The following is a 115,343-nucleotide window of genomic DNA, read 5'->3' on the forward strand; positions in this document are numbered from 1 at the left end:
GATCCTTCGGAACCAGGCTATCGAGCGTCACCATCTCGAGCGCAGTCTGTTCGGCAGCGGGTTTCTTCAACATAACCCAGTGAATCAAAAACCCCCGGCAAACGCCAGGGGTTTGTCAGCAGTCTGAACGGGCCCTCGCGGGCCCTTATTCTTTTTGGCGAATTCTCGTATCAGACGACGACAGTCAGCGGCGGTATCCGCTTGTCTGCCGGGTTAGCCTGCTCGGAGGCCTCCAGCAGATTGAGCTCCCGCCGCTCCTTCTCCGACACGATCGCAAGGTCGAGGACCTTCTGCAGATTTGCGGCGTGGCGGAAGGTCGGGTCGTCCTGCTTTCCGGTTCTGACGGCTTCTGCAAAGCGCTGATAGTTGGTCAGCACGGCCGGGACCTCGATGTCGCGCCAGGTGGCGGTCTCGATGTCTTCGCCGAAGCAGCCGCGCAGTTCGGAACCATCCGGGCGATGGACGACCTCGAGGCTGCCCTTTTCGCCATATATGCGAAGCTTCAGTTCATTGAGGTGGCCGGTTGCCCAACGGGTCGCATGGATCACGCCAAGCGCACCGTTGGTGAAATCGACCGACATCGTGAAGCTGTCGTTGGCGTCCAGCAGATATTCGCCGATCTGGCCGCCGGGAGCCTTGTTGAAGGTCTTCAGGCGGGCAAAGACGTGGTCGATATCGGTCGCCGCGCCATAAGCGGCGAAGTCGAGGATGTGGATGCCGACGTCGCCGAGCACGCCGTTCGAGCCGTGCCCGGTCGACAGACGCCACAGCCAGCGCGATTCCGTGCGCCAGTCGCCCCAGGCGCGCGAGACCAGCCAGCTTTGCAGGTAGGAGGCTTCGACGTGCCTGATGGTGCCGAGCTCACCGGCCAATACCATCTCGCGGGCGCGCTGCAGCGGCGCGACGTTGCGATAGGTGAGGTTGACCATGTTGATGACGCCGGCAGCCTCTGCGGCTTCCGTCATCTCCAGTGCGTGGTCGTAATGCTCCGCCAGCGGCTTTTCGCAGAAGACGTGCTTGCCGGCAGCGATCAGCGCCAGGCTGGTCGCGTGGTGGATGCGATCGGGCGTGACGTTGGTGGCCGCGTCGAATTCACCCCATGCGATCGCTTCCTCGAGTGTCTGGAAACGCTTCTCGATGTGGAAGTGATCGGCAAATTCGGCAAGGCGCGCCGGGTCGGTATCGACGGCGCCGACAACTTCCACGCCGTCGATGGCGAGGAAGTTGGCAACCTGGTTTCTGGCCATCGAGCCGGTGCCAAGAACGAGTAGTCGCATATGTGTGCTCCTCAGCGGTAACCGGCTTCGCCGGCCTGATGCAGTCGCGGGCCGCGTTCGACGATCGGCTCGAGAGCCTTTTCGACCGGGACATTCGGGGCATCGGTGATGCTCTTCAGATCGCCCTGCGGGTTATAGGCCCATTTCACGCCGTTGATGAGTACCTTCTGGACGTTGGCATCATGATAGGTCGGGTAGGTTTCGTGGCCAGGGCGGAAGTAGAAAATGTTACCGGCACCACGGCGCCAGGTGAGGCCCGAACGGAAGACTTCGCCGCCCTGGAACCAGGAGATGAAGACGGTTTCCAGCGGCTCCGGCACGGAGAATTGCTCGCCGTACATTTCCTCGTTTTCGAGAACAAAGTTTTCGTCGAGGCCGGCGGCGATGGGGTGGCGAGGGTTGATCGTCCACAGACGCTCGCGCTCACCGGCCTCGCGCCACTTCAGCGCGCAGGGCGTGCCCATCAGGCGCTTGAAGATCTTCGAGAAGTGGCCGGAGTGCAGGACCAGTAGGCCCATGCCTTCCCAGACGCGCTTGGCGACGCGCTCGACAACGACGTCGGAGACCGCACCGTGATCCTTGTGGCCCCACCAGGTGAGGACATCGGTTTCGGCAAGGCGGGCTTCCGTCAGGCCGTGCTCGGGCTCCTGCAGCGTAGCCGTCGTCGCCTGGATCGCCAGATCGGTGTTCAGCGCGTTGGCGATGGTGGTGTGCATGCCTTCGGGGTAGATACCCCGAACGATGGCATTGGTGGTTTCGTGGATGTTTTCACCCCAGACAATGGTGCGAATAGCCAAGTGATTGCTCCTTCATGCGAATGGTGGACCGGAACCGATGGGAAGCGGCCAGATCCTGTGGTTTTGGGTGGTGTCAGGCCGCGCCCTTGAGGGGAACCCTTTCGAGCGCGCGTCCGGATTGGTCGAAACGGTGGACTGAGCCCTGAACCGGGGCGACGCCCAGTTTCTGGCCGGGTTGATGGCTCGATACGCCGGTCTCGCGAACGACGAGCGGTTCCGAGGTGCCGATGTCGAGGTAGACGAAGCTGTCCGAGCCGAGGATTTCGGAATGAATGACGGTGCCCGCCCAGGCGGGCGCCTGCTGGACGATCTCGATGTGTTCGGCGCGGACGCCGATGGTGTGCGCATTGTAGGGCGCCGAGAACTCACCGGTCAGGAAGTTCATTTTCGGCGAACCGATGAAGCCGGCGACGAACACGGAATTCGGTGTCTCGTAAAGTTCGAGCGGGGTGCCGACCTGCTCGACGACGCCATCCCGCAGAACGCAGATGCGGTCGGCGAGCGTCATCGCCTCGACCTGGTCGTGGGTGACGTAGATCATCGTCGTGCCGTGCATGCTGCGGTGAAGCTTGGCGATCTCCAGTCGCGTTGCAACGCGTAGCGCCGCATCGAGGTTCGACAGCGGCTCGTCGAACAGGAACACCTTGGGATCGCGGACGATGGCGCGACCGATCGCGACACGCTGGCGCTGCCCGCCCGACAGTTGGCGGGGCAGGCGTTCGAGATAGGGCGACAGCTGCAGCATGCCGGCGGCCTGCTCGACGCGGGCCTTGCACTCTTCCTTTGTGCGTCCCGAGAGTTTCATCCCGAAGGCCATGTTCTCGAACACGGTCATATGCGGATAGAGTGCATAGGATTGGAAGACCATGGCGATGCCGCGCTTCGACGGCGCGTAGCGGTTGACCGCCTCGCCATCGAAAGAAAGTGTGCCCGAGGTGATGTCCTCCAGCCCGGAAATCAGCCGCAGCAGCGTGGACTTGCCGCAGCCGGACGGGCCGACGAAGACCATGAACTCGCCTTTGCGGATATCGAGCGAGACGCCCTTGATGACTTCAAGCGCACCGAAGCTCTTGCGGATATTGTCGAGTCGAATCTGTGCCATATCGTGCTTTCTTCAACCTTTGACGCCGCCGGCGGTCAGGCCGGAAATGATGCGCCGCTGGAATATCAGGACCAGGACAACGACAGGGACCGTAACGATGACGGATGCTGCCATGATGTTGCCCCACGGGATTTCGAACTGGCTGCCGCCCGAAAGCAGGGCGATGGCAACCGGCACCGTTCGCTGAGCGTCCGATGAGGTGAATGTTAGGGCGAAGAGGAATTCGTTCCAGGCCGTAATGAAGGCAAGCAGGCCTGTCGTGACCAGAGCCGGCCACATCAGCGGCATGAAAACCTGGGTGATGATGACCCACGGCGAGGCGCCATCGACGATCGCCGCTTCCTCGATTTCAATGGGCAGATCGCGCATGAAGGTGGTCAGAACCCAGACCGTAAAGGGCAGGGTAAAGATCATGTAGGAGAAGATCAGCGCGAACGGCGTGTTGAAGATGCCGATCCAGCGGATCAGCTCGAACAGGCCGGCGAGCACGGCGATCTGCGGGAACATCGAGACCGACAGGATCGTCAGCATCAGTAGCGCGCGGCCGCGGAAATTGACGCGGGCAAGCGCGTAGGATGCCGTGACGGCCAGTAGCAGCGAGGCTGCGACCACGAGGATGGCGACGAGCAGGGAGTTGCCGAGGCTGCGGATGAAGCTGCCCGTGGTCAGGACCGTCGTGTAGTTGGTGAGCGAGATCGAGGTCGGCCAGTAATTGACCTCGAAGAGGGCGGTACCGGCTTTGAAACTCGTCAGGATCGCATAGTAGAACGGAAAGACGGCGATGATGACGATGACGGTGACGAGCAGATAGAAGAGCGTGTTCTTTGTCAGGGTCAGCAGCATCAGCGTTCGCTCCCACCGAGTTTGACGCGACCGAGCCACATGTAGAGCACGGTGATCGTCGCGATGATCAGGAAGAGCACCGTCGAGGCTGTCGCCCCGTAGGCGAACTTGTCGAAGTCGAAGAGGTTCTCGCGTGCCATGACCGACATGGTTTTGGTCTGCGCGTTGTTCGGTGTCAGCACGTAAATCAGGTCGAAGATGCGCAGGGCGTCGAGCATGCGGAAAATCACGGCGACCATGATGGCCGGGCGGACCAGCGGCAGCGTCAGCCGCCAGAACACCTTGATCGGGTTGATGCCGTCGATTTTGGCCGCCTCGTAGATATCGGCAGGCACCATCTGCAGCCCGGCGAGGATCAGAAGCGCCATGAAAGGCGTGGTCTTCCAGATGTCGACGATCAGCACCGCGACCATTGCCGTCTCGGGATTTGCGGTCCAGGCGATTTTCTGGCTGATCAGGCCCATACCGAGCAGGATGTCGTTCAGGATGCCGAACTGGTCGTTGAGCATCCAGGCCCACATCTTGGCGGACACGATGGTCGGGATCGCCCAGGGAATGAGGATGGCGGCGCGAACGATGCCACGGCCGGGGAAATTGGCGTTCAACACCAGGGCGACGATGAGGCCGAGAATGGTTTCGATGGTCACGGACAGGAACGCGAACTTCATCGTGTTCCAGACGGCGCGCCACCAGTTCGGGTCCGCAAGCAGGCCGCTATAGACGGTGCGCCCGCTCTTAAGCGTGATCCATGAGAGATAATTCTTGAAGCCGACGAACTGGGCGTCGCCGAGGCCCGTGAGGGATGCGTTCGTGAAGCTGAAATAGATCGTTCTGAAAAGAGGCCATCCAGCAACGACGGCCAGAATGAACAGGGTGGGGGCCAGGAATACCCAGGCCGAACGGATGCGCTCGGAGCGCAGGTCCGACGAGGTCTTGACGGCGCGCGCTCGCGATCCGACGCTTGAGGAAACTGCGGCTTCAGTCATGAGGTACCCGCTTCTTGAGGCGATTGACGGTGGCGTCTTCAGAAAAAAGGCAGCGGCGGAACGTCCGCCGCTGCCGATGCTGTCGATCACCAGTTATCGCCCTTCAGCGATGTCAGGTCGGCTTCGAGAAGCTCGAGGTTTTCCGCAGACGTGCCGTTGCCTGAAAGCGAGTTGTGAACGGCGGTCCAGAACTTCGAGGAGACCTCGTTGTACTTGACCTTGGCGGATGCCGACGGACGCGGAACGGCGTTCTGGAAGATCGGCTTCCAGTTCGGCATGAACGGCTGTGCGGCGGCGATGTCCTTGTCATCGTAGAGCGCCACAAGCGTCGGCAGGTTGGAGAGCTCAATGGCGCGCTGCTTCTGGCTTTCCTTGGACGTCAGGAACTTGACGAGGGCAATCGCGGCGTCCTGGTTCTGCGAGTACTTGGAGACCGCAAGGTTCCAGCCGCCGAGCGTCGAGGATGGCGAGTCGCCCTCCTTGGCAACCGGAAGCGTCGTTACGTCGAACTTGCCCTTGACGGCACTGTCCGCGCCATTGCCGAGGGAGTAGGCATAGGGCCAGTTGCGCATGAAGACGGCATTGCCGGTCTGCCAGACGCCGCGGGACTCTTCTTCCTGGTAGGCGAGGACGCCGGAGGGCGAGATCGTTCCGATCCATCCCTTGGCGCGGTCAAGTGCTGCCGCGGCATTCTCGTTGTTGACCGAGATCGTGCCGTCCGGCTCGATGATCTGGCCACCACCCGACGACTTCACCCATTCGAGCGCGTTGCAGGTCAGGCCCTCATAGGCGTTGCCCTGGAAGACATAGCCCCAGAGATCCTTCTGGCCGACGGCGCGTTCCTTTTCCTGGATCTCCTTGGCGGTCGCGGCCATCTCGTCCCAGGTCTTCGGCGGTTGCTTGCCGTACTTGTCGAGCAGGTCTTTGCGATAGAAGAGCGCCGGCGCATCCGTGTAGAGCGGCATGGCGACGAGGCGACCATTCACGGTCTGTGAGGCGATGATCGACGGGAAGAAATCGCCGACGACATCCTTCGCGGCATCCTTCAGGTCAACGAACTGGTCGGCGAGCTGCGGAGCCCAGATAACGTCGGTCTGATAGACGTCGACGTCCTTGTTGCCGGCGGCGAGCCACAGGCGATACTGCGAGAACTGCTCCGTCGAAGAGGACGGCATGGTCACGATGCTGACCTTATTGCCGGTTGCCTTCTCGAACGCATCGAGCTGCTTGCGGAACAGGTCGAGGTTCTTGCCGGTCGAGCTTGCGGAAATGCTGATATTTGCAGCGAACGAGGGCTGTGCGACACCAATCAGCGCGGCCGCGACGGCGACCGCTGTGAAACGAAACTTCATATCTTCCTCCCAAAAGAACCAAACATTGGAAAAATTGAAAACGGTTTGGCTGGAAAAAACTGTCAGAAGGTCGATATTGAGTCAAGCGGGCACTCGTGTCAAAGTCGTGCAACCGCGATCACATATTGATAACAAAGCAAAATCATAGGGATGCTCCTCGGTTCGGTTGTGGGGAAAAGGTCAAAAATCCCCTCGGGGAATATCTAAAATTGAAAACGGTTTGGCTATTTGTAAGCTGCTATGCTTAGGTCATAAGAAAGATCAGCACCTGGCGGCGATCAGCCAGATAGACGAGCACGAAAGACGCATTGTTGAATGAAGCTTAAAGAGTTCGCGAAACAGGTCGGCTTGTCTCCAACGACAGTCAGTCGTGCGCTGAGTGGCTATCCCGAGGTGAGCGAGACCACGCGTGCCCGCGTCGCGGAAGCCGCCGTCAGGCTGGGCTACAGCCCGAACGTCAACGCCGTGCGGCTGAAGACGGGCAGGGCCGGCGCGATCGGCGTGGTGATGGGGCGTGCCGGCGAATTCCATTTTGCTGAATTCATGGCCGGCATGGCGGAGCGGCTAGTGGCGGAGGAGACGGACATTCTCGTCATCCCGATGGCGGATCCGAACCAGGAAGACGAGATGCAGCTTTACCGCCGACTTGTGGAAAGCCGGCGCGTCGATGCGATCATCGTCCACTCGCCCAAACCCAATGATGAGCGCATTGCGCTGCTCCACGAACTCGGCATGCCGTTTCTTGTCCATGGCCGGTCGGCCATCGATGTTCCGCACGCCTGGCTTGATATCGACAACGAAACCGCGATCAAGCGCGCGACGTCACATCTGATCGATCTCGGTCATCGGCGAATTGCCATGATCAACGGCCGGCCGGGCGCGACCTATGCGCTTCATCGCGATAGCGGCTTTCGCAAGGCTCTTCAAAGCCACGGCATTGAGCCTGATCCGCAGATGATGGCGAGCGGCAACTTCACCGACGAGCTTGGCTTCCGCTTCGCGCGATCATTCCTCGAGCAGCCCAACCCGCCGACGGCCTTTGTTGCCGGTTCGATGATGACGGCACTCGGCGTTTACCGCGCGGCCCGGTCGCTGGGGCTTCAAATTGGCCGGGACGTCTCTGTTATCGCCCATGACGACGTCTTTCCGTATCTGACGGCAGACAACATGGTGCCGTCGCTTTCGGCAACGCGGTCATCCATGCGCGCGGCTGGAACGCGATGTGCCGATCTTGTGCTGCAACTGCTGTCGGGACGGTCGCCATTGGAGATCCACGAATTGTGGCCCGTCGAACTGATTTTGCGCGAATCGACGGGCCCGGCCAGGCAGTCCACGTCCTGATGTCATCGATGCGGATGCTGCTTTCCTGGCGTGGCTGTGGGTCAAATATCGCGCGTTTTTCCGAAACGATGGAAAGATGATTTCCGCGTCTGTGGAATTTCGGTGCCTGGTTGATTGAGCGGGCGGCGGCAAAATCGCATATTGACGACAGTTGCTCACGCATGTCGACCATCCTCCCGGTCGATGGGCAACTGTTCCCTCTGGAGGTTATGACCTTCAAACTCCCAGCCACCGTGAGTAGCGGTGGCTTTTTTTTGCCTATCGCGTCGTCGACATGCCTCGGAACATTCGGTTGCGGCCACTCGTTTCCTCGGGAAGAAGAGCTGAAGGAGAGCGTCATGCAGGTCGTCGGCACGCAGGTCATTCCCGAAAAGGGTGGCAAACTCGGTTTCACAATTGAATTCGTGGGCGATGGAGGGGAGATCGTTTCCGTCCAGTTGCGCAATGACGAGAAGCAATCCCTCAACTCAAGAAACGCGATCGAGCGAGCCCAGGCTGTCATGGCGGAGATGGCGACAGCCGATACGGATGGGGCGAGCGCCGACCGATTGAAAGCGCGGCCAAGCGCTCGTGCTGCCGGCGATCAGACCGCAATGGACGAACAGCTGGACGAAGGACTGGAAGGAACATTTCCAGCGAGCGATCCAGTTTCGGTCACTGGTTCCAGTATCCCGACCGGATCCGTAAAACACTAAGGGCAGCGCCGAAAGGGTGTCGGCGGTTCCTGTTTGGCCCCATCGGGCCGCAGGCAAGGAAAAAATCTGGCGCCCGCAGCCGAGCGCCGGAACTTTTTCGCCTCAAATCCATTGAATCCCTTCGTTGTCGACGCAGGCGGGTGATCAGGTGCCTCAGATCCGGAAAATTGATCGCAAGAGCAAGCAGATGGATGCCCGGGACAGGCTGATCATTGCGCTCTATGCTCAGCTTAAGGCCGAGCGTCAGACTCGCGAGACGCTGGAATGGGTCATTCGCAATGGGGGACTGTCGAAGGAAGTCCTCGGGGCGATCGCTGCCGACCCGGTGCCAGTCGTCACGGGTGACGACATCGCATCCGTCGAGAAGATCATAGCCATTGATGAGCGGCGGAAGCGCAAATTGCAAAACAACAACTGAGGGGAATGTCATGGCAGCGCGGGCAAGCTGGAAAGGCCATCTCAAGGTTGGGGACCTTGTCTGCAGCGTGGGACTATACACGGCGGTTTCGACCTCGGAGCGCATCTCATTCAACATCATCAATCGGAAGACCGGCCATCGGGTCGAGCGGCAGTTCGTCGATAGCGAGACCGGCAAGGCCGTTGAGCGTGATGACCAGGTGAAGGGATATCAGCTGGACAACGGCGAATACATCGTCATCGAGGGTGATGAGATCGCCGGCGTCATGCCGGAGAGCGACAAGGTTCTGAACGTCCAGAATTTCGTGCCCTACAGCGAAATCAACAAGCTCTATTTCGACAAGCCTTACTACTTGGCGCCCGTCAGCGAGGATGACGAAGATGCACTCGGGCTGATCGCCCGTGCGATGCGCGATCAGAAGGTTGCCGCGATCGCGGAAGCGGTGCTCTTCCGCCGCAATCGTACGGTTCTGATCCGGCCGCAGGACGACTATATCATCGCGACGACCCTGAGCTTCGACTACGAGGTCCGCAAGCCGGACACGGTCTTCAAGGACATTCCTGAGATGAAGTTCGACAAGGAAATGCTCGAACTGGCCGGCCACATCATTGGCACGAAGAAGGGGACCTTCAATCCGCAGGAATACGAGGATCGATACGAGACGGCGCTCTCGGAGCTGGTGAAGGCGAAGATCGAGGGCAGGGAGCTGCCGAAGGCGAAGCCAAAGCCGCAGGGCAAGGTCATCGATCTCATGGATGCCCTGCGCCAGAGCGCCAAACTGAGCGCTAAGCCGCGAGCCGGAAAGGCAGCGCGGGCCGATAGCGGGCAGACGAAGGCGAGCTGACGATGGCTCTGGAGGCCTATCAAGCCAAACGCAATTTTAAGGGAACGCCGGAGCCGCGGGGGAGCCGGCGTGGCGGCAAGCCTCCAGCACAAGCCGCGCTTAGCTTCGTCATTCAAAAGCACGACGCGACAAGGCTCCACTATGACTTCCGGCTCGAGCTCGACGGGGTGCTGAAGAGCTGGGCCGTCACGCGTGGCCCGAGCCTCAATCCCGATGAGAAGCGGCTTGCCATCCATGTCGAGGACCATCCGCTGGACTATGGCGACTTCGAAGGCATCATCCCGAAGGGCCAGTATGGCGGCGGCACGGTGCTGGTCTGGGATCGTGGCACATGGACGCCGAATGGCGATCCCCACAAGGGCTACAAGAAGGGCCATCTCGAATTCGACCTCGACGGCGAGAAACTGAGCGGCCGCTGGCATCTGGTTCGCATGCATGGCAAGCTGGGCGAGCGCCAGGAAAACTGGTTGCTCATCAAGGCAGAGGATGCGGAGGCTACCCACAAGGGCGACATTCTCAAGCAGCGACCCGAATCGGTGAAAACCGGCCGCAAGATCGAGGAAGTGGCGAAGCACCCTGACGCCACCTGGAACTCTCGTCACAAGGGAGCGCCAAAGTCCGTCTCTTCTAAGTCTGCAGGAAGCCCAGCGAAGCCAAAACGTTACGAGTGGCCGAAGGGGGCCGAGAAGGCGGCGATGCCTGTTTTCATCGAGCCTGAGCTTGCCAAGCTCAAGGCCAAGCCTCCGTCAGGAGAAGGGTGGATTCACGAGATCAAGTTCGACGGATATCGGCTGCAGGTTCGGCTTGAGAAGGGCAGGGCAACCCTGCTGACCCGCAGCGGGCTCGACTGGACCGGCAAGTTTGGCCCGGAAATCGTCGAGGCGTTTGCCGCACTGCCGGCAAAGTTGGCGATCCTCGACGGCGAAATCGTCGTCGAGCGCGAAACCGGCGCTTCGGACTTTTCGGCCTTGCAGAACGACCTCAGCACAGCCCGTCACGATCGCTTCGTGTTCTATGCCTTCGATCTGCTCTATCTCGATGGATACGACCTGCAGCAGGTGTCGCTGACCAGCCGCAAGGCCTTGCTCGCGGATCTGCTTGCCGATGTCGACGCGAGACTTCGCTACAGCGAGCATTTTACCGAGAAGGGTGCCGTTGTGCTGGATCATGCCCGCCAGCTCGGGCTCGAGGGGATTATTTCAAAACTGGCTGACAGCGAGTACGTGTCGGGGCGTACCGGCGACTGGGTCAAATCGAAATGCCTGCAGAGGCAGGAACTGGTGATCGGCGGCTATGTGCCTTCGACCGCGATGAATAATGCGATCGGCTCGCTGGCGATGGGCGTTTACCGCAATGGCAAGCTGGAGCATGTTGGCCGGGTCGGAACGGGATTCAGCGTCAATGTCGCGCATGAGCTCTATGAGATACTGTCGGCGATGGAGCAGACGGAGAGTTCGTTTGACGATGAGCTTACCGCAGAGGAGCGTCGAGGGCTTGTCTACGTCAAACCAAAGCTCGTTGCCGAGGTTGAGTTTCAGGCATGGTCGGCGGACAACAATTTGCGGCATGCCGCGTTTCGCGGGCTGAGAGAAGACAAGGCGCCAGAGGACGTGATGCCCGAAGCAACAACGACGACTGCTCAGGAACTGCCTCAATCCAGCGTCGCGCTCACCCATCCCGATCGCATCTACTGGCCGGAGGAGGGGGTCACCAAACAGGGCCTGGCCAGCTACTATGCCCGAGTATGGCGCTTCGTCGAACCCTATGTGACCAAGCGGCCGTTAGCGCTGTTGCGGTGTCCCGACGGCATCGCCGGACAGCGGTTTTTTCAAAAGCACGCCTGGAAGGGCATGAACTCGCATATCGAGCAGATCACCGATCCGAAGGACAGGGGTGGCGAGAAGTTGCTGCGCATCACCGACTTCGACGGGATGGTGGCCCTCGTCCAATCGGCCGTGCTGGAGATCCATCCCTGGGGTGCGACGACAGCGAGCTGGGAGCGGCCCGACATGATCACGATGGACCTTGACCCGGCCGAAGACGTTAGCTGGGCCGAGGTGATTGCCGCGGCCTACGAACTGAAGGAGCGTCTGGAAGCTGCGGGCCTCGCGGCCTTTGTCAAAACCTCCGGCGGCAAGGGGCTGCATGTCGTGACGCCGCTGAAACCGAAGGCCGGCTGGGCGCCGGTCAAGGCCTTCGCCAAGGCTCTGGCCGATGGCATGTCCAAGGATCATCCGGACAAATATCTCGCGACCGCCACGAAGGCGAAGCGGAACGGCAAGATCTTCATCGACTATCTGCGCAACGGCCGCGGCAACACGGCAGTCGCCGCCTATTCGACGCGTGCACGCCCGGGGGCAGCTGTTTCGATGCCGCTTGAGTGGAACGAACTGACCGAGGAAATCGGTGCCGCCTATTTCACTGTCGACAACGCTCCGGCTCGCCTCGATGCCTTGCGCAGCGATCCGTGGGCGGATTTCTTCGCCGCCGCCGTTCCCCTTGAGAAGCGAAAGTAGCGGAAGCGGCTGCGGTCTCTCAATGAGATTTCGGTCGTCCCGTTTCCTTGGCGAGGCTCTTCTTCAGGGCATCCATGATGTTGACGACATTGCCCGTCGGTTTGGATGCCGGCCGCTTGGATGAAGGCGGTGCGGCTTTAACAAGGCTCTTCTGCTTCGCACGGATCATGGCTCTCAGGCGCTTCTGGATCGGATCCTGCACCATGGCGGGCTGCCAATCCTCCGTCCGATCCTTGACGAGCTTTTTCATCAGGGAGAGCACGGTGTCATCCACCTTGCTGGGGCTGTCTAGGGTTGCGGCCGGCGGGCGAACTTCGTCGCCGAAATGAAGCGTCCAGAGAATGATGCCCTTGCCCTGCGGTTCCAAGAGCACCGCGCGCTCACGCCGATAGAGAACAAGCCGCGCGATGCCGACGACATCGTTCGCCTTCATGGATTCACGGATCACGCAGAAGGCTTCCGTGCCGACCTTGTCCTCCGGCGTCAGAAAATGTGGTTTGTCGTACCAGATCCAGTCGATCGAGCCGCGCGGCACGAAGGTATCGATGTCGATCGTCTTCGTGCTTTCCAGGCCGACTTCATCGAGTTCCTTGTCTTCGAGAATGACATAGTCGTCTTCGCCGCGCGGATAACCTCGGGCTTGATCCTTGTCGGCGATCGGCTTGTGGGTGACGCTGTCGACGTAGCGGCTTTCGACGCGGTTCTTTGTCTTTCGGTTCAGGACGTGAAATCGGAGCTGATTGCTATCAGTCGTCGCCGGTGTCAGCGACACCGCGGCGGTGACGAGTGACAGCTTGAGATAGCCCTTCCAATAGGTCTGACGTGCCATTTGCGCCCTGGCGCTCTGGCGCCATCTCCCTTGGCCGCTTTTGCGGTAATTCCCCATAACGGCGCGAGCAACAGTTTGGTTCCATGGCAAGCGTCGCAAAACGTGCAAATACCGAGGGATAGCGCTCTCAGCGCAGATTAAGACGCTTGAGCCAGCGCAGCACGGCAATTTCATCCTGATCCATCCAGCGCAGCAATCTGGCACTTCGGCTCGGCCGGGCACTCGCGAGCTTGGCAAGTTTGCCGGTCTCGAAGCTTTCGAATACCTTTGGATGGATGTAGGACGAGCGGCACACCGCGCGGCTGTTGACCAACCGGGCGGCAACTACATCGACGACGATGTTAATCTGCCGAGTGCGTCCTCGTTGGCTTTCATGTGGTTCGACCGTAGCAAGGGCGGTCGCGGCCATCTGGGTTGCGCCCCAGGTGCGGAATTGGCGGGAACTGAAGTCGGCTCCGGATGCTTGTCTTATGTAGCTGTTGACATCCTGTGACTGGATGGGGTGGCAGATCCCATCGTCATCGATGTACTGGAAAAGTTGCTGGCCGGGTAGTTCCTGCAGCATGCGCACGGCACGGGTGATGCGCCTGTCGCTGTGGCTCAGGCGCCATTCCTTCCCTGATTTGCCCTTGAAGCGGAAGTGAATGCTCGAGCCCGATATTTTCACATGCTTGTTGCGCAGTGTCGTCAGGCCAAAGGACGCATTCTCCGCAGCGTAGCTCGCATTGCCGACGCGGATGTAAAGGTTATCGAGCAGCCAAACGATCGTTGCGAGTGCCTTATCGATGTTGGGTGTCCGTCGCCGGAGGTCGGAGTCTACCTTCCTGCGGATCGCGGGCAGCGCCGATCCGAAATCGGCGAGCCGTTCGAACTTGCTTCTTTCTCTCTCCGCGGTCCATTCGGAATGGTAGCGATATTGCTTGCGGCCTCGCGCGTCGCGGCCCGTCGCCTGAAGGTGCGAATTCGCGTCGGCGGAGATGAGAACCTCCGTGTAGGCGGGTGGAATTGCGAGCGCTGAGATACGCTCGAGTTCCGCCCGGTCGCTGATGCGCGTGCCTTCGGCGTCGTAATAGACAAACCCGTTCTTTACGGCCCGCCTTGTTATGCCAGTCTCCAGGTTCGCGATGAAGACCAGCCCGCCGGCAACCGGCAGTTCGCCCGGCGCAGCCGCCGGTTTTTCGTCAAGTTGCTGTTTATAGGTCGCTCTCTGGTCCACAGTGAGCGGGAAACGCCGTTCCCGTCGGTAGGTTCCGATTTAAGCGATGGTAACCTTTTGGCGGCTCCACCGACGGCTGCCAGAAAGCAGGCCGAGCCTGTTATTCGATAACCACTTGAACGTAGGTAGCGCCGCTCTTTGCATAATAGAGTGATCCGCAGCGGTAGTAATACCCCCCGTGGTAAGCTCCATAAACGCAGCCAGCTGGAAGGGTGCTGACATAGACATTTGTCCTCCGTACAACGCGGCGTGTCGTTCGACGGGCGGCGCCAGCATAGGAGAGCGGCGTCAGGGGGCGTCCAATTTCGGCCTCGGCGGGGGTCGACGCCCTGACGGTCAAGGTGGTCAGGTCGCTTCCCTCCATGTTGACGTCAAGGGAGGTAAACGCAACTACGAGCGCAAAGGCGAAAATCCGTACGACAGTTTTCATTGTGCGTCTCCCATCGGCTCTGTTGGCGCTGGTAGTTCATCGATCTGACCGAGTTCACTGAGGTCAACCTTCTTGGCGTCTCCGGGAATTTTGATCGCGAAGTTTGCCAGCTTCGCATCTTCGCCAGTGCGGAAGTTTCGGACCTCAAGCATGTATTGTGGTGCCTGCACCACATGTTTGCTGGTCACGATGTAGCGTATCGGTATTGGCTTCGAACCGGCCTCGATCCAGATCTGCCAATCGACGTCGTTCTTGCGGAAGGTCAGATATTCGCATTCCACACCGTCGACGACGGCGCTTGAGATATGCTTGGCTTCCGTAACTCCGTCCATCAGCGCATCGAAGCTGTTCGAAAGCAGGAGATCGGAGCCGGGGATTTCCGCGCCGGCGTTTTGTAGTCGATCAAAAAGCTCATCTAGGGTCCCTTTGGCATCGATCTGGGCGTACGCGTCGAGATTCCTGCCATGTACCGTCAGTTTCGTCCCGTCGAAGCCCACATCCAGGTCGGCAAAGCCGCCGATCCGCGTTAGCCGGATCTTGTCTGGTCGGCTGACGGTGGCGGTGCCGGAGCTGACGAATTGTAGCTTTTCAAAGACTGGCGTCACCGCCTCCACCGACGAGACATAGTGGAAGGAGAAGGTCTTCTGCGCCGCCAGATAGTCCGACATCGCCTTCAGGAGTTCTTTCGAATCGTCCGCCCATGCGCAGGTTGGGGAGCTCAATCCGGCGGTGATCGCGTACGCGGCAAGGAGTGCTGAATGGGGCCGGCATTGTGAATTTCGACATGTCACGCCCTCTTTTTTTAACAATGGTAGATTGGGTGCGCCGTGAATACAGCGTAGCTTGAGGTTGCCGGCGGCATTGCCATCGTCAGAAAGCCGTAGACAAAGCTACTCCTTTGGAAGGCCTGCTTGCTGGGACGCGGAAAACGAACGGCTCAGCCCCGCGATCCGATTCTGGACAGGGGTGCGGCTACTGTACGTTTCTTTTTCTGGCGGCCGAAATGTAACTGCAAGTTCATCTTTTGTCACACATTTCGGTCCGTATCGCCAACTATTTATCGCCTGCGCTACTATTGCCTTTCGCGGAAATGCGGAAATATTGTCTGATACTACACTTTGCCCCGGCATATGGAGTGGTGGGATGCGCCAGGGGCACGCATGAAATCCGAAGCTCGTGCATGCATCGGGGCAGAAAAATGCGCGATAGTTCGTATCGAGGGCTGCATCTTATCGGTATTTTGACTGTGGTCGCCGCTTTATCGGCGTGCGACAGCGGCAGCAATGCGTATGTGCCGCCGCCGCCACCAAAGGTAAATGTGGCGCAACCGCTACGGCAGCCGGTGGTTGAATATTTTGAGCTGACGGGCAATACTGACGCGATCAACGCTGTCGACATCGAAGCCCGCGTGCAGGGCTTTCTGGAATCAATAGACTACAAGGACGGTACGCCGATGAAGAAGGGCGACCGGCTCTTCAGCATCCAGCGGGACACCTATAAGGCACAGGTCGACCAGGCGCAGGCGCAACTGGCCTCGCAGCAGGCGTCGCAAGTCGGGGCGAAGCAGGAATACGACCGGCAGCTTAATCTCATGAAGCAGGAAGTGACGACGCAGACGGCCGTCGACAGCGCCAAGGCGACGCTTGACGAAGCAAACGCCGCCATTTTGAACGCGCAGGCAAGCCTCGATCTCGCAAACATCAACCTCGGATATACCGAGGTGGTGGCGCCCTTCGACGGCACGGTGACCGACCACCTCGTTGATGTCGGAGCCTTGGTCGGCGTGTCCGGCCCGACAAAGCTTGCCACGATCGTTCAGACCGACCCACTCTATGTCTATTTCAACGTCAGTGAAGCGCAGGTGCTGATGATCAAGCAGAGCCTCGCAAAGGCAGGGCGTAAGCTGACTCAGGCTGACCTCCCGAGCATACCGGTGGAAATCGGGCTCGGCGATGAGGAGGGGTATCCGCACAAGGGTCACCTCGACTACGTGGCGCCGCAGATCGATGCTTCGACGGGCACGCTTTCGGTTCGGGGTATTATCGACAACAAGGACCACGCGCTCCTGCCGGGCCTTTTCGTCCGCGTTCGTGTTCCGGTTGCCCACAAGGACGAGGCGCTTCTCGTCCGCGATGATGCGATTGGCACCAACCAACAGGGCAGCTATGTGCTGGTGCTCGGGAAGGACGACGTGATTGAACAGAAGCTCGTCAAGATAGGCCAGCGCAATGGCTCGATGCGGGTCATCGAGTCGGGTCTCGACGCAGGGGATTGGGTCGTCATGGCCGGGATCCAACGGGCCGTGCCCGATATGAAGGTTACGCCTGAGAAAGGCACGATAGACGCCGCCTCTGCAACAGGGGATCCGAGCGGATCGAAAGTCCCATGAACCGAGACCCGGCCCGATACAGGAGGCGAAGCAGATGATCTCGCGCTTCTTCATCGAGCGGCCGGTGCTCTCCAATGTTCTTGCCCTGGTCATCGTCCTGATTGGCGCGGTGGCGCTGTTTCAATTGCCTGTCGCTCAATATCCCAATGTGGTTCCGCCCACCGTACAGGTGACGACGCGCTATCCGGGCGCGAGCGCCAAGACCCTCGTCGATACCGTTGCCTTGCCGATAGAACTGCAGGTCAACGGCGTCGAAAACATGCTCTACATGCAGTCGACCAGCGCCAGCGACGGCACATATTCGCTGACCGTCACCTTTGCCATCGGGACGGACCCCGACCAGGCGCAGGTCCTTGTCCAGAACCGCGTTGCGATAGCGATGCCATCGCTGCCGCAGGCAGTGCAGGTGCAGGGCGTGACGACACAGAAGAAGTCAACATCTATCCTCGGTTTCGTCAGCCTGACTTCGCCGGATAGCCGTTACGACAGCCTGTTCCTGTCGAACTATGCCGTCATCAACCTGCAGAACGAACTCGCACGGCTTCCCGGCGTCGGCAATGTTAGCGTCTTCGGCGCCGGCCAGTATGCCATGCGGATCTGGATGGACCCGGATCTCCTGCAAGCCCGGGGGCTGACGCCGCAGGACATCATCAATACGGTGCAGCAACAGAGCCAGGAGGTCACCGCAGGGCAGGTAGGATTGCCGCCGGTGCCAAGCGGGCAGGACTTCCAGTACACGCTCAACGTCAGCGGCCGGCTGAACGACGCCCCTGACTTCGAAGACATCATCGTCAAGGTCGATTCCACAGGTGGCGGCAGGATCACGCGTGTCCGCGACATCGGTCGTGTCGAGCTCGGGGCGCAGACCTATAGCCAGTCCTTCCTGCAGAACCGGCGACCGGCGACCGGTGTCGGCATTTTCCAGTTGCCGGAGGCGAATGCCATCGCGGTGGCCGAAACCGTCAGGGCAAAGATGGCGGAGCTTTCGAAGAGCTTTCCGCCTGGCCTCGAATACAGCATGCCGTTTGATACGACGAAATTCGTCAAGGCGTCGATCCGCGAAGTCTACGTGACGCTGATCGAGGCCGGCGTTCTGGTCCTGATCGTGATCCTGCTCTTCCTGCAGAATTGGCGGGCCATGCTCGTGCCGGCGACAACCGTTCCGGTGACGATTATCGGGGCATTTGCTGCGATGGCGGCCCTCGGTTTCACCGTCAATCTGTCGACGCTGTTTGCGATCGTGCTTGCGATCGGCATCGTCGTTGATGACGCGATCGTCATCGTCGAGGGGGTTGCGCGTCACGTTGAGGAGGGGATGCCCGGCAGACAGGCGGCAGAGAAGGCGATGGACGAGCTCCTCGGCCCCGTCATCGGTATTACGCTGGTTCTCATGGCCGTCTTCATTCCGGCCGCCTTCCTGCCGGGCTTGACAGGACAGCTCTACCGGCAATTTGCGCTTGTCATCGCCGCGACTGCGCTGATCAGCGCGATCAACGCCATCACGCTGAAGCCGACGCAATGTGCTCTTTGGCTGCGACCGCCCGTGCCGCCGGAAAAGCGCAACTTCTTCTATCGCGGCTTCAACCGAGTCTATGATGCGGCCGAGAACGGCTACTCCAGGCTCGTTGGCGGCCTCGTGCGTAACAGCGTGGTCGCAGTGCTTGTTGGCTTGGCGCTGATCGGCGTCGCCTTTTGGGGGCTGACCCGGCTTCCGACGGCCTTCCTCCCGATCGAGGATCAAGGCTACGTGCTGATCAGTGCGCAGTTGCCTGATGGTGCGTCCAAGGAGCGTACCGATGCCGTGATGCAGCAAGTCAGCGCGATCGCGGAGCAGACGCCGGGCGTCGACCAGGTTCTGACGATCAGCGGCATTTCGGTCCTCGACAACAGCGCAAGCCTGCCGAATGCCGGTGTCGCCTATGTCATTCTCAAGGACTGGGACGTGCGCGGAAAGGAAAAAGGCCAGGACCTGCTGTCGATATACAAGCATTTGAACGGTGCTCTGGAAAGTGTCATGCAGGCCAATACTCTGGTCGTGGTCCCACCGGCGATCCAGGGTATCGGCAATGCCAGCGGCTTTACCATGCAGGTGCTGCTCAAGGACGGCAGCTTCGATTTCTCGCTGTTACAGACGCTGGCCGATACGATCGTCGAGCACGGAAATTCGCAATCCTCGCTTCAGCGGCTGCAGACGTCGTTCCGCGCGGACGCTCCGCAGCTTGAGGTGTCGGTCGACCGCATCAAGGCCGAAACGCTCGGCGTCACGGTTGGGCAGGTGTTCTCGGCTCTCTCAGGTTATGTCGGTTCGAGTTATGTCACCCAGTTCAATAAGTTCGGCCGGACCTTCCAGGTCTATGTGCAAGCGACTCCGGATTTTCGCGTGCGGCCGGATGATATCCGTAATCTAAAGGTCAAGGCTGGCGATGGCAGCATGGTCCCGCTTGGTACGGTGATTGACGTTAAAAGCTCGCCAGGTCCGTCGCTGATCAGCCTCTACAATCTCTATCCAACCGCCACGATCGTCGGCGGCCCCGCCACCGGCTTCAGCTCGGGGCAGGCGCTTGATGTCATGGAGCAGATCGCCGATCAGACACTGCCGCCCGGCGCCGGCTTCGAGTGGACAGCGCTGTCCTATCAGGAAAGGGCGGTCGGTGGGCAGATCTACTACGTCTTTGGTCTTGCCATTCTTCTGGTCTATTTCGTTTTGGCCGGACAGTACGAAAGCTGGATATTGCCGTTCGCCGTTATTCTCGCCGTTCCCCTTGCTCTGCTCGGGACGGTCGGCGCACTGACGGCGCTCGGGGTCGCAAACAATCTCTACACGCAGATCGGTCTCATTCTGCTCATCGCGCTTTCCTCCAAGAACGCCATCCTGATCGTTGAATATGCACGCGAAAAACGCATGCAGGGCATGGAGATTGCAACTGCCGCCGTGCTTGCGGCGCGACTGCGTTTCCGCCCGATCCTGATGACCTCGTTCGCCTTCATCCTCGGCGTGTTGCCGTTGGTGCTGGCGACGGGGGCTGGCGCCAACGCCCGCCGATCGATCGGTATTTCCGTCTTCAGCGGCATGATCGCATCGACGTGCCTGGCGGTTTTGCTGGTGCCGTCCTTCTACGTGATCCTGCAGCATTTCGAGGAATATCGGAAGCGCCGTGCGCTGCCGATTCCGGGCGCGCAGACGTCAAGCGATGCGGCGACAGACCGCTGAACGGAAATGATACCGCATTGAGAATTGCTATCCTCGGCTCGGGAAGCGCACAGGCGCGTCGCGCTTGATCGCCCCCCGTGGATAAAGCAAGGAAGCGCCCTCGGAAGGAGAGGGTTAGGAGCAGCCTCACGATGCCGACATGGTCGACACTGTGATTTCCGCAGGAGAGGAACTATGGAGAATTTCTCGTCATCACTGGAAATCGCATCCCTGAAACATGGCATGTGGAAAATGAGACTTGGCTTGTCCGTGATCGGCGTCGTCGCCTTGTTCGCGAGCGCCTTGGCACAACAGCCGACCGACGCGCAGCGCAACGCAATAAAATCCGCTTGCCGTACCGATTTCATATCCGATTGCTCCGGTGTCACGCCGGGTGGCAAGGAGGCGCTTGCCTGCCTGCAGCAGCATGAAGCGTCGCTGTCGTCGGGATGCAAGCAGGCAATCAGCGCGCTCGGCGGAAGCGGCAGCGCCGCCGCTCCGAAATCGTCTTCAGGGGCGTCGAACGCGCCAGCAACGCCGGATGCTGGCACACCTAAAGCTGCCGCGCCCGCAGCAACGGCCGCACCGCAGCTTTCGCCGCGGGAGGAGATGGTCATTGCTCGCGAGGCCTGCGGGCCGGACTTCCGATCCTACTGCCGCGCCGTTCCGCTTGGGGGCGGACGCGGCATCGCCTGCCTTAGAGAGAATATGGCGCGGTTGTCCCCGGCCTGCCAAAAGGTCCTAGCTCACGGATTGTGATTTTCTTTTGCTTTCATGGTCTTCGGTACGCTGGGTGATTGGGTGCCGGGACGTATCGGTCTCGATTCGCAAAATGGTTGTGAACTCGTCAGACCTTGGTCCAACTACACAATCTCTCCGCATGCGCTAACTGCACCTTGTCCTTCTGCCCCGAAGGATGAGGGAGGCTTTGGGATGTCGCGGACAAACCCTCCTGCAGCCTCCCTCCTCACGGTCAGACCTTGGTCCAACTTTTCAAGCGCGCACCCTCTGCCTAAGTTGGCCTTGTCCTTCCGCCAAAAAAAGGACACGCAGGGGCACCTTTCGGGGTCCTCTGAGAGGGCTCGAGAGGATCACCAACGGGTAGGCTGACCTCTCGGCTCTCCCCGTCCATGGCCGCACCCGACGCAGCGACCAGGGCGTCATTGCATTCTCGGCTTCCTTGATAAGCGGCATGGGTCAGGTCCAGCCGTGAGGTTCCATAAACGCCTTACGCCTCAAACTTCGTGTTTTCAGTGCTTTATACGCCTGAATGGCTGGAAGCGTGAGGGGTCGGTGGGTCGTTCCGTTCAGGGCGAAAGATAGTGGAGCGACTTTGTGTCGTGCAAAGACGCGGCCTCTAGGATCTGGACTCCGCTTATCTCGGCCGGGCTTGGCATCGGCTTTGTCCCGGAATGCACGGCAGATCTTCCGAACCGCGCCTTCGAGCTGAAGGCGGTGCGGGGGATCGACTTTCGGATCGGGCTCGGGGTTGTCTGGAATAGGGAGGACCCGACTCCCTCGCCCGACGACATCGTCGATATCGCACGATCGCTGGTGCGACCGGGAAAGTGACTGGGGGAAAGGGCGGTCGTTGATGGGCTTCGGCTTGCCTATCGCACCGGACCGTCAGTCCTCAGTAGCCCCAACAAGATGAACGTCTCGGCAGAAGAGAAATATTACTAAGGCAAGTCGATCCTGTCGCGATCGGTCGACCAGCTCCCAGAGCGAGTGAGGCGATCATAGGCGCCATCCGCCTGCTGGTCTGCGTCTCCCGTCAATCGACCTTGACAACCGGGTCCACGGCGAGACGTTATTGGGCTCGCAACGTCGTAGAAAAACGAGGATGGGATGAAGTTTAACAGACCGTCAGTCGCAGGCGTGGTTGGTGTGGCAATGTGGGGGGGTGGCGTGAGCCTTGCGGCATTGTCTGCGCTCGCACAGGAAGTCGAGCCGCCCGCTCCATGGGTCAAGCTTACCGGTTCGCATGCTGGAGCGGTCGGAACATGCTCTGCCGTTGATGCGACCGACAATGAGGCTTGTTACATGGTGCGTTGCGACGCCAAGAGCGGTCTCGTTTTCGAGATTGGCGATGCCACGGTTGGCGACATGGGCCTGCGATCGGCGCGCTTCGAGATTGGCAGGTACAAAGAGACAATCCGCCTCGACGGGAACAGTCCCGATCGGCGAACGACTGTTCTCTCAAAGCATCCGAAGTTGCTTGCCGCCCTCACATCTGGCGCTGATTTCGCGACCATGTACGCCGTCGAGGCCGATGTGAAATATAGCACCGGCTTTGAACTCACGGGGGCGCGAGACCAGGTATCTCGTCTGGCAAAGGGCTGCCCAACCAAGCCGTGACGACGGGTGACGGTCCTGACCGACCATGACGCCCGATTACCCAAAGCTGCCGATCGACCGAACCGAGGCACAGACAACACGCTTTAAAGGAAAGCCGCATTGAACATGCGGTCGCTTCCGATGATCTATCATTGCTGCGACCGGCTGTTCTCGCTGACCGTGACGTCAATCTGCTCTTCGCCGGCGTCTGCCTCAACGTGTCCTCCGGGTTGGCTAGCGCCGGACAGGGAATAGCTTCCGCCGCCAGTGATCTCGGCGGCGCCAACGGCAATTACGCGGTGGCGCCGGCAGCACTTGCCGGCTACCAGACCTACAACGCGCTAACCGGCGTCAATACCGACGCCCTGAAAAACATGCGGGGCCTCGCCGACTGGGCCGGTCTTCAGAAGTCGGGCCTCGGTTCCGTTTCGCTGACGGTCGGCTACAACGCCTCGCGATCCGCTTGGGACGGCGATGTCGAATACTGCACCTTCGCGTTGAGGATCGGCCAGCTGAATAGTGCCTCCGTGGGCCGCCAGCATGGAGCGGACGATATCGAGGCCGATGCCAGTACCACCTTGCTCACGGCGAGTGGAGAAAAACGGCGTAAAGATAAGATCCCGGTTCCCGATTGGAATACCTACGCCATTGTCCTTAACTGTAATCGTGACTGCTTGATAACAAGGCTGGACATCAGTTGTTCGCTTCGATGATTGTAGCAAGCTTGAAGCCGATCCCATGAACCGTCGCGATGATGCCGTGGCAGCCAACTGCTGCAAACTTGGCGCGGATATTGCGAACGTGACTGTCGATCGTACGATCGGCGACATAGGCGACCGGCCTCTGTCACCTGACCTCCAACGTATTTGCGACTTGGTCATGAACTTCGCTTTGGCAGCTCTGTTGTGATGCGGGTCGCGGCCATATCTTTACCGGTGCAATCACTCGAAGGCTGTGAACAAGGGTTTCTCGTGTGATATCGGGATCGTCCATCAACTGAATGGCCGCACCCGACAGAATTATTGCCCTTTTCCTTGCATCAGCAGCGGAAAGAGGCCCGAGATTCACGCGGATCAGCGATTTTCCGAATTTTGATTCGACGCTAGCGGGAATTCTTTGCTGGAACGTGAATCCGTTTTCGCGTTTCCATAAATACATCTCAAGCCTCTCGTTCTGGCTCGCATGTGTACAAAGCAGTGTATTTCGCCATGTACGACGAAATTTTCTTCTAAAAATTTCCGTTTAAAATCATAGACTTATGGTCTATGGTGGGCCCGGAGGGACTCGAACCCCCAACCAAGCGGTTATGAGCCGCCGGCTCTAACCATTGAGCTACAGGCCCTGCAGCGGTTTGGCTGCCGTGTCCGGCGCAATGGTTCCCCGGAACGGGTTCCGCTCTAACGCAATTCTCCAGCGCTCACAAGGGACTGCCGCAATAGCTTCACAATCAATCGGCAAGACGACACTTAAGACTTCACAATCAGGGAGTGAAACATCGTGCTGCCGAACACCAGAACAATCGTCTTCAGCCTTCTGCTCGGTTTTCCGACTGCCGCTGCTATGGCGCTGCCGGCGCTGGCCGCCGATTCGCAGCCGCGTGAGGCTGTGATTTCCGTCAGCGGCGAAGGGCAGGCGAGTGTCGCGCCCGACATGGCGGTGCTCAACCTTTCCGTCGTGAAGCAGGCAACGACCGCGCGCGAGGCGCTCGATGAAAATAACAAGGCAATGAGCGATGTCCTTGCTGCGCTGAAAAAGGCAGGCATCGCGGAGCGGGATCTGCAGACCTCAGGTTTTGCGGTGCAGCCGCAATTTAACTACCCGCAGTCCAACGATGGCCAGCCTAAGCCGCCGGAATTGATCGCTTACCAGGTCAGCAATTCGCTGAGCGTGCGCGTCCGCGACTTGTCCAGGCTCGGCGCCATCCTCGACGAAGCTGTCACGCTCGGCGTCAACCAGGGTGGAGACATTCAGTTCACGAATGACAAGCCGGAGAAGGTGATGGAAGAGGCGCGAAAGAAAGCCGTCGCCAACGCCATCGAGAGGGCAAGGACTCTGGCCGGGGCTGCCGATGTCAAACTCGGGCGCGTGATCGAGATCAGCGAGACGTCGCCGCGTGCGCAGCCGGTACCGGTCTTACGGGCTGCCATGATGAAGGAGGCGGCAGACTCAGCCGTGCCGGTTCAGGGCGGTGAAACCAGCTACAATGTTACGGTCAACGTGACATTTTCGATCGCTCAGTGATCGTCAACGGGTTTGATCCGTGACCAATGGCCATTGATATTCGCTGCAATATCAATGGCCTGTTTGTTTTTGTCGAACGCCGGGGAACCTTCGGGCAATAAAAGGCTTTATCACGCATATATTACACTATAACATCGATCGTGTTTTCGGCCCGCAGGGAACCCTGAGTTCTGTTTCCCACGTCGCTGCCGGCCGAAGAGGAGGAATGGCACTAGCCCTAAAGAGGAGACAGACATGACGAATGCCTTGCCGCCGCTTCACAATGGACACGCCCCGTTCACCCTTCAGGAACTCTTCCGAGAAGCCCTCTATGCCTTTGAAGAGTGGGATACGGAACTCACAGAACCGATCGTCACCTTCGAAGGACGCGTTGTACCCATCAGTCAGGTCTTCGAAGCGATGCGTCTATGCGACGATATCGTTCCGATGAACATCGTCGGAGCCGTGACCGAACGGCTTACCAAACCCTGGGAAGGCGAAGGACCGCTCGACCAGATGAGTTTCTCGACTGCCGCCCGTGTCATGGGCGTCCTCGTGCGCAAGCGCCTGCTTGCAAATGGCACGGCTGATATTGTCGCCGTTGCAGAACAGACAGCCGAGCGTCGCTCCGGCAATTGACTTCCTGGATTGCGGTCCTATGGCCGCAATCCCGCTCCCAGGTGAAAATTTGCTATAGTTCGAAGGCTTCCTTGAGGCCGACGCTCTTGTGTTCGCGCAGGTCGAGATCGGCCTCGATGTGGGCAATGTGGTGCAGCATCAGCCTGCACGCCTCGTCAAGATCGTTACGCTCGATTGCGGCGACGATGTCGCCATGCTCGGAATGACCGCAACTCGATATGGTCGATTGGCCGTAAAGAGCAATCACCAGCGACGAGCGGGCAACCAGTTCATCCATGAAGCGCTGCATGATGGCGTTTCCGGATATGCCGGCAAGCGTCAGGTGAAAGTCGCCTGATGCCTTGATCTCGGCGCGCCGCGCCGTCTGGCCGCGCTCGCCCATCAACCGGCCTTCTTCGAGCAGCAATTGCTTCAGGTGCTGGATCTGCGAAGGCGTAATCTTGGCTGCCGCCTCGCGCAAGATTCCGGGCTCGACGAGACGGCGCGCGGCAAAGATCTGGCGCGCTTCCTCGGGCGAGGGGTAGGCGACGAACGCGCCGCGATTCTTTTCGACGCTGACCAGCCCCTCGTAGGAGAGAGCCTGCAAGGCGGCGCGAGCGAGCGTACGGCTGACATTGAACAGATTGCCGACATCGCTCTCCGATAATTTCGTTCCCGGCGAAAGGCGCCGCTCCACGATCGCGTCGCGGATCGCGTCGCGGATCTGTTGTGCGCCTGTCTCGGCTGAATCCTCTGCGATTTGCAGGGCCGTTGCGGTGGATTTCATGAACTCGGATACCTTTTGACCGGGAAATGATATCTGCGTTTCGCGCAAAAGTTAAACGGAATTTGTGCGCAAAGTTTCGGCTAAATTGTATACGATATTCTGCACGAATTGCAGACGATAGCCTATTTTGTGTGCATATTCGTATGTCGCCTGATTTTTCATATCTGGCGCAATCTTGGCGGCAAGCCTTTGATTTGGCGCCGCTTGATGCGCGGCAATAGAAACTGGCATGGCAGATGCATTGTCTTTCTCAAACAGAGGAAGACCAATGTCTAAAGCCGCAGAGATCGATATCGTATCCGTTTCGAAGATGTATGGCGCCACCACGGCGGTCCACGCCATCAGCCTGAAGATACCGGCCGGTTCCTACTGCTGCTTTCTCGGGCCTTCCGGCTGCGGCAAGACGTCGACGCTGCGCATGATTGCCGGGCACGAGAGCATTTCCTCAGGTGACATCCGGCTCGGCAACACTGTTGTCACCGACTTTCCGCCGGCCAGGCGCGGCACGGCGATGATGTTCCAGTCCTACGCGCTGTTTCCGCATCTTGACCTCGTCGACAATGTCGCCTTCAGCCTGAAGATGAAGGGTGTCGAGAAGGAAGAGCGTCGCGCCAAGGCGTTGGAGATGCTGAAGCTGATGCAGATGGACGCCTATGCGACGCGGCGACCGGCGCAGCTTTCCGGCGGCCAGCAGCAGCGCGTGGCGCTGGCGCGCGCGCTGATCACCGATCCTGAAGCGCTGCTGCTCGACGAGCCGTTGTCGGCGCTTGATCCCTTCCTGAAGATACGCATGCGTGCTGAGCTCAAGAAGCTGCAAAAGACGCTCGGCATTACTTTCGTCCACGTCACGCACAGCCAGGAAGAGGCGATGGCGCTCGCCGATATCATCGTCATCATGAACGACGGCAAGATCGAGCAGGCAGCGACGCCGCGCAAGGTGTTCGAGGAACCTGCTACAGCGTTCGTCGCCCGCTTCATGGGTGATCATAACGTCCTGTCCGGTCGCGTTGTTTCCTCGGAAGACGGCGTCACCACGCTCGAGGTGCCGGAGGGGCAGACCTTCTCGGTGCGGGGTAACACCAAGATGGCCGGCGAAGCTGTCGACATCGGCGTTCGCACCGACCGGGTCCGGCTCGATGCGGCAAGCGATAAGACGCTCGGTTTCAACGGCGTCGTCTCCAACATCGAATATCGCGGCGCCTCGGTGAAGATCACCGTGGCCGGCGCGGGCAGTGACGACTTCACGGTCATCGCGAGTGACGGCGACTACTTCGCCAAACCCGTATCGGTCGGCGATGCGGTGTCTCTGAGTTGGGCTCTGGAGGACGCGGTCCTCCTTGGCCATGCATGAACCTCACCAGCAAAAAGAAGGGGAACTGACATGACAACTGAAAAGAAGACGACCAAGACGGCAGCGGGGATCTCTCGCCGCAGCCTGCTCAAGACCGGGGCTGCTGCCCTCGGTGCGGCCGCCGGCTCCGGCCTGATCACCGGCTTCCCGACCATCTGGGCGCAGTCGAACATCACGCTTCGCCAGTTCGGCACCGGTGTTTCGAACATCAACGCCATTGCCGAGCAGTGCAAGAAGGACCTCGGCATCACGCTCGAGATGACGGCGACCGATTCCGACGCCGCGGCCCAACGCGCCGTGACGCAGCCTGATAGCTACGACATCGCCGATATCGAATACTGGATCCTGAAGAAAGTCTATCCGACCGGTGTCATCCAGCCGATGGATGTCAAGAAGCTGAAGTACTACGACAAGGTCGTACCGCTGTTCAAGAACGGCAAGCTGAAGCCGGACAGCGTCATCGCCCAGGGCACGGCGCCGCACACGGTCGGCTATGTCGAGAGCGCGGATGCCAAGACCTTCGCCAAGGGCGAGACCGAACTCTTCACCATGATGCCGACGATCTACAATGCCGATACACTCGGCATACGCCCCGATCTCGTCGGCCGCGATATCACCACCTGGGCCGATATCATGGATCCGAAGTTCAAGGGCAAGACCTCGATCCTCAACATCCCGTCGATCGGCATCATGGACGCCGCGATGATCATGGAAGCGCTTGGCAACATCAAGTACGCCGACAAGGGCAACATGACCAAGGCAGAGATCGACAAGACGATCGAGTTCCTGATCAAGGCGAAGCAGGACGGCCAGTTCCGCGCCTTCTGGAAGAGCTTCGACGAGTCGGTCAACCTGATGGCATCAGGCGAAGTCGTCATCCAGTCCATGTGGTCGCCGGCCGTCGCCGCCGTCCGCTCCAAGGGCATCGCCTGCAAGTATCAGCCGCTCAAGGAAGGCTATCGCTCGTGGGGCGGCGGTCTCGGCCTTGCCTCGCACCTCAAGGGCGCACAGCTCGACGCGGCTTACGAGTACATCAACTGGTACACGTCCGGCTGGGTCGGCGGCTATCTCAACCGCCAAGGCTACTACTCCGCCTGCATGGATACGGCCAAGAACTTCATGACATCAGACGAATGGGGCTACTGGATCGAAGGCAAGCCGGCGCAGGGCGATATCCTCTCGCCGGAAGGCAAGGTCATGGAGAAGGCGGGTGCGGTTCGCGACGGCGGCTCGTTCGAAGAGCGCATGGGCCATGTGGCTTGCTGGAACTCCGTCATGGACGAGGATCGCTACATGGTTCGCCGCTGGAACGAGTTCATCGCGGCCTAGAGCGGGATGCCGAAAAGTATAGGTGGTTTTCGGCTGAAATCCCGCTCTAACTTTATGATTTAGAGGCGGATTCAGATTTTAGGTCGGCTGGACCTAAAATCATCCGGCTCTAAGGCAAACTGCTTCTGCCAGGCCCTCTCCCCAGTTCCTTTGGGGGGAGGGCATCGACAACGGAGAGACCGGAACATGGCGACGATCGCGTCTTCGCAGGCCGACCAACAATCGGAACAGATAAGCCGTCGACGAATTGGATGGCCGGCTTGGGCAGCCTCCTATCTGCAGGCAACGCCGCTGATCCTCATTCTCGGCTTCTTCTTCATCCTGCCGATCGCCATGATCGCCGTCGTCAGTTTCTGGGATTATGACTTCGCCGGACTCTACCCGGCCTTTCTGACCATGAACTACACCGACACGCTCGGTTCATGGGTCACTTGGAAAACCTATCTCAACACACTGAAATTCACGGTGATCGTCTGGGGGCTGACGCTCGTCATCGGTTTCTGGGTCGCCTACTTCCTCGCCTTTCACATCCGCCGGACGACCACGCAGATGATCCTGTTTCTGGTCTGCACCGTGCCGTTCATGACCTCCAACATCATCCGCATGATCTCCTGGATCCCGGTGCTCGGTCGCAACGGTCTGGTCAATTCCGCGCTGGTGCAGATAGGCATCGTGCCGCAGCCGATCGAATGGCTTCTCTACTCCGATTTTGCCGTCGTTCTTGCGATGGTGCATCTCTACACGCTGTTCATGGTCACGCCGATCTTCAACACGCTGATGCGTATCGATCGCTCGCTGTTCGAGGCGGCGCGCGACGCCGGCGCCAGCGGCTGGCAGATCCTCTGGAATGTCGTACTGCCGCTGGCAAAGCCCGGCATGGCGATCGGGACGATCTTCGTCGTCACTCTCGTCATGGCAGACTTCTCGACGGTTCAGGTCATGTCCGGTGGCCAGAGCGCCTCGGTCGCGTTGATGATGAAGAACCAGATGTCGCTCTTGCAGTATCCGGCAGCGGCTGCCAATGCGGTCGTCCTGCTTGCGGTCGTCTTGATGATGGTTGCCGCGATCCTGCGCGTCGTCGATATCCGCAAGGAGCTGTGAGATGAACCACGAGAAGCGTACCTTCGAATTCTATGTGCTCGCAGCCTTCTTCCTCGTCTTCGTGCTGTTCCTGTACGGGCCGCTCTCGGCAATCCTGATCCTGTCCTTCCAGGGCCCGGATGGCGGCCTGACATTCCCGCTGAACGGCGTCTCGCTGCATTGGTTTTTCAATCTGTTCGAGAAGCAGGCGGTGGGCGATTTCGGTGCCTCCTTCCGCCGTTCGTTCTCGCTCGGCCTGATGGTGATGGTCGTCACCGTCGTCGTCTCGCTGCTTGCGGGTCTCGCGTTTCGCCGCCGGTTCCGCGGATCGACCGTGCTTTTCTATGCGACGGTCGCAAGTCTCGTGGTGCCATCGATCATCATTTCGCTCGGGATCGGCGTGGTTTTCCAGCAAAGCGGCCTGAAGCCCGCCTGGTACTCCTCTGCCTTCGGCGCGCATCTGACATGGACGCTGCCGTTTGGCGTGCTGATCATGTTTGCCGTCTTCAATCGCTTCTCGCCGGCCTACGAAGAGGCGGCGCGCGATCTCGGGGCGACTTCATGGCAGACCTTCCGGCATGTCGTGCTGCCTATGATCGCACCGAGCCTGATCGGCGTCGGGCTGTTCGGCTTCACGCTCTCTTACGACGAGTTCGCTCGCACGCTCATGACGTCGGGCAGCTACAATACGCTGCCGCTCGAAATCTACGGCATGACCACGAATGTCACGACGCCGGTGCTCTATGCGCTTGGCACGGTGACGACGCTGTTTTCCTTCACCATCATTCTCGTTGCGCTCGGCATCATGCTCATGCTGCGCCGGCGTCAGGCAAAGATAAGCTGATCCAATGCGCATTCTTCTGGTCAATCCCAATACGACAGTGTCCATGACCGAGAAGGCAGCCGTTGCGGCTCGCGCTGTCGCGGCCTCCGGCACCGACATTGTCGCCGCGACCTCGCGCATGGGGCCAGCGTCGATCGAGGGACACTATGACGGGGCACTCGCAGTCCCCGGGCTGCTGAGTGAACTCAGGGAGCGGGCTGGCGCATATGATGCCGCCATCATCGCCTGCTTCGACGATACGGGGCTCGATGCAGCACGCAGCCTTGCCGACGTACCGGTGCTTGGACTTTGCGAATCTGCGGTCGCCACTGCCGGCTTTCTGGCGCAGAGGTTTACCGTCGTGACGACGCTGGAGCGCTCACGCGTGCTGATCGACAATCTTGTCCGACGCTATGGCATGGGCGGACGCGTCAAGGTGCGCGCCTCTGACATACCGGTCCTTCAGCTCGAAGATCCCGCCTCGGGCGCTATTGGCAAGCTGCGCGCCGAGATCGAACGGGCGCTGTCAGAGGATGGCGCGGAGGCAATCGTGCTTGGCTGCGCCGGCATGACCGATCTCGCTCGCGATCTACAGGATATCTACGGCGTGCCAGTGGTCGACGGGGTGGCTGCAGCGGTTAAGCAGGCGGAGACGTTGGTCTCGCTCGGATTATCGACCAGCAAACGCGGTTCCTACGCATCGCCGCTGGCCAAGCCGTTTACAGGCGCGATGAGCGCCTTTGCGCCGATCCGGGCGACAGGCTGATCCATGACTGTGTCCTTCGATTTTGAGACGCTCTCCGAGCGCGAACGCTATAAGCTAATGATCGGCACGATCATTCCGCGGCCGATCGCGTTGGTGACGACAGTGGACGAACACGGCCGGACCAACGCCGCACCCTTCAGTTTCTTCAACTGCCTCTCGGCCGATCCGCCGATCCTAGCGCTTGGTGTCGAGAATAATCCCGATATGTCCTTTAAGGACACTGGTCACAACATCCGTATGACCGAGGTCTTCACGGTCAACATCGTGTCCTTTGCCATCGCGGAGGCGATGCATGTCTGCGGCTCGAAATATCCTCGCGGCGTCGATGAACTGAGGGAGGCCGGTCTGACAGCAGTCCCCGGCCAGAAAGTCGCCTCGCCGCGGATCGCGGAAGCGCCGGCAGCCTTCGAGTGCAGGCGTCACCTCACGCTGGAGCTCGGCAAGTCCCGGCAGATCATCATGGGCGAAATCGTCTATGCGCACTATCGCGACGGCGTCGTCGACCCGGAAAGGCTACGCGTCGATCCTGCAGAGATTGACGCCATTGCGCGTCTCGGCGGTGATACCTGTTCGACGATCCGCGACCGCTTCGAAATGCTGACACCCAAGTTGTAAAGGTCCGTGGCATCGCCACGATTCCGCTTTACTTTTCCCCTCCGCTTGCATTTGTTCAGAAAAAAGCCTTGCAGGAGAGGAAGCCCACGTGACCATGCCCGAAGAAGACCTCAAGCGGATCGCGGAACAGGAAAAGGTATTGAGTTTCGATACCTTCGATCTCACGACCGCATGGCAACTCGGCAAGCTCCTGCAGGAGCTTGGAACCGAACGTGGCCTCGGAATTGCGATCGATATTACGCTGCATTCGATGCCGGTCTTCTATGCTGCGCTCCCGGGCGTCACGCCCGACAACGTCCAGTGGGTGCGGCGCAAGCGCAATCTGGTGCTGCGTTATTTCAAGAGCAGCTACGCGATCGGTCTCGATCTCAAGCAGAAGGGCAAGACTGTCGCCGACAACGGCCTCGCTGATGCCGATTATGCACCTCACGGCGGCAGCTTCCCGATCAATGTGAAGGGCACTGGCTGCATCGGCGCGGTCACAGTCTCGGGGCTGCCGCAACGCGACGACCACAACCTTGCGGTTGAGGCACTGGCACTGATGCTGGCGAAGGATCTCGACGCGCTGCGTCTGGCCTGATTGTCGAGGTAGGCAACCTCGTTTGCGGAAGTCGCCTAGTTTGCACTTGAACCGAATATGGCGTTTTCCAACCATGGGTTAGAGAACGTCCGTTCCGGATCCATCCTGTCTCGAAGGCGCGCAAACTCGGGAAGCTTTTCATATTTGGCGCCGATGTGGCGCCCGGTGAAGACCTTGCCCCAATGCGGCAAGGCCGCGAAGGGCAAGAGCGCTTGCTCAATGTGCTCCACGGCCGCGTTGACTGCTTCCTGATTCCGAACCCAGGTAAAATGGATCGAGAGCGTGTCTCGGTGATATTGAGGGCTGAGCCACAGTTCATCGGCGGCGACTGTCCGGAATTCCGCTACTTGCACCAAATGCGCAAACCTCTCACGGATTGACAGCAACGTGTCGACAGCGGCTGCTCCGTATTCTCGCGGAATGTGGAACTCGGACTGGATCTCCTCGCCGTTGCTGGGCGTGAACCCCATCTTGAAGTGCGGGAGCCTGTCGGACCATCGGCCAGGCTGCCCCAACTGTTCCGTGGAATTTTGCGCATCCAATCCGCTGATGGGATGCCTGTTGACCATCGCGCGCGCTGCGCCGTGGATGGCGGTGGGCCACTCATCGGCCGATGCGGTTCTCTTGACCCAAATCGATCCGGCTTGTTGACCCCATTGCGTGAACACACTGACACTGTAGCCCGCGGCCATGATCTCATCGAGGTTGGCCAACAGCTTGTCCCAGGCCAATCCTTCGTAAACATACTGCGCGACCTGAAATTCCGGCTGGACATCAAGCGTTACGCGCGTGACGATGCCAAGCACGCCCAGATGTACTGCCATTCCCGGGAAATCGGCATCACCGCGTACTACCTTTATGAGGCGACCGTCGCCTGAAACAATTTCAAGCCCGGAAACCGCTGTCGCCAGGTTGCCATTTCGGTTGCCTGATCCATGCGTTGCCGTGGCAATTGCTCCGGCAATCGAAATATGTGGCAACGAGGCTAGATTATGAACGGCGAGATGATGCCGATGGAGGAAAAGTGCAAGCTCTCCATAGGTGCAATGACCGCCAACGGAAACCTGTGTTCCATCGCCTTCGATCACAGGGTTGATCGGTAGCTCGGCAAGCGACAGGGCCACTTCGCCATCGGCGATTGCGTTGAACGAATGGCCCGAGCCCACCGCTTTTATCTTTGGCGAACGCGCCACGATTTCGCAAACCGCGTCCACGGAAGACGGGTATAGGCAGTCGCGAAAGCCATAGTGAAAACTTGCTGCCCAATTGGTCGTTGGAATCCGCGTCATAGACAAAACCTCGCACCGATTTGTTTTCTATCGCACAGCCATTCCAACGACCAGTCGTCGTTTATGCCGGTGCGTCGCATCCGCCGTTCTAGTCACGGCGCCGACGCGATACCACTGGAAATGATGGCCGCGCGCCATTGAGGTGGCGCGCTTTAAATCAGATCTTGCCGCCCGCTTCGGAAATGACCTTGGTCAGGCTTCCGTTCGCCGGGAAGAGGGGGATCAGGCACGCCTGCAGGGCGTGGTAGATGTCGCCCCTGCCAGGGAAGATCGTATGGGCAGGCACCAGGTCTTCCGTCAGTTCCTCATGCCAGCCGCCATTCTTGTGATCGATGAAGGAGCGTTCGATGACGTTCCAGATCTTGCGGTAGTGTTCCTCATGGTAGTCACTCGGCAGGTGTTCGTTGAGGAAGTGCGCGGCACCGGCGCCCTCGCAAGCAGGCCACCACAGTTTGTTACGTTTGGCGGGCCTGTCTTGCCAGTCGAGCGTATAGAAGAAGCCGCCCTTATTATCGTCCCAACCGAGGGCGATCGACTGCGAGAACAGGCTCTTGGCTGCATCCGGCATCCAGTCATGCTTCTTGTTGCCAAGCACCCAGAGCTGAAGAAGGAGACGCGCCCATTCCAGCCAATGACCGGGGGTGGTACCTGCCGGGCGGAACATTTCGTTCGGATGATAGTAATCCTTGTCGAGGACCCAATCGGTGCTGAAGTGTTCGGCCACGCGCCAGCCGACGGAGCCGGCGGCACGACGAATGACGAGGTCGGCAATGCTTTCGGCCTTGGCGAGATAGTCGCGGTTGCCGGTTGCCTCGAAGGCAGCCATCAGCGCTTCGGTCAGGTGCATGTTGGAGTTCTGGCCGCGATAGTTGCCGCTGTCGAGGGGCTGCCAGTCGGCGGTGAACTCTTCGGCGATGGCGCCGTGCGCGGCTTCCCAGAACTTCGTGTTCAGGACGTCGGTGATGTCGGCAAGCATGCCGTCGGCAAGCGGATGGCCGACTGTTTTTGCGGAGGAGGCTGCGAGCAGCACAAAGGCGTGGCCGTAGCCCTGCTTGTTTGAATCGACGGGGCCGTTGTCGTCAAGAGACCAGAAGTAGCCACCGTTCTTGGTGTCGCGGTGATGCTTCCAGATGTACTGCATGCCGTGATCCACGACGTCGGCGGCGCCGGGGCGGCCGAGAAGGGTGCCGATCGCGAAGCAGTGAACGGCACGCGACGCGATATGGATCGGGCGGACCTGGCCTGCGGCATTGAGCGGCTTGCCGGTGTCGTCGAGATCGAAGAAACCGCCCATTGGGTTGATGGAATTGTGCTGGAAGAAATCGAAGAGCCCGTTTGCCTGTGCAAGAAGCCAGTTGCGGTGGTAGGTGCGGGTGGTCCAGTTTCCGAGCGCGGCGTCGCCGCTTGCAGGTACCATGATACTCCTCCGATTTCGTGCACAAAATCCTTCGCAACCGCCTATATAGGGGCCGCCCGAGTCTGTCATCTGTCAAGCGCCGCAAAGGCGCCACATGATAGGCATATATTGACATAAAGATATCTTTATGTGATTTGGTCAACTGGTCTGCAACGACGTCAAGGAGTCCGCCCGTGTTTGATACTCTGTTTGGTTCCGAAGGGGCAAAGCGCGACGGTAGTGAAGTGTTTGCTGCGCTTAAGAAAGCCGCCAGCGAACGCATCCTCGTTCTTGATGGCGCCATGGGCACGCAGATCCAGGGGCTGGGCTTCGATGAAGGCCATTTCCGTGGTGACCGCTTCATCGGTTGTGCCTGCCACCAGAAAGGCAACAACGACCTTCTGATCCTGACGCAGCCGGATGCGATCGAAGAGATCCATTACAAATACGCCAAGGCCGGCGCCGACATTCTCGAGACCAATACGTTCTCGTCGACACGCATCGCGCAGGCCGACTACGCGATGGAAGGCGAAGTCTACGCGCTCAACAAGGAAGGCGCCGAGATCGTGCGTCGTGCCGCAATCCGCGCCGAGCGCGAGGATGGCCGTCGTCGCTTCGTCGCGGGCGCGATCGGCCCGACGAACCGTACGGCGTCGATCTCTCCCGACGTCAACAATCCCGGCTTCCGCGCCGTCACCTTCGATGACCTGCGTACAGCCTATGCCGAGCAGATCGACGGCCTGATCGATGGCGGCGCCGATATCATCCTGATCGAGACGATCTTCGACACGCTGAACGCCAAGGCAGCGATTTTTGCCTGCGAAGAGCGCTTCGAGGCCAAGGGCGTCCGCCTGCCTGTCATGATCTCGGGCACGATCACCGATCTTTCCGGCCGCACGCTGTCCGGCCAAACGCCGTCGGCCTTCTGGAACTCGGTGCGTCATGCCAATCCGTTCACGATCGGTCTGAACTGCGCGCTTGGCGCCAACGCCATGCGTCCGCACCTGCAGGAGCTATCGGGCGTTGCTGACACCTTCATCTGCGCCTATCCGAATGCCGGCCTGCCCAACGAATTCGGCCAGTATGATGAGACGCCGGAACTGATGGCGGCGCAGATCGACGAGTTTGCCCGCGAGGGCCTCGTCAACATCGTCGGCGGCTGCTGCGGCTCGACGCCGGAGCACATCAAGGCGATTGCTGAGGTCGTGGCCAAGCACAAGCCGCGTCCGATCCCCGAGCATCGCCCCTTTATGTCGCTGTCGGGCCTCGAGCCTTTCGAGCTGACCAGGGACATTCCCTTCGTCAACGTCGGCGAGCGCACCAACGTCACGGGCTCCGCGAAGTTCCGAAAGCTGATCACCAATGCCGACTACACGGCAGCGCTCGATGTCGCGCGCGACCAGGTGGAAAACGGCGCGCAGATCATCGACATCAACATGGACGAGGGCCTGATCGATTCCGAAAAGGCGATGGTCGAGTTCCTGAACCTGATCGCTGCCGAGCCCGATATCGCGCGCGTGCCTGTCATGATCGATAGTTCGAAGTTCTCGATTATCGAGTCCGGCCTGAAACGCGTCCAGGGCAAGCCGATCGTCAACTCGATCTCGCTCAAGGAAGGCGAAGAGAACTTCCTGGCGCAGGCGAAGCTGCTGCATGCTTATGGTGCTGCTGTTGTCGTCATGGCCTTCGACGAGACGGGGCAGGCGGACAGCTACGAGCGCAAGGTCGAGATCTGCGCCCGTGCCTACAAGCTCCTGACCGAAAAGGCAGGCTTCCCGCCTGAAGACATCATCTTCGATCCGAACGTCTTCGCGGTCGCGACCGGCATCGAAGAGCACAACAATTACGGCGTCGACTTCATCGAGGCGACGCGGACGATCCGCAAGACTATGCCGCTCGTGCATATCTCGGGCGGCGTCTCGAACCTGTCCTTCTCGTTCCGCGGCAACGAGCCGGTGCGCGAGGCGATGCATGCCGTGTTCCTCTACCACGCCATCCAGGCGGGCATGGACATGGGCATCGTCAACGCCGGCCAGCTCGCCGTCTACGACCAGATCGATCCGGAGCTGCGCGAAGCCTGCGAAGACGTGGTGCTGAACCGCCGCGCCGATGCGACAGAGCGGCTGCTTGAGGTGGCCGAACGCTTCCGTGGCGCCGGCACCCGCGAAGCGAAGGTGCAGGATCTTGCCTGGCGTGAATGGCCAGTCGCTAAGCGGCTGGAGCACGCGCTCGTCAACGGCATCACCGAATATATCGAGGCCGACACCGAGGAAGCCCGCCAGCAGGCAGAACGGCCGCTGCACGTCATCGAAGGCCCGCTGATGGCCGGCATGAACGTGGTCGGCGATCTCTTCGGTTCCGGCAAGATGTTCCTGCCGCAGGTCGTCAAGTCCGCCCGCGTGATGAAGCAGGCGGTTGCCGTACTCCTTCCTTACATGGAGGAAGAGAAGCGCCAGAACGGTGGCGATGATCGGAAGGCTGCCGGCAAGATCCTGATGGCGACCGTGAAGGGCGACGTCCACGACATCGGCAAGAACATCGTCGGCGTCGTGCTCGCCTGCAACAATTACGAGATCATCGATCTCGGGGTCATGGTGCCGGCAACGAAGATCCTCGAGACCGCCGTTGCCGAGAAGGTCGACGTCATCGGTCTTTCCGGCCTGATCACGCCGTCGCTCGACGAGATGGTGCACGTGGCTGCTGAAATGGAGCGCCAGGGACTGGATCTGCCGCTGCTGATCGGAGGTGCCACGACCAGCCGTGTCCACACGGCCGTCAAGATCCATCCGGGCTATAACAAGGGGCAGACTGTCTATGTGACGGATGCCAGCCGTGCGGTCGGCGTCGTTTCTTCGCTGCTGTCACCTGAGGGTCGCGACGACTATGTGGCTGACATCCGCGCCGAATACGCGAAGGTGGCGGCGGCGCATGCGCGCAGCGAGGCCGAGAAGGTGCGTCTGCCGCTCGCCCGCGCCCGCGAGAACGCGCAGCAGGTCGATTGGGCGGCCTACAAGCCGACCAAGCCGAGCTTCCTCGGCACCAAGGTCTTCGACGGCTACGATCTGGCTGACATCGCCAAGTACATCGACTGGACGCCGTTCTTCCAGACCTGGGAGTTGCGAGGCCGGTTCCCGGCTATTCTCGAGGACGAGAAGCAGGGCGAGGCAGCGCGTGCGCTTTGGGCCGATGCGCAGGCGATGCTGACGAGGATCATCGACGAGAAGTGGTTCCACCCGCGTGCCGTCATCGGCTTCTGGCCGGCGAACGCTGTCGGCGACGATATCCGTCTGTTCAAGGACGATAGCCGCAAGGAAGAGCTTGCCACCTTCTTCACGCTGCGCCAGCAGCTGTCGAAGCGTGACGGTCGGCCGAACGTTGCGCTGTCGGACTTCGTTGCGCCTGTCGAGAGCGGCGTTCAGGACTATGTCGGCGGCTTCGTGGTTACGGCCGGTATCGAGGAGGTTGCGATCGCGGAACGCTTCGAACGCGCCAACGACGACTACTCGTCGATCCTCGTGAAGGCGCTGGCCGACCGCTTCGCGGAAGCTTTCGCCGAGCGTATGCACGAACAGGTGCGTCGCGAATACTGGGGCTACGCCAAGGACGAGCATCTCAGCAACGAGCAGCTCATCACCGAGGAATATGCCGGTATTCGCCCGGCGCCGGGCTATCCGGCACAGCCCGACCATACCGAGAAGAAGACGTTGTTCGGCCTGCTCGATGCCGAGAAGGCGGCAGGGGTGCAGCTCACCGAAAGCTACGCGATGTGGCCGGGTTCTTCCGTTTCCGGCATCTACATCGGCCACCCCGACTCCTACTACTTCGGCGTCGCCAAGGTGGAGCGGGATCAGGTCGAGGATTACGCGAACCGTAAGGGCATGGACGTTGCCGAGGTCGAGCGTTGGCTTGGGCCGGTTCTGAACTACGTGCCGCGCAAGCGCGACGAGGACATCGAGGACGCGGCCTGATCGGCTGGGTCTTCAGGATTCGATTCAAGGACTGGACAGATTGATTCAGCTTGTCGTCGCAAGGCGCTGAAACTGAATCGGAAACCGTCTCAGGTGCTGGGCGTCAATTGGACGAGTAGGGCCGTGGTGTCGTCGCTCTGCTTATAGCGCGGATAGCGCAGGCCTTCGGGATCGATCTCGCGTTCGAAGCGCCTGAGTTCCTCCACCATCGACCGCAGACCCTTTTCGCGCGCGGTGCGCACGAGGCTTTCGGAATCATAGGCCGCGTAGAGGACCGCCAAGTCCGAGAAGCCATCGCTGCAGATGATCGCGTGCGCCCTGCCTCTGATAACAAGCCGCTCGGAAACCAGATGGTCGGCGGCCTCCGGTACGAGGCCGAGGGTCCAAACCCCGCTCTCCGGCGTATTCTGCCGCTCGCGGTGCTGGCGCAACAAGGCGAGGGTCTCGGAATTGCCGAGCGCGCCACCTTCCTTCGTGATGCCGCCCGTTCGCGCAATGTGCTTTCGCGCCTGGTTTTGTTCATGCTGGTAGGCGCCCGGAATTGCCATGTGCATGGTGGCGAAGCCATTTTCCTCCAGTAGAAAAAGGCAGGAGTCGCCGAGGCCTATGAAGTGGAAACCGTCATCAGTCTGATGCAGCATCGCGAACGCGGTCAACGGCCAGGCGTAACGCGGCACGGTCTCGTGGCCGCTCAGAAACGCCGAGCGAGCTGCGAGAGACAGGTCGTGCGCAACCTCTGAGACACTGGACTCACGGGTGATCTGATCCTGAAAGCCGCGGGCGAAATGCCGGGCGATCCAGGCGGCGTCGCTGCCTGCCTCATCCATATACTGGCGATCGCCGAGGCCCGTTGCACCGTCGATGACGAAGGCGCAGGCGTCGTTATAGCCGAAGCTGTCGTCGTTCGGCTTTGCGGGATTTCCGGGATCGGAGATGCTGTCGAGGATCGTGATGCGAGTCGTCATGGGCATATTGAATAGACGCCCTTGACCGTCCCTTCAATGCGACCGGGCATCACGGCGCACCGATCGTCAGTTCGGCGACAAAATCATAGGCGTCGCCACGATAGAGCGAGCGGGTGAACTCGACCGCCCGGCCGGAGCCCAGATAGGAGATGCGTTCGATCGACAGCCCCGCGGCGCCGACGGGGACGCCGAGGAGATGGGCGTCGGCCTCCTTCATGTTTGTCGCGGAAATCCGCTGCACGGCGCGGACCGGGCGGACCTGGCGACGCTCAAGTTCCGCATAGAGCGACGTCGTCACGACGAAGGGATCCGGAAGGAATTCGCCGGAGACGCTGGCGTTTTCAATTGCCAGCGGCTGATCGTCGGCAATGCGCAGACGGCTGAGGCGTGAAACTCTGACATCGGTTGCGAGGCCGAGAATCATCATTTCATCGGGCGAGGGTGTATGAATGCCCTTGTGGAGCCATTCGGAGCGCGAGGTCATGCCGCGACGGGCCATATCCTCGGTAAATGAGGTGAGCTGCGAGAGGCGCTGCTCGACCTTCGACACCGGCTTCGTCACAAAGGTTCCGGAGCCATGGCGACGGACAAGCAGGCCGTCGGCAACAAGCTCATCGATTGCCTTGCGCACTGTCACCCGGCTGACCGTTGCAAATTCGGCGATATCGCGCTCGGGCGGCAGGGCGTCGCCATGGCTGAGCGTGCCCGTGCGAATGGCATCTTCCAGCGTTCGGCGCAATTTGACGTAAAGCGGCCCAGTACCGCCGGCTTGAAGGCGCTCGGGGGAAAGGAGGCTTGCGAAATCGTCGGTCATGCCGCGCCTGTTCCTTCCTCGTGCAAAAACTTCACCGCGAGATCGATGGCGCCCTGCAGGACATCTCCCCTGGGCTCTCGCAGCAGGCTAATGTGACGTTCCGCAAGCCATGGACGGTAGGCTTTCGCCAATCCACCCAACAGGCAAATCGCCTCGCACTCCGGCCAGAGCAGCGCATCAAGGCTCTCGCCGATCGAGGCCGCTGCGTTCCGCACGATCGCCGTCGCAACAGGGTCGCCCTTAGCGGCAGCCTCAAAGACGACAGGCGCATAACGAGCGAAGTCATTGGGGCGGGAGACATGGGCAAATTCCACGACACGCTCGGGATCGTCGCCATACTCGGCCATGACCGTCTGGGTCGCAGGCGAGGAGGGGCGCACGCCGTCATGCGCTAGCAAGGACTGTTCCAACAGGTCACGGCCGAGACGGGCGCCACTTGCCTGATCGCCGACAATGAAGCCCCAGCCGCCGATGCCGTAAAGCTTTCCGTTGCGGCGCGCATTGTAGACAGAGCCGGTGCCGAAGGCGCCGATTACGCCGTCCGAATCGCCCAGTGCGCCTTGGAGCGCGGTGGTCGCATCGGTGACGATACGACGTCTGGCAAAGGGCAGGGAGCGCTCGATCCGTTCGGCATAGTCGCCGACATTTGCGCCGGCGACGCCGATGACGGCTGCTACGCTGGAAACGGCTTCAGGGGGCAGGCCGGCGTCGCTCAACGCGTTCTTGGCCGATGCAATGATGTTGAGCAATGAATTGTCGAGGTCGGACAGGATGTTCGATGGGCCGGCCGTGCCACGACCAAGGACACGTCCTGTCGCATCCGTCACTGCGGCACGGCAGCTGGAACCGCCGCCATCAATGCCGATCGTAAGTTCTGTCATTGAACCACCAAAAATCCGCTCATTCCCTTGTTTTCATTACAATACCAAAAAAATACCATTTACCAAGTGCAAAGCGTGGCAAAAGCTCATCTTTTTATGCCATTGATTTTAAATGATAAAATTTTTAATGCGGCATTTCTGTTGCTTGGATGTTAGAATTGGCTGGACAATTGGTATTTTTTTGGCCTTAATTCAACTCAAAGGGAACAGAGCATCGGGCAGCGATAAACCGGCAGGACAGAGATAAGCCGGGCCACTCGATGAAATGCGGATTCGGCCGTGGCGGCTCTGCCGCCTTCAAGCCGTTCTCGCCATCAGTTTTCCCTTTCATGGCTGTGCCGGATCGGTTTCTTGTTCGGGTACGCTGTCTGGCCGACGGGGCGACCTGTCGTGCCGGTTGAGCTTCGGGCCGGCAGTTGTTGACGGCCCTTAAAGTGGCGTTGCGTGTGACCTCACGCACGCGAACGCTTGTTTCAGGTCAGGAACAGCGCTTCATCGGCGCATAAAACAGGAGAGGGAAATGAAGAACACCGCACTTAAAGGCTTCTTGCTGGCATCCAGCCTGCTGACATCAGTTGGCTTTGCTCATGCCGCCGACGTCACGCTGACGATTGAAAGTTGGCGCAACGACGACCTGCAGATCTGGCAGGAAAAGATCATCCCGGCATTCGAAGCCAAGAACCCGGGCATCAAGCTCGTTTTCTCGCCGACCGCGCCGACCGAATACAACGCCTCGCTGAACGCCAAACTGGATGCCGGTTCCGCTGGTGACATCATCACCTGCCGCCCGTTCGACGCCTCGCTCGAACTCTTCAACAAGAAACAGATCGCCGATCTGACGAGCCTGCCGGGCATCGAGAACTTCTCGGCCGTCGCCAAGGCTGCCTGGACGACAGATGACGGCAAGTCCACCTTCTGCGTGCCGATGGCCTCGGTCATCCATGGTTTCATCTACAACAAGGATGCCTTCGATAAGCTCGGCATCTCCGTTCCTAAGACTGAAGAAGAATTCTTCGCCGCCCTCGACAAGATCAAGGCTGACGGCACCTATATCCCGATGGCCATGGGCACGAAGGATCTCTGGGAAGCCGCGACCATGGGCTACCAGAACATCGGCCCGAACTACTGGAAGGGTGAAGATGGCCGCTTGGCACTCGTTGGCGGCAAGCAGAAGCTGACCGATGCGGAATGGGTCCAGCCTTTCGAGCAACTCGCCAAGTGGAAGCCTTATCTCGGCGACGGTTTCGAAGCCCAGACCTATTCCGATAGCCAGAACCTCTTCACGCTCGGCCGCGCCGCGATCTATCCGGCCGGTTCCTGGGAGATCTCGCTGTTTAACAGTCAGGCCCAGTTCAAGATGGGCGCGTTCCCGCCGCCGGTTCCGAAGGCCGGTGACCAAGGCTATATCTCCGACCATCCGGATATTGGCGTCAGCCTGAACGCCAAGAGCACCCATGCCGAGGAAGCCAAGAAGTTCCTCACCTGGGTCGCTTCGCCGGAATTTGCCGAAATCTACGCCAACGCGCTGCCGGGCTTCTTCAGCCTGAACTCGACGCCGGTGAAGATGAGCGATCCGCTGGCCCAGGAATTCGTCTCCTGGCGTGGCCCGTTCAAGTCGACGATCCGCTCGACCTACCAGATCCTGTCGCGCGGTACGCCGAACCTCGAAAACGAGACCTGGGTCGCTTCTGCAAACGTCATCAACGGCACTGTTACGCCGGCTGATGCCGCCAAGAAGCTGCAGGACGGCCTGAATGGCTGGTTCAAGCCGGGCAAGTGATTGCGATGTGAGGGACGGCATCAGCCGTCCCTCACTCCGGCTCAAAGCCAATTTCGTGTCCGCTTTTCCTCTCCCCGCCTCCTTCGAAACCCGAAGGGACGGGGAGACGAATAGAGGGAAGGGCGTTCTGCCCGCCGTGTCAGATGCGCCGCGCCAGGTGCAGCCAAGAAGAACAGGCAAAAGCCATGAGCGAAGCCCTATCCGCTGTCGATGTCGTTCCAATCAAGCGCCCCGTGCGCTGGCACATCGGCGTCTTTCTTTTCCCGGCATTCCTCGTCTATTCGGCGATCATGATCCTGCCGCTGATCGAAACGCTGCGGCTTTCGTTCTACAACACCGTTGATGGCGTGCCTGCCTTCGTCGGCTTTGCGAACTACAAGGTGTTGTTCGGCGATGCCCGCTGGGCACATGACTTCTGGAACGCGCTAGTCAACAACTTCATCTTCTTCGTCATTCACATGTGCGTGCAGAACCCGATCGGCATCGCGTTGGCGGCGCTGCTGTCGACGCCGCGGCTTCGCTTCGTGGCGTTCTACCGCACGGCCATGTTCCTGCCGACGCTGCTCTCCTTCGTGATTGTCGGCTTCATCTGGAAGCTCATCCTGTCGCCGATCTGGGGCGTCGCTCCGTGGCTGATGAGCCTCGTCGGCATGAAGTCGTTCTTCGCTCCATGGCTCGGACAGTCGGGGCCGGCGCTGGTTGCCGTGTCGCTGATCTCCAACTGGCAATATATCGGTATTCCGATGATGCTGATCTACGCGGCGCTGCTCAGCATCCCGGAAGAGGTGATCGAGGCCGCCGAGTGTGACGGCATCACCGGATGGGCACAGTTCTGGAAGATCAAGCTGCCCCTTATCCTGCCTGCCATCGGCATTATCTCGATCCTGACTTTCGTCGGCAACTTCAATGCCTTCGACCTGATCTACACCGTGCAGGGTGCGCTTGCCGGACCCGATATGTCGACTGATATCTTGGGCACTCTGCTCTATCGCACCTTCTTCGGTTTCCAGCTGCAGCTCGGCGACCGCTCGATGGGCGCCACAATCGCTACAGTCATGTTCCTGATCATTCTCGCCGGCGTGTCGTTCTACCTTTTTGCCATCCAGCGGCGCATGCGCCGGTACCAGTTCTGAGGAGTGCGCCATGTCCAACAGAGCACGCACATCCCCCATCCGCACCGGTCTCGTACACCTGGCGCTCATTGGCTATACGCTGGTTGCCATCTTCCCGGTGTTCCTGACGATCATCAACTCGTTCAAGGACCGCAACGCGATCTTCCGCTCGCCGATGCAGGTGCCGACACCTTCGACCTTCAGCCTTGTCGGTTATCAAACGGTGCTGGGGCAGGGTGACTTCGCGACCTATTTCCAGAACAGCTTCATCGTCACGGTCGTTTCGATCTTCTTCGTGCTGCTGTTCGGCGCGATGGCGGCTTTCGCGCTCTCTGAATACAAATTCAGGGGCAACACGCTAACCGGTCTCTACATGGCGATCGGTATCATGATCCCGATCCGCCTCGGCACGGTCGCCATCCTGCAGGGGATGGTGGCAGCCGGCCTCGTCAACACGCTGACGGCGCTTATCCTCGTCTATACCGCGCAGGGCATTCCGCTTGCGATCTTCATCCTGTCGGAATTCATGCGGACCGTCTCCGATGACCTGAAGAATGCAGGCCGCATCGATGGGCTCTCGGAATATTCGATCTTCTTCCGGCTGGTGCTGCCGCTGGTGCGGCCGGCTATGGCCACGGTCGCCGTCTTCACGATGATCCCGATCTGGAACGATCTCTGGTTCCCGCTGATCCTGGCGCCGGCTGAGGCGACGAAGACCGTCACCCTCGGCTCGCAGATCTTCATCGGGCAGTTCGTGACCAATTGGAACGCAGTGCTTGCGGCACTTTCGCTGGCAATCCTGCCGATCCTCGTTCTCTACGTCATCTTCTCGCGGCAGCTCATCCGCGGTATCACCTCGGGAGCGGTCAAGTGAGTGCGTCCGACAAGCCAATCCGCGTTCTCGTCGCCGGCCTCGGCAATATGGGACGCAGCCATGCGCTGGCCTATCACAACAATCCCGGCTTCGAAATTGTCGGGCTGGTCAACCGGTCCAAACCAAAGCTGCCGGAGGAATTGCAGGGCTACGAGATCTACTCGGATTTCCAGGCAGCGCTTGCCGAGTTGAAGCCGGATCTCTGCGCAGTCTGCACCTATTCCGACACGCATGCTGACTATGCGGTCGCTGCCTTCGAGGCCGGTTGCGACGTCTTTGTCGAGAAGCCGCTTGCGACGACCGTTGCCGATGCGGAGCGTGTCGTGGCGGCGGCGAAGAAGGCCGGGCGAAAGCTGGTGATCGGCTACATCCTTCGCCACCATCCGTCCTGGATGCGACTGATCGAAGAGGCCCGTAAGCTCGGTGGGCCGTATGTCTTCCGCATGAATCTCAATCAGCAGTCCAGTGGTCCGACGTGGGAGACGCACAAATCGCTGATGGAGACGACGTCGCCGATCGTCGATTGCGGCGTGCACTATGTCGATGTCATGTGCCAGATCACCGATGCCAAGCCGGTGGAGGTACGAGGGATGGGGCTGCGGCTCTCCGACGAAATCGCGCCTGACATGTACAACTATGGGCAGCTTCAGGTGCTGTTCGAGGATGGCTCCGTCGGCTGGTACGAGGCCGGCTGGGGGCCGATGATCTCGGAAACGGCATTCTTCGTGAAAGACATCATGTCGCCGAAGGGATCGGTCTCGATCGTCATGGACCCGAAGGCCAGGTCCGACGATATCGACGCTCATACCAAAACCTCGGTTATTCGCCTGCACACTGCGGAAACGGGACCCGACGGCAAGTTCATCCGACCGGACCAGGACATGACGATGGCAGGCGAGCCAGGCCATCAGGAACTCTGCGACCGCGAACAGGCCTTCATGCTGAAAGCCATTCGCGAGGACATCGACCTCAACCGCCACATGGCAGACGCTGTCGCTTCGCTGCGCATCTGCCTCGCCGCCGACGAAAGCGTGCGTACCGGCCAAGCCGTCAAGCTCCAAGAGCCGGTCAAACTGTAAGGAATACGACTAGTGGGATCGCTTCAACTCAAATCTATCCGCAAGAGCTACGGCACGCATGAGGTGCTGAAGGGCATCGACCTGGAGGTCAAGGACGGCGAGTTCGTCATTTTCGTCGGACCTTCGGGCTGCGGCAAGTCAACCCTTTTGCGCAGCATTGCCGGACTGGAGGACGTCACCTCTGGCGCCGTACTCATCAATGGCAAAGAGGAGACGTTGACGCCTCCCGCCAAACGCGGCATCGCGATGGTGTTCCAGTCCTACGCGCTCTATCCCCACCTGACGGTCAAGGACAACATGGGCCTCGGCCTCAAGCAGGCGGGCACGCCAAAGGACGAGATCGACAAGCGGGTGACCAAGGCATCCTCGATGCTGTCGCTCGAACCCTATCTCGCCCGGCGCCCGGCGGAACTCTCCGGTGGTCAGCGTCAGCGCGTCGCCATTGGTCGTGCGATCGTGCGCGAGCCCGCGCTCTTCCTCTTCGATGAGCCGCTGTCGAACCTCGATGCCGCCTTGCGCGTCCAGACGCGTCTCGAGATCGCCCGGCTGCACCGCAGCCTGAAGGCGACCATGATCTACGTCACCCACGACCAGGTCGAGGCGATGACGCTTGCCGACAAGATCGTGGTGCTGAATGCCGGTGCGATCGAGCAGGTGGGCTCGCCGATGGAACTCTACAACCGCCCGGCAAATACCTTTGTTGCGGGCTTCATCGGCTCGCCGATGATGAACTTCATTCCGGGCGACAAGGTCGCCGATGGCGGTGCAAAGACCGTTGGCGTCCGCCCGGAGCATTTGACCCTTTCGCGCGAGCAGGGCACTTGGCGGGCGAAGGTTGTGCACGTCGAGCATCTCGGCGCGGACACGATCATCTATCTTGAATCCGAGCAGTGCGGTCTTATCACCGCGCGGCTCTTCGGCGAGCACAGGTACGAGCCCGACGAGATCGTCTATGCGACGCCGGACACGAGCCACATGCATCGCTTCGATGCGAACGACAAGGCGATCCGCTAAGTCTGCCACAAACCAAAAGCCCCGCCATCGAGCGGGGCTTTCCATTTCTACCGATCAGCCAAGAACGGGGCGCATGAAACTGCGCTCGTAGCTGATGATGCTGCGGTTCCGCTTGTCGAGATCGAACGCGGCCTGGCATTCCGGGTCGCTTGCCATGCGCGTGCGATAGTCTTCGTAGGCCGCGAGGTTCGGGAACGAAAAGAGTGCGACGGCAATGTTGTTGGCGCCCTCGGACGGCAGGAAATAGCCGTGATGGGTGCCACCCATTCGATTGACGATCGGGATCCAGAGCCGCGCATATTCCTCGAATTCGCCGATCTTGTATGGGTCGATCGTATAACGCAGGTAGCAGGTAATCATTGAAACATCCTGTTTGGGGAGGCGTGCCGGCGTCGTCTTGGCGGGGAGATGACGCTCACTTTGCAGAACGAAAGCGTTTCAGCTGTCGTTCATGCAATTTCCGGCGCTGTAAAATACAGCGCCGGAAATCCGGAAACGCGCGTGGCAAAACCGCAAAAGTGGACGCGGAGTGCCCGATCAGTCGTGGATGACGAGCAGATCAGCCGCCATGAAGCGAAGCGTCACTGTTTCGCCGGCTGCCGGAGGGGCAACGCCTGGGCTATTGAACATGTCGAAGGAAATGACATTGCCGCCGACGTTCATGCGCGTGCGGATGACCGAGCCGAGGAAGTGGGCGGACACGACTTGGCCGGTCAGCTTGGTATCGCTCGGCGTTCCCTCGGCCAGTGAGCCGGCTTCCGGACGGAGCGCCAGCGATACGGTATCACCGGCGTTGAAGGCGGCGACCGACTGCTTCAAGGTCACGCCCTGATCGCCGATCTGGATCCGGTTGGCGGCCGGATCAACGACTTTCGCTTCGATCATGTTGAGCGTTCCGACGAAGGAAGCGACGAAGCGCGTCGCCGGCGTGTTGTAGATCTCGAACGGCGTGCCGATCTGGTCGGCGCGGCCGGCGTTCATGACGACGATGCGGTCGGAGATCGAGAGAGCTTCTTCCTGATCGTGTGTCACGAAGACGGTGGTGATGCCGAGCTTCTGCTGGATGGCGCGGATTTCCTCGCGAAGCGATACGCGGATTTTGGCGTCGAGAGCAGACAGTGGTTCGTCAAGCAACAGGACCTGCGGACGCACGGCAAGCGCGCGGGCAAGCGCAACACGCTGCTGCTGGCCACCGGAGAGCTGATAGGGGTAGCGGTCGGCAAGATGGTCGAGCTTGATCAGCCCGAGCATTTCCTTGACGCGGGCATCAATCTCGGCGGGTTGCGTGCCGGCGACTTTCAGGCCGAAGGCGACATTGTCGTGAACGGTCATGTTGGGAAACAGCGCATAAGCCTGGAAGACCATGCCGATATTGCGCTTGTTGGGCTTCAGATTGTTCTGCTCCTTGCCGCCGATCGCGATGCGGCCGCCCGAAGGCGTTTCAAAGCCCGCGATCATGCGCAGAACGGTCGTCTTGCCGCAGCCCGATGGGCCAAGGAAGGAGATAAATTCACCCTTCTCGATCTGCATGTTGAAGTCATGCACGACCTGCGTGTTGCCGAAGGATTTCTTGAGGTTTGCGAGTTCGAGAAAAGCCATGAAAACCAGATACCTTACGACTTAGCCGGGGCGGCTTTGTGGAAGCGGGAGACGAGTTGCAGCAGGCCCATGCTGAGCCAGGTGATCGAGAAGGCGATGACAGCCAAGGCCGACGGCTCGTAGGCGCGGTTGGCGCCGACCAGCTGGAGGTATGGCCCGAAGGCCGGACGATTGAGGAGCGCGGCCATGGTGAATTCGCCCATGACGATTGCAAGTGTGATGAAGGCGCCCGAGAGCACGCCGCTCATGACGTTCGGGAAAATGCACTTGAACATGATCGTCGTCCAACTTGCGCCGAGGCTTTCCGCGGCCTCGGTGAGCGTACGGACGTCGATTGCGCGCATGGCGGTGTCGACGGCGCGGTACATGTAGGGCAACGACAGCGTCATGTAGGACAGGACGAGCAGGATATTCGTACCCGAGGTCGAGCCGGTGAGCGGGAGGATCGACGACGAATTATACATTCTGAGGTAACCGAACACGATCACGATTGCCGGGATAACCAGCGGCAGCAGCGTGATGAACTCGACGATAGGACGGATCTGCGGCAAGCGCAGCCGCACCCAATAGGCCGTCGGAACCACGAGCAGCATGCCGAAAACGATCGTCAGCAACGCCATCAGCATCGAATAGCCGAAGGTCTCGCGAAATTGCGCATCGGAGAAAACCGAAGCGTAGGCGTCGAAACTGTACGTGCCGCGGCGCATACGCAGCGAGAATTCAACGGTGGCGATGAGCGGCAGGACAAAGTAGATCGCGCCGATCGCAATGGCGATCCAAGCTCCAAGGCGTGATGTCTTCATTTTTGCCACCGTTCGGCGCGCATGCGCAGCAGGATATAGAGGAGGTTGGACAGACCGGTGATGACGATCATGCCAAGCGCAAGGGCGTAGCCGAGGTTGGCATTGTGAAGCACGTCACCGCGGATCTGCGCATAGAGCAATATCGGCACGATGTTGAGCGAGCTACCGGTCAAGGCATACGCGGTGGCGATCGCACCGAAGGCGTTTGCGAAGAGAAGCAGTGTCGTGCCCATCAGGCTCGGCCAGAGGATCGGGAAGGCGACCATGCGCCAGTACTGGCCATTGGTCGCGCCGAGGATCAATGCTGCTTCCTTCCATTCCTTCTTCATGCCGTCGAGCGCCGGCGTCAGGATCAGCACCATCAGCGGGATCTGGAAGTACATATAGGTGATGGTGAGACCGAAGAAGCTCAGCAGGTTAAAGCCGGTGGAATAGAGATTGAAGCCAAACCAGTCACGCATCAAAACGGTTACGAGACCGGTGCGTCCGAGCGTGGCGAGGAAGGCGAAGGCGAGGGGCACGCCCGCGAAATTGGAGGCAACACCGGAGAAGGTCAGGAGGCCTGAGCGAACCCAGTTCGGTAGGCCGCCGAGCACGACTGCCCAGGCGAGAAAGAAGCCAATCACCGCGCCACCGAGGGCCGATGCCACCGACACCTTGATACTGATCCAGTAGGCACTGAGGATCGACGGCGTGAACAGGTCGGCAATGTTCCGGAGGGTCAGGTCGCCTTCGGGCGTAAGGAAAGCGCCCGCTACCAGATAAACCGTCGGGATGATCAAGAACATCAGCGCGAAGATCATGAATGGCGCGATGCCGAGCCAGTCGATCACTCTGTCACGGTTTATCAGGGGCGTGGTGCTGACGACGGCGGTTGAAACACTGCTCATAGACGGACGGCCTTATCGGGCAACTGACTGGACGCCTCTCCGCCTCGCGGCGGAGAGGCAGTTTCAAACATTACTTGACGTTGGCGCCGACCACGGAATCCCAGTTCTTGGTGATGGTTTCCTTGGCCGCTTTCTGCTGCTCGAGCGTCGGGAAGATTGCCTTCTCATACGCGGCGGCCGGCGGGAGCTTGTCAAGAAGGTCCTTCGGGATCTTGTTGTTCTTTGCCAGATCGTTGAAGCGGATCGGATGGCAATAGCCCTTCAGCCAGCCAAGCTGACCTTCGTCGGAGTAGAGGTATTCCATCCAGAGCTTTGCTGCGTTCGGATGCGGAGCAAAGGCCGAGATCGCCTGGACGTAAACGCCTGCAACAACGCCGGTCTTCGGAACGACGACTTCAAACGGAGGATTGCCCTTCAGGCTTTGACCCCAGGAAAGGGCATTGTAGTCCCAGGCGACGATGATCGGCGTCGAGCCCTGAGCAAACGGTGCGGCCTTGCCGACGACCGGAACGAAGTTCCCGCTCTTGTTGAGTTCGGCAAAGAACTTCAGGCCTTCCTCGCCGGCCTTTGCAGCATCGCCACCTGCCGCCGAAAGACCGGAAGCGAATACGCCCTGAACGGCCTGGTTTGCAGTGCGCGGATCGCCAGCAAGAGCAACAGTGTTGGCGTAGTCGCTCTTCTTCAGGTCAGCCCAGTCAGCCGGAGATTCCTTGACGAGGTCCTTGTTCACGAGGAAGGAGAGAACGCCGTAGTAGTCGCCGTACCAAAAGCCGTCAGCATCCTTGGCGCTGTCGGGAATGGAGTCCCAAGTGGAAACCTTGTACGGCTGGATCAGGCCGTCGGCCTTGGCCGACGGACCGAAGGAGAGGCCGACGTCGACAACGTCAGGAGCCTGCGGGCCGGTGTTGCCTTTGTTGGCCTTGATTGCTTCGATTTCATCGCCCGAGCCTGCGTCCGGGTTCAGCTCGTTGACCTCGAGGCCGTACTTGGCCTTGAAGCCGGCAATGACGTCGCCGTAGCCGCACCAGTCGTGCGGAAGCGCGATCGTCGTCAGCGTGCCTTCCTTCTTGGCGGCAGCGATGAGTTCAGCGCTTGGTTCAGCAGCTGCGATTGCAGTAGAAGCAACGACAATCGCAGTAGAAAGCGAGAGCATTTTTGAAATATTAGAGATCACTGTTGTTCTCCTTCGGGTTTCAGTGTCCGACGATGCTGTTACTGACGTAACGTGAAGCTTTCGTGACAGTTTGATGACCTTCTTTTTTCTTTGTATAGCAGGCAGTTGGCGGCGATGCTTCGTTTACGACACGATGTTCGCTCAAATGCTTCACGTCATCTGTCTGTCTTATTTTCCCTCCTAACTAAGTTTGCGGAAGAGCCTGGTTTGCTCGAACAGACCCTCCAGGGTCTTCATGCGTTCCTTCGTCTCATCCCAGGTCGAGCTTTGAACGGCCTCGATCAGCGCCTCGACGATGAAGAGAGTGACGACGGAAGAGTCCCATGCCGATGGCGCCTCGATCTGCACACGAAACGTGTGACGCGCGAGCTTGGCGGCTGGCGACCCCCATTGATCTGTGAAGACGACGATCTCGGCTCCGCTCTTGCGGGCGGCCGTCGCGAGACTGACCATTTCCTGCTCGTAGCGACGGATATCGAAGATAACCAGGAGGTCGCCGGGATTCATGTTGAGTACGTATTGCGGCCAGCTGCTGGAGTTGGAAGACAGCAGCGCGGTGTTCGGCCGAATGACCTGCATATGGGTAAAGAAGTACTCGGCCAGCGCGCCGGTGATGCGTCCGCCGACAAAGTAGAGGCTGCGCTTGCGATCGGACAACAACGAGGCAACATTGTCGAAGGTTGCGGTATCGAGCGCGCTCAGTGTCTGGCGCAGGTTGCCCATGATGGCGTCGGCGAAACGGTTGAGAATATGTGTGCCCGGCGCGTTGGAGGCCCAGCGGTCATGTTTGGTGATCGGGTTTGAGATCGTCGCTTCGACTTCCTGGTGCAAGTGCGCCTGAAAATCGGGATAGCCCTTGAAACCGAGCTTTTGAACCATGCGCACGACTGTCGGTGTCGACACACCGGCGTTCTCCGCAATCGTCGTGATGCTCCCCAGTCCGGAGACGGGGTAGTTGTCCAATAGGCTCTCTGCCAATTGCTTTTCGGCCCGCGTGAGCGTGCCGAAATGCGAATGGATTACGTCCGAAACTGTCTTCGACGCAGCGGTCACGCTAACTTGCTCCCCGGGATTGGTCTTGTGCCACTTTCCCACTGAAAGTTAACAACGCTGTCACAATCCATGTCAACTGCTGTCATGAAAAGAAATTTTCAGGGCGCGCTTGACAGTCGTCGGAACCTGAAGAATTCTTTTCTTATACATTTTTTATTAATGATCGGGATGCGGCTGTGGTGCCTGCTCAGTTCAAGGTCCTAAGCGAAGCGGAAGGCGAGTGCGTTGCGGTCGAACGGCCGAACGGCAGGAGCTCGTTACTGGTGATCTGCGAACATGCGTCCCGGTTGCTTCCTGAGCGGTACGGGACACTCGGTCTGTCAGCCGAGGCGTTGGAAAGCCACATCGCATGGGATCCGGGCGCGTTGGCCGTTGCACGCGGGATTTCCAGAGCCCTCGATGCCACTCTCATCCACCAGCGATTTTCGCGATTGATCTACGATTGCAACAGGCCGCCGGAGTCAGCTGGCGCCATGCCCGAGAAGAGCGAAATCTACGAAATACCGGGCAACGCCCACCTCAATGCGGAAGAACGCCTCGCGCGAACCGAAGCGTTGTATATTCCTTTCCACGACGGCATTCGCGCACTGATTCGCGATCGCAAGGCGAGGGGGCAGGAGACGGTGATCGCGACGATCCATAGCTTCACTCCGGTGTACCACGGCAAGATGCGGGCCGTGGAAATTGGTATATTGCATGACGAAGACAGCCGTTTCGCCGACAGCGTTTTGAACGTGGCGTTGACCGGCTCGCCTCTCTACAAAATCGAACGCAACGAGCCCTATGGCCCTGCGGATGGCGTGACGCACACGCTGGTTCTGCACGGGCTTTCGAACGGGCTGCGCAATGTAATGATCGAGGTCCGCAACGACCTCATCTCAGATCAAGACGGTCAAGGGGTCATGGCCGACTATCTGACAGGGCTTCTCCGGCAAAGCCTGGACGCCTGAAAACAAAGAAAAAGACCCCAGGGAGCAGTCTAACTGCGATCGCCCGTAGGCGAAAACGTCACGGGCACTTTGGCACTGGATGATCATCCGCAATTCCGCGGCTGATCGCTAAACAGGGGGAAGTCATGTCCGACTACACGGATCACGACAAGAAGCAGGATATGCATATCCTGCATTCCATGGGCTATGCCCAGGAGCTGGAACGGCGGATGAGCTCGTTCTCGAACTTTGCCGTCTCGTTTTCCATCATTTGCATTCTTTCCGGCGGTATCAACTCGCTGGCGCAAGCCACGGCGGGTGCCGGCGGTGCGGCCATCGGTATCGGCTGGCCGGTCGGTTGCTTCGTCTCGCTGGTCTTCGCCGTGGCCATGGCGCAAATCAGCTCGGCCTATCCGACCGCGGGCGGCCTCTACCACTGGGGTTCAATCCTCGGCAACCGCTTCACCGGCTGGCTCACCGCATGGTTCAACCTGCTCGGTCTCGTCACGGTTCTCGGCGCGATCAACGTCGGTACCTATTACTTCTTCATGGGCTCCTTCGGGACGAGCTACTTCGGTCTGACGGATACGACGACAGTTCGCATCCTCTTCCTGGTTGTCATTACCGGCGCTCAGGCGCTGGTAAACCACATGGGGATCGGACTGACTGCGAAGCTCACAGACTTTTCGGGCTATCTGATCTTCGCAACGGCAATCGCTCTTGCCGCAGTCTGCTTGCTCGCTGCTCCGTCCTACGATTTGGCCCGCCTTTTCACCTTCGCCAACTATTCAGGCGAAGCGGGCGGCAACGTCTGGCCGTCGACTTCGGGCACTTGGGTATTCCTGCTCGGCCTTTTGCTGCCGATCTACACGATCACCGGCTACGACGCTTCGGCGCACACGTCGGAAGAAACAGTCAAGGCCGCTCATTCCGTTCCGCGCGGTATGGTCTCTTCCGTTTTGTGGTCTGCGCTCTTCGGCTACATCATGCTTTGCGCCTTCGTGCTGATGCTGCCGAACATGGACGATGCGGCAAAGCAGGGCTGGAACGTGTTCTTCTGGGCAATGGACAGTCAGGTAAACCCCGTCGTCAAGGATCTGCTCTACCTTGCCATCTTCGTCAGCCAGTGGCTGTGCGGTCTGGCAACGGTCACGTCGGTTTCGCGCATGATCTTCGCCTTCTCGCGTGACGGCGGTCTGCCGGCCTCAAAGGCGCTGTCGAAGGTCAGCCCGAAGCATCGCACGCCGGTCGCGGCCATCTGGACGGGATCGATCCTGTCGGTACTGTTCGTTTGGTTCACCTCACTCGACTTCATGAAGATCGGTGAGACGCCGGTTTACACGATCGTTGTCTCGTGCACGGTCATTTTCCTCTTCTTCTCCTTCGCGATCCCGATCACGCTCGGCCTCGTCGCTTGGGGCACATCGAAGTGGGACAAGATGGGTCCGTGGAACCTCGGTGAAGGCATGTTCAAGCTGTTTGCAGTCTTGTCGATCATCGCGATGGTCCTGATCTTCGTCATAGGCATCCAGCCGCCGAACGGCGCTGCGCTTTACGTTACCGTCGGTTTCCTCTTGCTGACTGCGATCGTATGGTTCGGCTTCGAAAGCCGCCGCTTCAAGGGGCCGCCGATTGGCGACGAAGTCGCGCGCCGTCAGGCCGAGATTGCGGCTGCCGAAAAGGCCGTCGGCGAGGCCTGAGGTTTCGACTTCCCTCTATAGCCGCGGGGCCGCTCTGGCGGCCCCGTATCCCGGCTCAACGAAAACGCATGAGATACGGCGCGTCCGTTCGCGGCATGCTCTTTCGTTGCCCCGATTTTTCAGTTCAAGGTTCAGGCGGATTCAATATGAGCATCTATACTCTCGACGATCTCAAGCAGGATGTTGCCGACGGGCGCATCGACACGGTTCTGGCATGCCAGGTGGATATGCAGGGCCGCTTGATGGGCAAGCGTTTCCAGGCCGAGTACTTCCTCGAGAGCGCATGGAAGGAAACCCATAGCTGCAACTATCTAGTCGCTACCGACATGGAGATGGAAACAGTATCCGGCTACAAGGCGACGAGTTGGGAGAAGGGCTACGGCGACTATACGATGAAGCCGGATCTCTCAACGCTGCGCCGTATTCCGTGGCTCGAAGGCACGGCGCTCGTGCTTTGCGATCTGCTCGACCACCACACGCACGAAGAGGTGCCGCATTCGCCGCGCGCCATCCTGAAGAAGCAGGTCAAGCGCCTCGAAGACATGGGCATGAAGGCTTTCATGGCCTCCGAGCTCGAATTCTTCCTCTTCGACCAGACCTACGAGTCGGCGCATGCCTCAGGCTATCGCAACCTGAAGCTCGCCAGCGCCTATAACGAGGACTACCACATCTTCCAGACGACCAAGGAAGAAGAGGTCATGCGGGCAATCCGCACCGGGCTTCAGGGAGCCGGCATTCCTGTCGAGAATTCGAAAGGCGAAGCATCCGCCGGTCAGGAAGAGATCAACGTCCGCTATGCCGACGCGCTAACGATGGCCGACCGCCATGCGATCATCAAGAATGGCTGTAAGGAGATTGCCTGGTCAAAGGGCAGAGCAATCACCTTCCTTGCCAAATGGCACTACAACGCCGCGGGCAGCTCGTCGCACATTCACCAGTCTCTCTGGAGCGCGGACGGCAAGACGCCGCTCTTTGCCGACGAGAAGGGCAAATACGGCATGTCGCCGTTGATGGAAAATTACATTGCCGGCCTTCTCGCCCACGCCAGTGAGATCACCTATTTCCTCGCGCCCTACATCAACTCCTACAAGCGCTTCATGGCCGGTACATTCGCGCCGACAAAGGCGATCTGGAGCAAGGACAATCGCACCGCCGGTTACCGTCTTTGCGGCGACGAGACTAAGGCGATCCGCATCGAGTGCCGCGTCGGCGGCTCGGACCTCAATCCCTATCTCGCCTTCGCGGCACTGCTTGCCGCGGGCATCGATGGCATCGAGAACAAGATGGAACTCGAGGCGCCGTTTGTCGGTGACGCCTACGGCGCTCGCCGCGTCCGCGAGATCCCGCGCACGCTGCGCGCGGCAACGGTTGCCATGACGAAATCGAAGATGCTGCGCAGTGCCTTCGGCGATGACGTCATCGACCACTATACCCGTGCTGCCGAGTGGGAGCAGGAAGAGTACGATCGTCGCATCACCGACTGGGAAGTGGCGCGCGGTTTCGAAAGAGCATAATAGGCGTAGCCAAGGCCGGATGGCGTCCCGTCACACGATTTCCATCTGAGGAGATTGTTTGGGGTGTCCGCCGGTTTCGGCACGCGAAAACATAGGATGAAGATCATGGGAATGATCCAATGCATTTCACCGGTCGACGGATCGGTTTACGCCGAGCGTCCGGCGCTTTCGCTGGAAGCCGCGAAGGAGGCGGTGGCGCGTGCGCGCAAAGCGCAGAAGGCCTGGGCGAAGCGACCGCTGGAAGATCGTGTTCAGCTTGTGCTGAAGGGCGTTGCACGGCTCAATGAAATGTCCGACGTCGTCGTACCCGAGCTTGCCTGGCAGATGGGTCGCCCGATCCGCTATGGCGGCGAGTACAAGGGCTTTAACGAGCGTTCCAACTATGTCGCATCGATCGCTGCCGACGCGTTGGCGCCGCTGGTCGTCGAAGAGAGCGACAAGTTCGAGCGCCGCATCGAGCGCGATGCGCATGGCGTCGTGTTCGTCGTGGCGCCGTGGAATTATCCATACATGACGGCGATCAACACGATCGCGCCAGCGCTGATGGCGGGCAATACGGTTGTGCTGAAGCATGCGTCGCAGACGCTGCTGGTCGGCGAGCGGCTGGTGCAGGCCTTCGTCGAGGCTGGCGTTCCTGATGATGTCTTCCAGAACGTGTTCCTCGATCACGAGACGACGTCGTCGCTGATTGCCGCTGGTAGCTTCAACTTCGTCAACTTCACCGGTTCGGTCGAAGGCGGTCGCTCGATGGAGCGGGCGGCGGCCGGCACGTTTACCGGTCTTGGTCTCGAGCTTGGCGGCAAGGATCCGGGCTACGTCATGGAGGACGCCGACCTCGACGCTGCCGTCGATACGCTGATGGACGGTGCGACCTATAATTCCGGGCAGTGCTGCTGCGGTATCGAGCGCATCTATGTGCATGAATCGCTCTATGACGGCTTCGTCGAGAAGTCGGTCGCATGGGTCTCGAACTACAAGCTCGGAAATCCGCTTGATCGGGAAACGTCGCTCGGCCCGATGGCCAACAAGCGTTTCGCCAAGGTCGTGCGCGAGCAGATCGCCGATGCGGTCTCCAAGGGTGCCAAGGCGCTGGTCGATCCGAAGCTGTTTCCCCAGGACGATGGCGGCGCCTATCTCGCCCCGCAAGTCCTCGTCAACGTCGACCACTCGATGGCATTCATGCGGGAAGAAACCTTCGGCCCTGCCGTCGGCATCATGAAGGTGAAGAGCGACGACGAAGCGATCGCCCTGATGAACGACAGCCAGTATGGCCTGACGGCTTCGCTTTGGACGAAGGATCCCGAGCGGGCAGGGCGGCTTGGTCGCGAGATCGAAACCGGCACTGTGTTCATGAACCGCGCAGACTATCTCGATCCGGCGCTGTGTTGGACCGGCGTCAAGGAAACCGGCCGTGGCGGCTCACTGTCGATCATCGGCTTCCACAATCTGACACGTCCGAAATCCTATCATCTGAAGAAAGTCACAGCATGAGCAGCAACATCACAGCTAACTGGAGCTATCCGACAGCCTTCAAGCTCGGCCGGGGGCGCATCAAGGAACTGGCGGACGCTTGCAAGAGCCTCGGTATGAAGAAGCCGTTGCTGATCACCGATCGCGGCCTGGCGTCGATGGCGATCACCAAGACGGCGCTCGACATTCTCGAAGACGCCGGTCTAGGCCGCGCGATCTTCGCCGACGTTGATCCGAACCCGAACGACAAGAACCTCGAGGCCGGCGTCAAGGCTTTCAAGAATGGGGGCCATGATGGTGTGGTTGCCTTCGGCGGCGGTTCTGGCCTCGATCTCGGCAAATGCGTAGCATTCATGGCCGGCCAGACGCGGCCCGTCTGGGACTTCGAGGATATCGGTGACTGGTGGACGCGCGCCAGCGTCGAGGGCATCGCGCCGATCGTGGCGGTGCCGACGACGGCGGGCACCGGCTCGGAAGTCGGTCGCGCCAGCGTCATCACCAATTCCGAAACGCATGTGAAGAAGATTATCTTCCACCCGAAGTTCCTGCCGGGCGTCGTTATTGCCGATCCCGAACTGACGGTCGGCATGCCGAAGATCATCACCGCCGGTACCGGTATGGATGCTTTCGCGCACTGCCTGGAAGCCTATTCCTCGCCCTTCTATCATCCGATGTCAGCAGGCATCGCGCTGGAAGGCATGCGCCTCGTCAAGGAATTCCTGCCGCGCGCCTACAAAGAAGGCACCGATCTCGAAGCCCGCGCCAACATGATGTCGGCTGCCGCCATGGGCGCGGTCGCCTTCCAGAAGGGCCTCGGCGCCATCCACGCGCTGTCGCACCCGATCGGCGCCGTTTACAACACCCACCATGGCATGACGAATGCTGTGGTGATGCCGGCTGTGCTGCGCTTTAACCGCTTGGCGATCGAGGAGAAGATCGCGCGTGCAGCGGCCTATCTCGGCATCACCGGAGGCTTCGACGGCTTTTATAGCTACGTGCTGCAGCTCCGCTCCGAACTCGGCGTTCCCGACAGCCTGTCCGCGATGGGAATCAAGCCGGATCGAATCGATGAACTTTCGGCAATGGCGATCGAAGATCCAAGCGCCGGCGGTAATCCGGTCAAGATGACGCTCGAAAATACCAAGGCGCTCTTTAAGGATTGCTTCTGAGCTTAGAGAAGATGGCGGACCTGAAGTGGCCCGGAAAGCCTTGCTTTCCGGGATTTTTTTGTCCTAACGCGTGGCCATTCGCGCGAGTGCAAGAAATGCCGGCCGCAATTTCAGGTGTTGCGTTTAGAAGTTATTAACCATGATTGGAAAGGATGCGTTAACCGCACAATGCTTCCGAGAGTGCGCGACAGAGCCATAGAGAGGCTCACATCCCTTCGAGGACCGACCATGCCAGTCATCACTTTCGCAAACACCAAGGGCGGCGCCGGCAAGACGACAGCCGTTCTTCTTCTCGCTACCGAACTTGCCCAGAAGGGCTATCGGGTGACAATCCTCGATGCCGATCCACAGCATTGGATCACGCGATGGCATGAGGTGTCCGGGCACGTGGCGAATATCTCGGTGATCGATTTCGTCACGTCGGCATCGCTGCCGCTGCACATTTCGGAAAACAAGCACAATACGGACTACTTCATCATCGATCTTCCGGGCGCGCGGAACCCGCTGCTTGCGACGGCGATTGGGCTTTCCGACCACGTCCTGATCCCGATACAGGGATGCGCCATGGACGCCCGGGGAGGCGCGCAGGTCCTCGAACTGTTGCAATATCTCGATGAGAAGGCCGGTATCCGCATCGGGCACTCGGTCGTGCTGACGCGCGTCAACTCGATGGTGACGACGCGGGCACTCTCCATCGTCAAGTCACTACTGAGCGAGCGGCAGGTTCCGGTGCTCGATACCGCGATCATCGAGCGGTCGGCCTTCCGCGATCTCTTTGATTGCGGCGGTACGCTGTACTCCCTCGATCCCGTTCGCGTCAGCAACCTCGACAAGGCGCGGGAGAACGCTCGCTGTTTTGCTGAAGAGATCATGGGCAAGGTCCCGGTGAAGCTTCCGGAGCCGGCGCGCAGCACTGGCCCGCTGATCCGCTCGGCCGCCTAGCAGAAATTGTCCGCAAAACAAAAATGCGCCCGTTGGGGCGCATTTTTTGGTGGTGGAACGGGTAGGATAGGTCAGTCGGTGAACTCGACTGTAACGCCCGGCTTGACCATCTTTGCCAGTTCGGTGGCATCCCAGTTCGTCAGGCGGATACAGCCGTGGCTCTGGGTACGGCCAATCTTCGATGGTTCTGGCGTTCCATGAATGCCGTAAGTCGGCTTGGAGAGTGCCATCCAGACCGTGCCGACCGGCCCGTTCGGACCTGGCGGAATGTTCAGGATCTTGTCGTTGGCGCCCTGCTGGAAATTGATCTTCGGATTGTAGGTGTAGCCCGGATTGAAGGCGACGCGCTCGACGGTCACCGTGCCTGATGGCGAAGGCGTATCGGTGGAGCCAATCGAGGCGGGGTAGGCGGCAATCAGGTTGCCAGCGTTGTCATATGCAAAGACCTGCTTGCGGCCCTTGTCGGCAATGATGCGCGCGACTGATCCCACCTTCACTTCACCGGGATTGACGACCTTGACGATCGTGCCGGGGACCGTGAAATCGACGCCCGGGTTCATCTCCTTCAAGAATCCTTCGTCCATATGGAAGCGCTCGGCGAGCATTTCTGTCGTCGAGGTGTAGCCGAGCGATGACATCGCAGCCTTGTGCGCATAGTCCTCGGGGATGGCGGCAACGTACGGGCCGGCGGCATCCGCAGGCGTGATCGTATAACTGACGAGCGGCAGTCCGCCGTTCATGCGCAGCTGCTCGAGAATTGCGTCGGTGTTATTAGGATCGAGCGTCTCGCCGGTCATCTGCTGATAGGCATAGATCGCCTTGGTGACGTTTGCGCCCATGTGGCCATCAATCGCGCCAGGGGATACGCCGGCGCGGTCAAGGAACACCTGCAGGGCGACGATCTCTGACTTCGACTTGTTCTTGAGGGTGATCACCGGCTCCTGAGAGGGCTTCGGCTGCGTCACATCTAGTGATTGCTGGTCCGGCTCGATGGACGCGTAGTCGTTTCCTTGCGGGTAGGGTTGGTCATCGAGCGGCTGGCGGTCGATAGGAGCGTTGTGCGGGATCGAGCCCGTCACAGCGCCCCGCTCAGCGTAACGACCATCGCCGTAGGGATCGTCGCCGTAGTAGGCATCGCCATTGTACGCGTCGCGCACCGGCGGGCGTGGGTAATAGCCGCGGGCGCGCATCTCGGTCGCAATTACATTGCCGTAGGGATCGACCAGCACGCGGTTGCCGCGTCGATCGCGCGCATAAGCCGCGCCCGACGGGACATAATCGAGAATGTCACCGTTCGGCGCCACGAAAACAACGTCGCCCTGCCGTCCGTTATAAAACTGCTGGGCATCGGCAGACGGCGCTGCGATAGCGATGACGAGCAGGGCAGTTGCGGCAGACAATCCCATTATTACAAAGCGATTCACGTCTTCATACCCTTCAGTGACTTGGTCGACACACACCCGCGAATTTTGACGCTAGTGTGGAATTTATGGAATCGTGCTGAACAAAAGATAAAAATCCCGTGATTTCTCCTTTAGTCATAAACATTTGGAGAGGCCAGCCAGTTCCACATGGCAAGGCGAGCCGTCGTGATTGACGAAATCCCTGCCGAGACATAACGCTGCAGAGGCCGTTACCGGGAGGACGTTGGACAATGATTGAATTTGCTGCTGCAACAGGGCCGAAACTGATCCTGGACGAAGCGTCGCTGATGGACATCGGCGGATGTGTCGTCAACGGTGTCGATATCGCTCCAAAGACGGCGGTTCCCGATGACGGCGATGCACGGATTTCGCATTCCGTGCAAGGCTTCCTCTTTACCTGTGGACCGGACCACATCCGTCACCGCGAACCGGTTCCAGGCCATACTGATGGCAAGGGCTATCCCCTGCATGGTTCGGGACCTGGCCACGCAGCCAGGATTCTCTGGACGAAATTCGAGAACGGGAATGCCGAGTGCCGGGCGGATATCGACATCGTAACGGTCGAAGGCTTGCCCGCCCGTATCGAGCGCCACTGGTTCATCGACGGGCGGACAGGCGAGGTCAATCTCAAGGACAAGGTCGTCAACGCGAGCGACGAGATCGTGCCGACCTTCCTGATGTACCATATGAATATCGGCGGGAAATGGTTCGATGCCGGCACACGTCTCGAAGGCAAGATGCTCGATGGCGGTGGATTCCCATGGAATTTCGGCGAGGAGCCGGGTGGAATCTTCTGTGTAGAGGCGCCGGCAACGGAGGGCGGCTTTGCCGAGGTCCGGCTTGGCCCCATTGCTGCGACCGGTGGCAAGGTTCTTCAGGTGCGCGTCCTTGCCGAGACGCTTCCGCACCTGCAGATCTGGCGCAATCAGAAGGCGCCCGCCGACGTGCTCGGTATTGAGCCGGTATCACATCGTTGGGTGTCGCGCTCCGAGTTGGAGGCATCGGGTGAGTTCGTCATGCTGAAGCCCGGAGAGAGCCGAAATTATGCGCTCAGCTTCGCCTTCGTTTGAGTGATCTGCGGTTGACGCTGCGCATGGGGCGGCGTAGTCATTCAGCCCACGATTCAGGAGGATTAGCGATGGACATTCGCCAGATCGACGACGAATATTCGGTTTCCGGGCAGATTTCGGTCGAGGATCTCGATCAGATCAAGACCTTGGGTTTCAAATCGATCGTCTGCCATCGCCCGGACGGCGAGAGCCCGGATCAGACACCCTATGCTCTGGTGGAAGCGCGGGCGAAGGAACTCGGCCTCGATATGGCACACGTGCCGGTCGGCCCGATGGGCGTCACCGAGGAAGCGATCGCCGGCATGGTCGACGCGCTCGATGAGTTTCCGCGCCCGATGCTCGGCTACTGCCGCTCCGGCGCCCGCTCGACCGCGATCTATCAGAAAACGCACCACATTCGCTCGTAGCGCTCATCGGCAAACCAAATCCGGCGCCGCCCGATCCCAGCGGCGTCTTTCGTTCGTAAACAGGAGAACATCATGAGCATCAAGCGTATCGACGCCGGCGCCCGCATGAGCGGCGCAGTTGTCCACGGCAACACCGTTTACCTCGCTGGCCAGGTCGGCGAAGGTGAGAGCGTCACCGAACAGTGCAAGTCGGCACTGGCCGAAGTCGATCGCCTGCTCGCTGCAGCCGGCTCGAACAAGTCGAAGATCCTGCAGACGCTGATCTATCTCTCCGACATGTCCTACTTCGCAGAAATGAACGCTGCCTGGGAAGCCTGGGTCGATCCGGCGAACACGCCGGCTCGCGCAACCAGCGAAGCCAAGCTTGCTGCCCCGAAGTACAAGGTCGAGTTCACGGTTACCGCCGCTCTCGACTAAGCCGAACGGGCATTGAAATCTCGAAAGCCGGTGGGTTCGCTCACCGGCTTTTTGTTTGGGCGATTTCGGAAAGGGTACGCGTCGGCGTAATGGCTTCCGGATCGAGCTTTACCTCGATAATCGAGGGCTTGCCGCTTGCCCTTGCGCGCTCGAAGGCGGCTGCAAAGCTTTCCGTCGTCTCGACCGTTTCCCCATGGCCACCGTAGGCGCGGGCAAGAGCGGCAAAGTCCGGGTTGGTCAGATCGGTGCCGCTGACGCGCCCCGGATACTCGCGCTCCTGATGCATCCGGATGGTGCCGTAAATGCCGTTGTTGATGACAACGGTGATGATCGGCAGGTTATAGCGCACGGCGGTCGCAAATTCCTGGCCGTGCATCAGGAAGCAGCCGTCTCCGGCGAAACATATGACCTCGCGTTCGGGGAAAAGCTGCTTGGCAGCCACCGCGGCGGGCAGGCCGTAACCCATGGAGCCGGACGCCGGCGCCGCCTGGGTGTTGAACTGACGGAATCGATGGAAGCGGTGCAGCCAGGTGGCATAGTTTCCGGCGCCGTTGGTGAAGATTGTGTCAGGTCGCGTGTTTGCCTCGATCCACTCCATGATCGGTCCCATGTGGACCGGGCCGGGACCGGTGTGAGGCGGTGTCGACCAGGCGATGTAGGCCTGGTGCATCCGCTCGGTGCGCTCCGCCCATCTGAGTTCGCTTGGTGCCTCGAGATCAGCAAGATCGGCAACGAAATCGCTCGGGCTCGCGCAGATTGCGAGATCGGGGCGGTAGACACGGCCAAGCTCTGAGGGGTCGGGATGAATGTGCACGAGCGATTGCTGCGGGTAGGGGACGTCGATCAGCGTATAGCCGGAGGACGGCATCTCGGACATCCGACCGCCGAGCAATATCAGTAGATCGCTTTCCTTGATTTCCTTCGCTAGTGCAGGGTTGATACCGATACCAACATCGCCGGCGTAGCTCGGGTGGAGATGGTCGAACAGCATCTGCCGACGGAACGAGCAGCCGACAGGCAGTGCGAAGCGCTCAGAGAAGGCTTTGAGGTCGACGACCGCGTCCGCATCCCAGCGCGTGCCGCCGACGATGACCATCGGTCGCTCCGCTTTTAGTAGGCGCAGGTAAAAGTCGTCGATCTGGCGGCGGCCGGGATGGGCTTCGACGCGCGAATAGCGTTTGGCGCGAGGCGCCTCGACCTCATCGCGCAGCATGTCTTCGGGCAGTGACAGCACGACTGGGCCCGGACGGCCGGAGGTTGCAATTGCAAAGGCGCGGGTAACGAACTCCGGAATGCGCGCAGCGTCGTCGATCTCACCCACCCACTTGCTGAATTCCGTCAGGGCACGGCGGAACTCGACCTCCTGAAAGGCCTCTCGTTCCCTTGCGTCGCGCTGGACCTGCCCGATGAAGAGGATCATCGGAATGGAATCCTGCCGGGCGATGTGCAATCCTGCGGTAGCATTCGTGGCACCGGGGCCGCGGGTGACCATGCACACACCGGGCTCGCCGGTGAGCCTGCCCCAGGTATCTGCCATCATGGCCGCGCCACCTTCCTGGCGGCAGACCATCACCTCGATGTCGCTGTCAAAAAGCGCATCGAGAACGGCAAGGAAACTCTCGCCGGGCACGCAGGAGAGGCGTTTCACCCCATTCGCTTTCAAGGCCTCGACAATCAGTTCCCCGCCAGTCTTTTTCATGATGGTCTTTTCCTCTCAAGTTCGGCGAGCTCCGCCAGAACTTCCTCCTGATGTTCCCCCAGCCTCGGGCTCGGACGCTCGTAGCGCAAGGGCGTCCGCGATAGCACGACCGGCGTCCTGACGCCGGGAATGACGGTGCCCTTTGCGTCGGCGAGATCTACCCGCAACCCACGCGCCTGAATTTGTGGATCCGCAAACATTTCCTCGATGGTGTTGATCGCGCCGGCAGGAACCGCGTCCGCCTCGCAGGCCCGCAACAGGTCGGTCTTCTGCCATTTCAGCGTTTCGGTGGAAACGAGCCTGCGGAGCTCGTCACGGTTCGCGACGCGCGCCTTGTTCGTCAAAAAGCGGGGGTCGTCGGCAACGCCCTCGAGGCCGAGGATCACACACAGGCGGCGGAACTGGCCGTCATTGCCAACCGCGAGGATCAGATAACCATCGGTGGCCGGCACCACTTCATAGGGGGAAATATTCGGATGCGCATTCCCAAGCCGCGTGGGCGCCCGACCGGAGACCAGATAGTTCATGTTCTGGTTGGCGAGTACGGCCGATTGTACATCGAGCAGTGCCATATCGACCAACTGCCCTTCACCCGTCCTCTGTGTGTGGATAAGCGCGGCCTCGATGGCTGCGACCGCATAAATGCCGGTAAAGATATCGGCGATCGCAACGCCTGCTTTCATCGGCTGCCCGTCGGGTTCGCCGGTAATCGACATGAAGCCGGACATGCCCTGAACGATATAATCGTAGCCCGCGAGGCTGGCATAGGGACCGTTCTGGCCGAAGCCCGTGATCGAGCAATAGACAAGCTTGGGGTTGATTTTCTTCAGGCTCTCGTAATCGAGACCGTATTTGACAAGCCCGCCGAGCTTGAAGTTCTCGATGACGACATCGGCTGTGGCGATAAGACGGCGGACCAGTTCCTGATCCTCTTCGCGCTTCAGATCGGCAGTAATTGAACGCTTGCCGCGATTAGCGGCATGGTAGTAGGCGGCGGAGAGGTTTTCGCCGTCGGCACCCTCGACAAAGGGCGGTCCCCAGTGCCGGGTGTCATCGCCTCCCTCCGGGTTTTCGACCTTTATCACGTCGGCGCCGAGATCGGCCAGCATCTGGCCCGCCCATGGACCCGCGAGCACCCGCGCAAGCTCGATCACGCGTATGCCAGACAGAGGCGGCTTTTGGGGCTGATTGTCCGTCATGTTCCTCCCACGAGCAGATCAGGGCGCCAGGGCCGATTGAGGTGTATCGGATACCGGCTTCGATGCAAAGCGTCGCTCGCGCCAAATGATGTACAAGCCCGATGCGATAATGATCAGGATGCCGAGCCACTTGAGCGCATCCGGGAAGTCGCCGAATACAAGCCAGGCGAAGATGGTCGCCGACACAATCTCGAAATACTGCAGGGGTGCCAATATCGAGGCGGGTGCCGCACGGTAGGCATAGACGCCGAAGATGCCGGCAATGGCCGCCGTGACACCGACGCCGAGCAGGTAGAGGTAGCCGCGGCCATCCGGCATCACCGCATCAAAGACGTCAGAGCCCGTGCCGCTACCGAGTGCGAGCAGGATGGCGCAGAACAGCAAACCCCAGACGCCCATCTGAAGCTGCATCGCCCACGGATCTTCCCGGTGCGACAGCACGCGGGTCATCAAGGCGAATATGGCGATGCAGAACGCGCTGACCACAGGCAGGAGCGCGACGTAGCCCACCTCCTGGAAGCTTGGCTGAATGATCAGCATCGCGCCGAAGAATCCGACGCCGCAGGCCGTGTAGCGGCGCCAACCGATCGTCTCCTTGAGGAAGATACTACTCAAGATCGTCAATATGATCGGTTCGACGAAGAAGATCGCGATGGCGTCGGCGACCGGCATGTACTTCAGTGTCGTGACAAAGGAGATCATGGAGACGGTTATGATGGCGCCGCGGATGGCGTGAAAGATGTTCGCCCGCCAGGAGAAGGTTTTCCAGCTTCCGCGCCAGATGACGATCGGCAACATGCACAGCGCTTGCACGACAAAGCGGGCGGCTGTGATCTCTGCCGCAGGAATCGTGGCGATCGCGAGCTTGGAGAAGATGTCGATGATCGGCGATACGAGCACCGACAGGAACATCAGGAGAATGCCGGTCGAAACCTCCGAAGTGGAGGCGGGACGGGAAGAAATACCATGGCTCATCGCGAAATCCTTCAGTTCAGGATCTTGCGATCGCTTCGTCGCACCAGTCGGCGAATGCGGTGATGGCCGCGTCCGCTCCAATTTCATTCAGCGTTTCGTGGCGCATGTCCTGATATATCTGTGTCGTGATACGGGAGAAGCCATGCGCTTTCAAATGGTTTGAAAGCCAGATCACCGCTTTTCCGCCATCTGTTGCCGGATCCTGCCCGCCTCCTACAAGGTGGATGGGTATCTGCTTCGGCAGCCGGTCCAGATGCGGCGTTTGTGGTGCGCGAAACGTCAGTTCGAAGATATCGAGCCAGAGGGACACCGAGGCATCGAAGCCGCACAGCGGGTCGGCGATATATTTGTCAACCTCGACCGGGTCGCGACTTAACCAGTCAAACTCCGTTCTACGATTGGCAATGGACTTTCCCCAAGTGCCGAAGGTGAGCTTCGGCAAGATACCGCTCGGAACATCGGAGCCTTTCAGGGCTCGTTCGGCCAACAGGATCGCCTGCGCGGCTCGCCCGGAGATGCCCGGGTTGAAATTCGAATTCCAGACGGCGACGGCGTCATATTTCTCGGGGTGGGTGACCGCAGCGTTAAGCGCGATGAGACCTCCCATCGAATGCCCGAATAGGATGACTGGCAGGCCGGGATACCGCTTTGCCGCATGTTCACGGACAGAGCCGACATCGTCGATCACCTGCCGGATACCGTCCCTGCGGGCAAAACGCCCGATCGGCGCATCCGGCGCAGTCGTTTCTCCATGTCCACGGTGATCGAAGGCAAAGACATGGTAGCCGCGAGCCGCCATCGCTGCCGCGAAACGGGCGTAGCGTTTGGAATGCTCGGCCAGTCCATGAGCGACAAGGATAATTCCGCGTGCCTCGAATTGTGCCGGTTCGTGATGAAAACCAAGCGAGGCGTTCGCCGTTTCAAGGCGTTGCGTATCTGCAAACATCAGATCCTCCCGTTGGCGGGAGAAGATCAGATCACCCAGAAAATGCAACACGTCCAAATATTTATGCGACGGGATATTCGCACCCTACGGATTGGGGGTTGTGAAAACGAACTTGGCGTGATTTCCTGTTCATGAATTGTTCTTTGTGGGGATGAAGATGAGCAATCCATTTCTGCGCATGGCTGTATTCCTGATTGCGATCATGGCCGCGGGCGCTGCAGGAGCCGAGGATGCCGCGGGAAGAACGCGCTTCATTCTGGCGGCCAGTTGGCAACCCGCATTTTGTGAAACCAACCAGCGCAAACCGGAATGCAGCAACCAGACCAAGGACAGGTTCGATGCAACCAATTTCTCGCTGCATGGGCTCTGGCCGATGCGCAAGGACTATTGCGACGTCTCCGGCGACCTGCGCGCCGCGGACAAGGACGGCGACTGGAAGAGACTGCCGGAGGTAGAGCTTTCCGCCGCGACCAAGGCCGCGCTCGAGAAGGCCATGCCCGGAACGCAATCCGGCTTGGAACGGCATGAATGGATCAAACACGGCACGTGCACCACGCTGAGTGCCGACGACTATTTCGCCACGTCAGTCCGGCTGATCGACGAACTCAATACCTCGGCGGTCCGCGATTTGTTCGCGACCAATGTCGGCAAGCCGCTGACGGCGGAGGCGATCAAGGCCGCATTTGATAAAAGTTTTGGGACTGGCGCCGGAGATCGCGTCAAAATGAGTTGCCGCCGTGCCGGTGGAAGCCGTGTCATCAGTGAACTCACGATTGGCCTTTCGGAAGACGCGACATCGAATGGCGAAACAAGCCTGCGCGACCTCATCCAAGGAGCAGGGCGGACGTCGTTCGGCTGCAATGAGGGTGTCGTGGACGCGGCAGGGTTTTGATCTTGCCGCTCACGGAAAGCCAAAGCGTGGGCCTGTCTGCTGCAGAGCAGTGGACTAGGTCCCGTTCTCGACGACGGTTACAAAGGCGTCTAGTTTTTGGCCGCCGCGCGTTGCTCCTTGGTCTCAATTCGCCTACATAGCGGCAAAACTTAAATTCCCCCGCGGAGCGAGCAATCAATGGCACGTCAGTTCATCTACCATATGGCCGGCCTCAACAAGGCGTACGGCAACAAGAAGGTGCTGGAGAATATCCACCTTTCTTTCTATCCGGATGCCAAGATCGGTATCCTCGGCCCGAACGGTGCCGGTAAGTCGACCGTGCTGCGTATTATGGCCGGTCTCGACAAGGAATATACGGGGGAGGCTTGGCTCGCCGAAGGTGCTACGCTCGGCTATCTCGCTCAGGAGCCGCAACTCGACAATTCCAAGACCGTTCTTGAAAACGTCATGGAAGGCGTTGCTCCGAAAAAGGCGATCCTCGACCGCTATAACGAGCTGATGATGAACTATTCCGACGAGACGGCGGAAGAGGGCGCCAAGCTCCAGGATATCATCGATAGCCAGAATCTCTGGGACCTCGAAAGCCAGGTCGAAATGGCGATGGACGCCCTGCGCTGCCCGCCCGGCGACTCCTCGGTCGAAAAACTCTCGGGTGGTGAGAAGCGCCGTGTGGCGCTCTGCCGTCTGCTGCTGGCGCAGCCGGACTTGCTGCTGCTCGACGAGCCGACCAACCATCTCGACGCCGAGACGATCGCCTGGCTCGAAAAGCACCTGCGCGAATATCCGGGTGCCGTGCTGATGATCACCCACGACCGCTACTTCCTTGACAATGTCACCGGCTGGATCCTTGAGCTCGACCGCGGCCGTGGTATTCCCTACGAGGGCAATTACTCGGCCTACCTGCAGGCGAAGGCCAAGCGCATGCAGCAGGAAGGCCGCGAAGAAGCCTCCCGCCAGAAGGCGTTGTCGCGCGAACAGGAGTGGATTGCCTCCAGCCCGAAGGCCCGTCAGGCGAAGTCGAAAGCCCGTATTCGTGCCTACGACGAGCTGGTGGCAGCCGCCGCCGATCGTCGTCCCGGCGACGCGCAGATCGTCATTCCCGTCGGCGAGCGTCTTGGCCAGGTGGTCATCGAGGCTGAGAACCTTACCAAGGGTTACGGCGATACAATGCTGATCGAGAACCTGACCTTCAAGCTGCCGCCCGGTGGCATTGTCGGCGTCATCGGTCCGAACGGCGCAGGCAAGACGACGCTGTTCCGCATGATCACCGGCCAGGAAAAGCCCGACAACGGCGAAATCCGTATCGGTGAGACTGTCAATCTTGGCTATGTAGACCAGAGCCGTGACGCCCTCGACGGCAACAAGACCGTCTGGGAAGAAATCTCCGGCGGCAATGACATCATCAAGCTCGGTAAGCATGAAGTGAACAGCCGTGCCTATTGCGGTGCTTTCAACTTCAAGGGTGGTGACCAGCAGCAGAAGGTCGGCACGCTTTCCGGCGGTCAGCGCAACCGCGTTCACCTCGCCAAGATGCTAAAGGCCGGCGGCAACGTCATCCTGCTCGACGAACCGACCAACGATCTCGACACGGAAACGCTGGCGGCACTCGAGGACGCGCTCGAGAACTTCGCTGGTTGCGCTGTTATTATCAGCCACGATCGCATGTTCCTCGACCGTCTGGCGACGCACATCCTCGCCTTTGAAGGCGACAGCCATGTCGAATGGTTCGAAGGCAACTTCGAAGACTACGAAAAGGACAAGATGCGCCGTCTCGGTGTCGACTCGATCAACCCGCATCGGGTAACTTACAAGCGTCTGACGCGCTGATCGCTTTAAATCGCTCCAAGATCTAAAAGCCCCGGTTCGCCGGGGCTTTTTTGCGCGCACCCATGTCGCGATCCGAGCAGCTAATTTCGTGAACGGATGGAATTCCAGCTTGCCACACTTGTTCAAATCACATAAAGATATCTTTATATGTTGATTGGATCGGGTATGGGTGAGCCTATCAGACTTGGATTGGATGCGTTGGTGGACGTCCTCAGGGCGGCCGGCGAACCGACGCGTCTGCGGCTGTTGGCTCTGTTGGCTGCCGGCGACCTGACGGTTACTGATCTTACCGAAATCCTCGGCCAGTCCCAACCTCGTATCTCTCGTCACCTGAAGCTGCTGGGCGAAGCGGATCTCATCGATCGCTACCAGGAGGGCGCATGGGCCTATTTCCGGCTCCGGCAGGATGGCAAGGCAGCGACGTTCGTGCGCGGCCTGCTCGCGCATGCATCCGAGAATGATCCTGTGATCCTGCGTGACAGCGAGCGCCTGGCTGCAGTGAAGCGTCAACGGGCTGAGCGCGCGCAGGCCTATTTTAGTCGCAACGCCGCCGAGTGGGACGAGCTTCGCCGTCTGCATGCCGCTGACGAAGAGGTCGATGCCGCCGTCATTCGGATGCTTGGGAGCCAGCCGATTGACTCGCTTCTCGATCTTGGCACCGGAACCGGGCGGATCCTTGAACTGCTGTCCGGCCTTTATCGCCGGGCGATCGGTGTGGATGCCAGCCGCGATATGTTGAGCGTGGCGCGCGCCAATCTCGATAAATCAGGAATCACCAAGGCATCTGTTCGTCACGCCGATATTCTGAATCTGCCGTTTGAGGCCCAGGATTTTGACGTGGTGACGATACACCAGGTGCTGCACTTCTTCGATCAGCCCGAGATCGCGATCGGTGAGGCAGCGCGCATGCTGCGGCCAGGCGGACGGCTGGTTATCATCGATCTGGCGCCGCATGGGCTGGAATACCTTCGTGACGAGCATGCGCACGTTCGCCTCGGCTTCTCGCATCAGTCGATATCCGACTGGCTGCGCAAGGCTGGGCTGGATGTCGAGCAGGTCGTCGATCTTCATCCGGGTCATCAAAGCGGGCAGGGGCTCACTGTCACTGTCTGGCTTGCGCGCGACCCTCGGCGCCTTATGGCCTCCTCAGCGAGTGAAGGTGCCGAACCCATACTTGCCGGGAGATAATCATATGGCTTTGAACAGCGACGCGCGCCGCAAGATCGGCATTTCCTTCGAGTTTTTTCCGCCGAAGTCGGAAGAGATGGAAGGTCAGCTGTGGAATACGGTCAGCGAGTTGCAGGACTGGAACCCGGACTTCGTATCGGTGACTTACGGTGCCGGTGGCACCACCAAGGCGCCAACGCTGGCAACGGTCTCGCGTTTCATTGCCGAAACCCCGCTTGCCACGGCGTCGCATCTTACCTGCGTTGGAGCGACGAAGGACGAAACGCACGGCGTCATCGAGACCTTCCGCAAGGTTGGCGTGAAGCATTTCGTAGCGCTTCGCGGCGACGCGCCCGGAGGCGTCGGGGCGCCCTACCAGCCGCATCCGGGCGGTTATGCGAATGCGGCGGCGCTGGTTGCCGGCCTGCGCGAGATCGGTGATTTCGAGATTTCGGTCTCCGCCTATCCCGAAAAGCATCCGGAGAGCCGCGATACGGCTGCCGACATCGACATGCTGAAGCAGAAGGCGGATAACGGCGCAACCCGGGCGCTGACGCAGTTCTTTTTCGATAACGATAATTTCGAGCGCTATCTGGAAAAGGTGCGGGCCGCTGGCGTCAACATTCCGATCGTGCCCGGCATTATGCCGATCCAGAACCTGACGCAGCTGAAGCGCTTCGCCGGCGCCTGCGGCACTGTCATACCCGCGTTTCTCGATGAGCGTTTTGCGGGCTTCGACGACAAGCCGGAGGAGAGAGCCAAGGTAGCCGCCGAGGTCGCTGCGGAACAGATCGAGGATCTAGCCCGTCGCGGGCTCACAGATTTCCACCTGTACACCATGAACCGGGCGCCGCTCGTTTCGGCCGTGCTGACCAATCTCGGCTTCACACGGGAAGGCGCTAAAAAGGCCGGTGCCGCCGCATAGGCTGCTTCCATCAGAAGACAAAAAGAAAAGCGCATCTCCTCGTGGGATGCGCTTTTCCGATTCATTGAACTGTTTCGCTACTCAGGAGTCTCGGTACTGTTCGATTGCCACGACGTTCAGATGAAAAGCATTGTCAATACAAATGCAAACGCCGCGCTGACCAAAAGGACATTCAAGGATTGTGTAAGTCCCATGTCTGTCTCCTCGCGTTAACGATGCGATAATATGTCGTGATTGTGTCGCTTGGAAAGCGGATTTTATACTGCGCTGCGGCGAAAATGTCACATCGCCAATGCGGTGCTGTCGCTAATTCACTGGAATCATGGAACAAATTCCTGCAGAAAAATATTCACAGATTTTAACCTGCCGTTAAAGTCGGCGATCCTGTCTTCACACTTGCGGCAAGATGAAGGCTTTGCTTGAAACCTCTGAAACCATGGAATAATCCGCGCAAACGAAAGGCCGGGTGCGAAACCCGGCCCGAAGCGAGTGCTTAAGGAGGCGTGATCAGAGGGAATTGAGGAGCGTCGGTGTTGCCCAGCCGTCTGCCGGTATGCCGAGACGCTGCTGTTCCTTCTGGATTGCAACCCGCGTCCCCGAACCCAGGATGCCGTCGACCTTGCCAACGTCATGGCCCAGTGTTCCGAGTTTCGTCTGCAGCTCCTTCATCTGATCGTTGGAAAGCCCCTGTTCGGGCGTGCCCTTGAGATAGGTCTCGGCGCCGGCGAGGCGGGTCGCGAAATAGGCGGCCGAAGTCGTGTAGATGAACGACTTGTTCCATTCGAGGTAGATCTGGAAGTTCGGGTAAGCGATGAAGGTCGGACCAAGGCGGCCCTGCGGCAGTATCAGGTCGCCATGCAGGTTACCGAAGCTCGTGTTGCCGTCGCGCGGCCTGACCCCAAGGGCAAACCACTCACCGGCCGTCAGAGGACCGCCGATACCGGATTTTTCCCAGGGGAGGTTCTCTGGGAGAGTAACCTCCTGGATCCACGGCTGGCCCTTCTGGAAACCGAGATGCTGGATGAACTTGGCTGCGGTCAGGATGGCGTCGGGGCCGCTCTGCTTGAGGCGCACGTGGCCATCACCGTCTCCGTCCATGCCGTAGGCGACGATATCGCGGGGCAGCATCTGAACCTGACCGATTTCGCCGGCCCAGGCGCCAGTGTTGGTTGCCGGGTCGAGGTCGCCGTGCTCGACCATTTCGATAAGGGCGATCAACTGCGGGCGGAAGAGCTCCGGCCGGCGGCAATCATGAGCAAGCGTCACCAGGGCGTTGCGAGTATTGAAATCGCCCTGCACGGCGCCGAAGTCGGTTTCCATCGCCCAGAAGGCGGTGATGACGCCGGCGGGCACACCAAATTCCTGCTCGGCACGGGCGAAGACATCGGCGTATTGCTTCATCTTCTGGCGGCCGATGTCGAGGCGAGCCTGGCTGACGGTACGTTGCGAGAATTCCAGAAAGGTCTGCTTGAACACGCCCTGGGCACGGTCGCGGCTCAAGACTTTCTGGTCGATCTGTGCGCCTTCCAGCGCCTTGTCTGCGGCCTCGGCGGATGCGCCTGCTGCGATCGCGTCGGCCTTCACGCCTGCCAGAAATTCTGAGAGATCACCGTCACATGCCGGGGCAGCCGTCTGCGAAGCCGGTGCACTCGGTGCCGGCGTCTGCGCGGCAGCGCCGGTGGCGAGACCGGCAGCAAAAAGGAGTGCAAGTGCCGTGCGGCTTGCGGGCGAGCGGTACATAGTTTCGATCCTCGTCATCAAATGGAATTTCCGTCGATTTCCCAAATGATTGTGACGGAAGCAAGAAAGACCGCCGGACGTTACTAAGAATTTGTGTCCTTGGATACCGCGGCTACCCAGTTGTGCCAGTTCTGCGTCGATCCCGCAAAAACATTGATGTCCGTTGGTCCCTTGATTCCGGGGATGACGCCAGTCGACGTGTATTGCCAGAAGGCCCAACGGCGGTCGGCATAGGTAACTTCAGGATGCTTCGCGACGGAGCGAACCCAGAAGTGATAGTTCTGGAAATAGCCGACGAGATTGTCGCGATGGAAGTCGACCGATGTATAGATGATCGGGCGCTTGCCGTAATAGGCCTCGAGACGATCCATGAAACGCTGGAGTTGTGCTCGGACGGTCGCCGGATTGGGTCGATAGCGGCAGGTCTTCGATTCCGAGTTCCATTCGACGTCGAGGACCGGCGGCAAGCGCATTGATTCCCTCGGCACGTTGCTGATGAACCAATCGGCCTGTTCGTCGGGCGTCGAGCAGAAATAGTAGAAATGATAGGGGGCGTGCGGGATACCCACAGCGCGGGCGCGTTGCCAGTACTCATTGAAGCGCGGATCGACGCGATCCTTGCCCTCGGTCGCCTTGATGAACGCGAAGGCGACGCCGGAACTCTTAACTGTCTGCCAGTCGATATCGCCTTGCCACTTCGAGACGTCGATGCCGTGGATCGGTTGCAGCTCCGGATGCTTTGATCCGAAGTCCTGAGGATCGGTGTCCTTAAAGCGTGTTTTTGGCTTTACGGACGCTGTTTCGAGATAGTCATAGCCCGATGACGTGCATCCGGCGAGCATGACAGCCAACGGCAAAACGCAAAACAGAAGCCGGCGCATAGATGTTCCGTCGCGAAACGAATGGAATTTTTGCCCCACAGCTCGACCTTCGTAATAGACGCGTCCAGCAGAGGAATGTCCCCTCTATTTCCCATAACAACGTAAAAATTCGGTTAGTTTCAAGCGAAATGTCAAGGTTTGGTCACAATGGCAGCCCGCCAGGCATATCCGCCGTAGATGCTCTCGAATATTAGTCGTGCTTGATTTTCAGAGGCTTGAGACTCGAGGACCTGCCTGAGATCGGCGCGCGGCGACACATGAAATTTTCGCAGCCATGCCTTGAGGAGGCGAGCAAACCAGCCTGGCAGTCGTTCCTGCTGACCAAAATCGACGATGTGCAATTCGCCACCAGGGACGAGGGCGGCGATGGCCGAATCGATTGCGCATTCCCAGTCTGGGATCATGGAGAGGGCATAGGAGATGAGGACGCGGTCGAAGCCGCCAACCCCGAACTCCCGTGGTGTGAAGGCCGTCGCGTCGGCGACGCGGAAATCCGGGAGCGTGGCTTTGGTCTCGAATGTCTTGCGCGCGGAGATCAGCATCTCCTGCGATATGTCCAGGCCATAGAGCCGCGCCTTCGGGTAGTATTTGTGGGCCAGCGCCAGATTTCGACCGGTCCCGCACCCGACCTCCAGCAAGGTTCCACCGGCGGGCACATTCAGATTGCGGATCGTCTGATCGCGGCCGAGCAGGTAATACTTGCGCGTCAGATCATAGATGTGGCGCTGATAGCGGTACATGCCGTCCATCAGGGCGGCATGGCCGTCGTCCTTTGCGACCGGGGTCACGCCGAGCTCGCTCACGCCGTCTTCCTGTAGATGTGGAAGCCACCGTAGATTGCCGAGCGATCCAATGCCGTCAGTTCGAGCGAGCGCTCTGCCATGTAGGTCCACTGATCGCGGATTGCAGGCGATAGACGCCCTTCGATGATGCTCTTTTCGGCTGCCGTACGGAAAATTACCCGTGCACCTTCGCGGGCGGTGCGGCTGATCTCGGCCCAGAGATCGTTGAGCTGCTGATCCGTCATCCAGTCCTGCGCGTCGAGAAGGATATAGCGATCGCGCGAGGCGGCGGGCTCGCCAGCGAGCAGCTCGGTGAAGTTTGCATGATGAACGGTGACGCGATCCACATTGGCACGGATCGCTTCGTAGTGAGCAGGCTCGAGATAGGTCGGAAGCGGACCTTCGCCCTTCGGCGCGTAGCGGCGACCGAATGCCTGCCAGGCAAAATAATTTTCCTGCATCGGGAAGTGGCAGGCGAGCTTCTCAAGACGGTGGCGCAGGACCGGCGCGATCGACTGATCCGCCGCGAGGCTTGCAAGTTCATCATACTGCTGTGGCGGGATGCCTAGGCCGAACAGCGAGCTCTTGCGACCGGTGATCCAGCGTACGACCGGTCTATCAAAGAGCGGCGCGATCTTCTCGTCGAAGAACTGGCGCTGCTCGCGCAGCGAACGAGCTTTCGTCATCTCGGTCAGGTCGACACCATGGAGGCGGGCAAGCAGATGAGCTGCGCCGATAAACCGTCCGAGCAGACCGGTTTCGTAGATATTGCGGTCGAACACCGTGACACGCCGGCGACCGAACTTGCGGCCGTTCCAGTAGGTCCGGGTCGCTTCATCGAGATTGCCAGCGAGGAAGTGGTCAAATGCGTGGCTGTTCGATGTCTCGCGCGGAGTGGCGAGGAAGCGAACGAGATCGGCATGGCCAGGAAGATGACGGAACGCGGCAAGCTTCAGGCGGTTGAGCGCGATGTGATGCGGATTGAGGTCTACGACATCGATCGAAGCCGGGCTCTTGGAAAGATAAGCGAGCATATTGCAGCCGCCGGAGCCGATCGTCACGACGCGATGATGGGGCTGAAGCTCCATCGCAAGCATATCGAGATCGGGATCTTCCCAGATCTGCGGATAGACCAAACCGGAAAACAACAGGCCGAAAAGCCGTTCAGAAAAGCCGGCCTTGGAAAAGGCACTGTGGCGGAGAAGAGCTGCCTTGAGTTTCCGGTTGTTGCGGAAGCTGGCATCCGGTGCAAATTCCGTCATATGAGTCTTTCACCCTTTTAGCGTTCAGGGCGTTTAGCGCGCCGTCACTACAATTTGATGACGCCGGCTGTGGGCAGGGCTTCGTTTGGCAGAAATGGAAAACCATGCGGGGCGTTGGGCCTTTCCCGCGGCGAGCTTTCCTGCTTCTCTTGCAGCAAGGAGGATCGCTCATGCGATTTGTGCTGCGTCTCTTGAAATCACTTGCTCTTCTGTTTGTCGTCATCGTCGCCGCGGGCGCTGCTTGGCTTTATGCCAGGCCACCTGAGTTGCTGCGGGTGGGCGATGGCTATGCGGCCAAGATCGTTTGCTCGAACGTATTTCTCGCAGGGCGCGATCCTGAGCAGGTGCTCTATGAAGATGTTCAAGCTCCGGGAAATCCGTTGTTACGGCTGGTACGGGTGGCTGTCGACAGGCAGGAAAAACGGGTTACTGCGCGCATTCTCGGGCTCTTCGCACCGGGCTATGCAATGTACCACGGCACGCTTGGCTGCAGCAGCGTGCCGGACGGTGACTTTGAAGCGGCGGCCGGCGCAGTGGCCGATCACCCGGTCGCCCCAGAATCGCAAAACGACGCTATCTGGCCGGACGGCAATGCCGTCGCGAAGGCTAATGACACCCACTTGCAGGCGCTGCTTTCAGACGGCGATTTGACCGGTCCGGCAATGCGTGCGGTTGTCGTCGTTCACAATGGCCGCATCATTGCGGAGCGCTATGGGGATGGTTTCGGTCCGGCAATGCGGCTGATCGGCTGGTCGATGACGAAAACCATAAATGCGGCGATCGTTGGCCGGCTGATGCTCGACAACAAGATGGCATTCGATGACGCTGCACTCCTGCCGGAGTGGCAGGACGGCGATTATTCAAAAATCAAGCTCAGCGATCTGTTGGGCATGGAGAGCGGCCTGGCCTTCAACGAGAGTTATGGCACGGTCGCCGATGTCACACGCATGCTCTATCTCGATCCCGATATGACGGCGCGACCAGCGAGCCTCCCGTTGGAGGCGAGCCCCGGCGAGCGCTTCAACTATTCGAGCGGCACGTCGGTCCTGATCTCAAAGATATGGATGGACAGGATCGGCAGCCTGCAGGCAGCGCTTGCCTATCCAAAGACAGCGCTGTTCGATCCGATCGGCATGTCGAGCGCTGTACTGGAAGTTGATGCTCGTGGCACCTTTGCCGGTAGTTCCTACCTTTATGCCACCGCGCGGGACTGGGCGCGCTTCGGACAGTTCCTTCTTCAGGACGGCGTCTGGAATGGACAGAGGCTGTTGCCGGAGCGGTTCATGACTGCGATGAGGACGCCGACGATGGCCTCAGGTGGCAAATATACGCAGGCGCAGGCCTGGCTTGCCGCGCCGGGCGGCGACAGCAGCGCCGTTGCCGGTCTGCCAGATGACACCTTCTGGATGGAGGGGCACGATGGGCAGAGCGTTGCGATCGTGCCATCGGCCAAGCTTGTCGTCGTCAGGCTCGGGCTGACGCCGAGTTGGCTCCGTTATAAGCCACAGGTCCTAGTGAAGGAGATTCTAGCGACGCTGCCTCGGCAGTAGTCAGTAGTTGCCGTTCGCGACGTTGTCCATGCCCTTGCGCTTGGCGTCGTAATAGTAGCCGCGCGCATAAAGGCGGACTGCATCATCTTCGCTGTTGTCGGAGACGAGCCACGCGCCACGAAGATATTTGGCGGCGTATTTAATGTTGGTCTCGGCGTCAAACAGGCCGGCGGGTTCGCCTTCGTAGCCCATGGACTTGGCCGTATTGTATTTGATCTGCATCAGGCCGAAGTAACCGCGCTTGTTATAGGCCTTCGCATTGTATCGGCTTTCGCGATGGACGACGCGATGAAGCAGCGAAGCTGGCACTTGGTAAAGCTTCGAGTACTTGTCGATGATCTTGGTGATCGCACTCTTCTCAACCGTCGGGGCGCCATCGTCGTCACTGTCGCTGAACATGGGAGGCGCGGTCGGCGGGTCGGATGGGCCCGATGTGTCGAAGCCGTAGTCCATCATCGGATGCGGCGTGGTATCGATTGCGGAAAGCGCCGCGATGGCGCTACCGGCTTGAGGCGTCGCGGCAAAAGCGAGCTGCGTCGACGGGGAAGGGGTGCCCGGGCGCGGGATCGGCACGACGGACTGAATCGCGGTCATCTCCGGCGTAAGCGGAATCTGCGCATAACCCGCAGCCGTCGTCGCCTGGGCTTGACCGCTTGACTGAGAAGTATCGGTTGCCGGCATGGCGGGTGCTGCCAAAGCCGTTGCCGTTTGACTGGCGGCGGTGATCATCGCCGTCTGCGTCGCTCCTTCGCCGGCGGGCACGGCCGCAAGCGTAGCGTCTTCGCCGGGCTTGGGAGTGGGAACAACGGTCTGGGCTGCGGTCAGTTCTGCCTGCGACGTGTATTCGACGCTCGTGCATCCGGCAACAACGCCGCAGAGCATCGTCGAAACGATGAGACTGCGTTTCAGGCCGGAAAAACCGATCGCTACCATACTCTCACTTTCGTGAATGCGCCGCCCCGGCAGCGTTAGAAGTTATCAAAAACCTTAAGCCCAGATTCCGCAATTAACGTATTCGTTGCTTCGCTGCAACCCGCCGAAAATCTTTACGCGGCGATGCGGCGATAGCCGGCCGTTACGGCGCCTGCGGCAATGAGCAAAGTGCCGCCGGTACGGTTGACTGCGCGCTGAACGCTTGCCTTGCGGATCAGGCCGCGTGCCGCGTTTGCAGCCAGCGCATAAATGGAGGCATTGATGGTTGCGAGCACCAGGAAGGTGGCTTCCATGATGAGCATCTGGCCGAAGAACGGCTGAGACGGATTCAAGAATTGCGGAACGAATGCGACGAAGAATACGATGCTCTTCGGGTTGAGAGCCGTCACGACGTAGGCGTGGAGGAAAACCTTGAGCGATTTCTTTTCGGGCAGGTTGTCATTGTCTGCCATCGGTTCGGAAATCACCGGCGCACGCCAGAGTTTGATTCCGAGCCAGATCAGGTAGGCGCCGCCGATCCACTTCAGCACGGTGAACAGCGTCGCGGAGGCCGCGAGCACGGCCCCCAATCCGAATAGCGATGCGGTCATCGCGGTGAAGTCGCCGAGCGCAACGCCGGTTACCGTCGCGAGCGCCGTCTTGCGTCCATGGCCGAGGGCATAGGAAACGACGAGGAGAATCGTCGGGCCCGGGATGGCGAGCATGATTGCAGACGCAGCGGCAAAAGCGAACCAGGCTTCGAGCGACATGGAATCTCCTCCTATTCCCTAGGGCAAAAGCAAAGACACCATATTAACTGTCAGTCAATCATGCGGCCCGGTATTTCTGACCAATCGTATCCATGACTTCGCCGAACCAGTCGGCTGAGACGTCGAAGGCTTTGCCGCCCTTGATGCGCGGGAACTCGATCGTCCTCAGCTTGCCGTTCTGCGCTTCGTCGTGACCGGTGACGCCAGATACCTTGTTGAGCGCGCTTTCGACGGCAAGGTCGGTCATGCTCTGAATGAGGCGAAGGTCATCGCCGTTGGCGGGGGCCGAACGTGCAAAGTAGCCGGACTTCTGCACCAGCGAGCGCTCGGCATTGATGAGGCCCGCGAACTGCTTCTGGAACCAGCCGCCGACATTGATCGTGTCGATCTTCACGTGGCCGAAAGCGTCGCGCTTGATGGTCTCGCCGGCCGCTTCGCGTTCCGCCACGATGGCGTCAAGGCAGGCGCCTTCCGAGACGAATACGGTTGCATGGCCCGTTCGGTCCATGACTTCCTTCAAGCGAGCCGCTTCCGCATCGAGGTCGAACGCCATTTCGGGCAAATAGACCGCGTCGATGCTCTTCATCTTGGCGTTCGTCATCATTCCATCGACATATTCATAGTTCTTCGTCCGCTGCAGATAGGCGCGGGCGGTCGCCGCCGTCAGCCAGCCGCAGTGACGTCCCATGACTTCATGGATGATGAGGGTGCGCGGTGCTGCCGTCTGCTCGTTGCTGACGTTGTCGAAGAAGTGCGCGCCGACTTCGGCGGCCGTCCACGCGCCGAGTGACTGGCGGATGGGCACGACATCGTTGTCGACCGTCTTTGGCAAACCGACGACCGTCAGATTGTAGCCATTGGCGGCGAGATATGCCGCGAGATCGGCGGCCGTGGTGTTGGTGTCGTCGCCGCCGATCGTGTGAAGGATGGTGACGCCATCGCTGGCGAGCCGTTCGGCAGCCACGCGCAGCGGATTTTCGCCTTCCTTGACGAGTCCGCGCTTCACGCAGTCGGCAGCATTTGTGAGCTTGACGCGGCTATTGCCGATTGGCGAGCCACCATAGCGATGCAGAAGCGGCGCCTTCTCCCGCATGTCGGCAGTGATCTTGATGCTGTCGCCGAGGAGCACGCCCTGGTAGCCGGAGCGATAGGCGACAAGCTCGATGTCAGGCGCCACGTCGCTGTAGCGTTCTATCAGTCCGCCAACCGCGGACGACAGACAGGGTGCCAGGCCTCCAGCCGTGAGCATTGCGACTTTCTGTTTGGCCATGATCCCTCCAATGTCTCATATCAGCGCTGTTGCGTGCTGCTTACCTGACGCATGGATGCGACAGGGAAAGAGGCATGTAAAGTGTAGTTATTGTGAAAATAGGGCCCGGAACGGCGAAGATAGACAGAAGCGATGATATAATCGTTTCAAGCTCGAGATCGCACTTCAGAAGGGCTGTGGAAAGCGCGATCGTCGCTCGCCGGCCGCAATTAGAACCTGCCGCGTACGCGATCTTGCGAGGCTTCGCACTGCGACCATAAACGAATTGTGAAAAGTCTATTCAACCCTACGACCAATCGCCGCCTTGCAAAGGCAGGCATTATTTGGTCAAGGTATTTCTCCTATTTGCACTGCGAGAGACTTTTATGTCCTTCTGGGAAAAACTGCTGAATGCCATAGGCAACACCGCGGGCAACGTTCTTTCTGCGGTGGTCGAGGCTATCCGGACAGTTTTCGAGGGTGATCCCGAGACGCGCCGCAAGGTCGCCTTCTCGGTCGCCATCATCGCTCTGTCGGCAAAGATGGCAAAGGCGGACGGAATCGTGAGCGAGAAGGAGGTGAGTGCCTTCCGCGAGATCTTTGAATTCCCGCCCGAGCAGGCAAAGAATGTCGCTCGCCTCTATAATCTGGCGCGTCAGGACGTCGCCGGTTATGAAGCCTATGCGGAACGTCTTTCGTCCTTATGCGTGACATGCGCAGCCAATTGCCCGGTGCTGGAAGAGGTGTTGGACGGTCTCTTCCATATCGCCAAGGCCGACGGGCTCATCCATGAAAAGGAATTGGCGTTCCTGCGGCACGTCGCCGAGATCTTCCATATGAATGAAGAGCATTTCGAACGGATCGCCGCGCGCCATGTCTCCATGGGTCGCGATCCCTATAAGGTGCTCGGCGTTTCGCCATCGGACGACTTCACGACGATTCGCCGCCGTTATCATGGGCTTGTGAGCGAACACCATCCGGATCGGCTGATTTCCCGCGGCGTTCCGGCCGAGTTCCATGCCATTGCCAACGAGCGTATGGCTGCGCTGAATGCAGCCTACGAGGCGATCGAGAAGGAACGCCGCGCCGCATGACCTCATTCGAGGCCGATTTCCGGAAGGCAACTGTTCGTCCTTCGCCCAATCACGGCGAGCGTGCGGACGGGCGCAAGCCTAACATGATCCTTCTTCACTACACAGGCATGCCGACGCCCGAGGGAGCGCTGGAGTGGCTCTGTCGCGACGACAGCCAGGTGTCGAGCCACTACTTCGTAGGTGAAGATGGCGCAGTTCTCCAACTGGTGCCCGAGGAGCGTCGTGCCTGGCATGCCGGCAAAAGTTACTGGCAGGGCGAGACCGACATCAACTCCTTGTCGATCGGGATCGAGATTGCCAACGCCGGTCATCCTGGCGGACTTCCTGAGTATCCCCAAGAACAAATTCGGGCGGTCATCGAATTGTGTCGCGATTGCGGCCAACGTTGGTCCATTGCCTCCGAGAGGGTGCTCGGACACTCCGATGTGGCGCCGATTCGGAAGGTGGATCCGGGGGAAAAATTTCCTTGGTCAGAGCTCCACAGGGCCGGTATCGGCCACTGGGTTGAGCCCGCGCCGATCTCCGGTGGAAGATTTTTCCAACGCGGTGACCGCGGCCAACCTGTCGAAGCCCTACAGTCGATGCTCTCGCTCTACGGTTATGCGACGGAAATTACAGGCGAATTCTCCGACAAGATGGCAGGCGAGGTCGAGGCCTTCCAGCGGCATTTTCGGCCCGCCCGAATCGACGGAATTGCGGATTTTTCGACGATTGACACGCTGCACCGTCTGCTGGCGTCGCTTCCGCGTTACTGCTCATAAGTAGTACTTTTGAAGTGGCGCTGACTCCCGGGATTTCGAGAGTCTGCTACGTCGCCACATCATTTCCCTATTATCTCCTCATTGCGATGGTCTAACGCCAATCGTCGAACGGCGCCGCTTGTTTTGTTTGGGGTTTTCTAGCGGTCGTCAATTGAAACAAAAAGAATTGTTGCAGAATATCTAATATAGATCTGCTGCATATGTCCGGATTGTTATTTCAAACACGATCCGGAAGTTCTTTGGGTCGGAGTAATTAGACTGAATGAATAGGTTTATTTCTGCTGCAGTGTGCGCGGGTGCACTGTTGATGGGTATGAATTGCGCGTTCGCGGGCGAATGGGGTGCAAGATCTCAGACGGTTCCTTTGAAGACTGTTGACCGGACTAGTGGCTATGCGATGCCGGACTTCACGACCACGACCAACCAGTATTCAGCTCTCATCGTCAAATACGCAAACCAGTACAATGTGCCGGTCGAGCTTGCTCAAGCGGTCGTGCGTGTAGAGAGTAATTTCAATCCGAATGCACGCGGTAGCGCGGGCGAAATAGGTCTCATGCAGATCAAGCCGGCGACGGCTAGGATGATGGGCTATTCGGGGACGAGTAAGGGATTGTTCGATCCGGAGACAAACATCAAGTTCGGCATGAAATACCTGGCCGCGGCGCATCAGCTTGGCGGTGGTGAGACCTGCGACACGATTCTGAAGTACAATGCCGGCCACGGCGCAACCCGCATGAATCCGGTCTCGAAGGCCTATTGCGGCAAAGTCCTGGCGATGCTCGATTGATCAGCTGAAACTGCTTGTTCGAGAGTCACGTCGACGAGGCACTTAACAATATGATTCAACATGACGCCCGTGTTATCTGGCCTCGGAAATGAGGTGACACGTGGCAGTTGATTTCAAGGTGATCATCGTCGGGCGCGGAATGATGGGCGCGGCTGCTGCCCGCCATCTTTCCGGGATGATTGAGGGTATTGCGCTCATCGGCCCCAGTGAACCGGTCGAGCGCAAGAGCCATAATGGTGTTTTTGCCAGCCACTATGACGAGGCCCGCATCACGCGGTCCTTCGACGACAATATGGTCTGGGCGACGCTCGCGGCTCGCTCGCTCGATCGCTACGGGGAAATCGAAGCGAAAAGCGGTATTTCCTTTTTCTCGGAAGCGGGTTGTCTGTTCGCCGGACCGCCCACGCGACGGGGTGAAGGGTATCTCGGGCGGGCGTTGCAGGTGAGCGAAACGCTCAATCTCGACGTCGAATTGTTGACGCCGGCGGCGTTGCGCGCGCGCTTTCCGCAGTTTTCCCTCAATCCTTCGTTCGACGGCTATTTCGAAGGGCGGCGGGCAGGCCACATCAATCCGCGCGCTTTGGTTCGGGCGCAAACCAAGCTTGCCGAGCAGGCGGGTGTGACGGCCATCGACGCGACCGTTACCTCCGTTCGCGACCAAGGCGCATCCATCGAAGTCCGCGCAGGCGGCAAGAGCTATACTGCAGAGCGCGTACTGGTCGCCGCCGGCGGCTTCAGCAATTTCAACAATCTCCTGCCAGCGCCCATCGATATCAGAGTTGCTGCCCGCACCGTTGCGTTCTTTGAACTTAGCGAGCGGGAGACGGCGATTTTCTCGAAAATGCCTTCAACGATCGTCTTTGGCGACCGCGACGAGGACCACGTCTATATCTTGCCGCCTGTGCGGTACCCTGACGGTCGGACCTATCTGAAACTAGGCGGCGATCTTGAGGCGCGGTCATTCGAAACGCTCGAAGATATCGCGGCGTGGTTTCACTCTGACGGAGATCTGCTGGAGCGCGATAATCTGGTCTCAACGGCACTGCAACTAATGCCGGCTCTGGCTGGCTGCCCGACCACCTCCGCGCCGTGTGTGGCAAGCTTCACGACAACAGCCTATCCCTATGTGGGCTATACGGATTCTCCCCGAATTGCAGTTTTGGCAGGTGGCAATTTCGTTGCCGCAAAGTCATCCGATGAGCTCGGCCGACTGGGCGCTATCGTCCTGACGCAAGGCTGGCTCGGCGCCGAGGACTTTGGTAGGGAGCTGACGCCCGTCTTCCGCTAGGCACGCATCCGGTCGGGGAGGTGCCTTGTCGCCTGTTGCATGTATGCGTAGAGACCCACGATATTTCAGTGGCATTCGCTTCGCGTCTCCGCTAAGGGAGCCGTGCCAGTTGGCCGGGCAGCCGCGCTTTACCAATGCCGAAAGGCGGTAGGGTGAGGAAAGTCCGGGCTCCACGGAAACACGGTGCCGGATAACGTCCGGCGAGGGCGACCTCAGGGAAAGTGCCACAGAAAGCAAACCGCCTGCCTCGGCAGGTAAGGGTGAAAGGGTGGGGTAAGAGCCCACCGCATCTCCGGCAACGGCGATGGCAAGGTAAACCCCACCGGGAGCAAGACCGAATAGGGATGACGTGGTAGGCGCGAGCCTTCCGGCCGGTTTCCAGGTCAGTCGTCCGGGTGGGTTGCGTGAGGCAGCGTGCAAACGCTGTCCCAGAGGAATGGCTGCCACGTTCCGGCTTCGGCCGGGGCCATACAGAACCCGGCTTACAGGCCAGCTGGCGAACTCTCTTTGCAGATGTTGTCGATTAGTGGGCGGTCGGTGCCTTCGCCAGGCATTCATCGCAGATGGTGCTGCTGCGGGCGAGAATGGACCAGCGCTTGAATATCTTGCCGCAGGAAACGCATTGGATATCGGTTGTCATGCCAGACTGCGACAACGGAATACGCTTTTCCGGCTCAAAGCGACCGTAAAGAAGTCCCTTTAATGTGAAGTTTGTCATAGCATTACTCCACGATTACTTATTTAGTTTTCAGTAATATGCTGTAGCGCTGAACTAATTCAATTCTCCGGCTCCTTATTATTTTGCACGTGGCAATATCCGAATAGCTTGGTCGCTTACTTCAAAGGAGATAGCGGCCGCATGCCTCGTCACGCGGGCGCCTCCGACCGGCGTCCGCCACCATTGAGGAGCGAGCCCTAAGCCTTTGTTGGAAATCGCATATTTGGATGTACCGATATGAAACATGTGCCGCCTTTCGGAGCGTGCTTGAAGCGCGCCTGCCTGGCATCGGCAAGCGCGATCCTAACGCTTTGTTAAACTTAACAGCTTATAAATTTTCGATACTGCGCTCATCGTGAGACGGGCGTTTCCCATTGACGCCCATATGGTCCCATGTTATCCCATTTATGCACTGCGCAAGGGCAAGTATGTGCCCGCCAATCGCAAAGCCAAGGTGTCTTCCGTTCCGGAAGCGCCGGATGGGATCTTGCCCATTCGGCTCGCGAAGCTGTGCCTGAATTTCGAGGTTCCGGGCTTGTGAGTTCAGTCCGGGCTCTTTCGGGAACGGATGTTTCGTGTCATGAGCCGCTTCCTTTCAAATGCGACCAACAGAATCGATTCCAAGGGCAGGGTTTCCGTGCCGGCGGCCTTTCGATCCGTGCTGGCGCAGCGCAATGTTCAGGAGCTCTATTGCTTCCAGGACTTTGTATTTCCGGCGATCAGCGTCGGCGGTCCGGATCTCCTGGAGAGATTCGAGCGTCAGATTTCTGCGGAGGATCCGTTTTCGCCGGACGCGAACGAGATGTCGCTTCTCATCCACGGGGGCGGTATTTTCATGAAGCTCGATGCGGAAGGTCGGCTGATGGTCACGGATTTCATCCGCGACTTCACCGGTATCTCGGACGAGGTGACCTTCGTCGGTCGGGCGGATCATTTTCAGCTGTGGCAGCCGCAAGCATTTCAGGCTGCCCAGATGCAGGCACGAGGAGGGCGTCGGCTGGCGGGCGGGCGTTCCTAACGGTACGAGGGAACGGAATGGCGGCGAATCCTGGCGGAGATTCAATTGATGCCGGTGGCGGACCGGTTCGCCACATTCCGGTTCTTCTCAACGAGGTTCTGGTTGCGCTCGAGCCGTTGCCCGGCAAAATCATTCTGGATGGCACCTTCGGCGCTGGCGGCTACACTTCTGCCATTCTGAGCGCTGGTGCCTGTGTGATCGCCTTGGATCGCGATCCGACTGCTATCGAAGCCGGTCAGGCCCTTGTCGCGGAGAGCCAGGGTCGTTTGAAGCTCGTTCATTCGCAGTTCTCTCAATTGGCAGAGGCTGTTCCATCCGAAGGGTTGGATGGGGTCGTGCTCGACATCGGCGTGTCCTCAATGCAGATCGATGAGGCTGAGCGCGGCTTCTCGTTCCAGAAGGATGGACCTCTGGATATGCGTATGTCGGCTGCAGGCGTTTCCGCGGCCGATGTGGTCAATCGCGCCAAGGTCGCAGATCTGATCCGCATCTTTCATTTTCTCGGAGAGGAAAGTCAGTCGCCGCGCATCGCGCATGCGATTGAAAAGCGGCGGGCTGAAAAGCCGTTCGAGACCACGCGCGATCTTGCCGGGTTGATTGAGCTCGTCACGCCGCGCAAGATGAAGGACAAGATTCATCCGGCGACGCGTGTCTTCCAGGCGCTCCGGATATTCGTCAACGATGAGCTGGGCGAACTGGCGCAGGCGTTGTTTGCGGCCGAGCGCGTCTTGAAGCCCGGCGGACGTCTTGTTGTCGTTACCTTCCATTCGCTCGAGGACCGGATCGTCAAGACGTTCTTCTCCGATCGCGCCGGCAAGGCTTCGGGCTCCCGTCATCTGCCCGTCGCGCATGAGCGTGCGGCGACCTTTGAGCGCATCGGCAAGCCCATGGTCTCGGCAAGCGAGGCTGAAGCCGCTGCAAACCCGCGGGCTCGGTCAGCCAAGTTGCGGGCAGGGTTGCGCACTGCGGCGCCCGCTGAAGCGGCAGATATTTCCATCTTCGGATTGCCGAATCTGGCGAGTCTCGGAAAGCTCGGAGCCTGATATGCTGAGAACCTTGGACCTCATCCTCGTCGGTGTCATGACAGCGGCTGCGGCTGTCACTTACACGATCAAGCACCATGCCGAGCTCAAGCTCGAGGAAGTTCATCGCCTCGAAGCGGAGATCAAGCTTGAGAAGGATACCATCGATCTGCTGAAGGCAGATTGGGCGCTGCTGTCCCAGCCGAACAGGCTCGAGCGGCTCGTCAACAACTACAACGGTGAGCTTCAATTGCAGCCAACGGCTTCAACGTCGCTGGTTCACTCCAAAGAACTGCCGATGTTGAAGTCGCAGGTCCCTGTTCCTGACGTTACCGAAGCGAAGGCCGGTTCTGGAAAGGCAAAGCCGAAGGCAGTAGCGCCGCAGGCCGAAGAAGAAGACATGATGGCAACCGGATCGGTGGAGTAGAGATGTCGTTTCTTTCACGCATCATGGTCTTGAAGAGCCAGGCGCATTTCTCCGCCGGCACACACAACCGCCTCGGCGGCAATATGCCGATCGAGGGATCGCGAAAGAAGAGGGCGGGACAGGCCAAGAGCCGCGTTGGGCTCCTGATCGTCGGCTTCCTCGGGGTCTATTGCGTCATCGGCGGGCGTCTTGTCGAATACGCGATCCGTGATCCCGAGGTCGTGTCCAGCATCCTGCCACCGGATCGTCTGATGGCCTCGCGTCCGGATATCCTGGATCGAAACGGCGAAGTGCTGGCGACCGACATTCGCACGGTCTCGCTCTTTGCCGAGCCGAACAAGGTCGTTGACGCTGACGAGGCGGTCGAGAAACTTGCCACGGTTCTGCCCGACCTTGACATGAAGGGTACCTACAAGAAGCTCGCAAACCGCACCTCCCACTTTGCTTGGCTGCGTCGCCAGCTGACGCCGAAGCAGCAAAGCCAGATTCTCGCGCTCGGCATTCCCGGCATCGGCTTCCGGCCGGAGAAGCGCCGCTTCTATCCGGGCGGCCCGACTGCCGCGCACATCCTCGGTTACGTCAACATCGATAACCGTGGCGTTGCCGGCATGGAAAAATACATTGACGATCAAGGTCTTGCCGACCTCGCTTCAGTCGGTATGACAAGCGACCAGCCGCTCGAGCCGGTTCGCCTGTCGATTGACGTCCGTGTCCAGAACATCGTGCGCGATGTCGTCGTCAACGCCGTCAAGAACTACGAGGCAAAAGGCGCCGGCGCCGTTATCCTCGATATTCATACCGGTGAAGTGCTTGCAATGGCATCGGCCCCGGATTTCGATCCCAACAACCCGTTGGAAGGCGCCAAGGAAGGCTGGCTTAACCGCATGTCGAACGGCACGTTCGAGATGGGGTCAACCTTCAAAACCTTCTCCCTCGCAATGGCACTCGACACCGGGAAGGTCAGCCTCAACGACAGCTTTGATGCGACGCAACCGATCCGTATCGGCGGCTTCACCATCCACGACTTCCACGGCCAGCGCCGTTGGCTGACGCTGCCCGAGGTGTTCCAGTACTCGTCGAACGTCGGTACCGCCCGTATCATCGACATCGTCGGCATCGATGCGCAGAAGGACTATCTGACGAAACTCGGTCTGCTCACCAAGATGCGGACGGAGCTACCCGAGGTGAAGATGCCGAGCCAGCCGAAGGTCTGGAAGAAGATCAACTCGGTGACGATCTCCTTCGGTCACGGCGTTTCCACGACCCCGCTGCAGACGGCGGTTGCCGGTGCGGCACTCGTCAATGGCGGCAAGCTGATTGAGCCGACCTTCTTGCCGCGTAACCGCGAACAGGCCGACGAAGTTGCAGAAGTAGTCGTCAAGAAGACGACCAGCGACGACGTTCGTTATCTCTTCAAGCTGAACGGCATCAAGGGCTCGGGCCGTAATGCCGACGTTCCCGGCTTCAACGTCGGCGGCAAGACCGGCACGGCGGACAAGGTCGTCAACGGCCGTTATGCGTCGAACCTCAACTTCAACGCGTTCCTTGCGGCATTTCCGATCGATGACCCGAAATATGTGGTGCTGACGTTCTGCGATGAACCGCACAATGGCGAGAAGGGGCAGAACATCGCCGCGTACACGGCAGCGCCTATGGTGAAGAACATCATTGCTCGTGCAGCGCCTATTCTCGGTGTGGAACCGAAGTTCGGTGACGACGGATCGGCCATGTTGGTGTCTTATTGAGTCTGAATGAATGTCGGAGCCGATTCGCCACGGGGGCGCGGCGGCTTGAGAGAGAAAAGTACATTCGATGAACTTGCGAGACATCGCCGGAGATGCATTTCCGGAACTTGAAGATCAATTGGCTGGGCCTGTCGGGGCGCTGGCGGTTTCAGGCGTCTCGTCCGACAGCCGCAAGATCGAACCCGGAATGGTGTTTGTTGCTGTCGCCGGGACGAAGGCCGATGGAGCAGGCTTTATCGCGGACGCGGCTACACGCGGCGCCGTCGTGGCCGTTGCGTCCCATAGTATTGATACTTCCATACCCGTTCTCGTCGTGAACGATTCACGCCGCTTCCTGTCGATCGCGGCCTCTCATTTCTATGGCAAACAGCCGGAAACGATGGTTGCTGTGACCGGCACCGCCGGCAAGACGTCGGTTGCCTCCTTCACTCGACAGATCTGGGCCTATGCCGGACATCCGGCCGCAATGATCGGCACGACGGGCGTCGTCTCGCCGACACGCAACGAATACGGCTCGCTAACGACACCCGATCCGGTGTCGCTTCACAAATTGCTGGCCGAGCTTTCCGACGAGGGTGTCACCCATGCCTCGATGGAAGCCTCCAGCCATGGTCTCGATCAGTGTCGCCTCGATGGCGTCAAGCTCGCGGCCGCTGCCTTTACCAATCTCGGCCGCGATCATATGGACTACCATCCGACGGTCGAAAGCTACATGGCCGCGAAAATGCGGCTGTTCGATACGCTGCTGCCGAAGGGCGCACCGGCTGTGATTTTCGCCGACGATGCGTGGTCGGAGCAAGCAGTCAAAGCAGCGCGCGACGCGGGCCACGATGTTCGCACCGTTGGTCGCAAGGGCGACTACCTGACGCTGAAGCGCGTCGAGCATTTCCGCCACAAGCAGGTGGCCGAAATCCATGCCGGCGACGAAATCTTCGAGGTCGATATTCCGCTTGCCGGCGATTTCCAGGTTGCGAACGCCCTCGTGGCGGCGGGCCTTGCGATGTCGACGGGCGTGCCGGCGAAGGTCGCCATGGCGGCGCTCGAAAAGCTGCAGGGCGCATCCGGCCGTCTCGAATTGGTGGGCCACACCAGGGACGGTGCACTCGCTTATGTCGACTACGCACACAAGCCCGACGCGCTTTCCAACGTTCTGGAATCCGTTCGGCCGTTTACGACCGGCCGGGTGATCGTCGTATTTGGCTGCGGCGGCGATCGTGATCGCGGCAAGCGCCCGATCATGGGTGAAATAGCCTGCCGTCTGGCCGACGTGGTGATCGTCACCGATGACAATCCGCGCTCGGAAGAGCCGGCTTCCATTCGTGCCGAGATCATGGCAGCCGCAGGCTGCGCAACAGAGGTCGGCGATCGCGCGGAGGCAATTCGCACGGCGGTTGCCATGCTGACATCTGGCGACACGCTGATCGTTGCTGGCAAGGGGCACGAAGAAGGGCAGACGATCGGGAGCGTCACCCTGCCCTTTTCGGATCACGCCGAATTGCGTAAGGCTTTGGAGGAGCTGAAACCGTGAACTGGCTTTGGACGACGGAAGACATGATTGCCGCCATGGCAGGGCGGCCGTTCGGCACTTTGCCTGAGGGCATTACCGGGATTTCCATCGACAGCCGCTCCATTGCGCCCGGCGAAGCCTTCTTCGCCATCAAGGGCGACCGCGTTGACGGCCACGACTTTGCGTCGATGGCAATGGCAAACGGCGCCGCTCTTCTCGTCGTCAGCGAAGCTCGCCTTCCCGCCATGGGGCGGCTCACCGTTCCAGTGATCGTCGTCGAAGATGTATTGGCGGCTCTCGGCAAGCTCGCGATTGCCTCGCGTGCGCGTTCTCGCGCCCAGATCATTGCCGTCACCGGTTCAGTCGGAAAGACCACGACCAAGGAGATGTTGCGGCGCGTCTTGTCCCCATCGGGCAAGGTGCATGCTTCGGTGGCCTCGTTCAACAATCACTGGGGCGTGCCTTTGACGCTCGCCCGGATGCCGCTTGATACCTATTTCGGCGTTTTCGAAGTGGGGATGAACCATCCGGACGAGATCCGTCCGCTGGTCAAGATGATCAGGCCGCATGTCGCCGTGGTCACGACGATCGCGCCGGCTCATCTCGGCAATTTCAAGAGCATACGGGAAATCGCGACCGCCAAGGCGGAGATTTTCGAAGGCGTCGTGCCGGGCGGGCAGGTCGTGCTCAATCGCGACAACGATCAGTTCAACTTCCTGGAGCGTACCGCGCAGGCCCAAGGTATCCAGCACATCCATTCGTTCGGTCAGCATGCCAAGGCGGATTTCCGCCTGGCGGAGTTTAACGGCTCCGATCAAAGTTCGACGTTGTGGATCACCATTGACGGCGATACGAAGGAAGTGGCGATCGGCGCACCGGGCCGACATATAGCCGAAAATGCACTGGCCGCCCTTGGTGTTGTCAAGCTTGTCGGTGCGGACATCCACCAGGCAATCACCGCCCTTGCGACGCTCCAGCCGGAGAAGGGCAGGGGCCGCCGTCATCGGCTGACGATCGACCACGGCACTTTTACTGTCATCGACGAAAGCTATAACGCCAATCCTGCCTCGATGCGGGCGGCAATCGCTGTGCTTGCGAGTTCGGTGCCAGCGGGCGCCGGGCGGCGCATCGCCGTGCTTGGCGATATGCTGGAGATGGGTGACTACGCGGAGAAAGTTCATTCGGATCTGGCGGGGCCGTTGCTCGCAGCCGGTATCGAGCATGTTTGGCTCGCCGGGCCCGAAATGGTTGCGCTGAAAGATTCGCTCCCCGAGAGCGTGCAGGTCGTCCACTACGAGAAGACCGAAGAACTAGCAGAATATGTATTGAACGCTGTCGCGGCTGGCGACGTGCTGATGGTAAAATCGTCACTGGGCATCGGTTTCGGCAAGATCGTCGCCGCGCTCCTTGACAAATTCCCGCCATTTGCCGACACGCAACGCGATTTTTGAGCGGGTAACAAGGGGCCCTGAATGCTGATTTGGCTTGTCGAACTGTCGGAACACCTGAAATTCTTGAATCTGTTCAGGTACATTACCTTCCGCACGGGCGCCTCCCTGTTTACGTCCGCCTTCATTGTCTTCCTCTTTGGTCCGACGATCATCAATTCGCTGCGCATCCGCCAGGGCAAGGGGCAGCCGATCCGTGCCGACGGTCCGCAGACGCATTTCAAGAAGGCCGGTACGCCGACCATGGGCGGCTTGATGATTCTTGCCGGCATCGTCGGGTCGTCGCTGCTGTGGGCTGATCTTTCGAATGTCTACGTGGTTGCCACGCTGCTCGTCACCCTCGGCTTCGGGGCGATCGGGTTCTATGATGACTACCTCAAGGTCACTAAGCAGAGCCACAAGGGCTTCTCCGGCAAGGCGCGTCTCGGGATCGAGTTCGTCATCGCCGGTATTGCCGTCTACTTCATGATGCGCACGGCACTGGCGTCCGGAACCGCGGGCTCGACGTTCGGGTCATCGATCGCGTTCCCATTCTTCAAGGACTTCATGATCAATCTCGGCATCATGTTCGTCGTCTTCGGCGGCTTCGTGATCGTCGGCGCCGGCAATGCCGTGAACCTGACCGATGGCCTTGACGGCCTTGCCATCGTTCCGGTCATGATCGCTGCGGCGTCCTTTGGTGTGATTGCGTACCTCGCAGGTAACGCAGTCTTTGCAAACTATCTGCAGATCAACTTCGTCCCCGGCACGGGCGAGCTTTCAGTGGTTCTCGGCGCGGTTATCGGCGCCGGTCTCGGCTTCCTATGGTTCAACGCACCGCCCGCCGCTATTTTCATGGGCGACACCGGCTCGCTGGCGCTTGGTGGTACGATCGGCACGGTGGCTGTGGCCACCAAGCACGAGATCGTCATGGCGATCATCGGTGGCCTGTTCGTGATGGAAACGCTCTCGGTCATCATCCAGGTCGGGTACTTCAAGATGACCGGCCGGCGCGTCTTCCTGATGGCGCCGATCCATCACCATTTCGAGAAGAAGGGCTGGACTGAAAGCCAGGTGGTCATCCGCTTCTGGATCATTGCGGGCGGTCTGGCCTTGCTTGGTCTCTCGACCCTGAAGCTGCGGTAAGCGGCGATGATCCCCGTTACAACCCTCTCAGGAAAGAAAGTCGCGCTCTTCGGGCTCGGTGGCTCTGGCTTCGCCACGGCGCGCGCGCTGAAGCTGGGCGGAGCCGAGGTGACGGCATGGGACGACAATCCTGATAGTGTCACCAAGGCTGCGGCTGAGGGTATCCACACGGCAGATCTGCGTTCCCTCGACTGGAGCGCGCAATCGCTCTTCGTGCTTTCGCCGGGCGTTCCCCTGACACACCCGAAGCCGCACTGGACTGTCGACCTTGCTCGTGCCGCTGGCGTCGATATCGTCGGTGACGTCGAGCTTTTCGTGCGCGAACGCCGCGCACATGCGCCAGATTGCCCGTTTATCGCAATCACCGGCACCAACGGCAAATCGACGACGACAGCGCTGATCGCGCATATTCTGAAGTCGAGCGGTCGCGACACTCAGCTCGGCGGCAATATCGGCACGGCCGTGCTGACGCTCGATCCGCCGAAGGATGGACGCTTCTATGTTGTCGAGTGCTCGTCTTACCAGATCGACCTTGCGCCGACGCTCAATCCGTCGGCGGGCATCCTGCTCAACCTGACGCCAGATCATCTCGATCGTCACGGAACGATGCAGCACTATGCTGATATCAAGGAGCGTCTGGTTGCCGGCAGCGGTGTCGCTGTGGTCGGCGTGGACGACAGCCACTGCGAGATGATCGCAGATCGTATCGAGCGAGCCGGCGGCAAGGTTACGCGGATTTCCCGTCGCCATGCGCTGCCCTATGGCATTTATGCGGAAGGAACGAAGCTCATCCAGGCTTCGGGAGGCGCGACGAAGCCGATCGCCGATCTTGACGGCATCCAGACACTACTCGGTGGCCACAACGCGCAGAATGCCGCGGCAGCGGTTGCTGCCTGCCTCGCAGTCGGTGTCTCCGAAGAGGAAATACGTGCGGGGTTGGTGTCCTTCCCCGGGCTCAAGCATCGCATGCAGCCGGTCGGACGGCGCGGCAGCATCGTTTTCGTCAACGACTCGAAGGCTACGAATGCTGACGCGGCAGCTCCAGCGCTGTCGAGCTATGACCGTATCTACTGGATTGCCGGTGGATTGCCAAAAGCCGGAGGCATCACCTCACTGACGGGGTTTTTTCCGCGCATCGCTAAGGCCTATCTGATTGGCGAGGCGGCGGCCGAATTTGCCGCGACGCTCGGAGAGGCGGTGCAATACGAGATTTCCGGTACGCTGGAGCGCGCCGTCGCGCACGCGGCTGCGGATGCCGAAAAGGATGAAAGCGGCCCGCTGGCCGTGATGCTATCCCCGGCTTGCGCAAGCTTCGACCAATATAAGAACTTTGAAGTCAGGGGCGATGCATTTGTCAGCCATGTGGCAGCGCTCGACGGAATCACCATGCTGATCGGTTCGGCAACAGGAGATAAGTGACATGGTAAGCCGCGCGGAACGTGGGCCTCTGGCCGATTGGTTTTGGACCATCGACCGCTTTTTTCTGGCGATGTTCATCTTCCTGATGGGCATCGGCTTCATGCTGTCGTTCGCCGCGTCACCAGCGGTTGCCGAGCGTATCGGGCTGGAGCCGTTCCACTTCGTCAAGCGCCACGCGGCTTTCATGATCCCGTCACTCGCGGTGATGGTTGGGCTGTCCTTCCTGACGCCGCGCCAGGTGCGACGCACGGCGATCATCCTGTTGATCGTTGCGCTCGCCATGATGCTCCTGGCACTGTTCTTCGGCGTTGAGGTCAAGGGTTCCCGCCGCTGGGTCACGTTGGCCGGCATCTCGATCCAACCCTCCGAATTCATGAAGCCCGCCTTCGTGGTCGTTTGCGCTTGGCTCTTTGCCGAGCACGCAAGGCAGCCTGAGATACCAGGCAATCTCTTTGCCATCATCCTCTTCGGCATTGTCGCAGCACTTCTGGTCGCACAGCCTGACCTTGGACAAACGATCCTGACGACCGCCGTCTGGGGCGGCATGTTCTTCATGGCCGGCATGCCGTGGATATGGATCATCGTGCTCGGTGCAGGCGGTGTCGGCGGGCTCGTCAGCGCCTACTACATCTTCCCGCACGTGGCGCTGCGCATCGACAAGTTCCTGACCGGAGAAGGCGACACCTTCCAGATCGATACGGCGCGCGAAGCGATCATCCGCGGCGACTGGTTCGGCCAAGGCCCGGGCGAGGGCATCGTCAAACGTATCATCCCGGATGCGCATACCGACTTCATCTTTTCGGTCGCAGCCGAGGAATTCGGCATCGTCTTCTGCATGGCGCTCGTCGCGCTGTTTTCCGTTCTCGTGCTGCGTGGTCTCTCGCATGCCTACAAGGAACGGAACGACTTCAACCGCTTTGCAGTCGCTGGCCTCGTGCTGCAGATCGGCATACAGTCGATCATCAACGTGGGCGTCAATCTCGAACTGCTGCCGGCAAAGGGTATGACCTTGCCGCTGATTTCCTATGGCGGTTCGTCCATGGTCGCTATCTGCGTCACCGCCGGGTTTATTCTCGCACTGACGCGTCATAGGCCGGAAAAACGTGCGCAGGATCGGAGCCTCTTCCGCGTCGCGCACGGTATGCCGGCGGAGTAACTGCTTATGAGCAAAGGCATCGTCCTGCTTGCCGCCGGGGGGACCGGCGGCCATGTGTTTCCCGCGGAGGCCCTGGCCCACAAGCTGAAGGAACGCGGCTATTCCGTGCATCTGGTCACCGATCGCCGTGCCGAGCGTTATGCCGGCAAATTCCCCGCCGACGAAATCCACGTCGTGCCGTCGGCGACGATCGGTTCGAAGAACCCGGTTGCCGTCGCTCGCTCTCTGTGGACGCTCTGGAGCGGTATGCGGGCCGCCAAGAAGCTGATCGCGCGTCTCAAGCCCGCGGTGGTTGTCGGCTTCGGCGGATATCCGACCGTACCGCCGCTGCTGGCCGCCACGCGCCTTGGCGTGCCTGCCATGATTCATGAGCAGAATGCGGTGATGGGACGCGCCAACAAGGCGCTGGCGAGCCGTGTGCAGGCGATCGCGGGCGGGTTCCTGCCTGAGGGCGGCGGGCAGTTTCCCGACAAGACGGTGACAACTGGCAATCCGGTGCGCCCGGCCATCATCGAGGCGGCGAAAGTGCCGTATTCTCCATCGAATCCCGGTGAGCCTTTCAATCTCGTCGTCTTTGGCGGCAGCCAGGGCGCGCAGTATTTCTCCAAGACGATGCCGACGGCGATTAGCTTGCTTGAGGACGGGCTTCGCGATCGCCTGCGCATCACCCAGCAAGTGCGGCCGGAAGATATGGGCATGTTGAGCGCCTGCATCGCTCAACTGAAGATGGCTGCGGATACGGCGCCGTTCTTCACGGACATGGCCGAACGACTTGCCGCGGCACATCTCGTCATCTGCCGTTCCGGCGCATCGACAGTTTCGGAGATTTCCGTGATCGGGCGACCGGCAATTCTGGTGCCTTATCCGCATGCGCTCGATCACGACCAGGCGGCGAATGCGGCGGCACTTGCGGCGACCGGCGGCGCCAAGGTCATTCCACAGGCCGAGCTTTCGCCGGAGAAGATCGCTTCGATCCTCGCTCATGTGATGAATGACCCGGAAAAGCTCGCCCGGATGGCCGCCGCCGCCAAGCAGGCGGGTAAACCCGATGCTGCGAACTTGCTTGCCGACATGGTAGAGGCTATTGCGGCACGACGTACAATTGCAGAGTTCAAGGGGAAACGCGCATGAAAATGCCGAAGGCCATCGGCCTCGTTCATTTCATCGGCATCGGCGGCATCGGCATGAGCGGCATTGCCGAGGTGCTCCATAATCTCGGTCACCGCGTGCAGGGATCGGATCAGGCCGACAGCGCCAACGTGCAACGTCTGCGCGACAAGGGCATCGAAGTCTTCGTCGGTCACAAGGCAGAGAACCTCGGTGACGCTGAAGTGGTGGTCGTCTCGACTGCGATCAAGAAGAACAATCCCGAGCTCGTGGCTGCGCGCGAAAAGCTGCTGCCGGTCGTACGCCGGGCGGAGATGCTTGCCGAACTGATGCGTTTCCGCAATGCGATTGCGATCGGAGGTACGCATGGCAAGACCACGACGACCTCGCTCGTGGCGACGTTGCTGGAAGCGGGTGGGCTCGACCCTACGGTCATCAACGGCGGCATCATCAATGCCTACGGCACCAATGCGCGCATGGGCGAGGGTGAGTGGATGGTGGTGGAGGCCGACGAGTCCGACGGCACCTTCCTAAAGCTCCCTGCCGATGTCGCTGTTATCACCAACATCGACCCCGAACATCTCGACCACTACGGCAATTTCGATGCCGTTCGCGCCGCATTCCGACAGTTCGTCGAGAACGTGCCGTTCTACGGCTTCGGCGTTCTGTGCCTTGACCATCCGGAGGTCCAGGCGCTGGTTGGCCGCATCGAGGACCGCAAGATCATTACCTATGGTGAAAATCCTCAGGCTGACGTTCGTTTCATGAATGTCCGTGTCGAGGGTCCGCGTTCTATCTTCGACGTCGAGATCCGCCGCCGGCGAACCGGACAGGTCATCAAGCTCGACAATCTCGTGATGCCGATGCCCGGACGCCACAACATCTCCAATGCCACCGCCGCGATCGCGGTCGCCAACCGTCTCGGCATGTCGAGCGAGGACATCGCCAAGGGACTCGCCTCCTTCGGCGGCGTCAAGCGTCGTTTCACTCTGACTGGTGAGTGGAACGGCGTACAGATCTTCGATGACTACGGCCACCATCCGGTTGAGATCAAAGCGGTGCTGCGGGCTGCGCGTGAGGCCTGCAAGGGTCGCGTGATCGCGGTCCATCAGCCGCATCGCTATTCGCGGCTATCGAGCCTCTTCGAGGAATTTGCGTCCTGCTTCAACGACGCGGACAGCATTTTCCTTGCGCCTGTTTATGCCGCGGGTGAGGATCCTATCGAAGGGGTGAACTCCGAGGCACTGGTGTCGCGGATCAAATCCGGTGGCCACCGCGAGGCCCGCTTCCTGCCGTCCCCAGAGCTTTTGCCTGAAATGGTCGCAGAGATTGCAAAGCCGGGGGATTTTGTGGTTCTGTTGGGGGCTGGGAGTATCACGTACTGGGCGGCAGCGTTGCCCAAGCAATTGGAAAGCCTTTCGGGAATATCTGCATGAAACAGGTGAATGGGGAAAAGCTTCTTGCGTCGCTCGGCGGCAGCGTAAAGGACATCCGTGGAAGAATCACGCCGGATGCACCGATGGACCGTGTGACCTGGTTCCACGCTGGTGGTTTGGCGGAACTGATGTTCCAGCCGCACGACGAGGACGACCTTATTGCTTTCCTCAAGCTTTTGCCGGAAGAGGTTCCGGTCACTGTCGTCGGCGTGGGCTCCAACATTCTCGTGCGTGATGGTGGCATTCCTGGCGTTGTCTTGCGGCTTTCGGCTAAGGGCTTCGGCTCGGTCGAGCTCGCTGGCGAGAACCGCATCCGTGCCGGCGCGATCTGCCCGGACAAGCACGTCGCGGCCATGGCAATGGATAATGGCATCGGCGGCTTCCACTTCTACTATGGCATTCCCGGCAGCATCGGCGGCGCAGCACGCATGAACGCCGGCGCCAACGGCGCGGAGACGCGTGAGCGGCTCGTCGAGGTGAACGCGGTTGACCGCAAGGGCAATAAACATGTCTTGTCGAACGCGGACATGGGTTACTCCTACCGCCATTCGTCCGTACCGAATGATCTGATTTTCACGTCGGTGCTTTTCGAAGGGTACGGCGAGGATCGCGCCAAGATCCGGGCCGAGATGGATGCCGTACGCAACCATCGCGAGACGGTCCAGCCGATCCGCGAAAAGACCGGTGGCTCGACCTTCAAGAATCCCGAGGGCCATTCCGCCTGGAAGCTGATCGATGAAGCGGGGTGCCGCGGGCTGGTAATCGGTGGCGCGCAAATGTCGTCGCTCCACTGCAACTTCATGATCAACATGGGGCAAGCGACGGGATACGATCTCGAATATCTCGGTGAACAGGTCCGCCGTGAGGTCTTCGAGAATTCCGGTATCAAGCTCGAGTGGGAAATCAAGCGTTTCGGTGTCTTCATGCCAGGACGCGAAGTCCGCCCTTTCCAGGGCGTAACCAGCGAATAGCCGGTGTCGGGAACGTTCCTGCAATGAGCGACCGGAAGTAGCTCTTTCCGCTTGCGCTACAGATAACAAAAAGGCCGCAAAATCTTGATTTTGCGGCCTTTCGTTATCAATGCAGGTTAATTTCAGACCTCGTCACGGCCCGATGCCAGGATACAGATCAGAGTGATGACAGCAGAGAGACCGAGATAGTAGCCGACATACTGCATGCCGTAGTTTGCCTGCAGCCAGGTGGCGATGTAGGGCGCCAGCGAAGCGCCGAAAATGCCGGCAAGGTTGAAGGTGATCGACGAGCCAGTGTAGCGGACGGCAGTCGGGAAGGGCGCGGCAAGAGCCGTGCCGATTAGGCCGTAGGTCATGCCCATCAGCGCCATCGCAACGATCGCGAAGACCACGATGCTGCCTTCGCCGCCGGTCATCAGCCCGGGCAGGAAGAACGAGAAGATACCGATCAGCACGGTGGTGATGATCAGGACCTCGCGGCGGCCGAAGCGCTCCGCAAGCTTGCCGACGATCGGGATAAAGATACCGAAGGCGACAGAACCGACGATCTGAATCTCAAGCGCGTCGAGGAACGGGATCTTCAGGACCTTGACGTTGTAGGACAGCAGGTAAGCCGAGCCGATGTAGAACAGTACGAAGGTTGCCAGCGCCACGAAGGTGCCGAGGAACAGGCTGCGCTTGTGCTTGCGGAAGAGCACGGCAACCGGGACGGCTACACGCTCCTGCTTGTCGATCGCCTTCTGGAAAGCCGGCGTCTCGGTGATCGAGAGGCGGACCCAGAGACCGATGACGATCAGCAGGATGGACGAGATGAAGGGAACGCGCCAGCCCCAGCTGAGAAGCGCATCCTGAGACATGACCTGCAGCAGCAGCCAGAAGATACCCGAAGACAGGAACAGGCCGACCGGCGCGCCGAGCTGCGGGAACATGCCGTACCAGCTGCGCTTGCCTTCTGGCGCATTCTCTGTGGCGAGCAGCACTGCGCCGCCCCATTCGCCGCCGAGGCCGAAGCCCTGGCCGAAGCGGCAAAGTGCGAGCAGCAGCGGCGCGATGACGCCGATCGACTCGTAGGAGGGCAGAAGGCCGATCACAACCGTCGAAATGCCCATGGTGAGCAGGGCGGCGACGAGCGTCGTCTTGCGGCCGATCCTGTCGCCGAAATGGCCGAAGACCACGGCGCCGAGCGGACGGGCGAAGAAGGCGATCGAGAAGGTCGCAAAGGACGCAAGCAGTGCGGTCGTCGGGTCGCTGTTCGGGAAGAACAGCGTCGGGAAGACCAGCACGGCAGCAGTTGCATATACGTAGAAATCGAAGAATTCGATCGTGGTGCCGACGAGGCTTGCGATCAGAACGCGCGCCGGCGAGTTGACTTGCGCACTGTTCGATGAAGCGGGAGTCGGCGATACTCTGGATATCGCGTCTGACATTTTCATTCCAATTGGGATCATAGAAATGCCTGTGAAAGGCAGGCGGCTCTTAACGCAATTTTAATTCGGCGCAAATGCCCGCAGGGCAATAAACGAAAAAAAGATTAGTAGGCTTTGCATTTTTTCCGCTCATCGACGCCGCGCATAGTCACTTGACCAGAAACAATATGAAGCAGATTCCTCATGAACGCTCTGGTTGAGCGCGGGAGGGAGGGATGCAGAAAAGTCTTATTGCAGAATTTCTTGGAACGTTCTGGCTCGTGTTTGGTGGATGCGGCAGTGCCGTGCTCGCCGCAGCATTTCCCGAGCTTGGAATTGCCTTTGTAGGTGTTGCATTTGCCTTTGGGTTCACGGTCCTGACAATGGCTTTTGCCGTCGGCGGCATTTCCGGTGGGCATTTCAACCCGGCAGTTTCCGTTGGTCTTGCCGTGGCCGGCAAGTTCCCGGCGGGTCGCGTAATTCCCTATATTGTGGTGCAGGTTATTGGCGCGATCGTTGCCGCGGGTGTGCTCTATGCCGTCGCCAGCGGCAAGGCCGGTTTCGAGCTCGGGGATTTTGCGGCGAATGGTTATGGCGAGCATTCGCCGGGCGGCTATTCACTTTCTTCTGCACTGGTGATCGAAATCGTCCTGACGTCGTTCTTCGTCTTCATCATTTTAGGCTCGACGAGCACCAAGGTGCCGGCAGGTTTCGCGCCAATCGCCATCGGTCTTGCACTGACATTGATTCACCTGATTTCGATTCCGGTCACCAAGACGTCGGTCAATCCTGCACGCTCGACAGGGCAGGCGTTGTTCGTCGGCGGCTGGGCCTTGCGGCAGCTTTGGCTGTTCTGGGTCGCGCCGCTTGTGGGCGGTGTTCTGGGTGGTCTTGTTTGGAAGTTAACGGGCGAGAAAGCCCCGAACTGATGCGACTTCCTTGTGGAAACCCCGCACGGCACGCGCCGTTGCTGCGGGGTCTTGCATCTTGCGCGGCCATGCCCGGGCGGCCTTCCGCGGCAAAAATTAACGAAAGTAAACACTTCATTAACCATAATCGGGCTCTAATACACCTGCATCACCGAACGAGATTCGGACGAGAAACAAGCTTGGTGCAAGCGTCGGAACTCAGTGTGCAGGTTATTTTTGGGGGTGTTGATGAGTCGTAAGCATGTCGCTGTCCTGATGGGTGGATTTTCTTCGGAGAGGCCGGTAAGCCTTTCTTCCGGGACGGCGTGCGCGGATGCTCTTGAGGCTGAGGGCTTCCAGGTGACGCGGATGGACGTCGATCGCGACGTGTCAGCGAAGCTTGCTGCATTGCGACCTGATGTCGTTTTCAATGCGCTGCATGGCCCCTACGGCGAGGACGGCACGATCCAGGGCGTTCTCGAATATCTTGAGATTCCTTATACCCATTCCGGCGTGTTGGCGTCGGCGCTTGCCATGGACAAGGAGAAGGCCAAGGGGGTTGCTGCCGCTGCCGGCATACCTGTTGCTCAGTCCGAGGTGATCAATCGCTTCGCCTTTCCGGCAGAGCATCCGATGAAGCCGCCCTATGTTGTGAAGCCCGTGCGAGAAGGCTCCAGCTTCGGTGTGGTAATCGTTCAGGAGGATCAATCCCATCCTCCGCAGATCATCAGCTCCCCGGAATGGCGCTACGGCGAACAGGTTCTTGTCGAGCGCTACATCTACGGTCGAGAGCTGACTTGCGGCGTTATGGGGGATCAGGTGCTCGGCGTGACCGAGGTCGTGCCGATGGGGCATGGCTTCTACGACTACGATGCCAAGTACGTCGCGGGTGGATCGAAACACGTCATTCCGGCGGAAATTTCACCGAATATTTACCAAAAAATACAATCATTGGCGTTAAGGGCGCATCAAGCAATTGGTTGCCGTGGCGTCAGTCGCTCCGACTTTCGTTATGACGATCGCTTCTCCGAAGATGGCGAAATCATCTGGCTGGAAATCAACACTCAGCCGGGCATGACGCCAACCTCCCTGGTGCCCGAAATGGCCGCTCATGCCGGCTACTCGTTTGGGGAATTTCTCCGTTGGATGGTGGAGGACGCTTCTTGTTCTCGGTGACGGTTAAAAGAATAGGGCGCCCGAGTCATCAGGTGGCGCCTTCGTATCCCGAGGGTGATGGTCGGCTGATTCTGCCGCGCCCGTTGCGGCGCGTCGTTCGCTTTCTTGTCAGTCTCGGAAGTGGCCGCATCCACATTCCGGCCCATGTCGGGACGGTCTCCGCCTTGGCTTTCTTGGCAGCAACCGGTCTTTACGGCATGTCGCTCGGTGGTCACACCGAGGCCGTTGCACAGGCGACGACGACCGCTGCCGGCTTTGCGATCGATGACGTGAAAGTGTCCGGTAATTCCGAGACCTCTGAAATTGAGATTCTGCAGTTGTTGGGGCTGGACGGTACAACCTCGCTCGTGGCGCTCGACGTCGATGCAGCGCGCCAGAAGATTGCCAAGCTGCCCTGGGTCGAGAACGTCGAGGTTCGCAAGATCTATCCGAAGACGATCGAGGTGAAGCTCAAGGAGCGCCAGGCCTACGCCATCTGGCAGCATGGCCAGGAGCTTTCTCTCGTGGAGAAGGGTGGTTCGGTCATCGCTCCGCTGCGCGACAATAAGTTTTCGCAGTTGCCCCTGGTGGTCGGTCGCGGTGCAGAGGTTGCTGCAACCTCGCTCGAAGCCGAGTTCGCAAACTGGCCGGAGATCAAGGCGCGGGTGAAGGCCTACGTCTGGGTTTCGGGTCGTCGCTGGGATCTGCATATGGACAACGGCATTGCGGTCAAGCTGCCGGAAGACGATGTCGATCTGGCGTTGGCGCGGCTGTCGAAGTTCATGAAGGAGCAGGACCTTCTGGAGCGCGATATCGCTGCGGTTGATCTCAGGCTCACCGACCGCACGGCAATTCAGTTGACGCCGGAAGCGATGGCGCGCCGGCAGCTTGTGCTTGATCAGCGGACCAAGGATTTGAAGAAGGCGGGGCAAAATATATGAGCTTGTTCGGTTCGTCCCATTTCGGATTGCCGCGCCTGAAGCCGCTTTCGTCGAAGCGGTCCCATGTCGTTTCGGTGCTGGACATCGGCTCGACGAAGGTCGTCTGCATGATCGGCCGCCTGACCCCCCGCGAGGAAAGCCAGGTGCTGCCCGGCCGCACGCACAACATTGAAATCATCGGGATCGGCCACCAGCGCTCTCGCGGTATCAAGACCGGTGCGATTTCCGACCTCGATGCGCTGGAAAGCGTGATTCGTCTTGCCGTTGACGCCGCCGAGCGCATGGCCGGCCTGACCGTCGAAAGCCTGATCGTCAACGTTACTGCGGGTCGCTTGACGAGCGATATCTACACCGCAACCATCGATCTTGGCGGCCAGGAAGTCGAACTGAACGACCTCAAGAAGGTTCTGTCGGCTGCCTGTCAGCAGTCGCTGCGACAGGATCGTGCCGTGCTGCATTCGCTGGCGACCGGCTTCTCGCTCGACGGCGAGCGCGGTATTCGCGATCCGCTGTCGATGTATGGTGACGTTCTCGGCGTCGACATGCACGTCGTCACCGCCGAGCGCACTGCGCTGAAGAACCTCGAGCTCAGCGTCAATCGCGCGCATCTCTCGGTTGAGGGAATCGTTGCGACGCCTTACGCTTCCGGCCTGGCTGCTCTCGTCGACGACGAAGTCGAGCTTGGCTGTGCTGCGATCGACATGGGCGGTGGCACGACGACGATTTCCGTCTTCGCGGAAGGCAAGTTGGTGCACACCGATGCCGTCAGCCTCGGAGGCCATCACGTCACCACTGATTTGGCCCGCGGTCTTTCGACCCGTATCGAAGATGCCGAACGCCTGAAGGTCGTTCATGCGTCCGCCATGCCGAATTCCTCGGACGAGCGCGAATTGATTTCGATCCCGCCGATTGGCGAAGACGAACGCGACCTGCCGACGCAGGTGCCGCGCGCTTTGGTATCGCGCATCGTCAGCGCCCGTATCGAGGAAACAATGGAATTGATCCGCGACCGCATCCAGCGCTCGGGCTTCAGCCCGATCGTCGGCAAGCGTGTCGTGCTGACGGGTGGTGCGAGCCAGCTCACCGGCCTTGCCGAAGTTGCGCGCCGCATTCTTGCCCGCAACGTCAGAATCGGTCGTCCGATGGGCGTCTCGGGCCTGCCGACTGCAGCGAAGGGCCCTGCCTTTTCGACCGCCGTCGGTCTGATGATCTATCCGCAGGTCGCGGACCAGGAAACACATGCGTCACAGAGCGGTCTGCTCATGTCGCTTGGGGGAAATACCAGCCGCTTTGCCCGCATGGGGCAGTGGTTGAAAGAAAGCTTCTGATAATTGAGTGAATTGGCCGGCGTGGCGATGCGGCCATAAAGAGAAGGAACGGTAACATGACTATCAAGCTGCAAAAGCCGGATATCACTGAGCTTAAGCCGCGTATCACCGTGTTCGGTGTTGGCGGTGGCGGTGGCAACGCTGTCAACAACATGATCTCCGCTGGCCTCCAGGGCGTCGACTTTGTCGTTGCCAACACGGACGCCCAGGCGCTGACGATGACCAAGGCGGAGCGCATTATCCAGCTCGGCGCCAACGTCACCGAAGGTCTCGGTGCTGGTTCGCAGCCGGAAGTCGGCCGCGCAGCTGCTGAAGAGTGCATCGACGAGATCGTCGATCACCTGAACGGAACGCACATGTGCTTCGTCACCGCCGGCATGGGCGGCGGCACAGGCACGGGCGCTGCTCCGGTCGTTGCGCAGGCAGCCCGTAACAAGGGCATCCTGACGGTTGGCGTCGTTACCAAGCCGTTCCACTTCGAAGGCGGCCGCCGCATGCGGCTTGCCGAGCAGGGTATCCAGGAACTGCAGAAGTCTGTCGACACCCTGATTGTCATTCCGAACCAGAACCTTTTCCGCATCGCCAACGACAAGACCACCTTTGCCGATGCATTCGCGATGGCAGACCAGGTTCTCTACTCCGGCGTTGCCTGCATCACCGATCTGATGGTGAAGGAAGGTCTCATCAACCTCGACTTCGCCGACGTCCGATCTGTCATGCGCGAAATGGGCCGTGCGATGATGGGTACCGGCGAAGCATCCGGCCAGGGCCGCGCGATGCAGGCTGCCGAAGCTGCAATCGCCAACCCGCTGCTCGACGAAACCTCGATGAAGGGTGCACAGGGCCTGCTGATCTCGATCACCGGCGGTCGTGACCTGACCCTCTTCGAAGTCGATGAGGCTGCGACCCGCATCCGCGAAGAAGTCGATCCGGATGCCAACATCATCCTCGGCGCGACCTTTGACGAATCGCTCGAAGGCATCATCCGCGTGTCGGTTGTTGCAACCGGCATCGATCGCGCGATCAACGAAGCTGCTGGCAAGACGTTCCAGCCAGTCGCAAAGCCGGTTATCCGTCCTTCCGCGGCCGTTGCTCCGGCGCCGGCCGCAGTTCAGCCTGCACCTGTCATGCAGCAGGCCCCGAAGCCCGTCGACCCAGTTGCGCAGGCAATCCGCGCGGCCGAGGTCGAAATGGAGCGCGAGCTTGAGATCCACGCCCCACGGGCAGCAGCTCCCGTTCAGCAGCCGGCGATGCAAGAGACCTTCCGTCCGCAGAGCAAGATCTTTGCTGCGCCGGAGGCCGCTCCAATCATTCGCCCGGCTCCGGTTCAGCAGGCCCCGGTTCATGCACCAGTCATGAGCCAGCCTGTTCAGCAGCCGATTATCAGCCAACCCGCGCCGGTCATGCAGCAGCCGGCGGCCGCCCAGCAGGCCGTCCGTATGCCGAAGGTGGAGGATTTCCCGCCGGTCGTGCAGGCAGAGATTGACCATCGCTCGCAGCCGGCCGCTCCGTCTCACGCTCACGAGGAGCGTGGTCCGATGGGTCTCCTGAAGCGGATCACCAACTCGCTTGGTCGTCGCGAAGAGGAAGTTGCTCCGGAAATGACGTCCGCTCCGGCAGCCGCGTCGCAGCAGCGCCGGCCGCTTTCTCCGGAAGCAAGCCTCTACGCACCACGTCGCGGAAATCTCGACGATCAGGGCCGTACCGTTCCACAGGCTCGCATGATGCAGGAAGACGATCAGCTTGAAATTCCTGCATTCCTGCGCCGCCAGTCGAACTGAGGCAACGGATAGAATCGCCACAAGGATGCCCGGGAGTACGCTCCCGGGCATTGCCGTTTCAGCACCTTGAATCCGGAGCTAATTGCCTTGTTATTTCAAAGACATGCTTTCGTAACAATGCGAAAGAAACAGTGATTTGGATTGGAACCCCGGCGCACGTATGTATGTGCTCAAGAAACCGTCCTCTTGCGCTTTATGGCGAGGCTTTGACGGAGTGAAATGAACCCTGGCAGATGGTTCGGCATGTTAGCCGCAGCGGATCACCAGGGATAATAAAGGCAAAAATTTATGGTTATTGGCATGTTGGGTTTTCAAACGACAGTATCGCGCCCGATCGCGCTTTCGGGCATCGGAGTCCATTCCGGTGCTGACGTTTCGATTACCTTCAACCCGGCAGAAGCTGACACTGGCGTCGTCTTCAATCGCATGCATGAGAATGGCGAGGTTTCCGAATATCGTGCCGTGTCCTCGCAGGTCGGCAATACAGATCTCTGCACCGTTCTTGGTTTCTCGCCGGCGCGCTCGGTCGCGACGATCGAACATGTCATGGCTGCAGTCTACGCGCTTGGTCTCGACAACGTCGTGATCGAGGTTGATGGCGCGGAAATGCCGATCATGGACGGCAGCTCGATGCCCTTTATCGAAGCGATCGAACAGGTTGGCCTGGTATCGCTCGGCGTGAAGCGCCGCTACATCCGCGTCACCAAGCCGGTTCGCATCGAGCATGGCGGTTCGTGGAGCGAGTTCCGCCCTCATGACGGCATGCGCTTCGAAGTCGAGATCGATTTCGACTGCCCGCTGATCGGTCGGCAGAAGTGGGAAGGCGACATGACGGCTGCGACGTTCAAGTCCGAACTGTCGCGCGCTCGTACCTTCGGCTTCATGCGGGATGTCGAGCGTCTTTGGGCCTCCGGCCACGCGCTTGGTTCGTCGCTTGAGAATTCCGTCGTCATCTCGGACGATAATACGGTTATCAATGTTGAAGGCCTGCGCTACGCCAAGGACGAGTTCGTGCGCCACAAAGCACTCGATGCCGTTGGTGACCTCGCGCTAGCCGGTGTTCCTTTCATCGGTTGCTATCGCTCCTATCGCGGCGGCCACAAGATGAATGCCAATGCTCTCAAGGCGTTGCTCAGCGATCCGACCGCCTACGAAGTGGTCGAGACGTCTGCGCCGCGTCAGCGCGTTGCTGCCCGGGACTTCATCCGGGTCAACGCACCGGAATTTGCTCCCTGGTCGGCATGACCTCCATCGCATTTACTAGGCCAGGGCCGCCTCCTTCGGGAGGCGGTTTCTTTATGGGGAACAGACTCACGGTGATTCCCCGATACATGTGTTGCCGCAGATGTTTAGCGGCAACAGGCGCAGCTTTCGCAGTGTAAAACCGGTGTTTATCGCCTGCATCGCCACAAAAATGCGTTAATGCGTCATCATTGCGTTGCTCTGGCTCCACATTTGTGGCTAGAAACGCCAGCAAGGCGTGGCTGCCGTTGAGGGATGGCGGCGTTGGGATTGTTCCGATGGGTTATGCAGGGTCTGAAAGTATGATGAAGACAGCGCGCGCTTTGTTCGCATCGCTCTTGGTGCTGAGCGCAGGTGCCTTAATTTCCGGATGCCAGTCGGACCCCGATATCGATATTACCAAGCTCGGCGTCGAGAGCGATCCGCCGGATGTTCTCTACACGCAGGGCCTCGCCAACATGAAGGCCGGCAATATGGCCGAAGCCGCGCGCAAGTTCGACGCGATCGACCGCGAGAACCCGTTCTCGGAATGGGCACGCAAGGCGCTCGTGATGAGCACCTTCGTGAAATACCGTCAGGGCCGTCTGGACGACGCTCTTGCCTCCGGTAACCGCTATATGGCGCAGTATCCGAAGTCGAAGGATGCTCCCTATGTACAGTATCTGATCGGTCTGACTTACTCGAAGCAGATCGTGGATGTCACTCAGGATCAGCGCGCGGCTGCGAAGACTGTTGAGGCCATGCAGGCGGTTATCGACAACTATCCGGATTCCGAATACGTCGATGACGCGCAGGCGAAAATCCGCTTCGCGCGTGACCAGCTGGCCGGCAAGGAAATGCAGGTCGGCCGCTACTACATGGAACGCAAGGAATATCTCGCGGCGATCTCGCGTTTCCGCACGGTCGTCGAGAAGTATCCGAATACCAACCAGATCGAAGAAGCGCTCGCGCGTCTTGTCGAAGCTTATTACGCAATGGGCATTGTCGAAGAGGCGCAAACGGCAGCTGCGGTTCTCGGCCACAACTATCCTGACAGTCAGTGGTACGCGGATTCCTTCAAGCTCCTGAAGAATGGTGGCACCGAGCCGCGTGAAAACCCAGGTTCGTGGATTGCTGCCGCAGGCAAGAAACTCCTGCTCGGTACCTGAGGCCAATGCTGATCCAGCTTTCGATCCGCGATATCGTCCTGATCGAGCGGCTGGATCTCGCCTTTGAGACCGGCCTCTCGGTGCTGACCGGGGAGACCGGCGCTGGCAAATCCATCCTGCTTGATAGCCTTTCGCTCGCCCTTGGCGGGCGCGGAGACGGTGGTCTTGTTCGCCATGGCGAGGACAAAGGGCAGGTAACGGCTGTCTTCGACGTCGGCCCGGATCACGGCGCCCGCAAGCTGCTGCGCGAAAACGGCATCGATGACGATGGCGATCTTATTTTCCGCCGTGTCCAAAACTCCGACGGCCGCACCAAGGCCTATGTCAACGACCAGCCGCTCAGCGTTCAACTGATGCGCCAGGCCGGACAGATGCTCGTCGAGATTCACGGTCAGCATGATGATCGTGCGCTCGTCGACACCCACGCCCATCGTATCCTGCTCGACGCCTTCGCCGGCGCGAACGAAGACGCTGCGGCCGTTTCCAACCTCTACCGGATTTGGCGCGATACCGAACGGACGCTGAAGAAGCAGCGTGAGAAGGTGGAGAATGCCGCCCGCGAGGCGGACTATCTGCGGTCATCCGTCGAGGAGCTGGAAAAGCTTTCGCCGCTGGATGGCGAGGAGGACGAACTCGCCGACCGTCGCCAAAAAATGATGAAGGCCGAACGAATCGCCGGCGATATTGCCGAGGCCTCGGAATTCCTCAACGGCAATGCTTCTCCTGTGCCGCACATCGCCTCGCTGGTGCGCAGGCTGGAGCGCAAGAGCCACGAGGCCCCGGGCCTGCTGGAAGATACCGTGGCGCTTCTGGACGCCGCTCTTGACCAGCTCTCCAATGCCCAGATGGAAGTCGAGGCTGCGCTGAGGAAGACGGAATACGATCCGAAGGAGCTTGAGCGCGTCGAAGAGCGCTTGTTTGCCTTGCGCGCCGCCTCCCGCAAATATTCCGTTCCGGTAACCGAACTGCCGGCGCTGGCGGTCCGCATGATCAGCGATCTTGCCGATGTCGACGCCGGCGAGGAAAAGCTGGCCAAGCTCGAAGCCGAGGTCGGTGTCGCCAGGGCGAACTATGACGCGGCGGCGCGGACGCTTTCCGACAGGCGTCATCATGCCGGCGACGCCCTGGCTGCTGCCGTCATGGCGGAGCTGCCGGCACTAAAGCTGGAACGTGCGCGCTTCATGGTGGAGATCACCACCAATCCGGAGGACGCGACCTCTGAAGGTATCGACGTGGTGGAATTCCACGTTCAGACCAATCCGGGCACGCGTCCTGGTTCGATCATGAAGGTGGCGTCAGGCGGTGAGCTTTCGCGCTTCCTGCTGGCGCTGAAGGTGGCGCTTGCCGATCGCGGTTCCGCACCGACGCTCGTTTTCGACGAAATCGATACCGGGGTCGGCGGGGCGGTTGCCGATGCGATCGGTCAGCGGCTTAAGCGCCTTTCCGACCGTGTACAGGTGCTTTCGGTCACGCATGCGCCGCAGGTCGCCGCGCGGGCGGCAACGCATCTGCTGATTTCGAAAGGCCCGGCTGCCGAAGGCTCCGAGAAGATCGCGACCCGCGTCGCGACGATGGCGCCCGGCGACCGTACCGAGGAAATCGCACGCATGCTTGCGGGCGCCTCGGTGACGGAAGAGGCGAGGGCAGCGGCTGCCCGGCTGCTGGCCGGGAACGGTTGAATTCTTAATCGCCGAATTGGGGAGAGGGCGAACGAGGACCTCTCGCTCTCTTTCAATCCACTCATTTTGCTCTAAAACCGACTCCAGATTCCGTGGAGCGAGAGCCGTATGTCGACCGAAGCCATAGCCGTTGATGCCCTGACGATCGAAGATGCCGCCGCCGAGCTTGAGCGGCTTGCCAAGGAGATCGCCCGCAACGACGAGCTTTATCACGGCGAGGATCGCCCGGCGATTTCCGATGCCGAGTATGATGCGCTGAAACGGCGCAACGACGCGATCGAGGCGCGCTTTCCGGAACTCGTTCGCGAGGACAGTCCGTCGCGGCGCGTCGGTGTCGCCCCTTCGGTAACCTTCGCGCCAGTTGTCCATGCGCGGCCGATGCTGTCGCTCGACAACACGTTCTCGCAGGAGGACGTGCAGGATTTTGTCGCGAGTGTCTATCGCTTCCTCGGCCGGCTGCCGGACCAGTCGATTGCCTTTACTGCGGAGCCGAAGATCGACGGTCTTTCCATGTCGATCCGCTATGAGAACGGCAGGATGGTGAGCGCGGCAACGCGCGGCGACGGCACAACAGGCGAGAACGTCACGGCCAACATCCGCACGATCAAGGAGATTCCCCAGACACTGCCTGCGGGGGCGCCCGCCATCGTCGAGGTGCGCGGCGAGGTCTACATGGCCAAGAGCGACTTCCTGGCACTCAACAAGCAGATGGAAGCCGAGGGCAAGCAGACCTACGTCAATCCCCGTAATACCGCTGCCGGATCGCTGCGGCAACTTGATGCCAAGGTGACGGCAAGCCGCAAGCTCAAATTCTTCGCCTATGCCTGGGGGGAGATGTCGGACATGCCTGCCGAGACGCAGTTCGGCATGGTTGAGGTGTTCAAGAGCTGGGGTTTTCCCGTCAATCCGCTGATGAAGCGGTTGAATTCCGTCGCCGATATTTTGGCCCATTACGATGAGATCGGCCTGAAGCGACCTGACCTCGACTATGATATCGACGGTGTCGTCTACAAGGTCGATAGCCTGGAACTGCAGCAGAGGCTCGGATTTCGTTCCCGCAGCCCGCGCTGGGCCACGGCGCATAAGTTCCCGGCAGAGCAAGCTTTCACGACTGTCGAGAACATCGATATCCAGGTAGGCCGCACCGGTGCACTCACTCCGGTTGCACGGCTAACGCCAATTACGGTCGGCGGCGTCGTCGTGACCAATGCAACATTGCACAACGCCGATTACATCGAAGGCATCGGCAATTCGGGCGAACGTATTCGCGAAGTTGGGCACGACATCCGGATCGGTGATACGGTCATCGTGCAGCGAGCGGGAGACGTTATCCCGCAGGTGCTTGACGTCGTGATGGAGAGGCGGCCCGCCGAGGCGGTCCGATACCCTTTCCCGCAAAAATGCCCGGTCTGCGGCAGCCATGCTGTGCGGGAGAAGAACGAGAAGACCGGCAAGCTCGATTCAGTCACGCGCTGCACCGGTGGTT

General features: G+C 59.8%; 97 protein-coding genes, 1 tRNA gene, 1 other RNA gene and 5 pseudogenes (1 of these 104 running past the window's edge). 65 read left to right on the forward strand and 39 right to left on the reverse strand.

The annotated features are described in order from the left end of the window. Positions 1-170: 170 nt before the first annotated feature. The 6 genes from ATY80_RS07795 to ATY80_RS07820 form a co-directional block, all read right to left on the reverse strand. A complete protein-coding gene (locus ATY80_RS07795) occupies positions 171-1,277 on the reverse strand; it encodes a Gfo/Idh/MocA family oxidoreductase (RefSeq protein WP_088691878.1) in 1,107 nt (368 codons plus the stop codon). Between the two features lie 11 nt (positions 1,278-1,288). Further along, positions 1,289-2,074: a ThuA domain-containing protein gene (locus ATY80_RS07800; RefSeq protein WP_088691879.1), complete on the reverse strand. Its 786-nt coding sequence runs from the start codon at positions 2,072-2,074 to the stop codon at positions 1,289-1,291. A 73-nt stretch (positions 2,075-2,147) separates the two neighbouring features. After that, positions 2,148-3,176, reverse strand: coding sequence for an ATP-binding cassette domain-containing protein (locus tag ATY80_RS07805; RefSeq protein WP_088691880.1), 1,029 nt, complete (start codon positions 3,174-3,176; stop codon positions 2,148-2,150). Positions 3,177-3,188: 12 nt separating this feature from the next. After that, the gene (locus tag ATY80_RS07810) at positions 3,189-4,019 is read right to left on the reverse strand and encodes a carbohydrate ABC transporter permease (protein ID WP_088691881.1); all 831 of its coding nucleotides are present in this window, start codon (positions 4,017-4,019) and stop codon (positions 3,189-3,191) included. Then, positions 4,019-5,005 (reverse strand): sugar ABC transporter permease, encoded by a 987-nt coding sequence (locus ATY80_RS07815; RefSeq protein WP_088692052.1) that lies wholly within the window; start codon positions 5,003-5,005, stop codon positions 4,019-4,021. The genes ATY80_RS07810 and ATY80_RS07815 overlap by 1 nt, the downstream gene beginning before the upstream one ends. 86 nt (positions 5,006-5,091) lie before the next feature. Continuing rightward, entirely contained in the window at positions 5,092-6,357 is a 1,266-nt protein-coding gene (locus tag ATY80_RS07820) for an ABC transporter substrate-binding protein (protein ID WP_088691882.1), read from the reverse strand. 315 nt (positions 6,358-6,672) lie between these two features. Between ATY80_RS07820 and ATY80_RS07825 the strand changes: the two genes are divergently transcribed. From ATY80_RS07825 to ligD, 5 genes are all read left to right on the forward strand, one after another. Beyond that, the gene (locus ATY80_RS07825; protein WP_088691883.1) at positions 6,673-7,698 is read left to right on the forward strand and encodes a substrate-binding domain-containing protein; all 1,026 of its coding nucleotides are present in this window, start codon (positions 6,673-6,675) and stop codon (positions 7,696-7,698) included. Positions 7,699-8,036: 338 nt separating this feature from the next. Beyond that, positions 8,037-8,393 carry a hypothetical protein gene (locus ATY80_RS07830; RefSeq protein ID WP_189637105.1) on the forward strand — a complete coding sequence of 119 codons (357 nt, stop codon included), beginning with the start codon at positions 8,037-8,039 and terminating at the stop codon, positions 8,391-8,393. 148 nt (positions 8,394-8,541) lie between these two features. After that, a complete protein-coding gene (locus ATY80_RS07835) occupies positions 8,542-8,811 on the forward strand; it encodes a hypothetical protein (RefSeq protein ID WP_189637106.1) in 270 nt (89 codons plus the stop codon). Positions 8,812-8,821: 10 nt separating this feature from the next. Next, positions 8,822-9,655, forward strand: coding sequence for a Ku protein (locus ATY80_RS07840; protein ID WP_088691886.1), 834 nt, complete (start codon positions 8,822-8,824; stop codon positions 9,653-9,655). 2 nt (positions 9,656-9,657) lie between these two features. Beyond that, a complete protein-coding gene (gene ligD, locus ATY80_RS07845; protein ID WP_088691887.1) occupies positions 9,658-12,171 on the forward strand; it encodes a DNA ligase D in 2,514 nt (837 codons plus the stop codon). A gap of 19 nt (positions 12,172-12,190) precedes the next feature. Here the strand turns inward: ligD and ATY80_RS07850 are convergent, their stop codons facing one another. From ATY80_RS07850 to ATY80_RS07865, 4 genes are all read right to left on the reverse strand, one after another. Then, on the reverse strand, positions 12,191-13,000 hold the full coding sequence (locus ATY80_RS07850) for a Ku protein (protein WP_088691888.1): 810 nt from the start codon (positions 12,998-13,000) through the stop codon (positions 12,191-12,193). A 127-nt stretch (positions 13,001-13,127) separates the two neighbouring features. After that, entirely contained in the window at positions 13,128-14,135 is a 1,008-nt protein-coding gene (locus ATY80_RS07855) for a DNA topoisomerase IB (protein WP_245306781.1), read from the reverse strand. A gap of 181 nt (positions 14,136-14,316) precedes the next feature. Then, positions 14,317-14,646: a hypothetical protein gene (locus ATY80_RS07860; RefSeq protein WP_088691890.1), complete on the reverse strand. Its 330-nt coding sequence runs from the start codon at positions 14,644-14,646 to the stop codon at positions 14,317-14,319. After that, positions 14,643-15,314: a DUF2092 domain-containing protein gene (locus ATY80_RS07865; protein ID WP_348626627.1), complete on the reverse strand. Its 672-nt coding sequence runs from the start codon at positions 15,312-15,314 to the stop codon at positions 14,643-14,645. Before ATY80_RS07865 ends, ATY80_RS07860 begins: the two co-directional genes overlap by 4 nt. A gap of 530 nt (positions 15,315-15,844) precedes the next feature. On the opposite strand from ATY80_RS07865, the gene ATY80_RS07870 reads away from it, so the two are divergent. The 5 genes and pseudogenes from ATY80_RS07870 to ATY80_RS07890 all read left to right on the forward strand — a co-directional run bounded on the left by ATY80_RS07870 (position 15,845) and on the right by ATY80_RS07890 (position 22,583). After that, positions 15,845-17,035, forward strand: a complete 1,191-nt coding sequence (locus ATY80_RS07870; RefSeq protein ID WP_088691891.1) for an efflux RND transporter periplasmic adaptor subunit — start codon at positions 15,845-15,847, stop codon at positions 17,033-17,035. A gap of 34 nt (positions 17,036-17,069) precedes the next feature. Then, on the forward strand, positions 17,070-20,246 hold the full coding sequence (locus ATY80_RS07875; protein ID WP_088691892.1) for a multidrug efflux RND transporter permease subunit: 3,177 nt from the start codon (positions 17,070-17,072) through the stop codon (positions 20,244-20,246). Positions 20,247-20,531: 285 nt separating this feature from the next. Next, positions 20,532-20,984, forward strand: a pseudogene (locus ATY80_RS07880) (hypothetical protein); the annotation flags it as partial. A 615-nt stretch (positions 20,985-21,599) separates the two neighbouring features. Beyond that, positions 21,600-21,797, forward strand: a pseudogene (locus tag ATY80_RS07885) (LysR family transcriptional regulator); the annotation flags it as partial. Positions 21,798-22,073: 276 nt separating this feature from the next. Beyond that, a complete protein-coding gene (locus ATY80_RS07890) occupies positions 22,074-22,583 on the forward strand; it encodes a hypothetical protein (protein WP_088691894.1) in 510 nt (169 codons plus the stop codon). A 488-nt stretch (positions 22,584-23,071) separates the two neighbouring features. Here the strand turns inward: ATY80_RS07890 and ATY80_RS29495 are convergent. From ATY80_RS29495 to ATY80_RS07905, 3 genes and pseudogenes are all read right to left on the reverse strand, one after another. Further along, positions 23,072-23,227: pseudogene (locus tag ATY80_RS29495) on the reverse strand (ATP-binding protein); the annotation flags it as partial. Between the two features lie 28 nt (positions 23,228-23,255). Then, positions 23,256-23,390: pseudogene (locus tag ATY80_RS07900) on the reverse strand (winged helix-turn-helix domain-containing protein); the annotation flags it as partial. Between the two features lie 438 nt (positions 23,391-23,828). Continuing rightward, positions 23,829-23,904: transfer RNA gene (locus tag ATY80_RS07905), tRNA-Ile, on the reverse strand. Positions 23,905-24,059: 155 nt separating this feature from the next. On the opposite strand from ATY80_RS07905, the gene ATY80_RS07910 reads away from it, so the two are divergent. Both ATY80_RS07910 and ATY80_RS07915 read left to right on the forward strand, forming a co-directional pair. Beyond that, entirely contained in the window at positions 24,060-24,803 is a 744-nt protein-coding gene (locus ATY80_RS07910) for an SIMPL domain-containing protein (protein WP_088691896.1), read from the forward strand. A 234-nt stretch (positions 24,804-25,037) separates the two neighbouring features. Further along, entirely contained in the window at positions 25,038-25,421 is a 384-nt protein-coding gene (locus tag ATY80_RS07915) for a hypothetical protein (RefSeq protein ID WP_088691897.1), read from the forward strand. Positions 25,422-25,473: 52 nt separating this feature from the next. On the opposite strand, the gene ATY80_RS07920 is transcribed toward ATY80_RS07915, so the two are convergent. After that, positions 25,474-26,187 (reverse strand): GntR family transcriptional regulator, encoded by a 714-nt coding sequence (locus ATY80_RS07920; protein WP_088691898.1) that lies wholly within the window; start codon positions 26,185-26,187, stop codon positions 25,474-25,476. Between the two features lie 268 nt (positions 26,188-26,455). On the opposite strand from ATY80_RS07920, the gene ATY80_RS07930 reads away from it, so the two are divergent. The 7 genes and pseudogenes from ATY80_RS07930 to ATY80_RS07960 all read left to right on the forward strand — a co-directional run bounded on the left by ATY80_RS07930 (position 26,456) and on the right by ATY80_RS07960 (position 32,731). Next, positions 26,456-27,538: an ABC transporter ATP-binding protein gene (locus ATY80_RS07930; RefSeq protein ID WP_088691900.1), complete on the forward strand. Its 1,083-nt coding sequence runs from the start codon at positions 26,456-26,458 to the stop codon at positions 27,536-27,538. Positions 27,539-27,568: 30 nt separating this feature from the next. Next, positions 27,569-28,867: a PotD/PotF family extracellular solute-binding protein gene (locus ATY80_RS07935; protein ID WP_088691901.1), complete on the forward strand. Its 1,299-nt coding sequence runs from the start codon at positions 27,569-27,571 to the stop codon at positions 28,865-28,867. 270 nt (positions 28,868-29,137) lie between these two features. Beyond that, positions 29,138-29,968: pseudogene (locus ATY80_RS07940) on the forward strand (ABC transporter permease); the annotation flags it as partial. A gap of 1 nt (position 29,969) precedes the next feature. Continuing rightward, positions 29,970-30,791 carry an ABC transporter permease gene (locus ATY80_RS07945; protein ID WP_088691903.1) on the forward strand — a complete coding sequence of 274 codons (822 nt, stop codon included), beginning with the start codon at positions 29,970-29,972 and terminating at the stop codon, positions 30,789-30,791. A 4-nt stretch (positions 30,792-30,795) separates the two neighbouring features. Beyond that, entirely contained in the window at positions 30,796-31,536 is a 741-nt protein-coding gene (locus ATY80_RS07950; protein WP_088691904.1) for an aspartate/glutamate racemase family protein, read from the forward strand. 3 nt (positions 31,537-31,539) lie between these two features. Next, a complete protein-coding gene (locus ATY80_RS07955) occupies positions 31,540-32,151 on the forward strand; it encodes a flavin reductase family protein (protein WP_088691905.1) in 612 nt (203 codons plus the stop codon). A gap of 88 nt (positions 32,152-32,239) precedes the next feature. Next, positions 32,240-32,731 carry a heme-degrading domain-containing protein gene (locus ATY80_RS07960; RefSeq protein WP_088691906.1) on the forward strand — a complete coding sequence of 164 codons (492 nt, stop codon included), beginning with the start codon at positions 32,240-32,242 and terminating at the stop codon, positions 32,729-32,731. A 35-nt stretch (positions 32,732-32,766) separates the two neighbouring features. Here the strand turns inward: ATY80_RS07960 and ATY80_RS07965 are convergent, their stop codons facing one another. Both ATY80_RS07965 and ATY80_RS07970 read right to left on the reverse strand, forming a co-directional pair. Then, a complete protein-coding gene (locus tag ATY80_RS07965; protein WP_088691907.1) occupies positions 32,767-34,020 on the reverse strand; it encodes a D-arabinono-1,4-lactone oxidase in 1,254 nt (417 codons plus the stop codon). 157 nt (positions 34,021-34,177) lie between these two features. Next, positions 34,178-35,437 carry an AGE family epimerase/isomerase gene (locus tag ATY80_RS07970; RefSeq protein ID WP_088691908.1) on the reverse strand — a complete coding sequence of 420 codons (1,260 nt, stop codon included), beginning with the start codon at positions 35,435-35,437 and terminating at the stop codon, positions 34,178-34,180. A gap of 173 nt (positions 35,438-35,610) precedes the next feature. On the opposite strand from ATY80_RS07970, the gene metH reads away from it, so the two are divergent. Then, the gene (metH, locus tag ATY80_RS07975) at positions 35,611-39,384 is read left to right on the forward strand and encodes a methionine synthase (RefSeq protein WP_088691909.1); all 3,774 of its coding nucleotides are present in this window, start codon (positions 35,611-35,613) and stop codon (positions 39,382-39,384) included. An 89-nt stretch (positions 39,385-39,473) separates the two neighbouring features. Here metH and ATY80_RS07980 read toward each other — a convergent pair whose 3' ends face one another. From ATY80_RS07980 to ATY80_RS07990, 3 genes are read right to left on the reverse strand one after another with little or no spacing between them, the layout of a single operon-like run. After that, positions 39,474-40,349 carry a hypothetical protein gene (locus ATY80_RS07980; RefSeq protein WP_088691910.1) on the reverse strand — a complete coding sequence of 292 codons (876 nt, stop codon included), beginning with the start codon at positions 40,347-40,349 and terminating at the stop codon, positions 39,474-39,476. Positions 40,350-40,398: 49 nt separating this feature from the next. Further along, positions 40,399-41,163 (reverse strand): GntR family transcriptional regulator, encoded by a 765-nt coding sequence (locus ATY80_RS07985; RefSeq protein ID WP_007802416.1) that lies wholly within the window; start codon positions 41,161-41,163, stop codon positions 40,399-40,401. Beyond that, positions 41,160-42,044, reverse strand: coding sequence for an N-acetylglucosamine kinase (locus ATY80_RS07990; protein ID WP_088691911.1), 885 nt, complete (start codon positions 42,042-42,044; stop codon positions 41,160-41,162). Before ATY80_RS07990 ends, ATY80_RS07985 begins: the two co-directional genes overlap by 4 nt. Positions 42,045-42,564: 520 nt before the next feature. On the opposite strand from ATY80_RS07990, the gene ATY80_RS07995 reads away from it, so the two are divergent. The 5 genes from ATY80_RS07995 (at position 42,565) to ATY80_RS08015 (ending at position 47,903) form a co-directional block, all read left to right on the forward strand. Next, positions 42,565-43,824 carry an ABC transporter substrate-binding protein gene (locus ATY80_RS07995; RefSeq protein WP_088691912.1) on the forward strand — a complete coding sequence of 420 codons (1,260 nt, stop codon included), beginning with the start codon at positions 42,565-42,567 and terminating at the stop codon, positions 43,822-43,824. Positions 43,825-44,009: 185 nt separating this feature from the next. Further along, positions 44,010-44,957 carry a sugar ABC transporter permease gene (locus ATY80_RS08000; RefSeq protein ID WP_088691913.1) on the forward strand — a complete coding sequence of 316 codons (948 nt, stop codon included), beginning with the start codon at positions 44,010-44,012 and terminating at the stop codon, positions 44,955-44,957. A 10-nt stretch (positions 44,958-44,967) separates the two neighbouring features. Further along, on the forward strand, positions 44,968-45,810 hold the full coding sequence (locus ATY80_RS08005) for a carbohydrate ABC transporter permease (RefSeq protein WP_088691914.1): 843 nt from the start codon (positions 44,968-44,970) through the stop codon (positions 45,808-45,810). Further along, entirely contained in the window at positions 45,807-46,889 is a 1,083-nt protein-coding gene (locus tag ATY80_RS08010) for a Gfo/Idh/MocA family oxidoreductase (protein WP_088691915.1), read from the forward strand. The genes ATY80_RS08005 and ATY80_RS08010 overlap by 4 nt, the downstream gene beginning before the upstream one ends. 12 nt (positions 46,890-46,901) lie before the next feature. Then, the gene (locus ATY80_RS08015) at positions 46,902-47,903 is read left to right on the forward strand and encodes an ATP-binding cassette domain-containing protein (RefSeq protein ID WP_088691916.1); all 1,002 of its coding nucleotides are present in this window, start codon (positions 46,902-46,904) and stop codon (positions 47,901-47,903) included. Between the two features lie 54 nt (positions 47,904-47,957). On the opposite strand, the gene ATY80_RS08020 is transcribed toward ATY80_RS08015, so the two are convergent. From ATY80_RS08020 to ATY80_RS08045, 6 genes are all read right to left on the reverse strand, one after another. After that, positions 47,958-48,263 carry an NIPSNAP family protein gene (locus ATY80_RS08020; protein ID WP_088691917.1) on the reverse strand — a complete coding sequence of 102 codons (306 nt, stop codon included), beginning with the start codon at positions 48,261-48,263 and terminating at the stop codon, positions 47,958-47,960. 177 nt (positions 48,264-48,440) lie between these two features. After that, positions 48,441-49,502, reverse strand: a complete 1,062-nt coding sequence (locus ATY80_RS08025; protein WP_088691918.1) for an ABC transporter ATP-binding protein — start codon at positions 49,500-49,502, stop codon at positions 48,441-48,443. Between the two features lie 14 nt (positions 49,503-49,516). Then, positions 49,517-50,305, reverse strand: coding sequence for an ABC transporter permease (locus ATY80_RS08030; protein ID WP_088691919.1), 789 nt, complete (start codon positions 50,303-50,305; stop codon positions 49,517-49,519). Then, positions 50,302-51,195, reverse strand: coding sequence for an ABC transporter permease subunit (locus ATY80_RS08035; RefSeq protein WP_088691920.1), 894 nt, complete (start codon positions 51,193-51,195; stop codon positions 50,302-50,304). Before ATY80_RS08035 ends, ATY80_RS08030 begins: the two co-directional genes overlap by 4 nt. 70 nt (positions 51,196-51,265) lie before the next feature. After that, positions 51,266-52,369: an ABC transporter substrate-binding protein gene (locus ATY80_RS08040; protein ID WP_088691921.1), complete on the reverse strand. Its 1,104-nt coding sequence runs from the start codon at positions 52,367-52,369 to the stop codon at positions 51,266-51,268. Between the two features lie 180 nt (positions 52,370-52,549). Then, on the reverse strand, positions 52,550-53,422 hold the full coding sequence (locus ATY80_RS08045) for a MurR/RpiR family transcriptional regulator (protein ID WP_088691922.1): 873 nt from the start codon (positions 53,420-53,422) through the stop codon (positions 52,550-52,552). Positions 53,423-53,598: 176 nt separating this feature from the next. On the opposite strand from ATY80_RS08045, the gene ATY80_RS08050 reads away from it, so the two are divergent. The 6 genes from ATY80_RS08050 (at position 53,599) to ATY80_RS08075 (ending at position 61,146) form a co-directional block, all read left to right on the forward strand. After that, positions 53,599-54,372 (forward strand): N-formylglutamate amidohydrolase, encoded by a 774-nt coding sequence (locus ATY80_RS08050; protein ID WP_088691923.1) that lies wholly within the window; start codon positions 53,599-53,601, stop codon positions 54,370-54,372. A 125-nt stretch (positions 54,373-54,497) separates the two neighbouring features. Further along, complete coding sequence (locus ATY80_RS08055) at positions 54,498-56,051, forward strand: amino acid permease (protein ID WP_088691924.1); 1,554 nt, start codon at positions 54,498-54,500, stop codon at positions 56,049-56,051. 146 nt (positions 56,052-56,197) lie between these two features. Next, on the forward strand, positions 56,198-57,565 hold the full coding sequence (locus ATY80_RS08060) for a glutamine synthetase family protein (RefSeq protein ID WP_088692054.1): 1,368 nt from the start codon (positions 56,198-56,200) through the stop codon (positions 57,563-57,565). A gap of 105 nt (positions 57,566-57,670) precedes the next feature. Next, positions 57,671-59,056, forward strand: coding sequence for an aldehyde dehydrogenase family protein (locus ATY80_RS08065; protein ID WP_088692055.1), 1,386 nt, complete (start codon positions 57,671-57,673; stop codon positions 59,054-59,056). Next, positions 59,053-60,204 carry an iron-containing alcohol dehydrogenase gene (locus ATY80_RS08070; protein ID WP_088691925.1) on the forward strand — a complete coding sequence of 384 codons (1,152 nt, stop codon included), beginning with the start codon at positions 59,053-59,055 and terminating at the stop codon, positions 60,202-60,204. Before ATY80_RS08065 ends, ATY80_RS08070 begins: the two co-directional genes overlap by 4 nt. 228 nt (positions 60,205-60,432) lie before the next feature. Further along, positions 60,433-61,146, forward strand: coding sequence for a ParA family protein (locus ATY80_RS08075; protein WP_088691926.1), 714 nt, complete (start codon positions 60,433-60,435; stop codon positions 61,144-61,146). Between the two features lie 71 nt (positions 61,147-61,217). On the opposite strand, the gene ATY80_RS08080 is transcribed toward ATY80_RS08075, so the two are convergent. Next, positions 61,218-62,552, reverse strand: a complete 1,335-nt coding sequence (locus tag ATY80_RS08080) for a L,D-transpeptidase (protein WP_088691927.1) — start codon at positions 62,550-62,552, stop codon at positions 61,218-61,220. Between the two features lie 248 nt (positions 62,553-62,800). On the opposite strand from ATY80_RS08080, the gene ATY80_RS08085 reads away from it, so the two are divergent. The 3 genes from ATY80_RS08085 to ATY80_RS08095 all read left to right on the forward strand — a co-directional run bounded on the left by ATY80_RS08085 (position 62,801) and on the right by ATY80_RS08095 (position 64,464). Continuing rightward, entirely contained in the window at positions 62,801-63,640 is an 840-nt protein-coding gene (locus tag ATY80_RS08085; RefSeq protein ID WP_088691928.1) for a DUF4432 family protein, read from the forward strand. 68 nt (positions 63,641-63,708) lie between these two features. Next, the gene (locus tag ATY80_RS08090; protein WP_088691929.1) at positions 63,709-64,047 is read left to right on the forward strand and encodes a TIGR01244 family sulfur transferase; all 339 of its coding nucleotides are present in this window, start codon (positions 63,709-63,711) and stop codon (positions 64,045-64,047) included. 72 nt (positions 64,048-64,119) lie between these two features. Further along, complete coding sequence (locus tag ATY80_RS08095; protein ID WP_007802370.1) at positions 64,120-64,464, forward strand: RidA family protein; 345 nt, start codon at positions 64,120-64,122, stop codon at positions 64,462-64,464. A gap of 40 nt (positions 64,465-64,504) precedes the next feature. Here the strand turns inward: ATY80_RS08095 and ATY80_RS08100 are convergent, their stop codons facing one another. The 4 genes from ATY80_RS08100 to ATY80_RS08115 are packed head-to-tail and all read right to left on the reverse strand — an operon-like array spanning position 64,505 to position 69,283. Next, positions 64,505-66,163 (reverse strand): thiamine pyrophosphate-binding protein, encoded by a 1,659-nt coding sequence (locus tag ATY80_RS08100; RefSeq protein ID WP_088691930.1) that lies wholly within the window; start codon positions 66,161-66,163, stop codon positions 64,505-64,507. Next, positions 66,160-67,362, reverse strand: coding sequence for a CaiB/BaiF CoA-transferase family protein (locus ATY80_RS08105; RefSeq protein WP_088691931.1), 1,203 nt, complete (start codon positions 67,360-67,362; stop codon positions 66,160-66,162). The genes ATY80_RS08100 and ATY80_RS08105 overlap by 4 nt, the downstream gene beginning before the upstream one ends. A gap of 18 nt (positions 67,363-67,380) precedes the next feature. Further along, a complete protein-coding gene (locus ATY80_RS08110; RefSeq protein WP_088691932.1) occupies positions 67,381-68,337 on the reverse strand; it encodes a DMT family transporter in 957 nt (318 codons plus the stop codon). A 16-nt stretch (positions 68,338-68,353) separates the two neighbouring features. Further along, complete coding sequence (locus ATY80_RS08115; RefSeq protein ID WP_088691933.1) at positions 68,354-69,283, reverse strand: alpha/beta hydrolase; 930 nt, start codon at positions 69,281-69,283, stop codon at positions 68,354-68,356. 157 nt (positions 69,284-69,440) lie between these two features. On the opposite strand from ATY80_RS08115, the gene ATY80_RS08120 reads away from it, so the two are divergent. The 4 genes from ATY80_RS08120 (at position 69,441) to metF (ending at position 74,094) form a co-directional block, all read left to right on the forward strand. Next, positions 69,441-70,175, forward strand: a complete 735-nt coding sequence (locus ATY80_RS08120; protein WP_088692056.1) for a ribonuclease — start codon at positions 69,441-69,443, stop codon at positions 70,173-70,175. A 177-nt stretch (positions 70,176-70,352) separates the two neighbouring features. Then, complete coding sequence (ettA, locus tag ATY80_RS08125; RefSeq protein ID WP_088691934.1) at positions 70,353-72,002, forward strand: energy-dependent translational throttle protein EttA; 1,650 nt, start codon at positions 70,353-70,355, stop codon at positions 72,000-72,002. 165 nt (positions 72,003-72,167) lie between these two features. Continuing rightward, positions 72,168-73,190 carry a metalloregulator ArsR/SmtB family transcription factor gene (locus tag ATY80_RS08130; RefSeq protein ID WP_088692057.1) on the forward strand — a complete coding sequence of 341 codons (1,023 nt, stop codon included), beginning with the start codon at positions 72,168-72,170 and terminating at the stop codon, positions 73,188-73,190. 4 nt (positions 73,191-73,194) lie between these two features. Further along, complete coding sequence (metF, locus tag ATY80_RS08135) at positions 73,195-74,094, forward strand: methylenetetrahydrofolate reductase [NAD(P)H] (RefSeq protein WP_088691935.1); 900 nt, start codon at positions 73,195-73,197, stop codon at positions 74,092-74,094. Positions 74,095-74,601: 507 nt separating this feature from the next. Here metF and ATY80_RS08140 read toward each other — a convergent pair. From ATY80_RS08140 to ATY80_RS08155, 4 genes are all read right to left on the reverse strand, one after another. Further along, positions 74,602-75,834, reverse strand: coding sequence for a lytic murein transglycosylase (locus ATY80_RS08140; protein ID WP_088691936.1), 1,233 nt, complete (start codon positions 75,832-75,834; stop codon positions 74,602-74,604). A gap of 83 nt (positions 75,835-75,917) precedes the next feature. Continuing rightward, positions 75,918-76,715 carry a GH25 family lysozyme gene (locus ATY80_RS08145; protein WP_088691937.1) on the reverse strand — a complete coding sequence of 266 codons (798 nt, stop codon included), beginning with the start codon at positions 76,713-76,715 and terminating at the stop codon, positions 75,918-75,920. A 131-nt stretch (positions 76,716-76,846) separates the two neighbouring features. Continuing rightward, a complete protein-coding gene (locus tag ATY80_RS08150) occupies positions 76,847-77,464 on the reverse strand; it encodes a class I SAM-dependent methyltransferase (RefSeq protein WP_088692058.1) in 618 nt (205 codons plus the stop codon). Between the two features lie 50 nt (positions 77,465-77,514). Continuing rightward, positions 77,515-78,759, reverse strand: coding sequence for a DUF3419 family protein (locus tag ATY80_RS08155; protein ID WP_088691938.1), 1,245 nt, complete (start codon positions 78,757-78,759; stop codon positions 77,515-77,517). A 170-nt stretch (positions 78,760-78,929) separates the two neighbouring features. Between ATY80_RS08155 and ATY80_RS08160 the strand changes: the two genes are divergently transcribed. Continuing rightward, the gene (locus ATY80_RS08160) at positions 78,930-80,309 is read left to right on the forward strand and encodes a serine hydrolase (RefSeq protein ID WP_088691939.1); all 1,380 of its coding nucleotides are present in this window, start codon (positions 78,930-78,932) and stop codon (positions 80,307-80,309) included. Here the strand turns inward: ATY80_RS08160 and ATY80_RS08165 are convergent, their stop codons facing one another. The 3 genes from ATY80_RS08165 to ATY80_RS08175 all read right to left on the reverse strand — a co-directional run bounded on the left by ATY80_RS08165 (position 80,310) and on the right by ATY80_RS08175 (position 83,261). Beyond that, entirely contained in the window at positions 80,310-81,242 is a 933-nt protein-coding gene (locus ATY80_RS08165; protein WP_088691940.1) for a lytic transglycosylase domain-containing protein, read from the reverse strand. A gap of 113 nt (positions 81,243-81,355) precedes the next feature. After that, a complete protein-coding gene (locus ATY80_RS08170; RefSeq protein ID WP_088691941.1) occupies positions 81,356-81,991 on the reverse strand; it encodes a LysE family translocator in 636 nt (211 codons plus the stop codon). Positions 81,992-82,049: 58 nt separating this feature from the next. Continuing rightward, on the reverse strand, positions 82,050-83,261 hold the full coding sequence (locus tag ATY80_RS08175) for a pyrophosphate--fructose-6-phosphate 1-phosphotransferase (RefSeq protein ID WP_088691942.1): 1,212 nt from the start codon (positions 83,259-83,261) through the stop codon (positions 82,050-82,052). A gap of 365 nt (positions 83,262-83,626) precedes the next feature. On the opposite strand from ATY80_RS08175, the gene ATY80_RS08180 reads away from it, so the two are divergent. From ATY80_RS08180 to rnpB, 5 genes are all read left to right on the forward strand, one after another. Beyond that, positions 83,627-84,334: a DnaJ family molecular chaperone gene (locus ATY80_RS08180; protein WP_088691943.1), complete on the forward strand. Its 708-nt coding sequence runs from the start codon at positions 83,627-83,629 to the stop codon at positions 84,332-84,334. Further along, on the forward strand, positions 84,331-85,095 hold the full coding sequence (locus ATY80_RS08185; RefSeq protein ID WP_088691944.1) for an N-acetylmuramoyl-L-alanine amidase: 765 nt from the start codon (positions 84,331-84,333) through the stop codon (positions 85,093-85,095). Before ATY80_RS08180 ends, ATY80_RS08185 begins: the two co-directional genes overlap by 4 nt. A gap of 262 nt (positions 85,096-85,357) precedes the next feature. Further along, positions 85,358-85,882, forward strand: a complete 525-nt coding sequence (locus ATY80_RS08190) for a lytic transglycosylase domain-containing protein (RefSeq protein ID WP_088691945.1) — start codon at positions 85,358-85,360, stop codon at positions 85,880-85,882. Positions 85,883-85,982: 100 nt separating this feature from the next. Then, positions 85,983-87,170: an FAD-dependent oxidoreductase gene (locus ATY80_RS08195; RefSeq protein WP_088691946.1), complete on the forward strand. Its 1,188-nt coding sequence runs from the start codon at positions 85,983-85,985 to the stop codon at positions 87,168-87,170. A 105-nt stretch (positions 87,171-87,275) separates the two neighbouring features. After that, an RNA gene (rnpB, locus tag ATY80_RS08200) (RNase P RNA component class A) lies at positions 87,276-87,671 on the forward strand. 22 nt (positions 87,672-87,693) lie between these two features. On the opposite strand, the gene ATY80_RS08205 is transcribed toward rnpB, so the two are convergent. Next, positions 87,694-87,888 carry a hypothetical protein gene (locus tag ATY80_RS08205; protein WP_088691947.1) on the reverse strand — a complete coding sequence of 65 codons (195 nt, stop codon included), beginning with the start codon at positions 87,886-87,888 and terminating at the stop codon, positions 87,694-87,696. Positions 87,889-88,468: 580 nt separating this feature from the next. Between ATY80_RS08205 and mraZ the strand changes: the two genes are divergently transcribed. From mraZ to murB, 12 genes are all read left to right on the forward strand, one after another. Continuing rightward, positions 88,469-88,906, forward strand: a complete 438-nt coding sequence (gene mraZ / locus ATY80_RS08210; protein ID WP_088692059.1) for a division/cell wall cluster transcriptional repressor MraZ — start codon at positions 88,469-88,471, stop codon at positions 88,904-88,906. Positions 88,907-88,923: 17 nt separating this feature from the next. Next, a complete protein-coding gene (gene rsmH, locus ATY80_RS08215) occupies positions 88,924-89,949 on the forward strand; it encodes a 16S rRNA (cytosine(1402)-N(4))-methyltransferase RsmH (protein WP_088691948.1) in 1,026 nt (341 codons plus the stop codon). Between the two features lies 1 nt (position 89,950). After that, positions 89,951-90,355: a hypothetical protein gene (locus tag ATY80_RS08220; protein ID WP_088691949.1), complete on the forward strand. Its 405-nt coding sequence runs from the start codon at positions 89,951-89,953 to the stop codon at positions 90,353-90,355. Positions 90,356-90,357: 2 nt separating this feature from the next. Next, entirely contained in the window at positions 90,358-92,100 is a 1,743-nt protein-coding gene (locus ATY80_RS08225; protein ID WP_088691950.1) for a penicillin-binding protein 2, read from the forward strand. Between the two features lie 67 nt (positions 92,101-92,167). Continuing rightward, positions 92,168-93,628, forward strand: a complete 1,461-nt coding sequence (locus tag ATY80_RS08230) for a UDP-N-acetylmuramoyl-L-alanyl-D-glutamate--2,6-diaminopimelate ligase (protein ID WP_088691951.1) — start codon at positions 92,168-92,170, stop codon at positions 93,626-93,628. Then, positions 93,625-95,058 (forward strand): UDP-N-acetylmuramoylalanyl-D-glutamyl-2,6-diaminopimelate--D-alanyl-D-alanine ligase, encoded by a 1,434-nt coding sequence (locus ATY80_RS08235; protein ID WP_088691952.1) that lies wholly within the window; start codon positions 93,625-93,627, stop codon positions 95,056-95,058. Before ATY80_RS08230 ends, ATY80_RS08235 begins: the two co-directional genes overlap by 4 nt. A gap of 21 nt (positions 95,059-95,079) precedes the next feature. Beyond that, a complete protein-coding gene (gene mraY / locus ATY80_RS08240) occupies positions 95,080-96,180 on the forward strand; it encodes a phospho-N-acetylmuramoyl-pentapeptide-transferase (RefSeq protein ID WP_088691953.1) in 1,101 nt (366 codons plus the stop codon). 6 nt (positions 96,181-96,186) lie between these two features. Further along, a complete protein-coding gene (gene murD, locus ATY80_RS08245; RefSeq protein ID WP_088691954.1) occupies positions 96,187-97,599 on the forward strand; it encodes a UDP-N-acetylmuramoyl-L-alanine--D-glutamate ligase in 1,413 nt (470 codons plus the stop codon). A 1-nt stretch (position 97,600) separates the two neighbouring features. Further along, positions 97,601-98,755, forward strand: coding sequence for a putative lipid II flippase FtsW (gene ftsW, locus ATY80_RS08250; RefSeq protein ID WP_088691955.1), 1,155 nt, complete (start codon positions 97,601-97,603; stop codon positions 98,753-98,755). A 6-nt stretch (positions 98,756-98,761) separates the two neighbouring features. Next, positions 98,762-99,886: an undecaprenyldiphospho-muramoylpentapeptide beta-N-acetylglucosaminyltransferase gene (gene murG / locus ATY80_RS08255; RefSeq protein WP_088691956.1), complete on the forward strand. Its 1,125-nt coding sequence runs from the start codon at positions 98,762-98,764 to the stop codon at positions 99,884-99,886. After that, a complete protein-coding gene (gene murC, locus ATY80_RS08260) occupies positions 99,883-101,298 on the forward strand; it encodes a UDP-N-acetylmuramate--L-alanine ligase (RefSeq protein WP_088691957.1) in 1,416 nt (471 codons plus the stop codon). Before murG ends, murC begins: the two co-directional genes overlap by 4 nt. Further along, positions 101,295-102,269 (forward strand): UDP-N-acetylmuramate dehydrogenase, encoded by a 975-nt coding sequence (gene murB / locus ATY80_RS08265; RefSeq protein ID WP_088691958.1) that lies wholly within the window; start codon positions 101,295-101,297, stop codon positions 102,267-102,269. Before murC ends, murB begins: the two co-directional genes overlap by 4 nt. Before the next feature lie 122 nt (positions 102,270-102,391). Here murB and ATY80_RS08270 read toward each other — a convergent pair whose 3' ends face one another. After that, positions 102,392-103,696, reverse strand: coding sequence for an MFS transporter (locus ATY80_RS08270; protein ID WP_088691959.1), 1,305 nt, complete (start codon positions 103,694-103,696; stop codon positions 102,392-102,394). A 215-nt stretch (positions 103,697-103,911) separates the two neighbouring features. Between ATY80_RS08270 and aqpZ the strand changes: the two genes are divergently transcribed. The 9 genes from aqpZ to ligA form a co-directional block, all read left to right on the forward strand. After that, a complete protein-coding gene (gene aqpZ / locus ATY80_RS08275; RefSeq protein WP_088691960.1) occupies positions 103,912-104,604 on the forward strand; it encodes an aquaporin Z in 693 nt (230 codons plus the stop codon). Positions 104,605-104,832: 228 nt separating this feature from the next. Continuing rightward, the gene (locus ATY80_RS08280) at positions 104,833-105,759 is read left to right on the forward strand and encodes a D-alanine--D-alanine ligase (protein WP_088691961.1); all 927 of its coding nucleotides are present in this window, start codon (positions 104,833-104,835) and stop codon (positions 105,757-105,759) included. After that, positions 105,747-106,679: a cell division protein FtsQ/DivIB gene (locus tag ATY80_RS08285; protein ID WP_088691962.1), complete on the forward strand. Its 933-nt coding sequence runs from the start codon at positions 105,747-105,749 to the stop codon at positions 106,677-106,679. Before ATY80_RS08280 ends, ATY80_RS08285 begins: the two co-directional genes overlap by 13 nt. Then, positions 106,676-108,007, forward strand: a complete 1,332-nt coding sequence (gene ftsA, locus ATY80_RS08290) for a cell division protein FtsA (RefSeq protein ID WP_018858330.1) — start codon at positions 106,676-106,678, stop codon at positions 108,005-108,007. The genes ATY80_RS08285 and ftsA overlap by 4 nt, the downstream gene beginning before the upstream one ends. Before the next feature lie 56 nt (positions 108,008-108,063). After that, on the forward strand, positions 108,064-109,788 hold the full coding sequence (ftsZ, locus tag ATY80_RS08295) for a cell division protein FtsZ (protein WP_088691963.1): 1,725 nt from the start codon (positions 108,064-108,066) through the stop codon (positions 109,786-109,788). A gap of 288 nt (positions 109,789-110,076) precedes the next feature. Beyond that, positions 110,077-111,033, forward strand: a complete 957-nt coding sequence (gene lpxC, locus ATY80_RS08300; RefSeq protein WP_088691964.1) for a UDP-3-O-acyl-N-acetylglucosamine deacetylase — start codon at positions 110,077-110,079, stop codon at positions 111,031-111,033. 275 nt (positions 111,034-111,308) lie between these two features. After that, the gene (locus ATY80_RS08305; protein ID WP_189637107.1) at positions 111,309-112,178 is read left to right on the forward strand and encodes an outer membrane protein assembly factor BamD; all 870 of its coding nucleotides are present in this window, start codon (positions 111,309-111,311) and stop codon (positions 112,176-112,178) included. 5 nt (positions 112,179-112,183) lie between these two features. After that, positions 112,184-113,857 (forward strand): DNA repair protein RecN, encoded by a 1,674-nt coding sequence (gene recN, locus ATY80_RS08310; protein WP_088691966.1) that lies wholly within the window; start codon positions 112,184-112,186, stop codon positions 113,855-113,857. Between the two features lie 108 nt (positions 113,858-113,965). Beyond that, positions 113,966-115,343 carry the 5' portion of an NAD-dependent DNA ligase LigA gene (gene ligA / locus ATY80_RS08315; RefSeq protein WP_088691967.1) on the forward strand. It continues 788 nt past the right edge of the window, so 1,378 of the gene's 2,166 nt are visible here — the first part of the coding sequence; it begins with the start codon at positions 113,966-113,968; its stop codon lies off the right edge, out of view.

Origin of the sequence: Rhizobium sp. R711 (assembly GCF_002211365.1) — a bacterium.
Taxonomy (GTDB): Bacteria; Pseudomonadota; Alphaproteobacteria; order Rhizobiales; family Rhizobiaceae; genus Rhizobium.

What these genes read in the sequence shown, in the direction of transcription:
- murC (WP_088691957.1), top strand. Translation starts at nt 99,883, where the DNA reads ATGAAAATGCCGAAGGCCATCGGCCTCGTTCATTTCATCGGCATCGGC.
- ATY80_RS07950 (WP_088691904.1), top strand. Translation starts at nt 30,796, where the DNA reads ATGCGCATTCTTCTGGTCAATCCCAATACGACAGTGTCCATGACCGAG.
- ATY80_RS08280 (WP_088691961.1), top strand. Translation starts at nt 104,833, where the DNA reads ATGAGTCGTAAGCATGTCGCTGTCCTGATGGGTGGATTTTCTTCGGAG.
- ATY80_RS08145 (WP_088691937.1), bottom strand. Translation starts at nt 76,715, where the DNA reads ATGCGCCGGCTTCTGTTTTGCGTTTTGCCGTTGGCTGTCATGCTCGCC.
- ATY80_RS07980 (WP_088691910.1), bottom strand. Translation starts at nt 40,349, where the DNA reads ATGACGACTCGCATCACGATCCTCGACAGCATCTCCGATCCCGGAAAT.
- ATY80_RS07935 (WP_088691901.1), top strand. Translation starts at nt 27,569, where the DNA reads ATGACAACTGAAAAGAAGACGACCAAGACGGCAGCGGGGATCTCTCGC.
- ATY80_RS08025 (WP_088691918.1), bottom strand. Translation starts at nt 49,502, where the DNA reads ATGGCTTTTCTCGAACTCGCAAACCTCAAGAAATCCTTCGGCAACACG.
- murG (WP_088691956.1), top strand. Translation starts at nt 98,762, where the DNA reads ATGAGCAAAGGCATCGTCCTGCTTGCCGCCGGGGGGACCGGCGGCCAT.
- ATY80_RS08020 (WP_088691917.1), bottom strand. Translation starts at nt 48,263, where the DNA reads ATGATTACCTGCTACCTGCGTTATACGATCGACCCATACAAGATCGGC.
- ATY80_RS07995 (WP_088691912.1), top strand. Translation starts at nt 42,565, where the DNA reads ATGAAGAACACCGCACTTAAAGGCTTCTTGCTGGCATCCAGCCTGCTG.
- ATY80_RS07990 (WP_088691911.1), bottom strand. Translation starts at nt 42,044, where the DNA reads ATGACAGAACTTACGATCGGCATTGATGGCGGCGGTTCCAGCTGCCGT.
- ATY80_RS07870 (WP_088691891.1), top strand. Translation starts at nt 15,845, where the DNA reads ATGCGCGATAGTTCGTATCGAGGGCTGCATCTTATCGGTATTTTGACT.
- ATY80_RS07985 (WP_007802416.1), bottom strand. Translation starts at nt 41,163, where the DNA reads ATGACCGACGATTTCGCAAGCCTCCTTTCCCCCGAGCGCCTTCAAGCC.
- ATY80_RS07820 (WP_088691882.1), bottom strand. Translation starts at nt 6,357, where the DNA reads ATGAAGTTTCGTTTCACAGCGGTCGCCGTCGCGGCCGCGCTGATTGGT.
- metF (WP_088691935.1), top strand. Translation starts at nt 73,195, where the DNA reads ATGGCTTTGAACAGCGACGCGCGCCGCAAGATCGGCATTTCCTTCGAG.
- ATY80_RS08270 (WP_088691959.1), bottom strand. Translation starts at nt 103,696, where the DNA reads ATGTCAGACGCGATATCCAGAGTATCGCCGACTCCCGCTTCATCGAAC.
- ATY80_RS08085 (WP_088691928.1), top strand. Translation starts at nt 62,801, where the DNA reads ATGATTGAATTTGCTGCTGCAACAGGGCCGAAACTGATCCTGGACGAA.
- ettA (WP_088691934.1), top strand. Translation starts at nt 70,353, where the DNA reads ATGGCACGTCAGTTCATCTACCATATGGCCGGCCTCAACAAGGCGTAC.
- ATY80_RS08150 (WP_088692058.1), bottom strand. Translation starts at nt 77,464, where the DNA reads ATGGACGGCATGTACCGCTATCAGCGCCACATCTATGATCTGACGCGC.
- ATY80_RS08110 (WP_088691932.1), bottom strand. Translation starts at nt 68,337, where the DNA reads ATGAGCCATGGTATTTCTTCCCGTCCCGCCTCCACTTCGGAGGTTTCG.
- mraZ (WP_088692059.1), top strand. Translation starts at nt 88,469, where the DNA reads ATGAGCCGCTTCCTTTCAAATGCGACCAACAGAATCGATTCCAAGGGC.
- ATY80_RS07825 (WP_088691883.1), top strand. Translation starts at nt 6,673, where the DNA reads ATGAAGCTTAAAGAGTTCGCGAAACAGGTCGGCTTGTCTCCAACGACA.
- ATY80_RS08140 (WP_088691936.1), bottom strand. Translation starts at nt 75,834, where the DNA reads ATGTACCGCTCGCCCGCAAGCCGCACGGCACTTGCACTCCTTTTTGCT.
- ATY80_RS07920 (WP_088691898.1), bottom strand. Translation starts at nt 26,187, where the DNA reads ATGAAATCCACCGCAACGGCCCTGCAAATCGCAGAGGATTCAGCCGAG.
- ATY80_RS08120 (WP_088692056.1), top strand. Translation starts at nt 69,441, where the DNA reads ATGAGCAATCCATTTCTGCGCATGGCTGTATTCCTGATTGCGATCATG.
- ATY80_RS07945 (WP_088691903.1), top strand. Translation starts at nt 29,970, where the DNA reads ATGAACCACGAGAAGCGTACCTTCGAATTCTATGTGCTCGCAGCCTTC.
- ATY80_RS07875 (WP_088691892.1), top strand. Translation starts at nt 17,070, where the DNA reads ATGATCTCGCGCTTCTTCATCGAGCGGCCGGTGCTCTCCAATGTTCTT.
- ATY80_RS07890 (WP_088691894.1), top strand. Translation starts at nt 22,074, where the DNA reads ATGAAGTTTAACAGACCGTCAGTCGCAGGCGTGGTTGGTGTGGCAATG.
- ATY80_RS08160 (WP_088691939.1), top strand. Translation starts at nt 78,930, where the DNA reads ATGCGATTTGTGCTGCGTCTCTTGAAATCACTTGCTCTTCTGTTTGTC.
- ATY80_RS08225 (WP_088691950.1), top strand. Translation starts at nt 90,358, where the DNA reads ATGTCGTTTCTTTCACGCATCATGGTCTTGAAGAGCCAGGCGCATTTC.
- ATY80_RS08170 (WP_088691941.1), bottom strand. Translation starts at nt 81,991, where the DNA reads ATGTCGCTCGAAGCCTGGTTCGCTTTTGCCGCTGCGTCTGCAATCATG.
- ATY80_RS07850 (WP_088691888.1), bottom strand. Translation starts at nt 13,000, where the DNA reads ATGGCACGTCAGACCTATTGGAAGGGCTATCTCAAGCTGTCACTCGTC.
- mraY (WP_088691953.1), top strand. Translation starts at nt 95,080, where the DNA reads ATGCTGATTTGGCTTGTCGAACTGTCGGAACACCTGAAATTCTTGAAT.
- ATY80_RS08220 (WP_088691949.1), top strand. Translation starts at nt 89,951, where the DNA reads ATGCTGAGAACCTTGGACCTCATCCTCGTCGGTGTCATGACAGCGGCT.
- aqpZ (WP_088691960.1), top strand. Translation starts at nt 103,912, where the DNA reads ATGCAGAAAAGTCTTATTGCAGAATTTCTTGGAACGTTCTGGCTCGTG.
- ATY80_RS08090 (WP_088691929.1), top strand. Translation starts at nt 63,709, where the DNA reads ATGGACATTCGCCAGATCGACGACGAATATTCGGTTTCCGGGCAGATT.
- ATY80_RS08055 (WP_088691924.1), top strand. Translation starts at nt 54,498, where the DNA reads ATGTCCGACTACACGGATCACGACAAGAAGCAGGATATGCATATCCTG.
- ATY80_RS08180 (WP_088691943.1), top strand. Translation starts at nt 83,627, where the DNA reads ATGTCCTTCTGGGAAAAACTGCTGAATGCCATAGGCAACACCGCGGGC.
- ATY80_RS08130 (WP_088692057.1), top strand. Translation starts at nt 72,168, where the DNA reads ATGGGTGAGCCTATCAGACTTGGATTGGATGCGTTGGTGGACGTCCTC.
- ATY80_RS08080 (WP_088691927.1), bottom strand. Translation starts at nt 62,552, where the DNA reads ATGGGATTGTCTGCCGCAACTGCCCTGCTCGTCATCGCTATCGCAGCG.
- ATY80_RS08095 (WP_007802370.1), top strand. Translation starts at nt 64,120, where the DNA reads ATGAGCATCAAGCGTATCGACGCCGGCGCCCGCATGAGCGGCGCAGTT.
- ATY80_RS08155 (WP_088691938.1), bottom strand. Translation starts at nt 78,759, where the DNA reads ATGACGGAATTTGCACCGGATGCCAGCTTCCGCAACAACCGGAAACTC.
- ATY80_RS08075 (WP_088691926.1), top strand. Translation starts at nt 60,433, where the DNA reads ATGCCAGTCATCACTTTCGCAAACACCAAGGGCGGCGCCGGCAAGACG.
- ATY80_RS07840 (WP_088691886.1), top strand. Translation starts at nt 8,822, where the DNA reads ATGGCAGCGCGGGCAAGCTGGAAAGGCCATCTCAAGGTTGGGGACCTT.
- ATY80_RS07805 (WP_088691880.1), bottom strand. Translation starts at nt 3,176, where the DNA reads ATGGCACAGATTCGACTCGACAATATCCGCAAGAGCTTCGGTGCGCTT.
- ATY80_RS07965 (WP_088691907.1), bottom strand. Translation starts at nt 34,020, where the DNA reads ATGACGCGGATTCCAACGACCAATTGGGCAGCAAGTTTTCACTATGGC.
- ATY80_RS08175 (WP_088691942.1), bottom strand. Translation starts at nt 83,261, where the DNA reads ATGGCCAAACAGAAAGTCGCAATGCTCACGGCTGGAGGCCTGGCACCC.
- ATY80_RS08190 (WP_088691945.1), top strand. Translation starts at nt 85,358, where the DNA reads ATGAATAGGTTTATTTCTGCTGCAGTGTGCGCGGGTGCACTGTTGATG.
- ATY80_RS08070 (WP_088691925.1), top strand. Translation starts at nt 59,053, where the DNA reads ATGAGCAGCAACATCACAGCTAACTGGAGCTATCCGACAGCCTTCAAG.
- ATY80_RS08205 (WP_088691947.1), bottom strand. Translation starts at nt 87,888, where the DNA reads ATGACAAACTTCACATTAAAGGGACTTCTTTACGGTCGCTTTGAGCCG.
- ATY80_RS08060 (WP_088692054.1), top strand. Translation starts at nt 56,198, where the DNA reads ATGAGCATCTATACTCTCGACGATCTCAAGCAGGATGTTGCCGACGGG.
- ATY80_RS07810 (WP_088691881.1), bottom strand. Translation starts at nt 4,019, where the DNA reads ATGCTGCTGACCCTGACAAAGAACACGCTCTTCTATCTGCTCGTCACC.
- ATY80_RS07915 (WP_088691897.1), top strand. Translation starts at nt 25,038, where the DNA reads ATGACGAATGCCTTGCCGCCGCTTCACAATGGACACGCCCCGTTCACC.
- ATY80_RS08115 (WP_088691933.1), bottom strand. Translation starts at nt 69,283, where the DNA reads ATGTTTGCAGATACGCAACGCCTTGAAACGGCGAACGCCTCGCTTGGT.
- recN (WP_088691966.1), top strand. Translation starts at nt 112,184, where the DNA reads ATGCTGATCCAGCTTTCGATCCGCGATATCGTCCTGATCGAGCGGCTG.
- ATY80_RS08230 (WP_088691951.1), top strand. Translation starts at nt 92,168, where the DNA reads ATGAACTTGCGAGACATCGCCGGAGATGCATTTCCGGAACTTGAAGAT.
- murD (WP_088691954.1), top strand. Translation starts at nt 96,187, where the DNA reads ATGATCCCCGTTACAACCCTCTCAGGAAAGAAAGTCGCGCTCTTCGGG.
- ATY80_RS08185 (WP_088691944.1), top strand. Translation starts at nt 84,331, where the DNA reads ATGACCTCATTCGAGGCCGATTTCCGGAAGGCAACTGTTCGTCCTTCG.
- ATY80_RS08000 (WP_088691913.1), top strand. Translation starts at nt 44,010, where the DNA reads ATGAGCGAAGCCCTATCCGCTGTCGATGTCGTTCCAATCAAGCGCCCC.
- lpxC (WP_088691964.1), top strand. Translation starts at nt 110,077, where the DNA reads ATGGTTATTGGCATGTTGGGTTTTCAAACGACAGTATCGCGCCCGATC.
- ftsW (WP_088691955.1), top strand. Translation starts at nt 97,601, where the DNA reads ATGGTAAGCCGCGCGGAACGTGGGCCTCTGGCCGATTGGTTTTGGACC.
- murB (WP_088691958.1), top strand. Translation starts at nt 101,295, where the DNA reads ATGAAACAGGTGAATGGGGAAAAGCTTCTTGCGTCGCTCGGCGGCAGC.
- ATY80_RS08005 (WP_088691914.1), top strand. Translation starts at nt 44,968, where the DNA reads ATGTCCAACAGAGCACGCACATCCCCCATCCGCACCGGTCTCGTACAC.
- ATY80_RS08100 (WP_088691930.1), bottom strand. Translation starts at nt 66,163, where the DNA reads ATGAAAAAGACTGGCGGGGAACTGATTGTCGAGGCCTTGAAAGCGAAT.
- ATY80_RS07970 (WP_088691908.1), bottom strand. Translation starts at nt 35,437, where the DNA reads ATGGTACCTGCAAGCGGCGACGCCGCGCTCGGAAACTGGACCACCCGC.
- ATY80_RS07930 (WP_088691900.1), top strand. Translation starts at nt 26,456, where the DNA reads ATGTCTAAAGCCGCAGAGATCGATATCGTATCCGTTTCGAAGATGTAT.
- ATY80_RS07830 (WP_189637105.1), top strand. Translation starts at nt 8,037, where the DNA reads ATGCAGGTCGTCGGCACGCAGGTCATTCCCGAAAAGGGTGGCAAACTC.
- ATY80_RS08035 (WP_088691920.1), bottom strand. Translation starts at nt 51,195, where the DNA reads ATGAGCAGTGTTTCAACCGCCGTCGTCAGCACCACGCCCCTGATAAAC.
- ATY80_RS08065 (WP_088692055.1), top strand. Translation starts at nt 57,671, where the DNA reads ATGGGAATGATCCAATGCATTTCACCGGTCGACGGATCGGTTTACGCC.
- ATY80_RS07795 (WP_088691878.1), bottom strand. Translation starts at nt 1,277, where the DNA reads ATGCGACTACTCGTTCTTGGCACCGGCTCGATGGCCAGAAACCAGGTT.
- ATY80_RS08305 (WP_189637107.1), top strand. Translation starts at nt 111,309, where the DNA reads ATGGGTTATGCAGGGTCTGAAAGTATGATGAAGACAGCGCGCGCTTTG.
- ATY80_RS07865 (WP_348626627.1), bottom strand. Translation starts at nt 15,314, where the DNA reads ATGTCGGACTATCTGGCGGCGCAGAAGACCTTCTCCTTCCACTATGTC.
- ftsA (WP_018858330.1), top strand. Translation starts at nt 106,676, where the DNA reads ATGAGCTTGTTCGGTTCGTCCCATTTCGGATTGCCGCGCCTGAAGCCG.
- ATY80_RS07860 (WP_088691890.1), bottom strand. Translation starts at nt 14,646, where the DNA reads ATGAAAACTGTCGTACGGATTTTCGCCTTTGCGCTCGTAGTTGCGTTT.
- rsmH (WP_088691948.1), top strand. Translation starts at nt 88,924, where the DNA reads ATGGCGGCGAATCCTGGCGGAGATTCAATTGATGCCGGTGGCGGACCG.
- ATY80_RS07815 (WP_088692052.1), bottom strand. Translation starts at nt 5,005, where the DNA reads ATGACTGAAGCCGCAGTTTCCTCAAGCGTCGGATCGCGAGCGCGCGCC.
- ATY80_RS08030 (WP_088691919.1), bottom strand. Translation starts at nt 50,305, where the DNA reads ATGAAGACATCACGCCTTGGAGCTTGGATCGCCATTGCGATCGGCGCG.
- ligD (WP_088691887.1), top strand. Translation starts at nt 9,658, where the DNA reads ATGGCTCTGGAGGCCTATCAAGCCAAACGCAATTTTAAGGGAACGCCG.
- ftsZ (WP_088691963.1), top strand. Translation starts at nt 108,064, where the DNA reads ATGACTATCAAGCTGCAAAAGCCGGATATCACTGAGCTTAAGCCGCGT.
- ATY80_RS08105 (WP_088691931.1), bottom strand. Translation starts at nt 67,362, where the DNA reads ATGACGGACAATCAGCCCCAAAAGCCGCCTCTGTCTGGCATACGCGTG.
- ATY80_RS08165 (WP_088691940.1), bottom strand. Translation starts at nt 81,242, where the DNA reads ATGGTAGCGATCGGTTTTTCCGGCCTGAAACGCAGTCTCATCGTTTCG.
- ATY80_RS07955 (WP_088691905.1), top strand. Translation starts at nt 31,540, where the DNA reads ATGACTGTGTCCTTCGATTTTGAGACGCTCTCCGAGCGCGAACGCTAT.